We start from the raw sequence: 115,343 nt of genomic DNA, 5'->3' as shown, positions 1-115,343 counted from the left end.
AAAACTTCACCGACGTGGACAGTGTGTTTGCAGCCAATCCAAAAGTAGTGAAAGATCCTGTAGCAATAAAAAGAATGACATATAGAGAAATGCGGGAGCTTTCTTATGCGGGATTTGCCGTTTTCCATGACGAAGCACTGATTCCTGCTTTCCAAAAGTCAATTCCGGTATGTGTAAAGAACACAAATAACCCTAAAACAAGCGGAACAATGATTATTTCCGAAAGAGAGTATGCATTAAATCCCGTTATCGGTATTGCAGCCGACAAGGGCTTCAGCACGCTCTATGTGAGGAAATATCTAATGAATAGAGAAGTAGGGTTCGGCCGCAGGTTATTGTCTATTATCGAAGACGAGGGTATCTCCTACGAACACATCCCTTCCGGTATTGATGATACTTCAGTTATTTTGGATAACAGTCAGTTGACGCCGGCTGCTGAGGAGAAAATTATCAGCCGTATTACAGAAGAGCTTGAGGCAGACGATGTTTACTTTGAAAAAGGACTGGCGATGATTATGCTGGTTGGAGAAGGCATGCATGAAACAGTCGGTATTGCAGCAAGAGCTACAAAGGCGTTAATGGAAAAAGAAATAAATATCGAAATGATCAACCAGGGATCTTCGGAGGTTTCACTTGCCTTCGGAATTAAAGAAGAACAGGTGGACGACGCGATTAGAGGCCTGTACGAAGAATTTTTCAGCACGAAGGAAGTATTGCAGTAAAAAAAGAAAAGACGGGGACCGGCAGTAATCACCGGTTCCCGTCTTTTTTCTGTTCGATTATCAGCTGTTTGAGTTCCTGTATTTCTTTCTGCAGTTCTTTTGTCGTAACTTCCGGACCGTCGGCTGCTTCTTTTTCCATATTATCAGCTTTTTCTACATTACTGACAATAACCCCGATAAAAAGGTTAAAGATAATAAAGGTACCGATCAAAACGAAGCTGACAAAATAAAACCATGACATCGGAGCCTGCTCAAGTACAGGCCGCATTACGCCGCTTGCCCATGATTCAAGAGTAACGACCTGGAAAAGCGTTAAAAGAGTCAGCTGCAGATTGCCAAAGTATTCAGGCTCGATGTCCTGATAGAGCATCGTGCCTATAACAGCGTAAATATAAAAGAAAATACTCATAAGAAACATAATGTTGCCGAGCGAAGGTATCGTTAAAAGCAGGGCGTCCACAAGCCGCTTGAGCGATGGTATGATCGATATAGCCCGAAGTACACGGAGCACTCTTAAAATCCGGAGCACGGTAACAAAATGGGCACCGGCAAACACATGACCGGCAAATACAATTAGAAAGTCAAACCAGTTCCACGGGCTTTTAAAAAATCGGTAGGAAGGTTTAAAAGCGATGATCCGGAGAACAATTTCAACAGTGAATATCCAAAGCAGGATTCTATCTGCTATGTAAAACCAATTCTGATTTCCCTGGTAGACATCGGGATATGTCTCAATTCCCACTAAAGCAGCATTGATTAAAATGATAATCATAATCGTGTTAATAAAAATTGGACTTTCAACAAGAACAGCTAATTTATCCCGCCACGTCCGGCGTTGGTTTGACTCTTTCATAAACCTGAAAACTCCCTCTGTCCTCTATTGATGGATAGTGCCGATATAGTTAGCAGTAATAATAAAACGAATACAACTATCTTATTGTACTAAAACGAGGATGCCATGAAAAGATTTCTTTCTCGACAGCCGTAGATTGAGTAAAGCTGGTCGAGGGTATAGAACATTATAGATAAAGGGGATGAGAGCAGATGAAAAAGAAACGAGTAATTATTGTAGGCTCAGGCCTGGCTGCATGGAGCGCACATACTTATCTGGAAGCAAAAGGTATAAAGACCACTATATTGGAAAAAAGCAGAGGCGTGGGAGGGCGCATGGCTACACGGCGCATCGGTGAAGGACGCGCAGACCATGGCGCCCAGTTTTTTACAGCCAGAAGTGAAGAAATGAAACAGCTTGTCCAGGAGTGGCAGAAGAACGGCTGGGTAAAAGAGTGGAACAAAGGCTTTGCAGGGGCGGAAGACGCTGCAGATGGGATTATCACAGAGGAAGGCGGCGATGGTCATCCCCGCTACACCGGGATGGAAGGGATGTCTCCTCTCGTAAAACGACTCTGGAAAGGCAAAGACATACATACTTCTCATCTTGTACAGTCTATAAAACCCGGAAAAGAAGGGTGGATAGTAGAAGGAGAAGCAGGAGAAGATCATTTTTTCTTTTCAGCGGAAGGAGTTCTGGTTACGTCGCCTATGCCGCAGACGCTTGCATTGTTTCCTGAATTCCCGGGTTCTTCCGAAGATAAAAAAGCGCTGGAAGGACTTACGTATGAAAAAAGTATTGGATTAATGATTGCTTATTCCGGAAAAGCCGGCATTCCTGAAGCCGGCGGTATACAATGGAAAAAAGGAGACATCGCTTTTGCCGGCTGTAACTACCAAAAAGGTATTTCAAAGAAAAAAATACTGACCATTCATGCCAGCGGGGAATGGTCCGATACAAATTGGGAAGAAGCAGATAATGTCCTGAAGGATGCACTTCTTCAAAAAATAGACTGGCTGCTGACTGATGCTGAAATACAGGAGGTACAAGTGAAAAAATGGCGCTACGCCAAGCCGGATGTGCTTTTTCCGGAAAGAAGCATCAGTTGGAAAGAACCGGCACCTGCAGCGTTTGCCGGAGATATTTTCAAAGAAGGCAAAGTAGAAGGATCTGTTCTGTCAGGAAGGCATGCGGCCGAACAGTTATTCCAATAAAACAGAAATCCCGTCGAAGGGTTATCCTTCGGCGGGATTTTTCATTTAAAAGGGGTGGCAGTGGTATTTCCTAACTCTTTGGAACGCTCAATAGCACGCATGATAGCGGCGGTAAAATGTTCCTGTACTTGATGCTGTTCGAGCACATCGAAGGCAGCTTCAGTCGTTCCGGCGGGACTCATGATTTCTTTATACAGCTCTTTTGAGGTTTTTTCTGTGTGCTGAAGGCGCAGAGCTGCTCCAAAAAACGTTTGAATGATAAGTTCTTTGGCTTCATCTTCACGAAGGCCTGCCTGGCGCCCGGCGTGTTCCATTGCTTCTACCATGTAATACAAATAAGCAGGTCCGCTGCCGGCAATGCCGGTGACGGCATCCATTTTTTCTTCTGCCAGTTCAGTTACGGTGCCGATCGAACGAAATAAGGCTTCAGCTATCCGGCCATCTGTTGAAGAAGCATAGGAGCCTAAACAGATAGCTGTAGCAGAGGCTCCCACTTTGGCGGAAGTGTTCGGCATCGCTCGTATGACCGGGGGATGGATTGCAAAAAGATTTTCCATATACATCGTGGAAATGCCGGCCATGACAGAAACAACAATCTGTTCATTTGAGACTTTATGACGTATTGAATGAATCGCATCTTCTGCATGCTTTGGCTTCATCGCCAGAATGATAACCGAGGCATTAATTACTTCTGTTTTTTTCAGCTGAAAGGAACGGATGCCGTATTCTTTTTCCAGACGGAGAAGTTTATCTTTATCTGAATGATTGGTTACTGAAATCTGATCAGGCTGAACAAGTTCTTTTCGAATCAGGCCCCCGATAATGGCCTCTGCCATGGCTCCTGCTCCTATAAAAGCAAACGTCTGGTTCGTAAGCATAAGTTCCCCCTATTCTTTCACCTGGCCGGTGCCTTGAATAATATATTTATATGACGTAAGCGCTTTAAGTCCCATCGGTCCCCGGGCATGAAGTTTTTGGGTGCTGATGCCGATTTCTGCACCAAACCCAAATTCGAATCCATCGGTAAAACGCGTAGAAGCGTTATGGTAAAGAGCTGCTGCATCAATACCTGCAAAAAAAGCCAGCTTATTGTCTTCATTTTCGGTCACAATAGACTCGGAATGACTGGTGCCGTACATTTTAATATGGGAAATACCCTCTTCTACATTGTCAATGCACTTCATGGAAACAATATAGTCGAGGTATTCTTCCCCCCAGTCAGACTCAACTGCTGCTTTGATATCAGGGTGAAGGGCCTGAATTCGTTCATCACCGCGGATTTCAACACCCGCAAGAAAAAGTTCTTCAATTAGTTCACTTCCGTTTTCCTGCAGCCATTTTTCATGTACGAGGATAGTTTCGCACGCATTGCATACAGAAGGACGCTGGGTTTTCGCATTAATTGCAATATCAATAGCCATTTTTCTTTCAGCTGTTTCATCGATTAGAACATGGCAGTTTCCTACACCTGTTTCCAGAACGGGAATAGAAGACTGATCGACTACCGTTTGAATAAGACCAGCGCCGCCCCGTGGAATGAGAACATCAAGATATTTATTCATTTTAAACATTTCCGAAGCACCTTCACGTGAGGTGTCTTCGGCAAGTTGAATGGAATCTGGAGCAAGAGAATATTTAGCCATTCCCGCATGAATTGCATCAATAATCGCCTGATTGGAATGATAGGCGGAAGAGCTTCCACGCAGAAGTGCGGCATTTCCGGTTTTTACTGCTAGAGCCGTCGCATCAGCCGTCACATTTGGTCTTGCTTCATAAATAATGCCGACAGCGCCCAGGGGAACACGGATTTTTTTGATTTCAAGGCCGTTAGGGCGGTCCCATGCTTCTATTTCTTCCCCGATAGGATCTGGAAGAGCAGCAACATCACGAAAGCCGTCCGCCATCGTTTTTATGCGTTCTTCTGATAAACGCAGCCTGTCGAGAAGAGCCTCTGTAAATCCCTTTTCCATCCCTGCTTCTATATCCTTTTGGTTCGCCTCCAGAATAGTGAGCGTATGTTCTTCCAAAGACAAAGCCAGTTCGTTTAATATATTGTTTTTCTGTGCGGCATTCAGTACAGCTAAATCACCGGCTGCCTGTTTAACTTTGAGGCCCTGTTCTATCATTTTACTCATTTTATTTCATCTCCTTCATAGCAACCCAGTCATCACGGTGGATTACTTCAGCTTTTATTGTTTTAGTGTATGCCGCAGCTTCTGTGCTCGATTTTCCTTTAATATCCGCTAATTCAGCAGAAGACATATTTACCTGGCCTTTGCCGATAAGTGAGCCTTTTTCATCAACAACCTGTACGACCGATCCGCTGGAAAAAGTGCCTTTAATTAATTTAATTCCGGCAGGAAGAAGGCTGCGTCCATTTTGAAGCAGGGCCCTTTTGGCGCCTCCATCCACGACCAGCTCACCTGACGGAAGAGAATGCATGGCGAGCCACTGCTGTTTTGATTTCAGTGTAAATTGACCGGGGTAGCCGATATACGTACCGTTTCCTTTGCCATCAATAATATCCGTTAGTTTACGCGGGCCTGAGCCGGTGCCTATAAATATACGAAGTCCCAGCTGAAGCGCCGTCTGGGCTGCAAGCAGCTTTGATTTCATCCCGCCCGTGCCGACAAGACTGCCGCTGCCGCCGGCTCCAATAAGAAGTTCATCTGTAATTTCAGAAAGAAAATGATACTTTTTGGCGTCCGGGTTATCTTTAGGGTGCGAATCGTAAAGACCGTCCACATCGGTAAGAATAAACAAATCATCTGCCTGGCATAAGCCGCCGACAAGAGCAGATAACATGTCGTTGTCGCCAAACGTAAGCTCATCAACAACGATGGAATCATTTTCATTAATAATAGGGAGAACCTGGCGCTGAAGCAGTTCAGAAAGAGTATTATAAGCATTTTGATACTGTGGCCTGTTGGAAAAGTTATCGCGGGTCAGCAGCAGCTGCCCAGTCGGGATGCCGTATGCATGAAACTCTTTCGTGTACGCTTCCATAAGCAGGCCCTGCCCAACCGCTGCCGCGGCCTGTTTGCCGGCGAGCTTTACCGGGCGGGATGGATAGCCAAGCTGTCCAAAACCGGCCGCCACTGCTCCTGACGAAACGAGAATTACTTGATGGCCCCGCTCTCTAAGGCCTGCAATGGCAGAAACATGTTCTTTTAGTTTTTCACCGCTCAGCCTTCCGTTAGGCGTGGTCAGCGAACTGCTCCCAATTTTAACGACAATTCGTTCCTTTTTCATTTGGCCTTTTCTCTCCCTTTTTTACCTGCTAAAACAAAAAAAGCCTCCATCCTCATAAAGGACGGAGACGTATAATCCGCGGTGCCACCTTCGTTGAAAAATGATAAGAATCATTTTTCCACTTGGAACTTTAACGCAGTTAACGATCAGGTATTTATACCTGACAGCTCCAGAGCAGGTTCATAAAAGAGATGTTACAGCGCCTCTCAGCCAGTGAGCGCCATTTTCTGTACGACATCCTGCATTTATTACTATTCTCTTTCGACGCTGTTTCTCTTTTTTTAATTCGGGATGATACAATAGTTGTTCATATTATGTTTCATAGAGGCGGAGTTGTCAAGCAAATAAAAACAGCAGAAATAATGCTGCCGGGAAAGAAGGATGAAAGCATGAAAATAGAGAAAACGGTAGTAATTACCGGAGCCGGAAGCGGTCTCGGACGATATATCAGCATTGAAAGCGCAAAGCGCGGCTATTATCCTATTCTAGTAGGAAGGTCCGGAGAAAAGCTGAGAAGCGTGCAGCGCGAGCTGGTAGATCTGGGAGTTCCCTCCGATATAGAAGAAGCTGATATTAGAAATCATACCGATAATAAGAGAGCGTCAGAAGCTGTTCTAAATCGGACTAAAAAAATTGATGTACTTATTAATAATGCCGGCGCCGGTTTTTTTGCAGAGGCAGACAGCCTTTCGTATGAAAAGGCAAGACAGATGTTGGAAGTGAACCTGCTCGGATTGATCGACTGGACAAGCTTTTTTCTGCCCGCTTTAAAAGAGCAGCAGAACGGACGGATTATCAATATTGGTTCGATGGCAGGCAGAATAGCGACGCCTAAAGCATCTGCCTATGCCGCCAGTAAAGCCGGGGTGATTGCCTATTCCAATGCGCTGCGGATGGAGTTGAAACCGCACCGTGTTTCTATAATGACCGTAAACACGGGGCCGGTAAAAACGCCATTTTCAAATAAAGCGGATCCAACAGGAGAGTATGAAAAATCTGTAAAGCGGCTGGCCATACGACCTGATAAACTGGCCCGGACCATCGTGAAAAATATGGAAACCCGCACAAGAGAAATCAACCTGCCCGGATATATGAACAAGGCGGCCGTGATGTACAGTTTATTTCCGAAAACGGTGGAGCAGCTTGGTAAAAGGCAGTTCATGAAAAAATAACAGCGGTTTTTAGTCAGATCTGCTCTTCTTTATAAAAACGGGAGCCGGTAATCGATTCATATACATGAATACCGCTCATCGTAACGGCCATCGTACTTCCTCCCGGGAAAACGGAATCCCCGCACATCCACAGCCCGGGCAGGTTTGTGCGGTGGGAAAGGCTGTTAAAAAGAGCATAGCGGCTTGTTTGGGGAAAGCCGCCGACCATGCCGTCCGGCCGGTGAATATAGTGCTCCCACGCATGCGGCGCACCGGGAAGCAGAGAAGTAAGTGCACCGGACCAGCCTGTCTGTGCCAGCAGGATTTGTTTTAGCTCTTCCAGCGTCTGTTGTTTCTGCTCGTCATAAGAGGCCTTGTTTTTCCAGCGCTCAGGACTGGTGTGGGTAGAGACGGTAAATGTTCGTTCACGTCCTGGAGCTCTCAAGGTGTCCTTTTCTTCAGATAACGATACAAACATGTGCTCTTTTTCAAATGCGTTTTCCGGCCCCCACATAATCTGCTGAAATAATGGAGTATCGGCGGGAGCTTCGGTCAGTGTGCCGTACATAGAAAAAGCGCTCCAGATGGAAGTACGGCTTCTTTTCTGCCATTTTCCTCCCATTGCGGTAAAGTCAGCATCGCTCATTAAAGAGGGAAGAGCCTGCACAGGTACGTTAAGAACAAGGTCCTGCGCTGCAAATAGTCTGCCTCGCTTATCAACTGCTTCCCAGCGGCCGTTGTTTCTGTAAATTTTCTCGATTGTCCGCCTTTTCACAGCCTGCCCGCCATTTGTTTTAACAGCGGCAGCCAATGATTCGGCGCTGCGGTAGAGGCCGCCTTTCATGTAATGGGAGCCCTGGTGATAAATAGCAAGACCGTACAGACCGAGGAGTGCGGCTGCTTCGTCAGCTGAAGCCTGCATACTGTCCAGCAGCTGGCCGTTTATATACTGCATAAATCCATAATGCTTATCAAGCTGAAACTGGCCCAGCACCTGTGTTACCGTTTTACGGTAATAAGGAACAAGAGCAGCAGCTCTGCCATCGGCAGAAGCAAGCAGCGATTTCCAATCGCGCCATGTTTTCGGCGGCATAACCGGTGCTTTTTTTAATAACGATAAAAATATATCTCCTGTTTTGGCAACAAGACGGTAAAAATCCTGGATCCGGTCGCTGATTTCAGGAAAAACCCGGCACAGGTGCTGTATGTGGGTATCCATATCAGCATGCACTCTAATAGAGAACCCGGCAGAATGAACATCCATGACTGTCGTCAGGAGCGTTTTTTCCGGCTGGGGTATGCCAAGGTGATTGAATACCCGGTAATGAAGGCCGTGCGGTTCCTGAAATCCCAGGCCCAGCGTGGCTCCGACCGGATAAATGTAATCACCTCTCCTGAATTTCCCCGCACTGCCGCCCCATTCATTGGAAGCTTCCAGCAGCGTAACGGATTTCCCCGCCCGGCTTAGAAGACCGGCCGCCGTAAGCCCGCCAAACCCGCCGCCTATAATTAATACATCAGTATATTCCATCAGCATATTCCTTTCTTAAAAGCAGCAGGAGTGCGCTGCTTTATTGCTCTTATTGTATACCCATGCTAGACTAAAAAGAAATCCAGTAAAAGGGGAAGACCTTATGTATCCAAAACGAACGGGTATCGCTATATGGCTGAAGTCCACAAAGCATGCTAGACAGCTTCGCCGGTACGGGGTCGTTCACTATGTTTCGAAGTCGATGAACTACGCGATTGTTTACTGCAATGAAACGAGCGTGGAATCGGTTATAGAGGATATAAAAAACCTTCATTTTGTTGAGAAGGCAGAACGATCCATGAAACCATCCGTTGCTACAGAATATAAAAAGAAGACAATAGAAAAAGAGCCGGCGCCGGACTACAATATGGGATTATAAGCTGACTTTTTTTCGCACATGAAACGGACCTCCTGATATGGGAGGTTCTTTTTATTGAAACCGTGCCTCTCCCGTCGATATTGTTTCGGGTGCCGGAATATAATATAATGAGCGGGAAAGAAGGAATTCATATGCCAAAATGGAAAAAGAATCTCTATATACTTGTAGTGTCTCAATTTATGGTAATGGCTGCCATGACGATGATTATCCCTTTTCTTCCGCTCTATTTACAGGAACTCGGAGTAACCGACCCGCAGTCCATAACTATTTGGGCGGGGTTTATATTTGGTATTAACTTTTTAAGTGCCTTTATTGTTTCTCCATTCTGGGGGAAGCTGGCTGATAAGTATGGAAGAAAACCGATGGTGCTGCGATCGGGAATTGGTATGGCTATCGTTATGATTTTAACCGGTTTTGCCACAGGTCCGTGGAGTCTGTTGTTTTTAAGGTTTCTAAATGGAACCATTTCCGGATTTATTCCTGCTTCTATTGCCCTCGTATCTACCAACACCCCAAAAGAAAAAGCAGGCTATGCCCTTGGTATTCTTCAATCCGGTGCCGTAGCCGGCGGCATATGCGGGCCGTTGTTCGGCGGGCTTCTGGCCGAAGCCTTTGGGTTCCGGACTATTTTTAATATTACGGGTGTCGGTCTGGCATTAGCTGCGCTGACCGTCTGGCTGTTTGTAAAAGAAGATTTTACACCGCCGGAAGCTGGAGAAAAAACAAGCACAATGGACGATTTTAAAAAAATAGCAGCAGTATCTCCAATTATTCAGATATACATGGTCGTGTTTATTATTCAGTTCGCACTGATTGGGGTTAACCCGCTCGTCTCATTGTACGTAGAAGATTTAAGCGGCGGGGTGAACAGTGCATTTTATGCCGGTCTGGCTGTGTCCTCGATGGGTATAGCCAACATGGTGGCGGCTCCTATTCTCGGAAAAACGAGTGACAATAAGGGAGCGTACTATACGCTTTTCGTTTGTCTGATCGGCGCGGCTGTGTTTTCCGTACCGCAGGCCTTTGTTACTAATTTATGGCAGCTTATCGCTATGCGGTTTATGACAGGTCTCTGCTTAGGAGGCCTGCTTCCTGCGGCGAATACGTTGATCAGGCAGCTGGCCCCATCCGGCATGGAAAGCAGAACTTACGGATTTTCCAACAGCTTTTTATTCCTGGGTTCCCTGCTTGGTCCAATTATTGGTGGTCTGCTGGCGGCGGTTTACGGTATTCAGGGAGTGTTTTTAGTGTCAGCGGTGATGCTGACAATAGCCGTTATCATTATGAAGATATATGTTATCCCAGGCATAAAAAAGAGAAAAGATGACAGCGGAGACTAGAGGGTTTGCACCACTCCTGGGAATGCGGTACTATTTGATCAGAAAACACCCGTGATATAAAGGAGAGGAAACATAGTGAGAATAGTAGCGGGATCTTTTAAGGGAACAGTCATCAAAGCAGTGGCCGGAAACAAAACAAGGCCTACGGCTGATAAAGTGAAAGAAGCGGTCTTTCACCGCCTGGGTCCTTTTTTTGACGGAGGAGAGGCACTGGACTTGTTTGCCGGTACAGGAAGTCTTGGGCTCGAAGCTTTAAGCCGCGGGTTCGACAGCGCTGTGTTTGTTGACCAGTCGTCCCAGGCGCTCAAAACGATTAAGCTGAATATTAATCAGTGCCGCTGTGAAGACCAGGCGGAAGTATACAAAAACGATGCGGAGCGCGGGATTGAAGCACTGGCACGCAGGGGAAGATCATTTGATGCCGTGTTTTTGGATCCCCCTTATGCAGCTGGGAAGATTCCGAATCTGCTTGAAAAGCTGGATAAACATCAGCTGGTTAAAGAGGAGGGGTTCGTTTTATGCGAACACGCTTCTAAAGAGACACTGCCTGCGCAGGCCGGCAGCCTTGAGAAGCACAGGGAAGACAAGTATGGGGATACGATGATAACAATTTATTACAAAAGCTGATATAATAAAGCGAATCAACAGACCATAGAGTATGCTGACGTTAAGTAGTGCAGATATAGAGGGGGAGCCGTTATGGCAAGTGTAGCTGTATATCCGGGAAGCTTTGATCCAATTACAAATGGCCATCTGGATATCATTGAAAGAAGCGCTAAAGTGTTTGACCGGGTAATTATATCCGTTTTACATAATAGAAATAAAGTACCTTTATTTTCTGTTGAAGAACGAGTAGCTATGCTGCAGGATTCAATACAGCATATCCCAAATACAGAAGTAGATTCGTTTAACGGGCTGCTGATAGAATATATAAAAGAAAAAAAAGCCCACACCATCGTAAGAGGACTGCGTGCAGTGTCTGATTTTGAATATGAAATGCAGGCAGCTTCCATCAACCGTAAGCTTGCACCGAACATTGAAACCTTTTTTATGATGACAAACAATCAATACTCGTATTTAAGCTCGAGTATCGTAAAAGAAGTAGCAAAGTATGAAGCGGACGTGAGTGATCTCGTTCCGCCAATGGTAGAGCGCGAGCTGAAAAAGAAGTTTTCTGCCTCTACGTAACATACTTTAAGGTTTGGGGCAGCAGACCCCAAACTTTTTCTATGTAGAAAAGCCTGGAAAGATTTTGGCAGAGGTGGAGGAGGAAAACGATTGGCAGAACGAATGAAAAAGAAAAAATGGAGCCGCAGCTGGACAATATTCGGGCTGCTTCTAATAATACTTATAGTAAACCAAATTCCGCTTCCTTATTATTATTCGCAGCCGGGAGAGGCGAATGCCCTTGAAGATATCATTATGGTAGAAGGAGGAGAAGGCGAGGAAGGGGAATTTTATATAACTACCATTCTTCAGAGAAGAGCAAATATCCCGCTATATGTATGGGCTCAGATATCGCCTTATAGAGAAGTTACGCCGACAGACTCCTACTTGATGGATGGAGAAACAGATGATGAATACTTTCACCGTCAGGAAATGATGATGACAAGTTCGCAGGAGGCTTCCAAGCTGGTAGCCTACCGGGAGGCGGGGCTGGAACCCGATATTGAATATGAAGGCATTAGAGTAACGGAAGTGATCGACGGAATGGATGCTGCAGACCATCTGCAGGAGGGAGATCTTATTACGTCTGTGAACGGCACAGACGTCAATACACTCGAGGAGCTTAATGCAGAGCTCGAAAACGTGGAAATCGGCACTGAAGTTACGGTCGATCTGACGAGAGAGGAAGAAGCAGAAACAGCCTCGGTCGCCATCGACATGTTTCCGGAAGAAATGGATAGTGAAGGACGGGGCGGACTCGGCCTTTTGTTTCCTTATACAGAGCGGAGTATTGAATTCGATCCGGAGGTTGATATTGAAGCCGGCTCGATCGGCGGGCCATCAGCAGGGTTGATGTTTGCCCTGGAGATATATAACCAGCTTACGCCGGATGACCTGACAAAGGGGTTAAAAGTAGCGGGCACAGGTACTATTGACGATGAAGGAAATATTGGCCGTATTGGCGGGATTGAACAAAAAGTAGTCGCCGCAGAGGAGTCTGAAGTAGATATATTTTTTGCTCCGGAAGATGATCTGGATTCGCCATCGAACTACGAGCTGGCGATTGACACGGCTGCGGATATAAACGCAGAAATGGAAGTTGTCGGAGTCAGGACCTTCGATGAAGCAGCTGCTTATTTGGAGGACTACACTCCTTCTTAATACAAAAAGCCGGAATGCCCATGAGGCAGTCCGGCTTTTATAGTATTACGGGGGGAAGGGTGTACTCTTCTTTCCAGCGCTCATTTTTGGAAGCAGGAAAAGGGAGATAGTAAGTAACTGCAGCTCTTTCTTCCAATAAAGCCTGTCCGGTTTTTTTGCCGGGGATGGATGTTTTTAACGGAATTGTAAATGATTTTTTGCGGTGCTGCAGATATCGGCGTCCGGCGGCTGTCATGCCAAGCAGCCTCATATATTGAGGCTGGCCGTCAGTCATCGCTCCAGCCATTTCTGATTTTGTTACTCCAAGAAGAATTTGAATACAGGCGCGCTGCAGACGGGTCATGGTATAGCGTTTTGTTTTAGCTTCTTTCATCATAACGGAAAAGCTCTCTGAACGGGCATGTTTGGCAAGAAGCCGTTCCAGGCCTTCCTCCGCTTCGTACATAGTACTGAGATGCTTAGAGGAAACAGTGAGAAGCTTCGCCTGAAGAAAAGGGAAATAGTGCTCCCATTGCACAAGAGGCGCCTTCCCGGCATAATTGGAAAGCAGGGAAAAGGAAGAGGCGGGCATATAAGGTTCAACAGAAGCCGGACTTTCATATGTAAGCTTGTGCCGAATGGCTGTCGCGCTCGCTATATGTTTGGATGGGAGTTCCTTGTCGTGAAATGCTGCACCCGTCCTTTTAATAGTGACAGGAACCATAGAGGCTCCCAGGCTCTGCACAGCCTGTATGTAATGCAGGCCGAGACTGTTATTGGGCTCAGCCATATCAGGAAGATCCGCCGATGGAGAAAGCGCCTTAAAAGCTGAAGACGCAGCACGAGGATAGCTGTAGCCGAGCCGGCTGAAATAACGAACGTGAGTATCGTATTCCGTGCGGTGTTCCTTTAAAAAAGAAGCAAGAGCCAGAAAAGGTTCAATCGTACCGGCTTCACTTCCAAAACAAAGATAGTCTGCGCCAAGCTGATGCAGAATAGACACAGCGCCGCGGGCAAATATGGAAGCGTGCTGACTGGAGAAAGCATAAGGGAGTTCTACTACAATATCCGCCCCTTCCAATAGCGCCATTTCGGTGCGCAGTCTGCGCGGCACTACTGCCGGTTCACCTCTTTGAAGAAAATAGCCGCTCATCACGGCTACTACCGTATCGGCTCCTGTAACACGCCTTGCTTCCTGAAGATGAAAAGCGTGTCCATTATGAAACGGATTGTATTCAACCACTACTCCTACTACTGTCATAAAGGCCTCTTTTCTATATTTGCTGTCATTAGTATTTTTTTCTTTATTAAGACGTACCAAAGTGATAAAATAGAGCCACTATTCCTTACATTATAATGTAAAGAAAATATGTTGACAAATATAGTGATGGTGGATATAATTATTTTTGTTGCCTTGAGGTGATGTTTATGAAATGGAGTATACAGCAGCTTTACGCGAAGCGGGTCCGAGGACTTGTTATTGACGATGAAGTGAATGTAGATGAGTTAAAAGAAAGAGACAGTGAGATTAGAGAGATTTCACCTGCAAAAGTGAGCGGCCGCGCTGAGTTTTCAGCGGACGGACTAGTTACGTTTTTTCTTCGTATTTCCGGTGAGATGACACTTCCATGTGCCAGATCGCTCGCAGATGTCCGCTATTCATTTGAAACGGAAACAGAAGAAATGTTTCAAATAGATGGCTATAAGGACACGGAAGATGAAGAAGTCCGTGAACCTGAGAACGGTTTTGTCGATTTGCTTCCGGCTGTGAAAGAAAGTATTCTGCTTTCTATTCCTATCCAGGTTTTTGCTGATGAAGAAGCACAGAAAAAAGGCCCGGCCCCGTTAGAAGGAGAAAACTGGTCTTTGATTTCAGAAGACGAAGCATCTGAAGAAACGGAAAAAGAAACAGACACTGTAGACCCTAGATTAAAGGATTTAAGTAAATTCTTTGATAAATAAAGATGAAGCATAAAGACAACTGCATTTTCTTTTCTATTCATCAGAGAAATTCTGCTGAATATATGGTAAAATGTTGTGTCTGACTAGAAATGTAACTTGTATAAGGAGGTGGGTAACATGGCAGTACCATTTAGACGTACTTCTAAAACCCGCAAAAGACAGCGCCGTTCACATTTGAGAATGGAAATTCCGGGTATGGTAAAATGTCCGGATTGTGGTGAAATGAAACTTTCACACCGCATCTGTAAAAATTGCGGTTCTTATAAGGGAGAAACAGTAATCGAAAAAAAATAATCAAGAAAAAGCTGTATAGTGGATGTTTCCATTATGCAGTTTTTTTTGGTGATAATGATAGCGTTTTCAGAAAAGGAGGAGCGAATGGAAACAAAAGTAATAAAAACAATTGTCGACGGGAAGTGCATAATACGTATTAATCGGCCGGCAGTCCATAATGCTGTCGATTTTGATGTTATACATCTTTTGAATAAATATCTTGATGAAGCTGCCGGGGATGAAACCATTGATACACTTGTTCTTAAAGGCACAGGAGAGAAAGCATTCTGCGCAGGTGGGGATTTAAAAGCCTTTCAGCATTTACATACGAAAGAAGAAGCGTTTCAAATGCTTTCCGGAATGAGTCGTGTGCTGAAGAAAATTGCGGTCTTTCCCCTCCCGACTGCGGCTTTATTAAATGGAAACGCGTATGGCGGCGGAGCGGAACTTGCTATGGCCTGTGATATAAGAGCGGCCGTTCCTTCTGCCTCTTTTGGCTTTACCCAGGGTCGGTTTGCAATAACTACAGGCTGGGGCGGAGGATCGCTGCTGTTGAATAAAGTGTCTCATGACACGGCTGTGAACGTATTATGCAGCTCGGAAGTTTACTCAGCCAGGGACTGGTATAAAATGGGGATAATTACCTCGATAAAAGAAAACGCTGAAACGGAGTGGGTTCCGGAATGGAGCGGAACGATAAAAGAAGTAAATAAAGCGTACAAAGCACTGGCGTTAAAAAAACTTAACCGTGAGAAACTGTTTGAAATGATGGATGAAGAAGTCCGGACATGTGCAGAATTATGGGCTGAACCCGCCCATGAAAAAGCGGTGGAACAGTTTCATTCCAGAAAAAGAGTATAAAAAAAGGCCCTTTCCATTATTGGAAATCGGGCCGGTATTATTATTCCTGCGGCTGAACACCAGCAGGGTACCAGACGAATGGATTTTCCCCGCGGTCGCGGTCTGGATCATACGTAACGGGCTGAAAGTCCATTTTGTTCCAGAAATCATCAGAACGCTGGCGGGCATTGGTTTTTACAGGGATATTGAAACTCTTGGCATGTTCAACTAGCGCCTGGCCGTATCCTTTATGTTTATAACCTTCCAATACTTCAAGCTTCCACAGTTCCAGATAGCCTTTTGGCGGATCAAAATACTGATCGTATTTGCTTTCAATCTTGTACAGGCACATTCTTGCAACCAGACGGTCTCCGTAATAAATACCGTAAAAAGGAGATTCACTGTCGTTTTCAATAATATTTTCCTCGAGCTCTTCTTTCATGGACAGCTCCTGCGCGCCCACCTCTTTAAACTGCTGAAAATCCTCAAGTGTTTTGAAATTTATAAGTAAGCGCTTTACTTTTTCCGTTGCCATATTCATCCTCCTCTGTCTATTCTAATCCTATTGTACTATAAAGATTCCCATTTTTGTGTAATAATAAATGCAGAAAAAAATAGACCGAATAGTAAGAAAAATAAAGAATCAAACTTAGGGGTTAGGCAATAGGAAAGGAGTATGCTAGAATTTATAGGGATTACAAAATGACTACACGGAGCTTGGCGTAAACAGGTAAAAGCTCCGGAAGAAAGCGTGAAGTATATGCAGATTTTTATAGACGCAATAGTAGGCACTTTATTGCTTCTCCCATTTTTAGCATGGTACATATTATATCTAATACAAGCAAAAATCACGAAGAAAAAAAGAAAATCAATGCGGAGGGCTTCGGAATTTTCCTTTCTGTTCTTTGCAGCTTCCATCTATTTTTATGCCCAGCTTTTATGGGGAGTGTCTGTATTATGGATTATCTTTTTAATCGTACTGGTGATTGGCATTATTGTACTTATCCTTCATCGTAAATATAGATTGGATATGGAATTTCCAAAGATCATAAAAAGTATGATGCGTTTTTCTTTTGCCGTATTTTTTTCGGTATATGTCTTGATGCTGATTTATGGATTAATTGATTATTTCTTTATTGTTTAAGAAAGGCAGGCCTCTCATGAATACCACCATTGGAGATGTAGAGTTATCTACGTTTAACACAGCTTATAAAAACCTGCATCCGTCTGCGGTGTCCCTGTTTGATTATGCACCTTCTAAAGCAGGCATAAAAGAACGGCATGCGGCATTATTAAAGAAGTCATTTAAGAGAGAAGAGCTGGCTGAAGCTCTTTTTTCATTCAATAAACAGTTTTTATACAGCGAAAAAGCAATAGAAGCTATAGAACGTTTGAAAGACAAAGAAGCTTCAGTAGTAGTGGGGGGGCAGCAGGCTGGTTTGTTAACCGGGCCGATGCTCGTTATTTCCAAAGCGTTGAGTATTATAACGCAGGCTGAAGAACTGCAAAAAACAACGGGATCTCCGGTGCTTCCTGTATTCTGGATAGCCGGGGAGGATCATGACTGGCTTGAGATTAATCATGTATGGGTGCCCGGCGAACATGGTCCTGTTAAAGTAAGATATAAAGGATACAAAAAGGACCAGCTGCCGGCTTCCGAACAAAAGCTTCCTTCAAAGGATCTGTCCGCGTTTATTTCGGAAGTGTTCAAGCATTTAGAAGAAACGGAGCATTCGGCTTCTCTGCTTCGCACCGTAAATCAGCTCGCAGAAAGATCCGCATCGGTTTCGATGTTTTTCGGTGAGTGTATGCGCTGGCTTTTTAAAGACACTGATCTTATTCTGCTTGATGCGAATGATGAACAGATAAGAGCTCTGGAAAAAGATGTGTTCGCAAACATAATAGCTGATAATTATAAAATAAGAACAGCCCTTGCAGAAGGGGAAAAGAATCGAAAAGATGCGGGCTTTTCTTCAGTAGAAGGAATTAATACGAAAAGCAGCCATCTCTTTTATCACCTGCCACATCGGGAATTATTGTTTCCTCTGCCTGATGGGGGGATGGAATCAAAAAGCGGGCACGTATTCAGCAGAGACTTACTAATGAAGAGCGTGCAGGCCGAGCCATTTCCATTCAGTTCCAATGTAGTAACGAGACCGCTGACGCAGGAAACGCTTCTGCCCGTCCTGGCATTTATCGGCGGGCCGGGTGAAGTTAACTACTGGAGCCTTCTGAAACCGGTGTTTCATGCTTTAGACTGTGATATGCCACCGGTTCTGCTAAGACAGCATTTGACGATTATTGATAAACGTGTTCAAAAAACATTAAAAAACGAAAATATTTCGGCGGGCAGCGGCGCATCCGGGGAGCTGCAGCGCAGATTGGAGAACATTATAAATTCTCCTGCTTTTCGGGAAGGGCAGACAGCCGCTCAATCAATGATTGAAGAAATAAAACCGATGCACCAAGAGCTGGCACAGAATTGGAAAGAAAAAAGGCCGGCAGAAAAAAGCTTCGCAGAAAATAATTGGCAGAGAATACAAAATGAAATATTTGCTCTGGCCAATCGTATTGATTCCGTGGAAAAAGAAAAAGCAGGGCGCAGACTTCGGAATTTGGAAGCATCGCTGCAGCTTCTTCAACCCAAAGGTATACCGCAGGAAAGAGTGTATTCGATATTCTGGCTTCTTAATCTTCACGGGCCGGAAATAGTAAATGACATGTCTGAATCGCTGCAGACTTCCACTGAGCCGTTCCAGCATTATATAGAATTGTAAGCCGCCTGTTTTTCAGGCGGTTTTTTTTATATTTTTTTAGAAAGAAAACACCTTAATTGTAAAATATTCCAAAAAAATACCGATAGTAATGAGGAAGAAAATGAAAAGGAGTTATTAAATCATGTGGAACAATAGAAAAATCGGTTCAAAAATCAATATGATTGTACTGTCTATTCTGGCTCTGCTTTTTATTGGACTGGGCAGCGTCGTTTACTGGCAGACCTCAGAAAGTATTAAAAAAGCATCAACGGAAAAAGCGGCCTCTGACCTTCAATTGGGAAGAGAAGCATTGAATGGAGCCTATCCAGGCAGCTGGGCTTTGGAAGATGGCACACTCGTTAAAGGCGGGACGGCGGTATCCGATGAAATGGTCGATTACATAGGAGATATTACCGGCGGCACCGTGACTATATTTCAAGAGGATACCCGGGCGGCTACTAATGTAATGGTAGACGGAGAGCGGGCGGTCGGAACCCAGGCTTCTCCTGAAGTAATAGAATCTGTTATCAACCGTCAGGAAACGTATACCGGGGAAGCGGACGTAGCGGGTAATACATATCAGACAGCATATGAGCCTATTATAGATGAGAATGGACAGGTTATCGGGATGTGGTATGTAGGGGCCTCCCAGGAATTGATCAGTGAAACGGTAACGATTATGATGACCGCTTTTGTGCTCATTTTCCTTCTCATGGCGGCACTGGCATCTTTTTGTGTGTGGCTGTTTACAAAAGGGCTTAATAAGCGGCTTCAAACCATGACCAATGCGCTGCAGCGCGCAGGGAAAGGTGATTTTTCTGTTGAGCTGGAGGATCATTCAGGCGATGAAATTGGCCGTCTTGCCCGGGACTATAACGAAATGAAAGGAAAATTGACCAATCTTGTCCAGCAGTTATCCATATCTGCGGAGCAGGTAGCTGCTTCTTCTGAAGAGCTGACAGCGAGTGCTGAAGAAACAAGCAGAGCGTCAGAACAGATATCGGAGAGCATCCAGCAGGTTGCCTCCGGAACGGATAGACAAAGCGCCTCTACGGAAGACAATCTTACGATATTAAAACATCTCGTTTCAGGTATGAATGACCTGACCGAGCAGGTACAAAAAGCAAAAACAGTTTCAGAAGACACCTCCTCTAAATCCAATAACGGATTTACAGCAGTGGAGCTGGCTACAAGCCAGATGGAAAGTATAAGAAACACTACAGCGGACAGCTCAGTCCATGTCGAAACATTAGGCCGTCAGTCCAATCAGATAGGAAGTATCGTAACCCTTATCAGGGAAGTGGCTGAGCAGACCAATCTGCTGGCTTTAAATGCTGCGATTGAAGCAGCGAGAGCAGGAGAGCAGGGAAGAGGATTTGCGGTGGTAGCAGAAGAGGTGAGGAAACTTGCAGAAGAATCGCAGCTTTCCGCCAAGCAGATTGAAACAATCGTTTTCGATATAAAAACCGGCATTGAATCAGCAGTGGTATCGATGAAAGAAGGCGAAAAAGCAGTCGATACAGGCATGGATTATGTTGTGAAAGCAGGCCGCTCTTTCAAAGAAATCTCGCAGGGAGTCCAAGAAATGGAAGAACAGATGATTATGGCTTCCGGCAATGTAGAGAATATGGCTGAAAAAACAAAAGGGCTTGAACATTCGATCGCAGCATCCCTGTCTGTATTAAAAGAAGCCACAGGATATTCGGAAAATGTTGCGGCAGCAGCCGAAGAACAGACTGCATCCATGCAGGAAGTGTCCAATGCATCCGCCGGTTTGGCTGAGACAGCTGAAGAATTACAGCAATCTATGCAGTCATTTATCCTGAAGTGAATAAAAGAAAGCCCGGCCCGCGTCCTTAAAGGATCTGCGGGCTTTAATTAGGACTATATTAGATAATTGTGAATTTAAGTAAATTTTTTTTAAGAAACCGTGGTACAAAGTGGTGGAATGTGGTAACTTTAGGATAGATAGTGGAGGAAGAGGGTTGCAGCCATGTTTATGGGAGAGCATCACCATAATATTGATGACAAAGGAAGAATGATTATTCCATCCCGTTTTAGAGAAGCACTGGGAAAAACATTTGTTATCACTAGAGGAATGGATGAATGCCTGTTTGTTTACCCCATGGAAGAATGGCAGCTGCTTGAAAAGAAAATGGAAAATCTTCCGTTCACTAAAAAAGATGCAAGAGCTTTCACCAGATTTTTTTTCTCTGGGGCTTCCGAATGTGAATTAGACAAGCAGGGAAGAACTATGATTCCTGCGACCCTTCGCCAATACGCTGGTTTATCTAAAGAGTGTGTTGTAATTGGTGTCTCAGCAAGAGTGGAGATTTGGAGCAAAGAAAACTGGGAGAGGTATTTTTCCGCTTCGCAGGAGTCTTTCTCCGAAATAGCAGAAAACATTGCAGATTTCGACTTTTAAGCCAATGAAGGGAACAATGGAGGTGCCTTTAACGTTTTGGATAAGTTTACTCATGAAACAGTCCTTTTGAATGAAGCCGTGGAAGGACTTGCTGTAAAAAAGAACGGCATCTATGTTGACGCCACCCTCGGCGGGGGCGGACACAGTGAAGAAATAGTAAAGCAGCTGGACGGCACGGGCCATCTATACGCATTTGATCAGGATGAGCGGGCGATCGCTGCTGCAGAAAAAAGACTGGCTCCCTTCAAAAAAAATATAACCATAATCCGGGCAAACTTTGCCTCTATTAAAGAGGAACTTAATCAGCTTGGTATTGATAAAGTAGATGGGGTGCTGTTTGATCTGGGTGTGTCATCACCGCAGTTTGATGAGGCGGATAGAGGATTCAGCTATCGTTATGATGCACCGCTGGATATGAGAATGGACCAGCGCCAGCATCTTACTGCCTGGCATATAGTAAATGAATGGAGTTTTTCTGATATCCAGCGTGTGATTTCGAGATTTGGAGAGGAAAAATTCGCCAAACAGATTGCCAGAAAAATTGAAGCAGCACGGGAAATCAAACCTATAGACAGTACATTCGAGCTTATTGACATAATTAAAGATGCCATCCCGGCTCCGGCCCGCAGAAAAGGCGGACACCCGGCAAAAAGAACATTTCAGGGCATTCGTATGGCGGTAAACGGCGAGCTCGACGTAATGGAAAAAGCGTTGATCGACAGTATAGCCATGCTGGGTAAAGGTGGAAGACTCAGCGTTATTACTTTTCATTCTTTAGAAGACCGCCTCTGTAAGCGGATTATTAAAGAAAAAAGTTCCTACCCTGAACTGCCGCGGGGCCTTCCCGTTATCCCTGAAAGTGCAGAACCCGAATTGAAAAAAATTACAACGAAACCAATTATTCCAACAGAGCAGGAGCAGGACGAAAACAGGAGATCCCATTCTGCAAAATTAAGAATAGCTGAAAAAAATCAGGAGGTCAGCAATGGATAATTTAGCCAAGCAAATTCAGCGGCAGAGACATCAAAAAGTTGAAATACATAAAGAAGCACATGAACATGTGAAAAAGAGCATAACAAAAGGTGAAAAAATTATTATTGGTACAGCCGCTGCATTAATTATGGCCGCATGCTTTTTCATTGTATCCAACTTTGCTGCCATTTATGGACACGAAAGAGAAATATCTGCTTTGTCCCAATCGGTCAGTCAACAATCGGAAGTAAATCAGAGCCTTGAAGTCGAAATCTCCGAATTAAGTGCTCCAGACCGCATTATGTATTATGCTAAAGAAGAGCTTGGCATGAGCCTTCAGGATGATCAGGTAAAAGTAATTCAAAGTGTTAATCAATAATCGTACATGAGAGGCTGGCTGCGGGGGAATCTCCTTCATGCCAGCCTCTTTCCAGGATAAGAACAAAAAAACGGGACTTGCTTAATAAGCCCCCAGATACTACAGGCGGTGAAAGGTGTTATGGCAGCACGGAAAAAAAGCACAATTATGAGGGCACTGATTCTACTAGGTATTGTGAGCTTATTTTTTATGATTTTTGCAGCAAGAGTGGTATATGTTCAGGTAGGTAAAGAAGTCAAGGGACAAGATCTTGAAGAAATGGCTGAATCCAGGTGGACGACCACCCAGCCTCTACACGGAGAGCGTGGGACTATTTATGACCGCGGCGGAGAGGCGCTGGCTGAAGAAGTCCAATCTTTTACAGCTTTTGCGATAATCGATGAAGACTATGAAGACCATATCGAAGACCCGGCCCAGGCTGCCAGTGACTTATCGCCATTAATTAATATGGAAGAAGAAGAACTTGAAAATCTCCTCTCCCAGGAAGATAGGTTTCAGGTGGAGCTTGGATCGGGCGCTAAATATTTAAGCCTCTCTGAAAAAGAAGCGATAGAAGAATTGGATATTAACGGGATTCAGTTTATAACGGAACCGAAACGGTATTACCCAAACCAGACGTTTGCATCACATGTACTTGGTTTTACAAACCGGGATATGACTGAATCGCTTATGGGACTGGAACGAGGTCTAAACGATAACCTGGAGCCCGAAGACGGAGAGTTGAGCTACGAAAGAAACCGTCAGGGGGTGCCTCTTCTTGATCCCAATGAAATTATAGACGAACCTGAAGACGGGGAAGACGTGTATCTTACGATTGATTCCAATATCCAGACCGTGCTGGAACAGGCGATGACAGAGGTGGATGAAACCTATAGCCCTAACAAAATAACGGCTGTTGTAGCGAACGCAAAAACCGGGGAAATACTGGGTATGAGCAACCGGCCGAGTTTTAATCCGAACGAATATGAGTCAATTACAAATTACACAAACTTTGCTGTATCCGACAGAATTGAGCCCGGCTCAACGATGAAAATGTTCACGCTGGCAGCAGCTATTGAAGAAGGCGTGTATGATGGAGAAGAAACATATCAATCCGGGCGCTATGAAATTCTGGACAGCCGGATTTCCGATCATAATAATGGAGAAGGCTGGGGCGAGATTGACTTTGATGAAGGTCTGCAGCGCTCGTCCAACGTAGCATTTGCCAAGCTTGTGCTAGAGAAGCTTGGTGCGGATACATTTTTCTCTTATATTGATGCTTTTGGGTTCAGGGACATAACGGGTATTGATCTTCCAAATGAAACAAACAGCTCGATAGCGGATTCTGATGACCTGGATGCCGGCGTCTCCGGATTTGGGCAGGCATCTGCCTATACGCCGATTCAGCTTGTACAGGCAGCTACAGCTATTGCAAATGATGGAGAAATGATGAAACCTTACGTAGTGGACCGCATTCATAACGAGCAGGAAGATAAGAACACCTATACAGCGGAACCTGAATCGGCAGGCAATCCTATCAGTGCCGAAACGGCAAAGGAGGTACGGGAAAAGCTGGAAACTGTTGTATCAGGCGAGTATGGAACAGGTAAACCGTACCAAATTGATGGAATAGATGTCGCAGGAAAGACAGGAACCGCTCAAATCAGCAGTGATGATGGATCCGGCTATTTGTCCGGGGAAAACGAAAATATTTTTTCCTTTATGGGAATGGCTCCGGCAGATGACCCAAGCATTATTGTGTACGTGGCTGTTGACCGTCCGGAGCTGGATGGTTCCGAATCTGGTTCTGCTCCAGTTTCGCAGATATTTAATCCAGTTATGAAACAAAGCCTTTCTTACATGAATATTGCTCCTGAGACCGATGTAGAAAATGACGAAGTTTTTGAAGAAACAGGAATTGATACGGTTAACTTCACGGAAATGACGACACAGCAGGCGCAGGAAAAAGCTGAATCTCTTGGTTTAGTTCCGGTGGTTGTAGGAGCTGGAAACGATATTGAATCCCAGCTTCCAGAATCGGGAAACAATGTTATTGCAGGTGAAAAAATATTTTTAAGAACAAACGGTGAAGCCATTATGCCGGATATGACGGGCTGGTCTATCAGAGACGCCAAAAGATTCAGTGAACTGCTGGATAAACCACTTCGTTTCGAAGGTTCCGGCTATGTAAGCGAGCAGAATATTGATCCGGAAGCAGCCATTCCAGATAAAGGTGCCATTACGATTACGCTTATGACACCGGCTGAAATGAGAGAAGAAGAGGCTGCAGAAGAAGAACCAGCAGAAGAATCTGAAGAAAACGCCTCTGAAGATGCAGAGGAAACTCAAGAAGATGCAAGCGACGGAGAAACAGAAGAAGAAACCCCGGAAGAAGGGGAGGAAATTCAGGATAACGAAGAGGAATCAGAAGCAGCAGAGGAAACCGTTCCCGAAGAAGCTCCTCTTGAAGAAGAGCCGGCTGAAACAGAATAAATGAAGCCTTCGAGCGGAAATGATAAAAACGAGGGTGACAAATTTTTATAGGAAGCTTAAAATGAAAATGGTGAAACGGCCGAGGTGTTACCTTGGCCTATTCATTTGTCAGCCCGGTTTTTACAAATAAAAAACGCAATTCGCAGGAGAGTATAAGATGATAACCCTACATGATTTACTGCCGCCGGTACTTGTTCACGGCGCCCTTCCAACGGAAAATCCAGAAATAACATCCATCCACATGGACTCCAGAGAAGTGGTTTCCGGAGGGGTGTTTTTCTGCATTGAAGGTTATACCGTAGATGGACATGAATACGCAGAACAGGCTGTAAGAAATGGTGCCTGCGCAGTAATAGCCAAATATCCGCTGCCGCTTTCTGTTCCGGTACTCGTAGTCCGGGACACACAAAAAACAATGGCTATCGCTGCCAGCCGTTTTTATCAGCATCCTACAGGAGAAATGAGATTAATTGGGATTACTGGTACAAATGGAAAAACCACCACAAGCCATCTTCTAGAAGCTGTGCTGAAAGAAAATGCTGTGCAGACCGGCCTGATCGGCACAATGTATACTAAAATTAACGAAGAAATTTTTGAGACGAAAAATACGACCCCGGAATCTGTCACCATCCAGAAAATATTCCGGGATATGAAAGATCAGGATGTGGATTCCTGCATTATGGAAGTTTCCTCTCACGCTCTCGATTTAGGCAGAGTGAGAGGCTGTGATTTTAATACGGTAGTTTTTACAAATCTAACAAAAGATCACCTTGACTACCATGAAACGATGGATAAATACAGACAGGCTAAAAGCCTGCTGTTCAGCCAGCTGGGAAACTCCTACGAAGGGGAAGAAAAAACGGCTGTCCTTAATGCAGACGACAGTGCTTCTCTTTTCTTTGAGAAGGTATGCCCGGCTCCTGTGCTCACGTATGGAATAGACGAACCGGCAGATATCCGGGCGGAAAACATTTCCATGACGCCGACAGGAACATCCTTTACGATTGTGACCCCATGGGGTGAGGAGTCGCTCTCTCTTTCCATGGCAGGGAAATTTAGTATCTATAACGCGCTTGCAGCAGCAACGGCTGCTCTTTCTGAAGGTATTTCACTTTCCACCATCGTTTCGGCGCTTGGAAAAGTAAAAGGAGTTGCAGGAAGATTTGAGCTGGTCGAGTCTGAGGAGGAATTTGCGGTTATCGTTGATTACGCCCATACGCCGGACAGCCTGAAAAATGTTCTGGAGACGGCCCGGGAAATGGCAGCAGGCTCTGTTTACACCGTGGTAGGCTGCGGAGGCAACCGTGATAAAACGAAGCGGCCGGAAATGGCGAAGATTGCCGTTACGTTATCCGACATGAGTATTTTCACAGCAGACAATCCACGCGATGAGAACCCGGCTTCTATTATTGACGACATGACAATAGGGCTGACTAATACAAACTTTAAAGTAATTGAAGACCGCCGGGAAGCTATTAAATATGCGATAGAACATGCAGAACCTGGGGACCTGGTATTAATTGCCGGCAAAGGACACGAAACGTACCAGATAATAAAAGACGAAGTATTTTCTTTTGATGATAGAAAAGAAGCAGAAACAGCAATAAAAAATAAAACACATAAGTAAAACTGTTTGTTTTTAATAGAAAGGACGTCCAATAATGGCGCTCAATGTAATAACAGCCAGCATTCTGGCTTTCGTATTTATGATTATTCTTACTCCCTTTTTTATTCCGGCCCTGAAGAAATTTAAATTCGGGCAGAGTATCAGGGAGGAAGGACCGGAGTCCCATATGAAAAAAGGCGGCACTCCAACAATGGGCGGCATCGTAATTCTTGTTTCGCTTATTTTGACCATGCTTGTTATGACAATATGGACCGGGTTCAGTACCGAACTTTTTTTACTGCTTTTAGTAACAATTGGTTTTGGTACACTCGGTTTTCTTGATGATTTTATAAAAATTGTAAAAAAACGCAATCTCGGTCTGACATCTAAACAAAAGCTTGCCGGCCAGGCAGTAATAGCGCTGATCTTCTTTATCGTTATTTACTCCGGGGATTTTAGTACATCCGTGTCGGTGCCTGCAACCAATTTCAGCATTGATCTGGGCTTTATGTACTTTTTCCTGGTTATCTTTATGCTGGTCGGGGCATCCAATGCTGTAAACTTAACTGATGGCCTGGACGGTCTTTTAGCAGGTACAGGAGCCGTAGCTTTTTTGGCTTTTGCGATTCTGGCATGGATCCAGGGTGCATCCGATGTTGCTGTCTTTTCTTTTGCGATAGTGGGCGCCTGCTTAGGGTTTCTTGTGTTTAATGCACATCCAGCTAAAGTATTTATGGGAGACACGGGATCTCTTGCGCTTGGCGGGGCGATTGCAGCTATTGCCATTCTGCTTGGAGCTGAGCTGATTCTCGTTATTATCGGCGGCGTGTTTGTTATTGAAACGCTATCCGTGATTATCCAGGTGGCATCGTTTAAATTAAGAGGCAAGCGAATCTTTAAAATGAGTCCAATCCACCACCATTTTGAACTGTCCGGCTGGTCGGAATGGAAAGTAGTTACTGTGTTCTGGAGTACTGGACTCGTTCTGGCTGTGGCAGGAATTATAATTGAGGTGCTGATATAATGAAGCAATCCCTGTATAAAGATAAACACGTGTTAATTGTAGGACTGGCTAAAAGCGGAATGTCAGCCGCAAGGCTTCTTCACCGCCTCGGTGCCCATGTAATAGTAAATAATGGGTCTTCTTCTGAAGGTTCAACAGAAGAAAAAGAATTAAAACAGCTCGGAATTCCCCTTCACAGCGGAGGGCATCCGTTGTCCCTCCTTGAAGAAAAAATAGATATAATAGTGAAAAATCCAGGTATCCGCTACGATCTGCCGCTGTTTGAAAAGGCCGGCGAGTTGAATATACCTATTATTACAGAAATGGAAATAGCAGGCCGCTTATGCGAAGGTACGATGATAGCTATTACCGGTTCCAACGGAAAAACAACTACTTCAAGCCTTCTCCATGCATTGCTCGTAGAGGGTGGAAAGAAGTCCTATTTAGCCGGAAATATTGGAACGGTAGCCTGTGAAGTATCGGAACAGGTAAAGCAGGATGAATTTATGGTGACCGAGGTTTCGAGTTTTCAATTAAAAGGAAGCCCTGCCTTTCAGCCGAATATCGGTATTATTTTAAACATATTTGACGCTCATTTGGATTATCATGGTTCAAAAGAAGATTATGTAGCATCCAAAGGAAAAATGTTTGCCAATATGACCGAGGAAGAATATGCACTTTATAACGCGGACGATCCTGAAGTGACGGCGCTTGCCAAACAATCGAACGCGAGGCTGTTTCCTTTTTCCACGACAGAAATATTGTCAGAGGGAGCCTGCATTAAAGACGGATGGATGATGTTTCAAAACGAGCCCGTAATGGAAATGAGTAAAGCATCCCTGCCGGGCAGGCATAATCATGAAAACATGCTTGCAGCGGCAGCAGCTGCTATGCTTAGCGGCGTAGACCGTCAAGCAGTGGAAAACGTATTAACAACCTTCTCGGGTATTAAGCATAGGCTTCAGTACGTAGGAGATGTGAACGGTATTCGGGTGTATAACGATTCCAAAGCTACCAATATTCTTTCCACCCAAAAGGCTATTGAAGCTTTTTCAGACCCGGTCGTCCTGATTGCGGGCGGCCTGGACAGGGGGAACGAATTTGACAGCCTCGAGGCCGCTTTTGCGGGTCTTAAAGCAGTAGTAGCATATGGTGAAACAAAATATAAACTGGCAGACACTGCAGAAAAAGCAGGTCTGAACATAGTGAAAATAGTAGATACTCTTGAAGAAGCAACGGCGGCGGCGGCTGCTGTTGCAGAAGCGGGGGATGTACTTCTTCTTTCTCCGGCCTGTGCAAGCTGGGACCAGTTCAAAACGTTTGAGCAAAGAGGCGACCTTTTTATTCAGGAAATGAACAAACAAAAAAAGCAGTGATGGCTTCTCCGGCAGCGAAGAAGCATAAAGGAGTATTTTAATGAGAATAGTAATAACCGGAGGCGGAACCGGAGGCCACATTTATCCGGCACTGGCCCTCGTTAAAGAAATAAAAAGAATAGCGCCTGAGAGTGAATTTTTATATATCGGAACAGAAAAAGGCCTGGAGAGCGATATTGTGCCCCGGGAGGGCATTCCGTTCCAAACCATTGAAATTACCGGATTTAAACGGAAGCTTTCTCTGGATAATGCAAAGACGATCTGGCGGTTTATAAATGGAACATCCAAAGCAAAAAAAATGATTAAAGAGTTTAAAGCAGACATTGTTATCGGTACCGGAGGCTACGTAGCTGGACCGGTCGTATACGCAGGGGCGAAGCTTAACATTCCTTGTATCATCCACGAACAAAACAGTGTTCCCGGGTTAACCAACAAATTTTTGAGCAGGTACGCTGAAAAAGTCGGCATTGCTTTTCAGGAAGCCGCCTCGTTTTTCCCTTCAGAAAAGGTGGAGTTTGTAGGAAATCCCCGGGCATCTGAAGTGGCAAACCATTCCCCGGTAAATCCGCTGGCCTCTCTCGGTCTTCAGCCCGGCCGTAAAACCGTTCTTATTGTAGGCGGCAGCAGAGGGGCAAAACCTATTAACGAAGCATTTCTTGGCTCATTAAAGGAAACCGCCGGCCATGACTGGCAGTATCTGTACGTTACCGGCTCCGTTCATTACGATAATGTGATGGAAAAGGTACAAGAAGCTGGAAACCCGGAGAATGTTTCCATCCAGCCTTTTCTTCATAACATGCCGGACGTGCTTCATCACGTGGACCTGATTGTCACAAGAGCAGGGGCTACCACAATCGCAGAGATTACAGCGCTCGGTGTGCCCGCCGTTTTAATCCCAAGCCCTTACGTCACGAACAACCATCAGGAAAAGAATGCGCTCGCCCTCGAAGTGAATGGGGCTGCTGTTCTTCGTAAAGAAAAAGATGTAACAAGTGAAGTGCTTATGCAGGACATACAATCCATCTTGTCAGAAGAAAACAAATGGAAAGAGATGAAAGAAGCCTCACTCAGCCTGGGTGTGCCTGATGCATCCAGCCGCTTATACAAACTAATGGATTCATTAATAAAGTCAAATAAATAGAGAAAGGAGCACTTCCATGAAAGAGGTATTGCAGCGTCTTAAAGACGAACAGGTAGGCTATGTAGCCGAAGACGAGCCATTATCCAAGCATACTACCTGGAAAATAGGCGGACCGGCGGATTTATTTATCGAGCCGGATTCCGTAGAAGGGCTGGTAACAGCTCTGGAAGAAATTAAAGAACAAAAGCTTCCCTGGCGCGCTATTGGAAGAGGATCCAACCTTTTAGTTGATGATAAAGGGATCGAAGGTGCGGTTATTAAACTGGGCAACCGCCTCAGCGGCATGGAGCTGGAAGAGGAAACCGGCATACTAACTGTCGATGCAGGCTATTCATTAATTAAGCTGGCAACCATTATTAGCAAAAAAGGATTTTCCGGATTTGAATTCGCGGGAGGAATTCCAGGAACAATAGGGGGAGCTGTCTTTATGAATGCCGGCGCCCACGGCACAGAAATTGCGGATGTTCTTGTAAAAGCAAGAGTGCTGTATCCGGATGGAAGGCTCGAATGGATAGATACAGAAAATATGGGATTTTCTTATCGCACATCGAGACTTCAGAAGGAAAAGGGTATCTGCGTACAGGCTGTTTTTCAGCTCAAAGAAGGAATAAAAGAAGACATTGTAGCAGAAATGCAAAAACATAAAAGCTACAGGAGAGAAACACAGCCATGGAATCTGCCGTGTGCAGGAAGTGTGTTCCGAAACCCCCTTCCCCATCACGCCGGGCAGCTGGTTGAATCCTCCGGCCTGAAAGGGTATGTACATGGCGGAGCGCAGATTTCAGAACTCCACGGAAATTTCATTGTAAATACCGGAGAGGCTAAAGCGGAAGATGTACTCGCTATTGTCGAACATGTAAAGCATACTGTATGGGAAAAATATCAGGTAGTAATGAATACAGAAGTAGAAATTGTGAAAAGACGCGGGTGATGCGTTTTTTCACGATTTCTTTACATAGTATCCGGGGCAGGATTGGAGGTTGAAAAAGGTGTCTGATAAGAAAGTAGTGCCGATTGAAGAACGGATTCCCACCTTGCAGGAGCAGAGAAGAAAGCGTTCGAACAGGCGTTTTGTAATATATCTTTCCATCTTTTTGATCTTAATTGGTCTGGTTATTTATTTCCAGTCTCCATTGAGCAATATACGCGCTGTGGAAGTAGAAGGAAATCAAATTGCAGAAAAAAACGTCATCATTGAAACAAGCGGCATCGTCACTGGAGAAAACATCTGGTCCGTCGACCGGGGGAGCGCGGAAGCAGAGATAGAAGAGCTGGAAGAAGTCCAGGAAGCCTCCATCAGCCGTTCTCTTCCCGGCAGAGTAGTCATTGATATTACAGAGCAGGAACGAGTCGGCTATGTGATGTCAGAAGGCACGTTTATCCCTGTATTAACAACAGGAGCTGTACTGCGTAATAAACCTTCCGAACAGATTCCAAGCGATGCCCCGCTTCTGCACGGGTTCTCTGATGAAGAAAAGCTCGAACGCTTTTCAAAAGAAATGAGTAAGGCAGGAGACGGTATTAGAAACAGTATCTCGGAAGTAATTTTTTCGCCGACAGAAGAAGATCCCAATGAACTAAAGCTTTATATGAACGACGGCATTGAAGTAGAAAGCACGATTCCGGGATTTGCTGAACACATGGCATCTTATCCCTCTGTTTCTGCGGAGGTCGACCGCAGCGTCCCGGGTGTTCTGCATATGAAGCTGACACCGTATTTTGAAAGCGATGAAGAGGCTGAAGAAGAAAGCGGAACCGGAGAGGAAGATCTCCCGGCAGAAGAAGGCGGAAACGACGGGGCTCCGGAGGAAGCGGCTGCAGAAGAAGCCGGAGAAGCAGCAGAATCTTCTGAAGAAGAAGTTCCGGCTGAGGACCCTGTAGAAGTTGAGACGGATGAAGTTCCGGCCGAAGAAACCGAAGAATCTGCTGATGAGAACGGCGATATTTCGGAAACAGCACCGGAAAATGAAGAATCCACCCCGGTTAATGAAGAATAACAGTGAATTTAATTCAACGTGCTCTTTTCTGCTGAGCATAATTCATGTAAACTAGACGTTATAAGTGTAAATAACCTTTCCATTCTATAGTAAAAAGTGATCTCATTAAAAAAAGTAAATAATTTTCTGTTAAGATACCACAACAGCGTGTTGCTCATGTAATATAAATAGAGTAAACAACTCGGAATCTAAAACAGAGACTTGGGTGTTAGCATAGGAGGTGCCGACTAGTGAATAATGAAGATATTTATGTAAGTTTAGATATTGGTACATCTGCCGTTAAAGTAATTATTGGGGAGATGTCAGGCAAATCTTTACAGGTGATCGGTGTAGGAACCGCACCTTCCAGAGGAATGAAGCGAGGAGCTATTGTCGATATAGATGAAACAGTTCATTCTATTAGAGAAGCGATTCAAAAAGCAGAGCGCATGGTAGGCCTTTCTATTACCCGCGTTATTCTCGGAGTGAACGGCAATCATATTGAAATGAAACCATGCAGCGGAGTAGTGGCTGTATCGAGCTCTGACCGTGAAATCCGCGATGAAGATATAGACCGGGTTATGGATGCAGCTCAGGTCCTCTCCATTCCTCCTGAAAGAGAAATTGTAGATACGATCCCGACACAGTTCATTGTAGATGGATTAGAGGGAATCACAGATCCACGGGGAATGATGGGTGTACGCCTCGAAGTGGAAGCTACGCTTATTACCGGTGCCAAAACAACTTTACATAACCTGCTGCGTTGTGTAGAAAGAGCGGGACTGGAAATAGAAGCGCTGTGTCTTCAGCCTTTAGCAGCCGGTGATTTTGCTCTTTCCAAAGATGAAAAAACGCTTGGTGTGGCCATGGTTGATATCGGTGGCGGGTCTACCACCATTTCTGTATTCAAAGATGGCATGATGCAGGCTCTGCGTGTGCTGTCTATTGGCGGGGATCATATTACTAATGATATTTCTGTCGGCCTGCGTACCACTTCAGAAGAAGCGGAGCGCATTAAACGGCATCATGGCTATGCATTTATTGACGATGCTTCCGAAGATGTAACATTCAGCATGAATACGATGGGAAATGACCATTCTGAAGATTATTCCCAATATGAAATTGCACAGATTATCGAGCCAAGGCTGGAAGAGATTTTTGAGCTTGTGCATGAAGAAATTTACCGTATGGGCTATTCCGACCTGCCCGGCGGATATATCTTTACAGGCGGCTCTGTAATGATACCGGGAACGCTTGATCTCGCAGAGGATGTCCTGCGCCAAAACGTACGCATGACAGTACCTGACTATATCGGCGTCAGAGAGCCTATTTATACAACTGCGATTGGTCTTATTGAATTTGCCCATGAACATGTTAAAATTCAAGATAAGGAAATGGCGGTCACATCTTCTTCGGAAGAGCAGTCTTTTCAGGCAGCGCCTCTTCCGCCGGCAGATGCAAAGCCTAAGAAAGACCGTAAAGAACTCAGGGAACAGCGCGAAAAAGAAAATCAATCTAATCAGTCTGATCAGCCTACAGTAAAAAGCAAAGTGAAGAATTTCTTCAAAGTGTTTTTTGAATAAAAGAACGGGTCAGAATTGATAAACTAGGAGGATCATTGATGTTAGAATTTGAAATGGATATGGACCAGCTCGCACAGATTAAGGTTATCGGAGTAGGGGGCGGCGGTTCCAATGCGGTTAACCGCATGATTGAAAACGGACTACAGGGTGTAGAGTTTATTTCTGTTAACACAGACGCCCAGGCACTTCAGCTCTCCCAGGCTGAAACAAAGCTTCAGCTTGGCGGAAAGCTTACCCGCGGTCTTGGAGCAGGAGCTAATCCTGAGATCGGTAAAAAAGCTGCTGAGGAAAGCAAAGAGCAGATCGAAGAGGCGCTTATGGGTGCTGATATGGTATTTATCACTGCAGGTATGGGAGGCGGTACAGGAACAGGTGCTGCTCCCGTTATCGCAGAAATTGCTAAAGAAATCGGCGCCCTTACAGTAGGCGTTGTAACACGTCCGTTTACATTCGAAGGCAGAAAGCGTTCCAGCCAGGCAGCAAACGGAATTATATCTTTAAAAGAGAAAGTAGATACATTGATTGTCATTCCAAACGATCGTCTGCTTGAAATTGTAGACAAGAGCACGCCGATGCTTGAAGCATTCCAGGAAGCTGATAACGTACTCCGCCAGGGTGTACAGGGTATCTCTGACTTAATCGCAGTACCGGGACTGATTAACCTGGACTTTGCCGACGTTAAAACAATTATGAGTGAAAAAGGTTCTGCTCTCATGGGAATCGGTATTGCTACCGGCGAAAACCGGGCAGCTGAAGCCGCTAAAAAAGCAATTTCAAGCCCGCTTCTTGAAACGTCTGTTAATGGGGCACAGGGTGTTCTCATGAATATTACAGGCGGAGCGAACTTAAGCCTGTTTGAAGTACATGAAGCAGCAGAAATTGTTTCTGAAGCCTCTGATCTTGAAGTTAATATGATCTTCGGTTCGGTTATTAACGAAAACCTTCAGGACGAAATAGTTGTAACGGTTATTGCTACAGGGTTTGAAGATAATGAAGATAAACGTGCACGGGTGAATCCAAGAGGACAGAGCCAGCAGCCGAGTGCTTCTCCAAGAAGAAGCCAGCAGTACAGCCAGCCGGCTCCAGCGAGAAGCCGTCAGACTCCGCCGCCGGGTGCCGGACGTGATGACGAGTATACAGAGCAGCCAAGAGAAAGAGAATCTCATTCTCCAGCTGAAGAAGAATCAGATGCACTTGATATTCCGGCATTCCTTAGAAACCGCCGTAAGAAAAAATAAATTCTTAAGCCGGACGTGTTCAACGCGTCCGGCTTTTTTCAAGAATGGCTTATTAAAAAGGAGAATTATACATGTCAGCCAGCAGGGAACCTTTTACACAATCCGCGAGCTCGTTTTTGACCCTTACTTCCCCTTCGTTTTCGGCACCGGGAAATATAACAGCCGGATTTACGATAAGATCCGGCGGTCACAGCCCGGCTCCTTTTTCGAGCAATAATATGGCCTTTCACGTTGGAGACGAAGCTGATAACGTTGTCGAAAACCGAAAAATGGTCGCGGCTGAGGCGGGCAGGCCGCTTTCCACATGGACAGCAGCCGAGCAGGTGCACAAAGCAGACATTATACATGCTGTCAGGGATGACGCCGGAAAAGGGGCTTTGACGCGAGAAAGCCGGGTAGGCGAAGCAGATGGCATGTATACCAGCTCTGCCGATGTAACGCTGGTGAGCTTCTATGCAGACTGTGTGCCATTATATTTTCACGCACCGCGCAGCGGGCTGGTCGGACTGGCCCATGCAGGCTGGAAAGGAACCGCTCTAAATATAGGAGCGCGGATGATTGAAACTTGGGAAAAAGAAGAAGGTATCGCTCCGGAAAAAATATACGCTGTGATCGGTCCTTGTATTTCACAGCAGCATTATGAAGTGGATGACACCGTTATAAATGCAATGAAACAGGTACTGGGTTCTTCAGCTGCCGCGCCCTGGACTAAGAACAGCAGCGGGGGGTATCAGCTGGATATGAAAGCAGTGAACCGTCTGCTTCTAGAACAGGCGGGGATACCTGCAGCGCAAATTGAAGCTACTTCCTATTGTTCATTTGAGCAGGAGCAGTTATTTTTTTCACACCGCCGGGATAAAGGTAAGAGCGGGCGGATGATGAGCTTTATCGGTAAAAATGCAGATTAGAAAGGGGAACAGCACGTTGGGAGATGTAGAGGAAAATCTGGCAGGCATTAAACAGACAGTCGCAGAAGCATGCAGCAGAGCCGGACGCCGGGAAGATGAGGTTCATATTATCGCTGTAACAAAATATGTGTCGATGGAAACAGCCGAACGTGCTATTGAAGCAGGAATTTCCCATCTTGGAGAGAATAGGATAGAAGGGGCACTGGATAAATGGGAAAAGCTTCAGGATAAAGCATCTTTTCATTTTATCGGTCAGCTTCAATCCAAAAAAGCGAAAAAAATTATCGGCAAATATGAATATATTCACTCATTGGATCGTATGTCATTAGCAGAAGAGCTGGAAAAAAGGCTGGAGGATGGAAATAAAGTAAAATGCTTTGTGCAGGTAAACGTGTCCGGTGAAGCTTCCAAAGCAGGCCTGGATGCTGCAGAAGTCATTCCGTTTATCCAACGTCTTGAAGGCTTTTCTGCTATTGAAGTGGTAGGACTGATGACAATGGCACCGTATGAAGAAGAACCGGAAAAAACAAGGGGCTTGTTCCGTGAGCTGAGAGAGCTGAGAGATCGTGTGCGGGCGCTCGGCCAGCCGAACGCTCCCTGTGAAGAGCTGTCAATGGGGATGTCCAATGATTATGCTATTGCAATCGAAGAAGGCGCAACGTATATTAGACTTGGAACAAGTCTTGTAGGTAATGAAACGAACGCCTGAGAGGCATCATACTATTAAAGGCAGGAGGAAAATCCATGGGTTTCAAAAAAAACTTTAAGCGTTTTTTTGAATTAGAAGACGGCACGGTCGAGGACAGGGACCCGCTTATAAAATACGAAGAGGATCCGGTTCCCGATCCGGCACCGCCTGCAAAAGAAAAGTCCAATGTTGTCAGTCTGCAAAGTCTTCAGCAATCAGCAAAAATGATATTGGTCGAGCCCAGAACCTATGAAGAGGCACAGGATATTGCAGATCATTTAAAAAATAGAAAATCTGTTATTATTAATTTGCAGCGCCTTCAGCACGACCAGGCAAAGCGGATTGTTGATTTTCTCAGCGGCACTGTTTATGCTATAGGCGGAGACATTCAAAAAGTCGGTGAAAATATATTTTTATGCACTCCGGACAATATTGATGTATCCGGTGCCATTTCCGAAGCACTGTATGAACACAATCAGGAACAACCTTAAAGGAGAGAAATAATGGCGCAAATTGGAGCAATTTTAGCTGCAGGAATGCAGATCTATTCATTTATCGTACTCGCTTATATTCTTATGTCTTGGTTTCCCAATGCCAGGGAAACATCCATCGGCCAGTTTATCGGATCCATCGTGGAACCTTTTCTCGAGCCGTTCCGACGCGTGATTCCACCGCTTGGTATGTTTGATATTTCTCCACTAGTGGCTCTGCTCGTATTAAATATGGCAAGCCGCGGCGTTGCTGCGTTATTTATGTAAAAGGAGCATCTATGGACTATTCTGAGCATTTTCGAAAAGAAGAACACCCCTTCATCGAGCAGGTGAGGGATTGGAAGCAGGCAGTAGAAACGTATTATGAAACCAAGCTGACAGATTTTCTCGATCCGCGCGAACAGGACCTGCTCGCGATGATCATCGGTAAAGATGAAACCGTACGTTTTCAGTTTCATGGAGGAGCCAATGGGGCTGAACGAAGAAGAGCCTGTATCTATCCTTTTTATGAAGAAATAACAGAAGAGTCGTTTCATTTAGCTTTATACGAACTTTCCTATCCCGCCAAGTTTGTAACCCTCCGCCACCCCGATATACTGGGGACGTTGACGGGTCTTGGCATTAAAAGAGAAAAATATGGGGATATTATAGCCGGTGAAGGGTTTTTTCACTGTGTGGTAAGCGAAGAAGTCAGCCTGTACCTGGAAATGAACTTGACTAAAGCCGGTAATGCACCGGTGCAGGTCGAGAGAAAGCCGCTGCAGGATGCTTTGGAAGCAGAGGAAAGCTGGGAGGAAGTAAGCTCCACGATTACTTCTTTCCGGCTTGATGTCCTTATTGCTGAAATGTACGGCGTTTCCAGAAGCAAAGCGCTCCCTTATATTGAAAAAGAAAAGGTAAAAGTGAACTGGAAGACCATTACCCAGCCGGCTTACCAGGTTGCCCCCGGCGATTATGTGTCCGTGCGGGGCATGGGACGGCGGAAAATTTTAAGTAATGAAGGATTAACGAAAAAAGGACGTTACCGTTTACAGTACGGAAAAAAGAAAGACCAATAAACAACAGCAGAGGTGAAGCCAGTGCCAATTACTCCTTTAGATATCCATAATAAAGAGTTTACAAAAGGATTCCGCGGCTATGATGAAGATGAGGTTAATGAGTTTTTGGATCAGGTAATTAAAGATTTTGAAGCTGCTATCCGTGAAAAAAACGAATGGCAGACAAAAGCAGAAGATCTGGAAGAACGTGTAGAACACTTCTCAGCTATTGAAGATACGCTGAATAAGTCGATTATGGTTTCCCAGGAAACGGCAGAAGAAGTAAGAAAAAGCTCCAATAAAGAATCCCAGCTGATTATTCAGGAAGCGGAGAAAAACGCTGATCGTCTGATTAACGACGCATTAAGCCGTACAAAGAAAATGGAATTGGAAATGCAGGAGTTAAAAAAGCAGGCCAGCGTCTACCGGATGAGGTTTAAAATGCTTGTCGAAGCCCAGATGAATCTCTTACATAGCGAAGAATGGGAAGATATTGCGAAGGAAACGCCTGCAGCAGAGACGGATCGAAATATTGACTAACCGGATTTTCTGAATTATACTTTCTACACAACATATTAAAAAACGAAGACAGGGACATACTTTATCGTACGCCGTCTGAACAGCGAGCTGTGACATGGTGAAAGCACAGTACAATGGCAGGTAAAGACATCACCCTGTAGTTCCGATACTGAAATAAAAGTAGGTACCGGCGGTTGTTTACCGTTATACAAACCCAAAGTGGCTGTGTTTTTTCAGCTATTAGGGTGGTACCGCGAGCCTTCTCGTCCCTATCGGATCGAGAGGGCTTTTTTGTGTGTCTGGATGATGTATCCGTATATTGAAACTTTTAAAAAGAGCTTACAAGTAAATGAATGGGGGAAATAAAATGAGTTACAAAGAAACACTTCTCATGCCGAAAACGGCGTTTCCAATGCGCGGCAATCTGCCGAACCGGGAGCCGGAAAGACAAAAAGAATGGGAAAGCGAAGATATGTACCAAAAAGTACAGGAACGCACAGCCGGACGTCCGCTGTTTGTGCTCCATGATGGACCGCCGTATGCCAACGGAGATATCCATATGGGTCATGCCCTGAATAAAGTATTAAAGGATTTCATCGTCCGCTACAAATCCATGTCCGGGTTTCATGCACCGTATGTGCCGGGCTGGGATACCCACGGTCTTCCGATTGAAACGGCATTAACAAAAAACAAAAAAGTAAACCGGAAGAAAATGTCGGTGGCAGAATTCCGCCAGGCCTGTGAAGACTACGCGTTAAAGCAGGTGGACCGCCAGCGCGAGCAGTTTAAAAGACTCGGCGTGCGCGGAGACTGGGATAACCCGTATATTACGCTCACTAATGACTACGAAGCCCAGCAGATTAAAGTATTTGGAGAAATGGCCAAGCGTGGGTATATCTATAAAGGCAAAAAGCCGGTCTATTGGTCACCTTCTTCCGAATCAGCTCTGGCCGAAGCGGAAATTGAATACCATGATAAAAAATCACCATCTATTTATGTCACGTTTGATGTAAAAGACGGCAAAAATATTCTGGACGGGGACGAAAAATTTCTTATCTGGACCACGACTCCCTGGACAATCCCGGCAAACCTTGCGATTGCCGTTCATCCGGAGCTGACGTATGTATCGGTCAGGCACAATGATAAAAAATATATCGTGGCAGAAGGCCTGCTGGAGCAGCTGAAAACCGAACTGGAATGGGAAGAAGCCGAAACGCTCCGCACGTTTAAAGGAGAAGAGCTTGAGCATGTAATGACAAGCCACCCTATTTATGGAAGGGACTCTCTTGTTATTCTGGGCGATCATGTAACGCTGGATGCTGGTACAGGCTGTGTCCATACAGCGCCCGGACACGGGGAGGATGACTATGTAGTAGGTCAGCAGTATGGCCTGGAAGTTCTCTGTCCAGTAGATGATAAAGGGTATTTCACGGATGAGGCGCCCGGTTTTGAAGGACTTTTCTATGATGAAGCAAACAAGCAGATCACTCAAAAGCTTGAGGAATTAAATGCGCTGGAAAAACTGCAGTTTATCAAGCACTCCTATCCGCATGACTGGCGTACGAAAAAACCGGTTATTTTCCGGGCTACTGCTCAGTGGTTCGCTTCCATTAAAGACTTTAGGGAACAACTGCTCGAAGAAGTAAAAAATGTAACGTGGCTTCCTGAGTGGGGAGAAACAAGACTATTTAATATGGTTCGTGACCGCGGGGACTGGTGTATTTCCAGACAGCGGGCGTGGGGCGTTCCAATTCCCGTGTTTTACGGAGAAGATGGTGTGGAAATTGTGACAGACGAAACGATTTCCCACGTATCGGATTTATTTAGAAAGCATGGTTCCAACATCTGGTTTGAATGGGACACAAAAGACCTTCTGCCCGAAGGATATCAGTCCGAACAGAGCCCGAACGGCACGTTTACGAGAGAAACAGATATTATGGACGTATGGTTTGACAGCGGCTCCTCCCACCAGGCGGTGCTCGAAGAGCGGGAAGAACTGCAGCGTCCGGCCGATGTTTATCTTGAAGGTTCCGATCAATATAGAGGCTGGTTCAACTCCTCGCTTTCCACAAGCGTTGCTGTAACTGGTAAATCACCTTATAAAGCAGTAATCAGCCACGGATTTGCGTTAGACGGAAAAGGCCATAAAATGAGTAAGTCGATCGGCAACACCGTTATTCCAAATGACGTCATGAAGCAGCTCGGTGCTGACATTCTTCGTCTTTGGGTATCAAGCGTAGATTATCAGGCAGATGTGCGTATTTCCGACGATATTCTAAAGCAGGTAGCCGAGGTGTACCGCAAAATCAGAAATACGTTCCGCTTTATGCTCGGTAACCTGAATGACTTTAATCCTGCAGAGGACCGCGTAGCTGTAGATGACCTTCCTGAGCTCGATTTGTTTATGCATGTGAAGCTTCAGGACCTTATTGCTAAAGTAACAAAGGGCTATGAAGAGTACCAGTTTGCAGCGGTTTACCATGCTATTCATAACTACTGCACGGTAGAGCTCAGCTCCTTTTATATGGACAGTGCGAAGGATACTCTGTATATTGAAGCGGCCGACAGCAAAAAGCGCCGGGCCATTCAGACGGTTATTTATGACACGCTTCTTGCCCTGACTCGTCTTGCTGCACCAATTATTCCACATACGGCAGAGGAAGCATGGACCTACATTCCGGAAACATCCGCAGAAAGCGTCCACTTAACGGACATGCCGGAAGCGTTAAGTACAGAAAGCTATCAGGCGTTAAAGAAAAAATGGAATACAATGATGGACGTGCGTGATGACGTGTTAAAAACGCTCGAGCAGGCACGAGCCGAAAAGCTTATTGGCAAATCGTTAACAGCATCCATTAAGCTGTATCCTGTACCGGAGCTGAAATCACTTCTGGAAGATACGGACGATCTCGAAAAGTTATTTATCGTTTCCAAAGCAGAAATTGCTGGGGAAAAGGAAGAGGCGCCGCCGGAAGCTGATGTATATCAGTCTCTTGCTATTACGGTTCAGGCAGCAGACGGCGACACATGTGAGCGCTGCTGGACGGTTTCAGAAACGGTAGGGGAAGATAAAGACCACCCTACACTTTGCAGCAAATGCAGCACGATTGTTAAAGAACATTATTCGGAAGTATAATAAAAAGAGCTTCTCTCCTCATGGAGGGAAGCTCTTTTAAAGTAGATCCCGATGAAGCTTCTTTTCTAACGGGCGCTGTTATGCTAAAATGCATAAGTACGTACAACTTAAGATAAGCCGGAGGAAAACCAGATGATGATATTTTATTATTTGCTGGCATTGTTTATTATTGCTTTGGACCAGCTGACAAAATATGCAGTCGTTATTTATATGGATATAGGAGAAAGCATTGAGCTGATCCCGGACTTTTTATACCTTACTTCCCATAGGAATGAAGGAGCCGCCTTTGGCATTCTCCAGGGGCAGATGTGGTTCTTTTATATTATTACCGTAGTAGTGGTTGCAGCGATTATTTATCACCTGCATAAATACGGGAAAAACAGTATTATGATCGGTCTGCCGCTTGTCCTCATACTGGGGGGAGCGCTTGGCAATTTCATTGACCGGGTGTTGTTTGGAGCGGTCGTGGATTTCGTGGATACGTATTTCTGGGGGTACAGCTATCCTATCTTTAACGTAGCGGATTCTGCTTTAGTCGTAGGCGTAGGATTATTAATTATAAAAATGATGAGTGACGAATGGAAAGAAAAGAGGAAAAGCAAACATGGAAGTAATGCAGTGGATCATAACAACGGATGAAGAAGGTTCAAGAATCGATCAATTTGTAACAAAACAGGGGGAAGACTGGTCCCGGTCCATGGTACAGCAGTGGATTAAAGAAGGTCAGGTGCTCGTTAATAACAAAACGGTAAAAAGCAACTACAAACTAAACGCGGAAGATGAAGTCGAAGTCAGCGTGCCGGAAGCGGTAGAACCGGACATCCTGCCGGAGAATATTCCACTGCAGGTTGTTTATGAAGACGCAGACGTTATCGTTATAAACAAAGAACGGGGTATAGTCGTTCACCCTGCACCGGGGCATTACAGCGGAACGCTTGTGAATGCTCTTATGTATCACTGTAATGACCTTTCCGGTATTAACGGCGAAAAGCGTCCGGGTATTGTTCATCGTATTGATAAAGATACGACGGGGCTGCTGGTGGCTGCCAAGCACGATAAAGCACATGAGCAGCTGAGCCGTCAGCTTCAGGATAAATCCATGAAGCGCGAATACGCAGCGATTGTGCACGGCGTGGTTGAGCATGACAAAGGCACCATTGATGCGCCGATCGGCCGTGACGAAAGAGACCGTCAGAAAATGAAGGTAACCCAGCGCAATGCGAAGGACGCAGTCACCCATTTTGACGTGCTTGAGCGCTTTGCCCATTACACGTACATTCATTGTGAACTGGAAACGGGAAGAACCCACCAGATTCGTGTTCACATGAAATATATTAACCACGTCATTGCGGGAGACCCGAAGTACGGCAAGAAAAACACGCTGCCGATCGACGGCCAGGCTCTTCATGCCCATACGCTCTCTTTCATCCACCCGATGACGCAGGAACGGATGACGTTTAAAGCGCCGCTGCCGGAAGAAATGGAGTCGCTCCTGGAAAGTCTTCGAAAAATTACTTGACCCGGACAGTCACTGTTTGTCATAATAACAACAGACCAACAATCGAATAGCCATTCCTTTAACGACAGTCCCGTGAGGCTGAGAAGGACTTTGCCCTGCATAACAGCTTTCCTGTGAGAAGACTGTTTTGTTATGACGCAGTACATCCATCCTCTCATCCCACCGGACGAGGGGATTTTTTTTGTACGCTTTTAACGGGAAACAATACAGGAGGTGCAGGCAGTGGAAACGACAGAACGGGTATTATTGGATGAGCAGGCTGTAAGAAGAGCGCTAACGCGTATTTCGCATGAAATGATTGAAAAAAATAAAGGGATGGACGAATGCATCCTTGTCGGCATCAAAACACGGGGCGCTCATATTGCAAACCGCATTGCTGAGCAGATCGAAAAAATCGAAGGCCGGCCGGTAGCGGTGGGAGAAGTCGATATAACGCTGTACAGGGATGATCTCAGCCACCGCAGCCAGAATGAGGAGCCGGAACTCAAAGGCACCTCCATTCCGCACACGGTTAAAGATAAACGGGTTATTTTAGTCGATGACGTTCTGTATACCGGAAGAACCGTCAGAGCGGCGATGGATGCCGTCATGGACATCGGGCGTCCTTCTCTTATTCAGCTCGCCGTCCTGATTGACCGGGGACATCGTGAGCTTCCGCTCCGTCCGGATTATATCGGCAAAAATGTACCTACATCCAAAGATGAAATTATTGCAGTGAAGCTTAAAGAAAGTGATCAGGCGGACGAAGTAAGCATCCGCCACCAAACTTCATAAAGTACTCTTTAAATCAGTCCAGTGAGACAGATAAGAGGCGATTGGAACGAAGCAGGCCTGTGTAAATCAAGCCTGCCTGCTCCTGCGTACCTCTTTGTCTGATGATAAAGAGGTTTTTTGTATAAATTAAATCACAGCGGGGGTAACAATAATGAATAACGACGTAAAATTAGATGTACACGAAAAACCAAAATGGAATCAATGGCTGATTCTCAGCATGCAGCATTTATTTGCGATGTTCGGAGCAACCGTACTTGTACCGGTTCTGACCGGTCTCAGTCCGTCTGTCGCTTTAGTATCAAGCGGACTTGGAACGCTGGCCTATCTTGTCATCACAAAAGGGCAGGTACCGGCCTATCTGGGCTCATCGTTTGCCTTTATTATGCCGGTCATCGCAGCAGTGTCCATCGGAGGGCCGGAAGGTGTGATGATAGGTACCTTTACGGCAGGTCTCATCTACGGGGTGACGGCGGTAATTATACAACGTACCGGTGTAAATTGGCTGATGAATGTGCTGCCGCCGATTGTAGTCGGTCCCGTTATTATCGTTATCGGTCTCGGACTTGCCGGCACCGCCATCGACATGGCAATGAACTATGACGAAGCGTCGGCTTCCTATATCAACCCATCGCTTCATTTTTCGGTAGCGCTGGCCACTTTATTTATTACGATTATTGCCTCCGTATTTTTCAAAGGGTTTCTGAACCTGGTGCCTATCCTGCTCGGTATTATAGGAGGATATCTGGTAGCAGTAGCCGCCGGGCTCGTATCTTTTCAAAGTGTCATAGAGGCTCCCTGGCTTCATGTGCCGGACTTCGTCATCCCATTTGCAACGTTTACGCCGCAGTGGTCCTGGACAATTGTGCTGATTATGGCCCCTATTGCGGTCGTAACGCTGGCAGAGCATATAGGAGATCAAATGGTGCTCAGTAAAGTAGTAGGCCGCAATTTTATTAAAAAGCCGGGCCTGCACCGCTCGATTATGGGTGATGGTGCGGCTACCATCGTAGCTTCGCTTCTTGGCGGGCCGCCTAACACGACTTACGGAGAGAACATCGGCGTACTCGCCATTACTAGAGTCTTCAGCGTATATGTTATCGGTGGAGCAGCGCTTATGGCGATAGCCTTTGGATTTGTAGGAAAGGTAGAGGCACTGATCGCTACGATCCCGGGGGCAGTCATGGGAGGCGTTTCCATTCTGCTGTTTGGCATTATCGCCTCTTCGGGTCTTCGTATGCTGATTGACAATCAAATTAATTTCGGCATTAAACGTAATTTAATTATCGCCTCGGTGATTCTGGTAACCGGCATCGGCGGAGCATTTATCGAAGTGGGCGATCAGCTTGAAATCGCCGGCATGGCGTTTGCGACCTTTATCGGTATTCTGCTGAATGCAGTACTTCCTGGAAAAGAGCATGGATTTGGAAACAGGGCAATGTTTAAGTCTCTTGATGAAGCAGCAAATGAAGACGACGCGGCCTGAATAACTGGATTCTGCGTTTCGAAATGAATAGGAGGACTGGGGATGAGAAGTATGGCAGAAGAACAAAAAAAACCAGCAAAAACAGGAAAGCAGGGGGATTTTTTAACCCTTGATGAGTGCAGCATAGAGGAAATTGAAGCTCTTCTTCAAAGAGCCCAGGCTTTTGCCGAGGGAGAAAAATGGGAGCCGAAAGAAAAAGTGTTTGCTGTAAATCTTTTTTTCGAGCCGAGCACGAGAACAAAAATCAGCTTTGAAGCAGCAGAAAAAAGGCTTGGACTCGATGTCCTTCAGTTTGATGCAGATACATCAAGTGTTAAAAAAGGAGAAACGCTCTACGATACGGTGCGAACGCTGGAAAGTATTGGAGCAGATGTCGCGGTGATCCGCCACAGCAAAGAACGATATTTCGATGAGCTGAGAGAGCAGATTGGCATTCCGATTATAAACGGAGGCGATGGCTGCGGGCATCATCCGACCCAGTCCATGCTGGACCTGCTCACGATCAAACAGGAATTCGGATCATTTGCCGGCATGAATGTAGTCATTGCAGGCGACATCCGGCACAGCCGGGTCGCCCGGTCGAATATAGAGGTATTGGAGCGGCTTGGTGCGAATGTATACGTAAGCGGACCACAAGAATGGATGGATAAAGACATGATGCGCCGCTTTCTTCCAATAGAAAATGCAGTAGAACAGGCGGACGTCATGATGATGCTTCGGATCCAGCACGAAAGGCATACGGTGAAAATGGTAGCCGGAGCTTCCGAATATCATCATTTGTACGGCCTGACGCCGGAACGGGAAGCAAGAATGAAACCAAATAGTATCATTATGCACCCCGCCCCGATTAACCGGAATGTGGAAATTGCAGATGAACTGGTAGAGTGCAGGCGCTCCCGTATTTTTAAGCAGATGACAAACGGTGTTTACTCCAGAATGGCTGTACTGGAAAAAGCCCTTACTACGCAAAAGGAGAGATCATAATGAATGGATGGATCACAAACGCAAAGGTAATGGATGAAACAGGAAAGCTTCAAACCAAGGATGTATTGATTAAAGATAAAAAAATTGGCGCTGTAGGAAGCATGCCGGAGACAGAAGAAGCAGCCATTGATGCAAAGGGCGCCTTTCTTTCCCCGGGCCTTGTGGATGTGCATGTTCACTTAAGAGAACCAGGCGGCGAAAAGAAAGAAACGATTGAAACGGGTACTAAAGCAGCTGCAAAAGGCGGATTTACTACAGTATGTCCGATGCCGAATACAAGGCCGGTTCCGGACTCCGCTGAACATATGGATGCCCTTCAAAAAAAAATCAGCGAAACAGCGGTAGTGCGTGTGCTTCCATATGCTTCAATTACCATACGGGAGCTCGGAAAAGATATCGTTGATATGAAAGATTTAAAAAGCCGGGGCGCCTTTGCGTTTACAGATGACGGAGTAGGGGTGCAGGATGCATCGGTTATGCTCGAAGCCATGAAGCGGGCAGCGTCTTTAAATATGCCGGTTGTAGCCCACTGTGAAGAAAATACGTTAATCAACAAAGGCAGTGTACATGAAGGGAATTTTTCAAAAAAACACGGCCTGCGGGGCATTCCGGCGGTATGCGAATCCGTACATATTGCAAGAGATGTGCTGCTGGCAGAAGCCGCCGGAGCTCATTATCATGTCTGTCACGTGAGTACGAAAGAGTCCGTCCGGGTCATCCGCGACGCAAAGCGCGCCGGTATCCACGTTACGGCCGAAGTGACGCCGCATCACCTGATTTTATGCGAGGATGATATTCCTTCTGTGGACGCCCAGTACAAAATGAATCCGCCGCTTCGGGGCAGTCAGGACCGGGACGCCCTTATCGAAGGACTTCTCGATGGAACGATTGACTGCATTGCAACTGATCACGCCCCTCATACAGAAGAGGATAAAAACCAGCCACTGGAAAAGGCTCCATTTGGCATTACGGGAGCAGAAACTGCTTTTCCTCTGCTGTATACGTACCTGGTGAAAAAAGGAACGCTTACCTTTAAGCAGCTGGTAGACGGCCTGACAAAAGATCCGGCCGGAGTGTTCGGGCTGGAGTCCGGCACGCTTACTGAAGGTGCAGCCGCAGATCTCACCTTGATTGATCTGGAAAAAGAAGACACGATTCGTCCGGAAACGTTTGTATCCAAAGGTAAAAATACGCCGTTTAAAGAATGGAAGGCAAGCGGCTGGCCGGTATGGACGATGGTAAACGGCACCGTAGTATATCAAAAAGAGGGAGTGTTCCAATAGGATGAAAAGAAAACTAATCTTAGAAGACGGCACGGTATTTACCGGCCATGCGATAGGAAGTACAAAAGAAACGACCGGAGAGGTCGTGTTCAATACGAGTATGACAGGGTATCAGGAAATTCTCTCCGATCCCTCCTACTGCGACCAGATTATTACACTGACATATCCTCTTATTGGAAACTATGGAACGAACCGCGACGATTTTGAAACACTCCTGCCTTCAGCAGGCGGTCTGATTGTAAAAGAGTCAGCCATTCATCCGAGCAACTTCCGCAATATCGGTACGCTGGATGACTGGTTGAAAGAACATGATATTCCGGGTCTCACAGGTATCGACACAAGAATGCTGACCCGTCTTATCCGGGACCGCGGTACGATGCACGGAAGGCTTGCTGCTGAAACAGCCGATGAAAAGGCGATTATCGAATCGCTGCAGTCGTTTGTACCGTCCAAAGACAAAGTAGCGCAGGTATCTACGAAAAACGCCTACCATGCACCTGGAGCAGGGCGCCGGGTCGTATTAATGGATTACGGTGCCAAGCACGGCATAGCCAGAAATCTTATTAAACGCAACTGCGATGTATTTGTAATGCCGTACAATGCCACAGCAGAGGAGATTTTAAAGCTGGATCCGGACGGCGTGATGCTGAGCAACGGTCCGGGAGATCCGGAAGACGTGCCGGAAGCGGTCGAGGCCGTAAAGAATCTTCTCGGCAAAGTACCGGTATTTGGTATCTGCCTTGGCCATCAGCTGTTGAGCCTGGCAGGCGGCGCCACTTCCTCCAAGCTGAAGTTCGGGCACCGGGGCGCAAACCATCCGGTGAAAAATATCCGCACCGGTAAAGTAGACATTACGTCGCAGAACCACGGATATACGATTGACCGGGATTCCCTTATGGGCACGGACTTAATGCTGACGCATGTTAATGTAAACGACAATACGGTAGAAGGCGTGGCGCATGAATACTATCCGGCTTTCAGCGTTCAGTACCATCCGGAAGCATGCCCGGGACCAAACGATTCCAATGAATTATTCGATCAGTTTATGAGCATGATAGACAAACATAAAAAAGCATCTACAGCTGTTTAAAAAAAGGGGAGACTATAATGCCGAAAAGAACGGATATTCATAGAATTTTAGTGATTGGTTCAGGACCGATCGTCATAGGACAGGCAGCGGAGTTTGATTATGCAGGAACACAGGCTTGCCAGGCGCTTCAGGAAGAGGGATACGAAGTTATTCTAATAAACTCCAACCCGGCAACGATTATGACCGATACAAATATGGCAGACCGGGTATACATTGAACCGATTACACTCGAGTTTGTGAGCCGCATTATCCGCAAGGAACAGCCGGACGCCCTCCTGCCGACGCTCGGCGGACAAACCGGATTAAACATGGCGATGGAGCTTCACCGCGAAGGTGTTCTGGAACGTCACAATGTAGAACTGCTCGGTACAAAGCTTGATTCGATTGAAAAAGCAGAAGACCGGGACGCGTTCCGGAATCTAATGTATGAATTAAATGAACCGGTGCCGGAAAGCCGCATCGTAAATAAGCTCGAAGAGGCTCAGGCTTTTGTGGAGGAAGTCGGCTTCCCTATTATCGTTCGTCCGGCCTACACGCTTGGAGGCACGGGAGGCGGATTGGTTGATAATGAGGCAGAGCTGATTGAAATCGTTACATCCGGCCTGAAATACAGCCCGGTTACCCAGTGCCTGATTGAAAAAAGCATCGCCGGCTGGAAAGAAGTCGAATACGAAGTCATGCGCGACAAGGATGATCAGGCTATCATCGTATGTAATATGGAAAACATTGATCCGGTCGGCGTGCATACCGGAGACTCCATTGTCACGGCACCGAGCCAGACGCTTTCCGACAAGGAGTACCAGATGCTGCGGGAGTCTTCCTTAAAAATCATCCGCGCCCTCAAAATTGAAGGAGGCTGTAACGTTCAATTTGCACTGGCCACCGACAGCTTTGACTACAATATTATTGAAGTAAATCCGCGGGTAAGCCGTTCCTCGGCACTTGCTTCCAAAGCGACCGGCTATCCGATCGCCAAGCTGGCAGCAAAAATTGCCGTTGGCTATCATCTGGATGAACTGATGAATCCGATCACCGGTAAAACGTATGCCAGCTTTGAACCGGCACTTGATTATATCGTCACAAAAATACCGAGATGGCCTTTTGATAAATTTGAAGCAGCCAACCGCAGACTCGGCACGCAGATGAAAGCAACCGGCGAAGTGATGGCTATCGGGCGTTCATTTGAAGAGTCCATTATGAAAGGGATCCGCTCGCTCGAACTTGGAAAAAATCACTTGTATGATGACACACATAAGCACTTAAGTGATGAGGAAGTGGAAAGCCAGCTCCGCTACGCGGAAGATGAGCGCTTATTCATTATCGGGGAAGCACTCCGCCGCGGCTGGTCGTCCGAACGGATTCATGATATTACGAAAATTGATATGTTCTTTATTGAAAAGTTTCTCGGTATCGCGCGCGTTGGAGAAATGCTGCAGGGCAATACCGGCGATCTCGACATTTTAAAGATGGCGAAAGAAACGGGCATCGTGGATGAATTTATCGCGCAGAGCTGGAACTGGAGCGTGGACGAAGTGGAAACGTTCCGCAGGCAGGAAGGGCTCGTGCCGGTTTATAAAATGGTGGACACGTGTGCAGCCGAGTTTGAATCGGCGACCCCTTATTATTATTCCTCCTATGAACAGGAAAATGAAAGCATTCGTACAGACAAGCCCTCAGTGCTCGTACTGGGCTCGGGACCTATCCGCATCGGGCAGGGTATTGAGTTTGATTACGCTACCGTACACACCGTCTGGGCGATCCAGCAGGCAGGCTATGAAGCCATTATTATGAATAACAACCCGGAAACGGTTTCCACGGACTTCAGCGTTTCCGATAAATTGTATTTCGAGCCGCTGACGATTGAAGACGTTATGCACGTAATCGACCTGGAGCAGCCGATGGGCGTGATTGTTCAGTTCGGCGGTCAGACAGCAATTAATTTAGCGGAAGATCTCGACCGCAAAGGGGTAAAAATCCTGGGAACGTCGATGGAGGACATGGACCGCTCAGAAGACCGCGATAAATTTGAAGCGGCTTTGAGAGAACTTGAAATTCCAATGCCGCTCGGACAGACCGCCGTCTCGTCAGAAGATGCGGTAAGAACAGCTTCGGAAATTGGTTATCCTGTTCTTGTACGGCCTTCGTATGTTCTCGGCGGTCGGGCGATGGAAATTATCGAAAAAGAAGAAGAACTGCTTTCATATATGAAACGCTCGGTAAAAGTAAATGAAAAGCATCCCGTGTTAATTGACCGCTACATGGTCGGAAAAGAAATTGAAGTAGATGCGATTTCTGACGGGGAGACCGTTGTTGTTCCGGGCATTATGGAGCATATCGAACGGGCAGGAGTCCACTCCGGGGACTCGATTGCCGTGTATCCACCGCAGTCGCTTTCCGATGCCATGAAACAGAAGCTGGTAGAACGCACGATAGCGATTGGAAAAGGGCTTGGCATTATCGGCCTGCTCAATATCCAGTTTGTTATTCACGAAGACGAAGTGTATGTTCTGGAAGTGAACCCAAGAGCCAGCCGTACGCTGCCTTTTCTAAGTAAAATTACAGGCGTGCCGATTGCAGCAGCAGCAACAAACGTGATGCTGGGCACTTCGTTAAAGGAACAGGGCTATAAAGAAGGTGTGCTTCCGGAAAAGGATGAAGTATTTGTGAAAGTGCCGGTGTTCTCCTTTGCGAAACTGCGCCGGGTGGATATTACACTAGGACCGGAAATGAAATCAACCGGAGAAGTAATGGGGCGTGATGTGACACTGGAAAAAGCCTTGTATAAAGGACTTATCGCCTCCGGCATGAATATACCAGAGCACGGCTCGGTGCTGTTTACGATTGCTGACGACCGCAAGGCAGAAGCACTTTCGCTGGCGCACCGTTTCCATAAAATCGGCTACACGCTGATGGCAACAGCCGGTACGGCAGAAATGCTTCATAAAGAGCATATTCCCGTTAAAACAGTCAGCAAGGTAGAAGAGGCTTCCCCTAATATTCTTGATGTGATCCGGGAAGGGCATGCCCAGTTCGTGATTAATACGATGGATAAAGGCAAACAGGCGGCCAAAGACGGATTCCGTATCCGCCGTGAGGCTGTTGAAAATGAAGTCGTCTGCATGACATCACTTGATACAGCAGGAGCTCTTCTGTCGGTGCTTGAAATGATCACTTTCTCGGCCGAGGCTATGCCTGCCATGATAGAAACTAAGGCTCCGGCTCCAGAGGTGAGCCGTAAATGATTAAGGAAAATATGCGGGTCGAAGCCCAGCGGGAAATTGCCCCGGCTATTTATGAAATAACGCTTTTTGGAGAGCTCGTCACCCACGTCAGTGCGCCCGGACAGTTTCTTCATATTAAACCGGCGCCGGGTACCGAGTTTACGCTGAGGCGTCCTTTAAGCATCAGCCACGTAAATGAAGCAGACAAGACGCTGACCGTTATTTACCGCGCAGATGGACAGGGGACAAAACGGATTTCCGAGAAACGTCCCGGAGATGTTATAAATGTGTTCGGTCCGCTTGGCAACGGCTTTTCTACGAGCAGTATACAGTCCGGTGACCAGGTGCTTATTGTAGGTGGCGGTGTCGGTATTCCTCCGTTATACGGGCTTGCCAAAGACATTTTGAAAAAGGGTGCGTCGGTTACGACGGTGCTTGGATTTGCAGATGCATCCGCCGTCTTTTACAAAGACGTTTTCGAAGCACAGGGACCGTTATTTATCAGCACAATGGACGGCAGTGAAGGAACAAAAGGTGTCGTTACGGATGTGATCCGCGAGCAGGGACTGAGCTTTGATTACTTGTATGCCTGCGGTCCTAACCCGATGCTGCGTGCGTTAAATAAAGACTACTCCGAAGCCCGTGGAGCGGTTTCGCTGGAAGAGCGAATGGGCTGCGGCATCGGTGCCTGTTTTGCCTGTGTGTGCCATCCGGTCGACGATCCGACGGGTACCGGCTACCGCAAGATATGCAGCGATGGCCCGGTATTTAACTGGGGAGAGGTGATCATATGAACCGAACAGCTGTAAATCTGCCGGGACTGCCGATGAAAAATCCTGTTATGCCGGCCTCCGGATGTTTTGGATTTGGCCGGGAGTTTGCGAAGCTTTATGATTTAAATAAACTGGGAGCTATTGCGATAAAAGCTACGACACGGGAGTCCCGGTTTGGAAATGAGACCCCGCGGGTGGCGGAAACATCCGCCGGAATGCTAAATGCCATCGGCCTGCAGAATCCGGGCATGGAAAAAGTGACGGCCGAAGAAATTGACTGGCTCACCAGCCGCTATGAAACGCCTCTTCTTGCCAACATTGCCGGATCAACAATGGAAGACTACGAAGCCGTAGCGGCCCATTTGTCCGAGAACAATAAAGTATCCGCGTTTGAACTGAATATTTCCTGCCCGAATGTTAAAGAAGGCGGCATTGCGTTTGGTACGGATCCTAAATTAGCCTATGAGCTGACAAAACGGGTAAAAGCTCTTTCGACCGTACCGCTTTACGTAAAGCTTTCTCCAAATGTAACAAACATCAGGGAGATCGCCGAGGCCGTAGAGAAAGCAGGAGCAGACGGGCTCAGCATGATTAATACGCTCTCCGGCATGAAGCTCGATGTGAAAACAGGCCGTCCGGTTCTTGCCAATCAGATCGGAGGGCTCTCCGGACCGGCTATTAAACCGATAGCGGTAAAAATGATCTATGAAGTACGCCAGCAGACAAACCTCCCTATTATCGGTATGGGCGGAGTGACAACGCTTGAGGACATCATTGAATTCTTCATGGCAGGAGCGGATGCTGTTGCTATCGGCACGGCGAACTTCACTAATCCGTTCGCCTGTCCGGAGCTTATAGACGAATTTGAAGAGTGGATGGAACAAAAAGGCTACAACAGCCCGGCTGATATCCGAAAAGGGGTGGAAGCATTATCATGATAAACCAGCCGATTATAGCGGTGGATGTAGAAAATGCGGAAAAAGCAGCGGCTCTGCTGGAAAAGCTGCCAAAGGAGCCTTTGTTTCTAAAAGTGGGCATGGAGCTGTTTTATCAGGCGGGGCCGTCATTTGTGAGGGAATTAAAAAAACAGGGTCATCGTATTTTTCTTGATTTAAAACTGCATGACATTCCCCATACCGTAGAAAAAGCGGCGCTGCAGATTGCCGCGCTGGAGGTCGATCTGTTTACGGTCCATGCAGCCGGGGGTCAGGCAATGATAGAGGCTGCCGTCCGCGGAGCTGAAAAAGGGACCCGGGAAGGCGCGGCACCTCCTGTCTGCCTGACGGTTACCCAGCTGACGAGTACGACCGAGCAGATGATGCAAAAGGAGCTTCTTATCGGTGGATCTTTAGCAGAAGCGGTCCGCCACTTTTCCGGACTGGCGGCCCGAGCCGGTGCCGGCGGAGTTATCTGCTCCGCATGGGAAGCAGCCGCCGTCCGTGAAGAGCAGGCTTCCGGATTTATGGCCGTTACGCCGGGAATCCGTTTGAAAGGCGAGGATGCCGGAGACCAGAAACGGGTAGCCGATCCGGCCCTGGCAAAAGAAATGGGCAGCAGTGCGATCGTAGTCGGGCGGAGCATTACCGGCGCCGCCGATCCGTCCGCAGCCTACCACACAATTGAGAAAGCTTGGAGGAATGCCTGATGGAACATGAAATTGCAAAAGAATTGTTAAAAATACAGGCGGTCTCCTTAAGTCCGGCCGCTCCCTATACCTGGTCTTCCGGCATGAAGTCTCCGATTTACTGCGATAACAGGCTGACCTTGTCCTACCCTTCGCTGCGTACAGCGATAGCAGAAGGGCTGGCGGAAAAAATTACCGCTCATTTCCCGGAGGCGGATGTGCTGGCGGGTACTGCGACAGCCGGTATTGCCCATGCCGCTTTGACAGCCGATAAGATGCAGCTTCCGATGGTATATGTACGAAGCTCGTCTAAATCGCACGGCAAAGGCAATCAAATTGAGGGGCAGATCAAAGAAGGACAAAAAGTAGTTATTGTGGAGGATCTTATTTCTACAGGCAAAAGTATTATTGAAGTCCAGCGGGCTCTTGAATCCGCAGGAGCGGTTGTACTTGGAGCAGCGGCTATCTTTACATACGGTCTCCAAAAAGGGACAGACCAGCTTCAGGAAGCAGGTCTCACTGTAGAAGTTCTGACCGGATTTGATGCCCTGATAGAAGCCGCCGAAAAAGAAAATTATATTGAAGCTGCCGATATGGAGCGCTTAAAACAATGGAAACAGAATCCGGAGTCGGAAGACTGGATGAGCAGGTAGCTCCCTGCTGAAAAAAAAGAGGAAGCCGATGTGGGCTTCCTCTTTTCTAGCTTTCCTGTCTGGATTGTTCTTTTCGATGCTGCTTTTCATTCTCGCGGAGCTGCAGGACAAGCTCTTCGGTTGGAGTGACAAACAGAGTGGACTGATTGTCATAAGTGACAAAGCCTGGTTTAGCCCCGCTTGGTTTTTTCACATGGCGGATCAGCGTGTAGTCGACCGGTACGGAGCCGGACTCCCGTGCTTTGGAATAAAAGGCGGCAATAGAAGCGGCTTCCTTCAGCGTCTGCTCGGAAAAGTCCTCTCCCTGTATCACGACATGAGATCCGGGTATGTCTTTCGTATGAAGCCACGTATGAGAAGCACGTGAGAGTTTATTCGTTAAATATTCGTTTTGTTTATTGTTTTTGCCGACAAAAATTAACGTACCGTCTGTGGAGAGGTATTTCTCAATCACAGGGGCAGAAGGTTTTTTTCGTTTCTGGCCTTTTTTCATTTTCCGTTTCATATAGCCCTGTTCCGCAAGTTCCTCGCGGATGTCTTCAATGTCCCCCGGCGAGGCGGAAGCCAGCTGCTGGAGAATCTGATCGAGGTAGTTCATTTCCCGTTTGGCATCACGGATCTGACGCTTCACAAAACTCAGCGATGTTTTCGCTTTATTGTAGCGTTTGAAATACTTCTGCGCGTTCTCGGAAGGAGAGAGACGTGGATCCAGGGTCAGCGTGAGAGTGGCCCCATCCGGATCATAGTAGTCCATCACTTCAATTTCCTTTTCCCCGCCTTTAATCAGGTGAAGGTGGGCGGTCAGCAGTTCGCCGTATTTCTGGTAGTCAAGCGAGTTTTCCGACTGCTGAAGCGTCTTTTCCAGTTTTTTAATCTTTTTCTTGTTTTTCTGCCATTCGTTCTGCAGAAACCGCTGCATATCGTGGGACTGCTGCTTAACCCGGTCCCGTTCTGCTTTACCGGTGTGAAAGCGTTCGAGCAGTTCGCTCGTGGAAGAGAAAGTAGTGACCTCTCCTTTTAAATGATCAAGAGGAAGAACCGAATAGTATTCTTTTCCGCCGGCAACAATCATCTGCGGCTGAAAACGCAGTTGGTTAACGTCTTCCATCATACGGACAAATGTATCAGCCACCTGGGAAACCGATCCGAGGCCCGCCTGGTGGATGACCTCTTTTGTTATTTGAGGGGATACGCCGGTATAAGCCTGAAGCAGCTGTTTATCGAGCCGGCCCTGGTTGGCATCGAGGTGACGGAGAACGTCATCCCTTTCTGCTGTAAGGGGATCGGCTTTTTCCTGGGAAGGAGGTTCTATATACGGACGTCCCGGTAGAATGGTACGATAGCTGTTTACAGAGGGTGGCAGGTGCTTCAGGCTGTCGAGAATGGTATTAGACCCGGCATCGAGAAGAATGATATTGCTGTGTTTGCCCATAATTTCTACAATCAGCTTTTTTTCCTGCTTTTCTCCTATTTCGTCTTTTCCTTCAATATAAAGAGTAATGATCCGTTCCATTCCGTGCTGCTCGATGCGCCGGATAAATCCGCCTTCCAAATGCTTTCTTAAAAGCACACAGAACATCGGCGGCTCAGGAGCATTTTCGTAGCGCTGCGAAGTGAAATGCAGCCTTGCAAAATTGGGATTTGAAGATAAAAAAAGCTGATGATTCACGCGTTCGGCACGAATCGTCATGCTGATATCCATTTTATAAGGCTGTTTAATTTTAGAAATCCGCCCATTAAGTACGGTTTCGTTTAATTCTGCTGTAATGGCTCTTGCCATAATTCCGTCGAAGCTCATGTTACCTACATCCTTTCATCCTTTACAGTATATCATGCACCGGGAAACGGAAGATACCGGCAGGGCCGGCGAAGTTATTGGTTTTTTTGTGGAAATAAGCTTTATTATTTCCCTTAGTTGTTAGGAATGATAAAATTAGGTAGAATATATAAGCGGATGTGATAAAAATGGCTGTAAGCATGACGGGGTTTGGAACATCAGCAGTACCGATTGGACAAGCAACCATACATATTGAAATGAAAACGGTGAACCACCGCTACAGTGATATTATGCTCCGTATGCCCGGTGCATTCCATTCAGCGGAGCACGCAGTTCGCAAACATATAGCAGCAGGCATCAGCCGGGGAAAAATCGACGTGTTCATGTCTATTGAAGGTATTCTCCCTTCTTCCAAAAAAGTCTATGTGGACTGGGAGCTTTTAGCTGATTATCTGAATGTTGCCGAAAAAATGGACAGAATGGAGATGTTTACGCCGGCTCTTTCAGCAGAATCATTTATTCTGCATTCGGACGTAGTACACGTAACGGAAAATCCACAGCTCGGTGAAGAATGGCAGGATGCCCTTCTTTCCGGAATTCAGCAGGCTCTTGATGCCGTGGTGGTAATGAGGGCACATGAAGGCCTCGCGCTTACGCAGGATCTTCAGGATCGTCTCTTTCTGCTCGAAGATTTTACAAAGCAGCTTGAAGCGAGAGTGCCTTCTATAGTAGAAGGGTACCGCTCCAGACTCGAGCAGCGTTTAAAAGAAGTCGATACCGCGAATCTTCCCAACGAGGATCAACTATACAGGGAGGTTATTCTGTTTGCTGAAAAAATCAGCATAGCAGAGGAAATAACCAGGCTGTATGCTCATATTAAACAGTTTTCCTATATTTTAAACGAACAAACGGCAGTGGGAAGGAAGCTTGACTTCCTGCTGCAGGAAATGAACAGGGAAATGAATACAATAGGCTCCAAGGCAAGCGATGCGGCATCGAGCCATATTGTAGTGGACATGAAGAGCGAGCTTGAAAAAATGAGAGAACAAGTTCAAAATATAGAGTAGATATCGAACGCGTTTTCGTCTATACTCAAACAAGCAGGAAACAGCACGGTTGACCAGAATAGGGGGGTAACAAATTGAGCATAAAACTAATAAATATAGGTTTTGGCAATATTGTTTCAGCAAATAGAATTATCTCCATCGTAAGCCCTGAATCGGCGCCTATTAAAAGAATTATTCAGGAAGCAAGGGATCGGAGCATGCTGATTGATGCGACTTATGGCAGAAGAACAAGAGCTGTTATTATTACAGACAGTGACCACGTTATTTTGTCAGCCGTTCAGCCTGAAACAGTTGCACAAAGGCTTCATACGAAAGAAGAACTCTCCGAAGATTAACTTTTGAACAGAAGGAAGGACGTTGTGTATTATGAAAGACGATAAGGGGCTGCTCATCGTATTATCGGGTCCGGCCGGTGTGGGCAAAGGCACGGTTTGCAGCGCTTTGCGGCAGAAAGACAGCAGCATTGAGTATTCTGTCTCTGCTACTACAAGAAAGCCGCGTGAAGGAGAAATAGATGGTGTAAACTATTTTTTCAAAACCCACGAGGCGTTTGAAGAAATGATTAAGCAGGATAAACTGCTTGAGCATGCCAAATATGTAGATAATTATTACGGCACACCGATTGATTATGTACTCGATACCATTGAAGAAGGACGCGACGTCATTCTTGAAATTGAAGTGCAGGGAGCAAAGAAAGTAAGGGAAAAACATCCGGAAGGGATATTTATTTTCCTGATTCCGCCAAGTCTGGCTGAACTTCGTGATAGAATTACAAAGCGGGGAACGGAAACAGCCGATATCATTAACAAACGCATGGATATTGCGAAAGAAGAAATCGAGATGATGGACTATTACGATTATGTCGTGCAAAATGATGAAGTAGACAAAGCAGTCGAACGTGTGCAGTCGATTGTTACTGCGGAGCACTGCAGAAAAGAACGGCTGATTGACAAATACAAAAAAGCAGTGGAGGTCGAATAATATGTTATATCCATCTATTGATACGCTTATGACTCATATTAATTCAAAATATACGCTATGCACCATTTCAGCAAGAAGAGCAAGAGAGCTGCTTGAATTGGAAGAAGCTGTTCCAATGATTGACAACATTAAGTCTGCTAAGTACGTAGGCGTGGCTCTGGAAGAAATCGAACGCGGGAAGCTCGACTACACAGCTTCGGACGATCCGTCCAAACAGCAGCAGGATAAGTAAAAGACAGCGGCCTTCTTCACGGGGGGGCGGCTTTTTTTTTCAAATCTATTAATGGCAGGAGGAAACGGCAGATGCAGGGTAAAAATATAGTGCTGGCAGTAAGCGGCGGTATTGCCGCGTTTAAAGCAGCTGCACTGGCCAGCAGGCTCAAGCAGAGCGGGGCTCATGTAAAGGTAATGATGACCGATCATGCACAGGAATTTGTTACGCCGCTTACATTTCAGGCGTTAACGAGGGAACGGGTGTATACTGATACGTTTGCTGAAAAAGAACCCGAAGTAGTAGCCCACATTGATATTGCAGACTGGGCGGATATTTTTATTATTGCGCCTGCCACGTCCAATATTTTAGGGAAGCTGGCAAATGGAATTGCTGATGATATGGTAACGACTACCGCGCTTGCAACCAAAGCATCGATGTACGCAGTGCCGGCGATGAACGTAAACATGTACAATCATCCGGCGGTACAGCGCAGCATGAATCAGCTCAAGCAGGACGGCTACCGGTTTGTTGAGCCCGGTGAAGGCTACCTGGCGTGCGGCTGGATTGGAAAAGGACGGATGGCAGAGCCGGAAGATATTATTGGCTTTCTATCTCATCAGGAAAAAGCTAAAAAAGCACTTGCCGGGCGCCGTGTCCTTGTAACGGCAGGGCCGACACATGAATACATCGACCCAGTGCGCGTTCTGACCAACCCTTCCAGCGGAAAGATGGGTTTTGCTTTCGCCAGAGCTGCAGCTGACATGGGAGCTGAAGTCACGCTGGTCGCAGGTCCGGTTAAGCTGGAGACGCCGCCTGGTGTAAAGCGTGTAGATGTTATTTCAGCAGCGGATATGCATCACGAAGTGATGGCGGCAGCCGGCAGCCAGGATGTTGTTGTAAAAGCAGCGGCAGTCAGTGACTATCGCGCAAAAGAACGGCTGGCTCATAAAGAAAAGAAAACAGACGGCACCCACCAGATAGAAATGGAACGTACGACAGATATACTGCAGGAATTAGGTACGCTTGCAGAAAAACCTTTTCTTATTGGTTTTGCAGCGGAATCGGAAAATGTTGAATCCTATGCACAGGAAAAGCTCCAGCGGAAAAATGCCGATATGATTGTTGCCAACAATATTGCTTCTGAGGGAACCGGGTTTAATGCGGATACCAATGAAGTGTTTGTTGTACAAAAAGAAAAGCCGCTGGTTCATATACCGCTTCAGAGTAAACAGGCAATAGCTGAAACAATTCTTGCTATGACGGTTGATCAGTTAGAGGATGCGGATAAGAAATGATTGCTAAAGTTATCGTTGATGTACCGACAGGCCAGACAAACAGGTTATACGATTATAAAATCCCGGAAGAAATGGAAGAGTTTATCCAGCCCGGAATGAGAGTGAACGTACCTTTCGGACCCCGGCAGATTCAGGGGTTTGTGACGGACACGACAGCCTCTACGGAAGTAAAGCGTATTAAAGAAATCACCTCCCTGCTCGATCCTTCTCCGGTTCTAAGCGGAGAGCTTCTCCAGCTCGGCCGGTGGATTGCAGAAGAAACGGTGTGCTTTTTGATTACAGCCTACCAGTCCATGGTTCCTTCAGCAATCCGGGCAAAGCCGAAAAAAAGACTGTTTTTAGCGGAGGATTCTGAAGCCGTGCCTGTAGAAATTGCGGACGCCTTTGCCGGGAAAACGATTCTGGACTGGGAAGCTTTTCCGGCAGAGAAGAAGGCCATGAAGCTTCTTAATGAAGAAATTCAGGCAGGGCGTGTTATCGTCGATTATTTATTAAAAAACCGCACTGAAAAAAAGATGCAGACGATTTTGTCTTTAGCAAAGGAATATCAGGCAGCCGGGTCTAAACACAATCTATCAGGAAACGCCAAAAAACAGCAGCAGATTGTTGAGTGGATGCAGAACGAACTGGGAGATAAAGAAATTGCCCAGCCCGAACTGCTTGAAAAAACGGAAGCCGGCCGCCAGGCAGTCCGTGCTCTAGTGGACAAAGGCCTTCTTATCGAAAAAAAGACAGAGTTTTACCGGGATCCCTACAAAGATAAAATGTTTCAAAAATCAACCGCGCTGCCATTAATGGAAGAACAGCAGACAGCGGTGGATAATATTCTGGAAAGCCTCCACAAAGGCCGGACAGATTCTTATCTGCTTCATGGCGTTACCGGAAGCGGAAAGACCGAAGTATACCTGCAGGCTATCGATGAGGTAATCTCGCAGGGGAAGGAAGCCATTGTTCTTGTTCCGGAAATTTCATTAACTCCGCAGATGGTTAATCGATTTAAAGGAAGATTTGGAGCCGAAGTGGCTGTTCTGCATAGTGCCCTTTCCGCCGGGGAAAAGTATGACGAATGGCGGAAGATTCACCGGAAGGAAGTGAAGGTAGCGGTAGGGGCGAGGTCGGCCGTATTTGCGCCTTTTGATAATCTGGGACTAATTGTTATGGATGAGGAGCATGAAGGGAGCTATAAGCAGGAGGATCATCCGCGCTATCATGCAAAGCACGTTGCCATTTGGCGGGCCGAATATCACCACTGTCCTGTGGTGTTTGGCAGCGCAACGCCAAGTCTCGAATCCTATGTACGTGCTGAGAAAGGCGTCTACACACTGCTCGAGCTTCCGCAGCGCGTGAACCGCAAAGCCATGCCTGAAGTAACCATTCAGGATATGAGAGAAGAGCTCCGGCAGGGAAACCGCTCCGTCTTTTCCACGCTTCTGCTCGATAAGTTAAAAGAGCGTATTGATAAAAAAGAGCAGAGCGTCCTGTTTTTAAACCGCCGCGGGCATTCGACTTTTGTGATGTGCCGGGACTGCGGATTTACGCCTTCCTGTCCGCACTGCGAAATTACGCTCACCTACCATCATACAAACCGCCGTTTAAAGTGCCATTACTGCGGACACGAAGAGCAGATGCTGCACACGTGCCCCTCCTGCCAGAGCAGTCAGATTCGTTTTTTCGGCACGGGCACGCAGAAAGTGGAAGAAGAGCTGACAAGGCTTCTCCCGGAAGCCCGCGTGATCCGAATGGATATGGATACGACGAGCCGGAAAGGTTCGCACGAAAAACTGCTTGATGCATTCGGGCGCGGGGAAGCGGACATTCTTCTTGGCACACAGATGATAGCAAAAGGTCTCGACTTCCCTAAAATTACGCTGGCCGGCATTCTGGCGGCGGATACGATGCTGCATCTTCCGGACTTCCGTGCGGCGGAACGGACGTTTCAGCTTCTCACCCAGGTAAGCGGACGGGCAGGAAGAGATGAATTAAAGGGTGAGGTCGTTGTTCAATCCTATACGCCTGAGCACTACAGCATCCAGCATGCAAAAACCCATAACTATAAAGCCTTCTATCAGGAAGAAATGCTCCAGCGCAGGCGGGGGGGTTATCCGCCGTTTTATTATTTAGCGATGGTTAATGCAGCCCACGAAGATCTGGCAGAAGTTATGAAAACAGCAGATAAAATTACGGAGTATATCCGCAGTTCCCTCTCTGAAAAAGCAGTAGTACTGGGTCCTACGGTTTCTCCTATTGCAAGGATTAAAGATAGATATCGGTATCAATGCATGATAAAATATAAAAATGAACCTGAACTTACAAAGGTGCTTCAATCTGTAGCAGAGCGTTACAATTCGGAAATTGCCAAAGGAAAGCTTCAGCTTTCCATGGATATGTATCCTTATATGTTTATGTAAATAGAGCCCCGCGGACCATCGTGACAAATGGAGAGCGGGGTTGTTTGTTTGTTCCAAACGTCCATCGTTAGAAGAAAAGGAGACACGGATCATGAATATTGTGTTTATGGGAACACCTGATTTTTCCGTCCCGGTTCTGCAGGGGCTGGTCAAAGAAGAGTATACGATAGCGGCAGTAGTGACGCAGCCGGATCGTCCGAAAGGAAGAAAAAAAATACTTTCTCCGCCCCCGGTAAAAGAAGAAGCCATCAGGCAGGGTCTGAAAGTGCTGCAGCCGGAAAAGCTGAAAGGCAGTCCGGAGCTTGCAGAAATCATTTCCCTTCAGCCGGACCTGATTGTTACCGCGGCCTATGGGCAGATCCTTCCAAAGGAGCTGTTGGATACGCCGGCACTTGGAGCCGTGAATGTCCACGCCTCCCTGCTTCCTAAATACAGGGGAGGCGCCCCCATCCATCAGGCGGTCATGGATGGAGAAAAGAAAACCGGCGTAACCATTATGTATATGGTGCCAAAGCTTGATGCCGGAGACATTATTACCCAGGTGGAAGTATCGATTGAAGAGGATGATACGACCGGAACGATTCATGATAAATTAAGCGGAGCCGGTGCTAAGCTTCTATTGGAAACTATTCCAGTTCTAAAGTCAGGAGAAGTTTCTCCGCAAAAGCAGAATGAAGCAGAAGCTACGTTTGCTTCCAACATTACAAGAGACCAGGAGAAAATTGACTGGAACCGTCCCGCCCGGGATATTCATAATCAAGTACGGGGATTGTTTCCGTGGCCTGTAGCCTACACCACATTTGAAAACAAATTATATAAAATCAGAAAAACAGTACGGCTGGATGAAGAGTCCGAAGGGAAACCGGGCGAAATTGCAGCAGTAAAACCAGATTCGATCTGGATTACGGCAGGCGACCACCAGCTTCTTGCCGTTACGGAGCTCCAGCCATCCGGAAAAAAGAAAATGACCGTTGAAGAACTGCTGAGAGGCAGGCATCCATTTGAAGAGGGGAAGCGTTTCACGAGTGAAGACTAAACAGCCGAATGACGTTAGAAGCATTGCCGTTTCTTTAATAGAACGGGTGGAAAAAGAAGGGGCATACAGCCATTTAGTACTGGACGCAGCCATTAAAGACCGTCTCGTGCCCGAACGGGATACCGCGCTTCTCACCGAGCTTGTCTACGGCACGATCAAAAGAAGAAATACGCTTGATTACTGCCTGAATGCTCATGTAAAAAAAGGGGTCGGCTCTTTACAAACATGGGTGGCATCCTTATTAAGAATGTCGCTGTATCAGATGATTTATCTGGACCGCGTGCCGGAAAGAGCCGTGCTGTACGAGGCCGTCCGCATTGCTAAAGAAAAAGGCCACGAAGGAATCGGCAGTCTTGTGAACGCCGTGCTTCGTTCATATCAACGCGCCGGCTTTCCTGCACTTCCGGAACAGATGGAAAGATTGGAAAAGCTTTCTGTAGAGTACAGCCATCCCCGGTGGCTTCTGGAAGAATGGGAAACCGCCTACGGCCAAGAGAATACGGCAGCAATGGCCGCTCAGAATCTTGTACCCCCGCAGACGAGTATCCGGGTTAACCGCATGAAAGCGTCAAGAGAAGAAGTGATGGAAAAGCTGGAACGTGAAGGCTGTGATACAGAAAAAGGAGCCTTGTCCGAAGATGCTCTCATTGTACTGACTGGAAATGTGCTGATGACAAAAGCATACAATGAAGGTTATTTTACGATACAGGACGAAAGCTCGATGCTTGTAGCAGCAGCGCTTGATGCCAAAGCAGGTATGACCGTACTTGATGCATGCGCCGCACCGGGCGGAAAAACAACCCACATTGCTGAGCGAATGCATAATCAGGGAAGTGTTCATGCGTTTGACCTTCATCAAAAAAAACTCAGGCATATTGAAGAACAGGCGGAAAGGCTTGAACTTTCCATTATTTCAACGAAAAAGCTGGATGCCAGAAATATTTTAACCGAGATAGACGAGCAGCATTACGATCGTATTCTTATCGATGCTCCCTGCAGCGGTATGGGAGTAATCCGCAGAAAACCGGAATTAAAATGGAACAAAAAGCCGGATGACTTAATTTCCCTGCCTTCGGTACAGTATGATATATTAACAGAAGCAGCTAAAACCTTGAAAATAGGCGGCAGGATCGTGTATAGTACATGCACAGTGCGTCCGGAAGAAAACGAACAGGTAGTGAAGGCATTTTTAGAAGCCCACCCTTCCTTTGTTCGGGATGATTCCATGAAAAGACGCTTAACTCAGGACACGGAAAGCGGAAGTGAATGGACCATTCTTCCGCACAATTACGAGACGGACGGATTTTACATGGCGGCATTTGAAAGAAAAGGTTAGAAAGAGGGATTTTATATGCAGGAATTAAAAAAAGAAGTACAGGCAGAAATCGCAGGAAAAAAAGGATCGGTATACACGCTTCAGTTTGACGATTTAAAAGCGTGGCTGCAGGAAGCAGGGGAGCCGTCCTTTAGGGCTGACCAGATCTTCTACTGGCTCTATGACAAACGGGTGGAGCAGTTTGACGAAATGACAAACCTGTCCAAAGCGCTCAGAGAGAGACTCAGCAGCACATTTTCCATTACGCCGCTTAAAGAAGTAGCCAAGCAGGAATCCGTAGACGGAACAGTGAAGCTGTTGTTTGAACTTGAGGACGGCAATACGATTGAAACAGTTGTTATGAAGCATGGATACGGCAACAGCGTATGTGTAACGAGCCAGGTAGGCTGCAGACTCGGCTGTACGTTCTGCGCTTCCACGCTTGGCGGCTTAAAGCGTAACCTGGAAGCCGGAGAAATTACGGCTCAGGTGCTCGCTTCCCAGCGCGCGCTTGATGAAAAAGGAGAACGGGTCAGCTCTGTTGTTGTAATGGGGATTGGAGAACCATTTGACAACTATAAAGAACTGATTGGGTTTTTAAAAGTTATTAATCACGACAAAGGCTTAAATATTGGTGCAAGACATATCACGGTTTCCACAAGTGGTGTCGTACCTAAAATTTATGATTTTGCGGATGAAAAACTGCAGATTAATTTTGCCGTTTCCCTTCATGCGCCGACGACAGAAATAAGAAGCCGCCTGATGCCGGTAAACCGCGCATGGCCGCTGGATAAACTTATGGAGTCAATTAAGTATTACCAGGAAACGACGAACCGCCGGGTTACGTTTGAGTACGGTCTTTTCGGCGGCGTCAACGATCAGGTGGAACATGCAAAACAGCTTGCTGAACTTATCAAAGGCCTTAAATGCCACGTGAACTTAATACCCGTGAACCATGTACCGGAGCGGGATTATGTACGGACTAAACGGGAAGATATCTTTGCTTTTGAAAAAACACTCAAAGAAGCGGGAGTCAACGTAACGATCCGCCGTGAACAGGGTCATGATATTGATGCTGCCTGCGGCCAGCTCCGTGCGAACGAAGGAAAAAAGAAGTGAGGTGAACCGCTCCTTGAAGCAGGCGTATAAAACCATTACCGGCAAAGTAAGAAGACACAATGAAGATGCCGCAGGGATTTTTAAAAACCAAAGCGGTGAGTATTTGGCAGTCGTTTGTGATGGAATGGGCGGGCACCAGGCAGGAGATACAGCCAGTGCTGCTGCTCTGGAAATATTAAAAAAGGAGTGGGAGCATGAACCGTTCCCGCTGCTTCCGGAAGAAGCAAGAGCCTGGCTTATCAATCGGATGGAAAAGGTCAATGCGGCTATTTTTGAGCTGTCCCGTCAGGACGTATATCTGCAGGGAATGGGAACTACTGCCGTTGCTGCTGTATGCACCCCGGGGTTTATAGCAATCGCTCATGTAGGAGACAGCCGTGCTTATGTATTCGATGAACAAGGTGTATATCAAAAAACGCAGGATCACTCTCTAGTAAACGAACTTCGTCTAAGAGGCGAATTAACGGAACAGGAAGCAGAAAGCCATCCTAGAAAAAATGTACTAACCCGTGCGCTTGGTACGGATAAAAACGTTAAATGTGATGCTTCTGTTATGGAATGGGATAAAGGGGAAGGCGTCTTTTTGTGCTCAGACGGCCTTTCCAATAAAGTAACAAGCCTGGAAATCGCTGACTTGCTGCAGAGCAGAAGCTCTGTAGAAGAAGCGGTGGAAAGGATTGTACATAAAGCAAACGACCGTGGCGGAGAAGACAACATTACGATAGCTGCAGTAATTAATTCCTTTTCGATGAAAAGGAGGATGCAGTGATGGACCTGATCGGCAAACGAATGAGCGACCGTTATGAAATCATCAGCCTTATCGGCGTGGGCGGCATGGCTCATGTATATAAAGCCAATGACATCATTTTGGAGCGGTTCGTCGCTGTGAAAATTCTGCAGCCTCAATTTAACGCAGACAACGACTTTATCAGGCGCTTCCATCGTGAAGCCCAGGCAGCCACCAGCCTCCATCATCCTCATATTGTAAATATTTATGACGTGGGGGAAGATGAAGATACGTATTACATCGTGATGGAATATGTAGAAGGCATTACGCTGAAAGAAAAGATTACGCAAGAAGGACCGCTTCCTGTGGAAGAAGCAGTGGAAATCATGAAGCAGGTTCTTGGCGCTATTGAGCAGGCTCATGCCAATAGAGTCGTGCATAGAGATTTAAAGCCGCAGAATATACTTATAGAAAACAGCACTGCCAAAGTAGCTGATTTTGGGATAGCCAGAGCGGCCTCTTCGGCTACGATTACGCACACAAACTCCGTCATCGGATCCGTCCATTATTTATCGCCGGAACAGGCGAAAGGAAGCGTTATCACTCACCGTGCCGATATATATTCTCTCGGGATTCTCCTGTTTGAGATGGTTACGGGAAGTCTGCCCTTTAAAGCGGAGTCGGCAGTCAGTATTGCTTTAATGCACATCCAGGAAAGCATACCGATGCCGACAGACAGGCGGTACGGGCTGCCCCAGAGCATAGAAAACATCATTCTCCGGGCTGTCGAAAAAGATCCGGATGACCGTTACCAGACTGCGTTTTCCATGAAAGAAGACCTGCAGACATCCCTGCAGGAAAGCAGAAAAAATGAAGCGCCTTATATAGGGTTTTATCAGACGCTGGCGATGGCCTCTGTATATACAGGACCTGATGCCGAGAGTGAGGAAACAAAAATACTGCCGGTGCAGGCTGTTACGGGCCCGAGAGAAGATACCAGTGGAAGAAAAAAAAGCCCGTCCCAGAAAAACAGCTGGTTTTTGTCTTTTCTCATTGTACTGCTTCTCGTGTTTGCATCAATTGTTGCAGCCTTTACGTTTGTTCCTGAAATATTAAGCGTAGAAGACGTGAATGTTCCTGAACTGGAAGGCCTGCATGCCGATGAAGCTTTGGAACGTCTGGAAAATAAAGGGCTTGCTGCTTTGCCGGAGGAAGTAACAATTGAGGATAGAGCCAGCGGGGAGACAACCGGCCAGCTGCCGGCGGCTGGTTCTTCTGTGAAAAAGCATTCGGAAGTGACTATTTATGTTAATGATCTTTCCACTATGGATCTGGCAGCGGAAAACGGCAGCCGGGAACAAAACGGCTGGACCGCCATTTGGACGGAGCTCCTGCTTCCCGGAAATGTGCAGGCAGAAGATTAAAAGGAGGAAGCATGCGAGAAGGACTTATTATTAAAGCACTCAGTGGATTTTATTATGTAAAAAATGACGATGGCGTTTTCCAATGCAGAGGCAGGGGCTTATTTCGAAAACAGAAAATCTCCCCTCTGGTAGGAGATCGGGTGGAATTTGACGCAGATAATGACAAAGAAGGGTATGTCCAGGAAATAAAAGAACGAAAAAACGAGCTCGTCCGCCCATCGGTTGCAAATATTGATCAGGGCATACTCGTGTTTTCAGCGGTCGAACCCGTGTTTTCTACCATGCTGCTGGACCGGTTTCTTGTGCATCTGGAGGCGCATGATATTGAACCTGTTATTGTAGTGACAAAAAAAGACCTGGCTTCCCCTTCAGAACAGGAGGAGATAGAAAAATATGCGGATCTATACCGAAGCATCGGCTATTCTGTTTATTTTTTAAGCGTCCAGACTCCGGAAAGCCTGGAGCAGATCTCCCATTTATTTGCAGGGAAACTTTCCATTTTTGCCGGCCAGTCCGGCGTGGGGAAGTCCACGCTGCTAAATTATCTGAACCCAAAGCTGCACCTGGAAACGGGTGTTATATCAGACCATTTAAAACGGGGCAAGCATACGACGCGGCACGTAGAGCTGGTGGAAGTATTTGGTGGACTGGTTGCAGACACGCCGGGATTCAGCTCTCTGGAATTTACGGGTCTGCTGAAAGAAAATGTTGATATTTATTTTCCTGAAATGGCAGAAAGGCTTCCGGACTGCAAGTTCAGAGGCTGCAAGCATATAAAGGAACCGGGATGCGCAGTAACGGCTGCATGGAAAGAAGGCACTATTGCCGATCACCGCTATCAGCACTATTTACAATTTTATAAAGAAATCGCAGACATTCGGAGGTATTAATTCAATGACAAAAATAGCACCGTCAATTCTAGCCGCAGATTTCGCACGTCTAAAAGAAGAAATTGAAGAAGTGGACAAAGGAGGGGCTGAATACATTCATATTGATGTAATGGACGGTCACTTTGTACCTAATATTACGATCGGCCCGCTGATTGTAGAAGCTGTCCGTCCGCATACCGAAAAGGTACTGGATGTTCATCTAATGATTGAAAATCCGGATCAGTATATTGAAACATTCGCCAAAGCGGGTGCAGACATTATTTCCGTACATGTGGAAGCGTGCCCGCATCTGCACCGTACGATTGAATTAATTAAACAGTCCGGAAAAAAAGCCGGCGTCGTGTTAAACCCGGCTACTCCGGTTCAAAGCATTCTTCCTATTCTAAAAGAAGTGGATCTTGTATTGTTTATGACCGTGAATCCCGGTTTTGGCGGCCAGGCATTTATTCCGGAGGTTATGGATAAAGTAAAAGAGCTGCGGAGTATTATAGATGAAAAAGCCTACCACGCTGAAATTGAAATTGACGGCGGCGTCAATGAAAAAACAGCCCGGCTCTGCGTGGAAGCCGGAGCAGATGTCCTTGTAGCAGGATCGGCGATTTACAGTCAAAAAGATCGTGCCCGGGCTATCGAAGCTATTCGGGGCTAGTAACTTATAATAATATTATGTAAACAAATGAAATAAAAAAAAGAACAACGGCCATAAGCCGTTGTTCTTTTTAATGCGCAGGCAATTATATGATTATACGCGCTGCACTTTGCCGGATTTAAGAGCACGAGCAGAAACGTATACACGTTTTGGTTTGCCATCTACTAGGATTCTAACTTTCTGAACGTTAGCATTCCAGCGTCTTTTCGTAGCATTATTAGCGTGGGAACGGTTGTGGCCGGATTTAGGGCCTTTACCGGTAATAAAACATTTGCGAGCCATGAAACGCACCTCCTTTATGTTTCTCTGTACCAATTAATTCATACTAAATGATTTTAGCACAACACTTTCCGCAATGCAATCCTTGTTAAGAAAAGATCTTGACAAGCCCGGCAGTGAATCGGAATCAGCCGCTTTTTTTCAGCGTCTGAATGAAATATACCAGAGAAATTGTCCAGCGCTTTCAAAAAAGGCGGGGCTATAGTAAACTATAAGGCAGAATGTTTAATAGGCCGAGGAGGAATATGTATGACAATCGAAGTTTCAACAACGCTTGGAAAAATTGAGATATCTGATGATACGATCTCCACTGCTGCCGGCGGAGCTGCTGTTGACTGCTATGGGATTGTAGGCATGGCCTCCCAAAAGCATTTTAAGGACGGCATTTCCGATCTGCTCAAAAAAGAGAATATCGAAAAAGGAATTGTTCTTCGAAGAGAAAAAGAAGAAGTACATATTGATATGTACATTATTGTAAGCTATGGCATTAAAATATCCGAGGTGGCCTCCAATGTACAAAGTGCAGTGAAGTACCAGATAAAGCATATGCTCGGAATAGATGTAAAGGCTGTTAACGTATATGTCCAGGGAGTAAGAGTGATTGATGCGTAATAGAAATGAGGAGGAAGCAGCGTGTTGGAAAATGAGTTAAAGGCTTCAAAACTTGCGGATATGCTTGGAGAAGGAGCTGCAATGCTTCATAAGCATGCCCAGGAAGTAGATGCACTAAACGTATTTCCGGTTCCGGATGGTGATACTGGAAAAAATATGAATTTAACTATATCTTCAGGAATGAAAGAGGTAATGGCGGCAGACCACAGTGAGTCAGCTGGAAACACTGCGAAAGCTTTTTCCAAAGGACTGTTGATGGGAGCAAGAGGAAATTCCGGGGTGATTTTGTCCCAGCTTTTTCGCGGATTCAGCCAGGTTCTTGAAAAAGAAACGAACGTCACGGCAGTGCAGCTGGCTGCTGCTTTTAATGAAGGGGTGCATACGGCCTATAAAGCTGTCATGAAGCCGGTGGAAGGTACTATTCTAACAGTAGCCAGAGAAGGCGCAGCGTATGCACAGGAACAGCTGCAGGACAGCACGACCCCGGAAGAATATTTTCGTTTTCTGGTGGAAGGCTCAGAGCAGTCGCTTGCGGGTACTCCGGAACTGCTTCCAATTTTAAAAGAAGTTGGGGTAGTGGATTCCGGCGGGCAGGGGCTTGTTTATATTTATAAAGGGATGTACAACGTGCTGGCCGGTCTGGCCTCATCAGACGCCAGGGAGGAAGTGCCTTCACTGGATGATCTCGTGAAGCTTGAGCATCACCAGCAGGCCCAGACGCAGCTCTCAACAGAAGATATGGAATACGGCTACTGTACGGAAGTGATGATTTGTTTTGACGAAGAGAAGCTCAATAAAAATCCGTATGATGAAACAGCTTTTAGAAACGAGCTGTCTGCATGGGGAGATTCCCTACTGGTCGTAAACGATGAAGAGCTGTTAAAGATACATATTCATGCGGAATATCCGGGTGAAGTGATCAATAGAGCCCAGCGGTACGGATCGCTGCGCCATATTAAAGCGGAAGATATGCGCGAGCAGCATCAGGCTATTGTAGAAGAAGATTCCAGGCAGAAGGCCGGCTCAGTTAAGCCGAAAAGCCGCTACGGCGTTGTAGCCGTGTCGGCGGGACCTGGAATGGACGAACTGTTTAAAGGCATGGGAGCCCACGAGATTATCAGCGGGGGACAGACCATGAATCCAAGCACAGAGGATTTTCTGCAGGCAATAGAGCGTGTGAACGCCGAGCATGTATTTCTGCTTCCCAATAATGGAAATATTATTATGGCAGCCGGCCAGGCAGCTGAGGTCGCCGATAAGCAGACAACGGTTATTGAAACAAAAACGATACCGGAAGGACTAAGCGCGCTTTTAGCTCTGGATGAGTCAAAAGATGCTTCTGCAAACAGCCGCGCGATGGCTGAAGCCAAAAGCCGTGTGAAAAGCGGAGAGGTTACTTTTTCTGTTCGGGACACGATGATAAATGGCAGATCAATTGCAAAAGACGATTATATGGGGATCAGCGGAAAAGATATTATCAGTGCGGGGACCGATATAAAAGAAGTAACAAATGAACTTCTCGCCAGCATGATCAACGAAGAAACGGAAATCGTTACGATTATTGAAGGAGAAGACAGTGATGAAGAAACATCAGCAGCTGTCCAGGCTTTTATTGAAAAACATTACGAAGAAGCCGAAGTGGAACGGCATCACGGAGGCCAGCCGCTTTATCCTTATATAATTTCCGTGGAATAGAGCGGGACGAAGCTGACAGGGGATAAGGGCACTTTTCCCCTGACGCCTCGTTTTGGCTGGAAATACGAATGAATATATATGCGGATTCGAAACAAATACTGTATCTGAAAGCCTTTTTGTTAAAGAAAAGGCTTTTTTGCCATGAACGGGTTTTCTCCTGTAAAACAAGGGAAGGAGAGTGCTATAATAAAGGCGAACGTACATTTCCACTTTTACTTTTCCAAAGGCCTGGAAAAGCAGGGAGGCTGACTAATGAATATGCAAATTCATTTATTATATAAAAATAAAAAACGCTGCGGCACCGCTTCAAAAGAGAGCGGGTGGCGGCAATGAGTACGATTCATTTAAACGATCCGGTGGCAGTGCTTCATGGAGTTGGCAAAGAAAAAGAGCTCGAACTTCAGCAGATCGGAATCAATACCGTACAGCAGCTGATTGAGCATTTTCCATATCGTTATGAAAACCATGAAATTGTACCAATCCACGAGCTCGAACATGAGCAGAAGGCAACCATTACCGGAACGGTCCAGGGGGAGCCGCTGCTTCGTTATTTCGGCCGGAAGAAATCAAGGCTGACGGTCCGGCTGGTATGTGATGGTATTCTCGTGACGGCTACTTTCTTTAACCGTGCCTTTTTAAAAAATAAAATAAAGCAGGGAGAAGCGGTCACCCTGACGGGAAAATGGGATAAACACAGACTGACGATGACCGTGCAGGGATTTCAGGAAGGAGAACCAGATCCTTCCAAAAGCCTGGCTCCGGTCTACTCCATCGGCGGAAATCTCTCGATGTTTCAGCTTAAAAAATTCATTCAGACGGCATTGAAGGAATACAGCAGCGGGATAACAGAGGTCCTTCCGGAGGAATATTTAAAAAAGTATAAACTGCCCGGCAAGCAGAGCGCTTATTGGAGCATTCACCAGCCGGGAAGCCACGAAGAGCTTAAGCATGCCAGGCGGCGGATTGTTTACGAGGAACTGCTGTTATTTCAGCTTGGCATGCAGGCATTAAAACGATCCAAGCGGATGGCGGCTCAGGGGAATAAACTGAGCTACGACAAGCCTGAGCTGAAGAAATTTATTCAAACGATACCGTTTTCTTTAACGGGAGCCCAAAAAAGGTCTGTAAACGAAATTGTGACCGATATGCTCCAGCCCGGAAGAATGAACCGGCTTCTGCAGGGGGATGTCGGGTCCGGAAAAACGGTGGTAGCCCTTATTGTCATGTATGCCCAGTATTTGGGAGGGAACCAGTCTGCGCTTATGGTGCCAACGGAAATTCTTGCTGAACAGCATTTTCAATCCCTGCAGCCATTTTTTGAAAATACAGGAGTGAAAATCGGCCTGTTAACCGGATCGGTGAAGGGCAAGAAAAGACAGGCTGTGTATGAGGCGATTCAGACCGGCGGCGTGGATATTGTAGTGGGGACACATGCTTTAATTCAGGAAGGCGTGGAGTTTCAGCGGCTCGGGCTCGTTATAACGGACGAACAGCACCGTTTTGGCGTGAATCAGAGAAGAACGCTGCAGAGCAAAGGAGAAAAGCCGGATGTTCTTTTTATGACAGCCACCCCTATTCCGCGGACGATGGCCATTTCCGTCTTCGGGGACATGGATGTATCCGTGATCGATGAGATGCCGGCCGGCAGAAAGCCCATTCAAACATTCAGTGCCAAACATACGATGCTTGAGCGGGTGCTTGGATTTATGAAAAAAGAACTGGATCAGGGCAGGCAGGGATATGTGATCTGTCCGCTGATTGAAGAATCAGAGATGCTGGATGTGCAGAACGCTATCGATGTACATGCCCAGCTCAGTGCCTACTATACCAATTATGAAGTTGGATTAATGCACGGCCGCCTTTCAGCGGACGAAAAAGAAGCGGTAATGGCGTCTTTTGCAGAAGGCAGAGTATCGGTGCTTGTTTCCACTACGGTAGTAGAAGTAGGCGTAAACGTACCAAATGCCTCCGTTATGGTTATTTATGACGCAGACCGCTTCGGGCTTGCCCAGCTTCATCAGCTGAGGGGAAGAGTCGGACGAGGCGAAGATCAGTCTTACTGCATTCTGCTTGCCGACCCCAAGTCAGAAACAGGAAAAGAAAGAATGCGTATTATGGAGGATACGAATGACGGGTTTGTTGTTTCCGAAAAAGATCTGGAGCTGAGAGGCCCCGGGGATTTCCTGGGAAGCAAACAAAGCGGCCTGCCCTACTTTAAGCTTGCCGATGTAGTTCTGGATTACCGCGCGCTGGAAACCGCCAGGCAGGATGCCCAGGAGCTGATAAACAGTTCCTCTTTCTGGGAGGAAAACGAGTACAGTCCGCTTCGGGATTATCTGCACCGGCATGGTGCCCTGCGCGGGGAAAAGCTTGACTAACGGTTGCAAAAACAGACCTGGAATTATATACTACTTTTATTACCTAGTCATAACATTGGATGGTGGCCTGATGAAATACACTAAAAAGCAGCGCCAGGAAAAATTACAAAATAAAATTATAGAAAATCCATTTATTACGGATGAAGATCTGGCTGATTTTTTCAGCGTAAGCGTGCAGACTATCCGTCTGGATCGTCTGGCTTTATCAATTCCCGAGCTCAGGGAGCGCATCAAGCATGTAGCCCGTGAGCATCTAGACGATGTGAAAGCACTGCCTGAAGAAGAAGTGATTGGGGAAATTATTGATCTTCAGCTTGATAAGGAAGCAATTTCTCTTCTTGATATAAAAAAAGAACACGTGTTTTCACGAACCGGCATCGCCCGCGGCCATTATTTATTTGCCCAGGCAAACTCACTGGCGGTTGCTATCATAGATGAAAAGATGGCTTTAACCGCTAAAGCCTCCGTCCACTTTCACCGCCGTGTAAAAGAAGGGGAGCGGGTGATCGCCAAGGCGGAAGTGAAAGGCACCAAAGATGGAAAAACCATTGTACATGTCGTAAGCAATGTTAAAGAAGAAATGGTATTTTATGGAGAGTTTTCCATGTACCGTTCAGGAAAATAAATCAGTTGAAGGAGCCGGTACAATGAGAATCGCTATTGATGTAATGGGAGGCGACCATGCGCCGAAAGCGCATATTGCCGGGGCCATGGCAGCCGTCCGCTCTTTTAAAGATATAGAGTTTACTCTCATTGGAGATGAAACGGAGATTTTGAAACATCTATCCGATAAAAAGCAGATGACTATTCTACATACGACGGAAATGATAGCAGATGATGATACACCGACTAAAGCCGTCCGCAAGAAGAAGGACTCATCAATGGTTCTGGCGGTCCGGGAAGTGAAGGAAGGGCGTGCGGATGCGTGTATTTCTTCTGGTAATACCGGGGCGCTGATGACAGCAGGCCTCCTTCATATCGGCCGGATTCCAGGCATTGAAAGGCCTTCTCTTGCTCCTATGCTGCCGACTATCGGAGGCGAAGGTTTTTTGCTGCTTGATGTGGGAGCGAACATGGATGCCAAAGCTTCCCATCTACTGCAGAATGCAATTATGGGAAGCATATACATGGAAAAAGTGAAAAAAATGGACCGGCCCAGAGTCGGCCTCGTTAACGTAGGTACCGAAGAAGGAAAAGGCAACGAGCTTACCAAGCAGGCTCATCAACTTCTGTCAGCGGCGCCGATTAATTATATTGGAAGCGTAGAAACAAGAGGTCTTCTTGAAGGAGGCTGTGATGTGGTCGTATGCGACGGATTTTCCGGCAATCTGCTGTTGAAATCCATTGAAGGTACGGCAAAAACCATCTTTAGTCTCCTGAAGCAGGAAATGAACTCCAGCTTAACGAATAAGCTGGCAGCCGGCGTTTTAAGAAGCAGCTTTAAAAATATTGGTGAAAAAATGAACTATGTTCATTACGGCGGCGCAGCCTTATTCGGCTTAAAAGCCCCCGTTATTAAAGCACACGGTTCATCGGACCATATCGCCATTTTTCACGCGATACGTCAGGCAAGGCAGATGGTCGAAGAAGACGTAACATCGGTTATTCAAAAAGAAGTGCAGCAGCAGGAGGAATCGCAATGAAAAAAACAGCCTTTTTATTTCCAGGCCAGGGCTCACAATATGTAGGCATGGGAAAAGAATTATATGAAAGCTCTTCAGACGCAAAAGAACTGCTTGACCGGGCGGATATGGTGCTTGGTTTTTCGTTAACGGATTTAATGTTTAACGGCCCTGAAGAAAAGCTGAAACAAACCGAACATGCCCAGCCGGCTCTTTTAGCAGCAAGTATTATCGCATGGAAAGAGCTCGACAAACAGGGCGTGACGGCAGATTATACCGCCGGCCACAGCCTGGGGGAATATTCAGCAGCTGTTGCATCCGGCGTGCTGTCTTTTGAAGATGCCGTGCAGGCGGTTCATCAGCGCGGCCTGTTTATGGAAGAGGCCGTACCGGCAGGGAAAGGCGCTATGGCAGCCATAATGGGGATGGAACGGGAGGCGCTTGAACAGGTAACCCGCTCTGTCACGACGGGCAGCGTTGAGCTGGCCAATATCAATGCCCCCGGCCAAATTGTTATCTCCGGCGATAAAGAAGCCGTAGAGGAAGCAGGAGAAGCAGCAAAAGAGCAGGGAGCAAAAAAAGTGATTCCGCTTTCTGTCAGCGGACCATTTCATTCAAAAGGAATGGAGCCGGCAAAAAACAAGTTAGCCGGTGTTCTGGATGGGATTGTCTTTACCGAAGCACAGATTCCACTGGTGTCCAATGTAACGGCTGAACCTGTAAGAGATAAAGAGCAGATAAAATCCCAGCTGATTGAGCAGGTGACTTCTCCCGTGCTTTGGGAGGATTCGATGAAAAAACTGATCGAAGAAGGCACCGTGACATTTATTGAAGTAGGTCCGGGCAAAGTACTAAGCGGACTGATGCGCAGAATTCAGCGCCGCGGCCTGGATGTTATGGCAGCAGAAGATACGGAAACAATTAATAAAGCAGCAGAATCATGGAAGGGAGAGGTATAATGCTAAAAGGCCAGTCCGCCCTCGTAACCGGAGGATCCAGAGGAATTGGAAAAGCTATTGCGGTTGAACTTGCAAAGCAGGGAGTCAACGTAGCTGTAAACTATTCAGGTAACAGGGAAAAAGCAGAAGAAGTGGCGAATTCGTGCCGCAAATATGACGTGGAAGCTTTCACCTGGAAAGCAGATATTTCAAAAGAAGAAGAAGTAAAAACAATGCTTAAGGAAGTTACTTCCGCCTTTGGAGGACTCGATATTCTTGTAAATAATGCAGGTATTACGAGAGACAACCTTATGATGCGGATGAAAGAGGACGATTGGGACGACGTTATGAACATTAACCTCAAAGGCGTGTTCTTCTGTTCCAAAGCAGCGGCCCGCACGATGTCCAAGCAGCGCAGCGGAAAAATCATTAATATTGCCTCGGTGGTCGGACTGACAGGAAATCCGGGACAGGCAAACTATACGGCTGCCAAAGCGGGCGTGATCGGATTAACAAAAACGATGGCCAAAGAGTTTGCTTCCCGTAATATTCAGGTGAATGCTGTAGCACCCGGATTTATTGCTACGGATATGACCGAACAGATGTCGGAAGAAGCCCGGGACGCCGTGCTTTCACAAATACCGGCTTCCCACCTCGGAAAACCGGACGATGTGGCACATGCTGTAACTTTTCTTGCGTCAAGCAGCGCAGGCTACATTACGGGACAGACAATTAACGTAGACGGCGGTATGGTGATGTAGGGTTTCTAGGTGCCTTGTAGAAAAAGGGTGGTTTTTTCAGGGTACATCTTCTATAATGTCTAATAGTGTGAGAATGATATATTCTCTCGAGGAGGTGAAAAGCATGGCAGATGTGGAAGAACGCGTAAAAGGTATTGTAGTGGAACGCCTCGGTGTAGAGGAAACAGAAGTAACCAGAGAAGCTAGATTCAAAGAAGATCTGGGCGCTGACTCATTGGACGTCGTCGAGCTTGTAATGGAGCTTGAAGATGAGTTTGACCTGGAAATTTCTGATGAAGACGCAGAAAAGATTGTTACTGTGGCTGATGTAGTAGATTACATACAGGCTCAGCAATAATACCCTGGTTATTATTACTTCTTTTAATAAAGAGTATTTGATATGCTGTATATGAATAAGCCAAGTTCTATAATGAACTTGGCTGTTTCTATATAAGCCTGTAGAAAATGAAAAGAAAAACACAGCTGCCAATCAGGCGCTGATGTTTTAAAGAGGAGAAAGAGTGATGCCAAAAGATATGTCACATTCATCAGGCCAAAAACCGCCGGTATCGAAAAAAAGAAAAAAAACGCGGGCAAAAATGGTGTTTCCTCCTGAACAAAAGCAGCGTATCAAAGACAAAATGGCGCAGCTCGGATTTACTTTTCAGGCAGAACATTTACTATTACAGGCTTTTACGCATTCATCCTATGTGAATGAGCATCGGATCCGGTCTGTGCAGGATAATGAAAGACTGGAGTTTCTAGGAGATGCAGTAGTCGAACTGGCTGTTTCCCGCTATTTATATACTCATTTCCCGGATATGAGCGAGGGGGAAATGACAAAGCTCCGTGCGGCAGCTGTATGCGAACCTTCCTTATCAAAGCTTGCAAAGGAACAAGGATTTGGTGAGCTTGTATTCATCGGAAAAGGAGAAGAAATGACGGGGGGAAGACTCCGCCCGGCGCTGCTTGCTGATGTATACGAATCATTTCTCGGAGCTTTGTATCTCGATCAGGGAATGGAACAGGCTCAGTTGTTTTTAAATGAGTCCATGTTTACAAAGCTGAAAAACGGTGCTTTTTCGCATATGATGGATTTCAAAAGCCAGCTTCAGGAAACGATTCAAAAAGAAAATGGCGGAACGCTCCTGTATGAAATTCAGGATGAAAGAGGACCTGCCCACAGCCGGGAGTTCTCTGCTGTGCTTAAACTTGATGATACGGTACTCGGGGAAGGCACCGGACGATCTAAAAAAGAAGCAGAACAGCAGGCGGCTGAAAACGCCTTGAAATATTTAGAACAGAACCGCAGCAGCGGCCCCAAGTAAAAAAAGACCGCTACTCTTTCCCGGGAAAGAGTAGCGGTCTTCTATTCTGGCAGCTTATCTGCCTTTGGTCAGTTTTCCGAGCTCGGATACGATAGCGTCCATTTCGCTTACGCTGAACTTATCTTTACTGCTCACCATATCGTATAATTCTTTGATCTCATCGTAACGGTTCAGGTCAAAGTTTTCAGCATCAAGTGCTGCCGGGTTTACAATTTGAAGCTTTATTCTCATAACGTCCATCATTTCATGAACATTTTCTGTCGTTGGTTCCTGTAAACTCACGCTATCTCCTCCAGATTATCCGATAATTATTTATTGTAGGGGTTTTTCATGAAAAGAGCAAAGGTAAATTACAGGATGAATGCTTCTGAACCCTGAAGGAATATGATAAAATAAAGTGTTGCAGTGAAATATCAGCGCAGAACCTGGACAAGCCGTCCAGCACATGCCGGCTGAAATAAAATACGAAATGATAGAGGGGGAATTGGATGTTCCTCAAACGATTGGAAATTCAAGGATTTAAATCCTTTGCTGAAGAGATGGACATAGAATTTACACCGGGAATGACAACCGTCGTTGGTCCCAACGGCAGTGGAAAAAGCAATATCGCAGATGGAATACGCTGGGTGCTCGGCGAACAGTCGCCCCGTTCCCTGCGCGGTTCAAAAATGGAAGACGTCATTTTTGCAGGCAGTGATACAAGGGCGCCGTTGAACATGGCGGAAGTAACGCTGGTCCTGAATAATGAACAGGAAGAGCTCGGCATGGAGTGGAGCGAAATAAGCGTAACACGCAAGCTGTATCGTTCCGGGGAAAGTGAATACTTAATAAACAGGCAGCCGTGCCGGCGCAGGGATATTGTCGATTTGTTTATGGACTCCGGAATGGGAAGAGAAGCTTTTTCCATTATCGGGCAGGGCCGGGTGGAAGAAGTACTGTCGAGCCGGCCGGAAGACAGGCGTTCCATATTTGAAGAAGCTGCCGGTGTGCTTAAATATAAACAAAGAAAACAACAGGCCGGACGGAAACTAGAAGATACCGTGGAAAATCTGCAGCGGGTCGAAGATATTCTGCACGAACTGGAAAGCCAGATTGAGCCGTTAAAAGAACAGGCATCGCTTGCAAAGGAATACCTGGAAAAGTCTGAAGAGCTTGAACAACAGGAAGCTGCCCTGACCGTATATGAAATAGAAGAACGGCATGCTCTGTGGAAAACGCAGGTCGAAACAGCGGAACAGCTGGAAAGAAAATACAAACAAACAGAAAAAGAATGGGCATCCCTTCAGGACGAGCGCGAACGATTAACGAGCAGGATAAAAAAACAAGCCCGCGAGCTGGAAGAAAATCAGCAGAAATATATGGCGCTCCGGGAACAGCTTGAAAAAGAAGAAGGAAGACGCCTGCTTTTTCAGGAAAAAGAAAAAAATATTGAAGAAAAAAAAGCAGAACTGCAGCAAAGAATCGAGCAATTGCACGTGCAGGCAGACTTCAGCCAAAAAGAATGGGAAGCTCAAACAGACGAGCTCCAGCAGATGAAAACAAAAGAGGATCAGGTAAAAGAATCCCTGTCGCTTATTCAAAAGCAGCTTGCAGAAAACATGCATTCCCTGCAGCCGCAGATTGAAGAAATGAAGTCGGATTATATTGAAAAGCTCAATGCGCGGGCTGCCATCCGCAACGAAGAAAAATACCTTCAGGATCAACAGACGGGAATGCGCCGTAAAGCGGGCTCCGCTGATGCGGAAAATGAAGCTTTTCTGAATGAACGTAAAGAAGCTGAAGCCGCATTTGCGGAAAAACAGAAAGAAAGCAGCGAATGGAGCAGGGAGGATGCTGCCTGCAAAGAAGCTGAAGAACTGGCCGAAAAAAACAACCGTCTGGCAGGCGGGAAAGCTTCTGAAAAAGAAAAACAAATGTACAAAGCCTACCGCTACTTGGATGAAGCAAAATCGAGGCTCTCGCTTTTAAAAGAAATGGAAACCGACTACTCCGGTTTTAATCAAGGGGTAAAAGAAATATTAAAAGCTCGAAGCACGAAGCTCAACGGCATTATCGGAGCCGTGGCAGAACTTATAACGGTACCGGAGAAATATGTAACGGCCGTGGAAACAGCCCTAGGCGCTGCGATGCAGCATATCGTCGTCGAAGAAGAGGCAGACGCACGCGGAGCAATTTCCTATTTAAAACAGCAGAAAAAAGGCAGAGCAACCTTTCTGCCAATAACATCGATACGCCGGAAAGAAGTACCGGCTAACACGAAAAAACAGCTGGAACAGATGGCGGGCTTCGAGGGAGTAGCAGCCAGTCATATTTCCGCAGATAACAAATACCATGCTATCGTGCATTCCCTGCTGGGTCACGTGATTTTAGCTGCAGATCTGGAAGCGGCCAACCAAATGGCCAGACAGTCCGGGTTCCGGGTACGGATAGTGACGCTCGAAGGTGACGTAGTAAATCCCGGCGGCTCTATGACCGGCGGGGCCCTGCAGCGGCAGGGATCGGCACTGCTCGGCAGAAAGCAGGAAAGAATCAAGCTTGAGGCATCTTTAAAAGACATGCAGGAAAAGACGATTCAGCTTGAAACAGAAGCAGAACAGGCCAAACAGGAAGCCGGGAAACAGTACGAAGCCTGGCAGGCGGCAAAATCCCGGCGGGAGCAGGCCCGCTTAAAAGCAGAAGAAGCCAGAGGACTGGCCCAGGAAGCAAAATCAAAGCTCGACAATGTTACTTCAAAGCTGTCCCATTATGATAGAGAAGCCCTTTCACTTCAGGCAGAACTGAACCGCATTCAGGAAAGAGAAGCGCTTCTTCAGGAAAATAAAGAATCCGTGCAGGCGGCGATCGAAAAGCTGGATGAAGATATCTCAGCAGTTGAACAAAAAGAAACAGCCAGAACAGCGCTGATTACTGAAGCGAAAGAAAAAGAAACAGCCTTGAAAATGGAATGGTCGGCGCTGCACGAAACTGTAGTCAACCAGGAAAGAGAAGCCGCCCGTCTAAAAAAAGAACACGAGCAGAAAAAAGCAGAACTGCAGAGTGCCTCAGAAGATCTGGAGTATTTTGCAAGCGATATTGTCTCGATGCAGGGCGGGGAAAAACAGCTTCAGTCCGACATAAATGAAGTGAAAGAGGCCATAGAGGAACTTTCCGCCAGGATAGAAACGGTGCGCACGGATCAGCAGCAAAAAACAGAAAAAAATGAAGAAATGGAACAAACACAGATGAGGCTGCAAAAAAAGCAGACCCAGGAACAAAACAGCCACCATGAAGCAAAAGTGCAGATGAATCGTCTTGATGCAGAGCTGGAAACGAGACTGCAGTTTATACAGGATCATTTGTCCATGAGCTTTGAACGGGCGAAAGAGACGTATACATTAGAAGACGATCCGGAAGCAGTCCGCGATAGGATCCATCTGCTGAAGCTGGACATTTCCGAGCTGGGCACAGTGAATCTGGGTGCAGTGGAAGAATATGACAGGGTACACGAGCGGTTCACCTTCCTGTCCGGTCAAAAGCAGGATCTGACCGGAGCAAAAGAATCGCTGGATGAAGTGATGGCGGAAATGGATGAGGAGGTAACCCGCCGATTCAACGAATCTTTTACGGCTATAAAAAAAGAATTCCAGCAGATATACGCGGAGTTATTCGGAGGCGGGGAAGCTGATCTGTACCTGACCAATCCGGATGATCTGCTGACAACGGGAGTGGACATTATGGCCCGTCCTCCTGGGAAAAAGAGACAGCATTTATCTTTATTGTCCGGAGGCGAAAAGGCTCTGACGGCCATTGCGCTTTTGTTTGCCATCGTAAAGGTAAAGCCGGCGCCCTTCTGCGTGCTCGATGAAGTAGAGGCGGCACTCGATGAAGCCAACGTAACCAGGTTCGCCAGATATCTCCGGACCTTCAGCGAAACTACCCAGTTTATTGTGATCAGCCACCGCAAAGGCACGATGGAGGAAGCGGATGTGCTGTACGGGGTAACGATGCAGGAATCCGGCGTTTCACGAATGGTTTCCGTGCGGCTTGAAGAAGCAATGAAAGCAACTGTATAAGAAAATCGAGGAGGAAGACGATGAGCTTTTTTGATAAATTAAAAAATAAATTTTCCAATCAATCAGATGGCGTGACCTCCAAATTTAAAGACGGCCTCTCCAAAACAAGAGATAATTTCACCGGCCGAATGAATGAGCTGTTCGCGCAGTACCGGACAGTAGATGAAGACTTTTTTGAAGAACTGGAAGAAATTCTGATCGGAGCCGACGTAGGGGTGACGACGGTAATGGAGCTGGTGGAAGAGCTCGAACATGAAGCCCGCATTCAAAACATTACGGATACGAGAAAGCTGGCTCCGGTTATCAGCGAAAAACTGGCCGCAAAGCTGGAGAAGCGGGAGGACGATACCCGGCTTAACGTTCAAAAGGATGGGCTTACTGTCTTTTTATTCGTAGGTGTTAACGGTGTAGGCAAAACAACAACCATTGGAAAAGTTGCCCATTCTTTTAAGCAGGAAGGAAAAAAGGTCATGCTTGCTGCAGGTGACACGTTCCGTGCCGGAGCAATTGAACAGCTCGAAGTGTGGGGAGAGCGGGTAGGCGTCGATGTGATTAAGCAGCAGGCAGGATCAGATCCCGCGGCGGTGATGTATGATGCCATCCAGTCAGCCCGTTCGAGAAAAGCGGATATTCTGCTCTGTGATACGGCCGGCCGGCTGCAGAACAAAGTGAATTTAATGAATGAGCTTGAAAAAGTAAAGCGTGTTATCAGCAAAGAAATTCCCGATGCTCCGCATGAAGTGCTTCTCGTACTCGATGCCACAACAGGCCAGAACGCGCTCAGCCAGGCAAAAACGTTTAAACAGGTAACGAATATAAGCGGTATTGTCCTCACGAAACTTGATGGTACGGCGAAGGGCGGGATCGTGCTCGCTATTAGAAACGAACTTGATGTACCGGTGAAACTGATCGGACTGGGTGAAAAAGTCGAGGATCTGCAGCCATTTGACGCCGAACAGTTCGTTTACGGTCTATTCAAAGAACTTGTGGAAGCGTAAGCTGTTAAGTTATTAACTTGACGGAAAAACTACGATACGTTAAAATAAAATCGTCCTTTCCATCCAAAAGCATAAGGTAATAGATATTTTGCAGAAGAAGGTGGAGACCATGTTAGAAAAAACAGTCCGCATTAATGCCCTGTTTGATTTTTACCAGCTTCTTTTAACAGATAAACAACAAAAATATGTAGAACTTTACTTTTTAGATGACTACTCGCTTGGCGAAATTGCAGAATGGTTTAATGTAAGCCGACAGGCTGTTTTTGATAATATTAAACGCACAGAGGCGATGCTCGAAGAATACGAACAGAAACTTGGATTATACAGTAAGTATATAGCAAGATCTGAACTGTATGAAAAGATCAAAACAGACAGCGCCCATGTCCTGCGGTATGTAGAACAGCTGGAAACGATGGAAGAGGGGGGAATAAGCGAATGGCATTTGAAGGATTAGCTGAACGACTCCAGGGGACCTTTGACAAAATTAAAAGCCGCGGCGTCGTTACCGAAGCAGATGTAAAAGAAATGATGCGTGAGGTGAGGCTCGCCCTGCTTGAAGCCGACGTAAACTTTAAAGTCGTAAAAAAGTTTGTTAATGATGTTAAAGAGCGGGCCACAGGCCAGGAAGTAATGAAAAGCCTGACGCCCGGACAGCAGGTTATTAAAGTGGTTAACGAAGAGCTGACCAACCTGATGGGAAAAGAGCAGAGCAAAATTGCGGTTTCCTCCAAATCGCCGACTGTGGTTATGATGGTCGGTCTGCAGGGGGCAGGTAAGACAACAACAACCGCAAAGCTTGCCCAGTTTCTGCGCAAAAAAAATAACCGCAAGCCGTTGATGGCTGCAGCCGACGTCTATCGTCCGGCCGCTATCAAACAGCTTGAAACGCTCGGAACAGAGCTCAGCATGCCGGTGTTTTCCATGGGAGATCAGGTAAGCCCGGTGGAAATTGCGACCAGGTCCGTGGAGCAGGCAAAAGAAGATCATCAGGACTATGTGCTGATTGATACTGCCGGCCGTCTGCATTTGGATGAAACGTTGATGGATGAGCTTGTGAACATCAAAGAAGCAGTCAATCCAGATGAAATTCTTCTCGTTGTCGATGCAATGACCGGTCAGGATGCGGTCAATGTGGCGGAAAGCTTCAATGAACAGCTGGGCATCACGGGAGTGGTCTTAACGAAACTGGACGGCGATACTAGGGGCGGTGCAGCGATATCAGTTAAGGCTGTTACCGATAAACCGATTAAGTTTGCCGGTACCGGAGAGAAAATTGATGCGCTTGAAGTATTTCACCCCGAGCGGATGGCTTCCCGGATTCTCGGGATGGGAGACGTATTGTCCCTCATTGAAAAAGCAGAATTCTCGGTAGACGAAGAAAAAGCCAAAGAAATGGAACGGAAGATGCGTACAGCAGACCTGACGTTTGATGATTTCCTTGAACAGCTAGAGCAGGTCAGAGGCATGGGACCGTTGGATGAATTATTAAACATGATTCCAGGTGCCGGAAAAATGAAAGGCCTGAAAAACGCCCAGGTGGATGAAAGCCAGATCGGCCGTGTCGAAGCAATCGTCCGCTCGATGACCAAAAAGGAAAAATCGGAGCCGGCTATTATTAATGCAAGCCGGAAACGTCGGATTGCCAAAGGCAGCGGAACGACTATTCAGGACGTGAACCGTCTGCTCAAACAGTTCGAAGATATGAAGAAGATGATGAAGCAGATGAGCTCTATGAGTAAAGGAAAGAAAAAGGGAAAAGGCAATATGTCCTTCCCATTTATGTAGTGAAAAGGAAAACCCCTTTACAGCGTTACAATTTTTTATTATAATAAGCAAATGTGCGAAAATAATCTAGGAGGTGCCTATATATGGCAGTTAAAATCAGACTTAAAAGAATGGGTTCAAAAAAGAGACCTTTTTACCGTGTAGTAGTGGCGGATTCCCGCGCTCCTCGTGATGGACGTTTTATTGAAGAAATCGGAACGTACAATCCTTTGGAAAAGCCGGCAGCTGTAAAGCTTGACGAAGACAAAGCTCTTGCATGGATGCAGGATGGTGCAAAACCTTCCGACACAGTAAGAAACTTGTTCTCCCGTGAAGGCCTTATGCAAAAGCTTCATGAAGCAAAAAGCGAAGCAAAAAAAGCTAAATAGTTTATGAAGATAGAAAGGCGGTAACAGGATGAAAGAACTTGTGGAAACAATTGCGCGAGCTTTAGTTGACCACCCTGAACATGTGAATGTGAGCGAAGAGCAGCAGCGCGAGACCAGAGTGATCACCCTGTCTGTGCACAAAGAAGACATGGGGAAAGTTATCGGAAAGCAAGGCAAAGTAGCTACCGCGATCAGGTCTGTCGTGTATGCTGCAGCGTCGCAGCAGCATCAGCATGTCCGCCTGGAAATTGCGGATTAAACGACTGGAAAAGAGCGGGGGATACTCCGCTCTTTTTTTGTATTTACATAGAAACATAGACTGAAAACCTATATAATTTTAATAGAAGAGGTGAGCTAATGAATATTATAAAAAAAGTAACAGTCAAACATGTTTTAACAGAATCTCTTAGAGAGAAAATGCTGGCGGATTTTGGAAAGCAGAAAAAAAAGCTTCAGACGGAAATTGAGCAGCTTCGTTTTCAGCTGCAGAAATATAAAAAATCAAACGGTCAGTCCAACCAGCAGGCTGTAGATCGTCTCGGACAGGAAGCAAAAAAGCGGGAAGATAAAAACGATAAGCTGGACAAGCAGATCACAAGACTCAAAGATCTGGCAGTCGGCACCGAAATTTCTTTCGGGCAGGTGGACCAGGTCAAGGACGTACAGGTCGGCGATGCATGGATCGGCGGAAGCCGGGAAGAAATCATTGTTAAAGACCAGCGCGTGATTGAGATTAGAGCAGTGGAGGCAGAAGACACGAATGGAATGGTTTAATGTAGGAAGAATTGTTAATACGCACGGCGTCAGAGGAGAAGTGAGGGTTATTCCGGTTACCGATTTTGAGGAAGAACGGTTTCGTACCGGCAACGTCCTGTACGTCGGTGACCGGCCCCTTACGATTAAAGCAACACGTCCGCATAAGCAGTTTCAGCTGCTGACGTTTGAAGAAATTACTTCTTTAGACCAGGCGCTTTCATTAAAAGACACCGTGCTCCAGATTCCGGAGACGGAGCGGGGGGCTCTCGAAGAAGGAGAGTTTTATTACAGCGATATTATAGGATGCGGCGTCTGGAGCGATGAGGGAGACTATCTCGGGAAAATAAAAGAAATTCTCTCCCCCGGTGCAAACGACGTATGGGTCATCTCTGCCGGCCAGAATAAAAAAGACATTCTCCTTCCTTATATCGACGATGTCGTCAAAAAAATAGACATTGAATCGAAACGGATCGACGTTCATGTTATAGAGGGGCTGCTTTCCTGATGCGGATCGATTTTCTTACGTTATTTCCGGAAATGTTTACAGGGGTGCTTCATTCCTCAATGCTGAAGAAAGCACAGGAAAAAAACGCAGTCCGGTATTTTCTGCACAATTTCCGGGAATATACCGAAAATAAGCACAACCGCGTGGACGATTATCCATATGGAGGAGGAGCGGGAATGGTGCTTTCCCCCCAGCCAGTCTATGATGCCCTGGAGGCAGTCAAGGCGGCCGCCGGCGATACGAAGCCCCGCATCATCCTCCTTTGCCCGCAGGGAGAACGCTATACCCAGGAGAAAGCAAGAGAGCTTGCCGAAGCACAGCATCTGATTCTCGTATGCGGACATTATGAAGGCTATGATGAACGAATTCGGGAACACATGGTAACAGACGAAATCTCAATCGGTGATTTCGTCCTGACAGGCGGAGAGCTGGGTGCGATGGTGATTGCAGACAGCGTAACCCGTCTCCTTCCGGAAGTACTGGGAAATGAAGAATCGGCACAAAAGGATTCATTTGAAGAAAACCGGCTGGAACATCCTCATTATACGAGACCTGCAGAATTCAGGGGCTGGAAGGTACCGGACGTTCTTCTTTCCGGCCATCATAAAAATATTGAAGCATGGCGGGAAAACGAATCTTTAAAACGTACCCGGGAACGGCGCCCGGATTTACTGGCAGTCGAAGCAGAACGCAAAAATAATAAAAAATAGCATTGAAGTGAAGCTTTTGCTGTGCTATGATGTAATTTGTGGCGAAAGCCGATTGAATACGATGTTCCGCTGCCGTAGAACGGGCAAGAACATGGGGAAAAGGAGGCGAATACAAATGCAAGAACTTATTCGCGAAATTACAAAAGACCAAATTAAAACGGATTTACCAGAATTTCGTGCGGGTGATACGGTTGTCGTACACGTGAAAGTAGTTGAGGGCACGCGTGAGCGTATCCAGCTGTTTGAAGGTGTCGTTATTAAAAGACGCGGCGGCGGAATCAGCGAAACATTTACAGTTCGTAAGATTTCTTACGGAACTGGTGTAGAGCGTACATTCCCAGTCCATTCACCACGTATTGATAAGATTGAGCGTAAACGCCGTGGTAAGGTTCGTCAAGCGAAGCTATTCTACTTGCGCAAACTACGCGGAAAAGCAGCCCGTATTAAAGAAATTCGTTAATAGGATGCATGTAAAGACTGCAGCGGTATACGCTGCAGTCTTTTTTCCAATAGGCGCATATACATAGAAAACCAATAGCAGGATAAAGAGAGTAGGAATAGAGATGCATATTCAGTGGTATCCCGGCCATATGGCAAAAGCGAAACGAGAAGTAACCGAACAACTAAAAAAAGTAGATATTATTATAGAACTGGCAGATGCGAGAATTCCTTTTTCTTCAAGAAATCCAATGCTGGATTCCATCACTCAGCATAAACCGAGGCTTATTATTTTAACGAAAAGCGACAAAGCAGATCCGGTACTCACGTCGAAATGGACCGAGCTTTGGAAAAACGAGCATACAGAAGTGCTGTCCATGAATGCGCTGGAACAGCGCGGCGTTAAAGAGCTGACCAATTCCGCCCAGCGGCTGGCCGCGCCTATGTTCGAGAAGATGAGAAAGAAGGGTATTCGTCCCCGTGCGATCCGTGCAATGATTATCGGTATTCCCAATGTCGGCAAATCAACCCTGATCAACAGGCTTGTCGGAAGAAAGACGGCGAAAACTGGAGACCGTCCGGGTGTAACGAAAGCACAGCAGTGGCTGAAGGTAGGCAGTGATCTGGAGCTGCTCGATACACCAGGTATACTCTGGCCGAAATTTGATGACCAGCGCGTAGGCTATCATTTGGCTGCAACGGGAGCCATTAAAGATGAACTGCTGGATTTTCAGGATATTGCCTTATTTATCATCAAAGAGTTAAGATCGAAGTACCCGGATGCCCTTCAAAGGCGCTATAACCTCACAGAAGAGCTGCCGGAAGAAGATACGGAGCTGTTCGAAATGATCGGCAGAAAGCGCGGCTGTCTTCTGCAGGGAGGCTTCGTGGACTACGATAAAGCAGCGGAGCTTATTATTAATGATTTACGAAAAGATAAACTTGGCGCTATTACGCTGGAGCACCCGGAAGACCTTCCCGAGTCTTAAAAAAGTTAATATTATAAATCCAAAGCCGATATAAGGAGTAGAAAATGCCAGAGAGCACAATTGCGCAGATAAAAACACTGCTGGACACAAACAAAGCAACGAATGAGCAGCTGCAGGCCTGGAAACAGGATGAAAGAGCGGGCGTACAGCAGGTATTAAACAGGTATGAAAAAAAACAGCAGCAGATAAATAAAGAGCTGCAGATGTATGCAGATATGAGCCGGTTTGAAAAAGAGTACCACCAGCAGGGCATTCAGCTTGTAGCCGGCGTCGATGAAGTCGGAAGAGGACCGCTGGCAGGCCCCGTTACGGCTGCTGCAGTCATTCTGCCGGAAACGTTAACTATTCCGGGACTGACAGACTCTAAAAAGCTATCAGAAGCCAAGCGAAATTACTATAGTGAGATAATAAAAGAAAAAGCGCTGGCCTATTGTATAAAGCACGTGGGTGCTGCTGATATAGACAAATACAATATATATCAAGCATCCAAAATGGCTATGACATGGGCAGTGGAAGGACTCGATATAAAGGCAGGCGCGCTGCTTGTTGACGCGATGGAACTGCCGATTTCGCTTCCTCAAAAGTCTCTAATTAAAGGGGATTCAAGAAGCGTTTCTATTGCAGCGGCATCTGTTATTGCCAAAGTAGAGCGGGACGCGGCGATGAAAAAGATGGCAGAAGCCTATCCCGGGTATTCGTTTGAAGACCATAAAGGCTATGGGACGAAGGCTCATTTGGAAGCATTAAAGCAGCATGGCCTGACAAGACATCACCGCAGAAGTTTTAAACCGGTCAGCGATCTACTGTAAAAGAGGAGGGAAGGCATGGGTGTTCAAAATATTACCGGCAGCAGTTTTCAAACCAGGGCTGCCTCCCCGGGTCTTCCTTCCCTGCAGAAAGGAGACCTGTTTCAAGCGAAAGCAGCAAAGCTTCTTCCCAATCAGCAGGTTATCCTTCAAATAGGAAAAAATAGTATATCAGGAAAATTATCTGCTCCACTTCAGGTAAACGTTAACTATCTATTCCGGGTAGAAAATAATCAGGAAACGCTGCATTTAAAAGTGTTAGGTGCCCTCCCGGCAGACGGACAGGGAAAAGTTCCGGGAATGGCGGCGCTTCTGCAGAAGGCAGGAATGAACGGGCAAAAAGGGATACAGACGCTTGTACAATCGTTATTACAGAAAAGCATTCCCTTTTCCCAGGCATTTATCGAACAGAGCAGCCGGCTGTTAAAGGAAACCAGTGGCGCCAATATGGAAAAAAGCATAGAGGCATTAGCGGCCATGGCTGCCAAAAAAATTATGCCGGACAGAGCCCTTCTGGCAGCCGCGGTAAATCCTAAAAGTACGGCGTCCGTTTTCCGCGACACGCAGCAGGCCCTTTTCAATATGCAGAATCCGGGCATGCCTGTCCGGGCGCTTACCACGCAGCTGGGAGATATGGAATCCCTTCTGCAGCTGAATAAAAATCAAACATCTGTTTCCCCGGCTCTTCTCGATGCCGCGAAGGTCGTGCTTGACAGAGGGTCAGAGCCATCCCTGAAAGAGGGGGCTTTTTCTCTTCTTATCAAAGCTGGAGCAGCTGCACCGGGGCAGACCCAGGCAGCATGGACGGCGGCTCTTTATCGAGCGGCCGTGTCCGATTCTTCGGCCCCCGTGCAGTCTCCTCAAATGCAGCAGCAGTTTTTACATACATTTTTTAAATCCATCGAATCGTTATCCCCGGAAGCACAGTGGGCGAAAGCGGGTCAGCTTTTTACCTCCACTGTTCCAGGCGAGATAAAGCCTCTGCATACTCTTATTCAACCAGGAAGCTCTCCGCTTCAGCCGCTGGAACAAAAAGCATTGACGCAGTTGTTCCAGGCTAAAGCATCAGCAGATACGTTTTGGAACCCTTCCTTTGAATCGCTCTCCCGGCAGTGGCTGCAGCTGCAGCAGAAGCTGGGTTTGTTTCATGAGGCTTCGATTACGCAGAGCAATGCGCGCCCGGCCCCGGACATGGAAGCCAAATCCCTGCTGCTTCAGGCCCAGGCCGAGCTGAATGGTTCAGCCAGGCAGCAGCTTGACCCTCTGCTTGGCCGGATTACCTCCCAGCAGCTGCAGGCGCTGGAACAGCCCGGTATTCTTCAGCAGCTTCAGACCCAGATACCTTTATTTCTCGGCTCCTTTGCCGCTGACTTAACAATTGACTGGGAAGCAAAAAAAACGCCGGACGGCAGTCTTGATCCTGACCACTGCCGGATGCTCCTGCACGTAACGTTAGAAAAGCTCGGGGAAACGGCGGCGGATATTACAATTCAAAATCGAAAGCTGCAGCTGACAATTTATAACGGACAGGCGAAGCCGGAGGGCTTGTTTGAAATGTTAAAACCGTTTTTGGAAACCCAGCTTGGCCGGATGAATTATGATCTCTATTCCGTAAACTGGAAGCAGACTGAAGAAATAAAAAAACAAATTCAGCCTTCCGTTATGCGGCTTGATAATAAAGGGGTGGATGTCAGAATATGAACAGCAGAGAACCTGAAGCAAAAAAAATGGCAGCTGCCCTGAAGTATGACCCGGCGCTCTGGCAGTCTCCAGTCCTCAAGGCGAAAGGAAAGGGGAAAACTGCTGAAGAAATCATGGCGCTGGCCGAAGCGAACGGCATTCCCGTCCAGAAAGATCCAATGCTTGTTGAAATGCTGGCGCAGCTTGAAGTCAACCAGACGATCCCGGAAGAGCTGTATGAAGTAGTCGCAGAGGTGTTTTCTTTTTTATACCGGCTGGATCGGCAGTCCTATACAAAAAAATGAATAAACATTCATAAAAAGAAAATAAATAAAGTTTTGACGAATTGTTGAATTTGTTGCGTTTTTTTTATACGATAATACATGTGTGCGAGATGTTGTTTGTATAACTCAATGTTTCCGCCCAGTCCTTGCCCACAGGATAAATGAATGTGGTACTTCGTACAGAATCGTTAAGGAGGATGGAGAATACATGAATATTCATGAGTATCAGGGAAAAGATCTCCTCAGAAAATACGGCGTCGCTGTACCTAACGGAAAAGTAGCTTTCTCAGTGGAAGAAGCTGTAGAAGCTGCAAAAGAATTAGGAACAGAAGTCAGCGTAGTGAAAGCCCAGATCCACGCGGGCGGCAGAGGAAAAGCCGGTGGAGTAAAAGTAGCGAAAAATCTGGATGAAGTTCGTGAATATGCGAATGAAATTCTTGGCAAAACGCTTGTTACACATCAAACGGGACCAGAAGGTAAAGAAGTAAAGCGCTTACTTATTGAAGAAGGCTGCGATATTAAAAAAGAATATTATGTCGGCCTTGTCCTTGACCGCGAAACGTCTAAAGTCGTTATGATGGCTTCAGAAGAAGGCGGCACGGAAATTGAAGAAGTGGCGGAAAAAACGCCTGAGAAAATCTTCAGGGAATATATTGATCCTGCTGTCGGCATGCAGGCTTTTCAGGCACGCCGTCTAGCTTTTAATATTAACATTCCTAAAGAGCAGCTTGGACAGGCAGTTAAGTTTATGCTTGGTCTTTACCAGGTATTTGTCGAAAAAGACTGCTCAATTGCTGAAATTAATCCCCTCGTTACAACAGGAGACGGCGGCGTTATGGCACTTGACGCAAAGCTGAACTTTGATTCCAACGCATTATACCGTCAGAAGGATATTGTGGAATACAGAGACCTTGATGAAGAGGATCTAAAAGAAATTGAAGCATCCAAGCACGATTTAAGCTATATTGCGCTTGATGGAAATATCGGGTGCATGGTGAATGGTGCCGGCCTTGCTATGGCTACAATGGATATTATCAAGCACTATCACGGCGATCCCGCCAACTTCCTTGACGTTGGGGGCGGTGCTACTGCTGAAAAAGTAACGGAAGCCTTTAAAATCATCCTTTCCGATGAGCAGGTAAAAGGTATCTATGTAAACATTTTCGGCGGTATCATGAAGTGTGACATTATTGCTGATGGTGTTGTGGAAGCAACAAAACAGATTGGACTTGAAATTCCGCTTGTTGTCCGCCTAGAAGGTACAAACGTGGAACGTGGAAAAGAAATTCTTAAAGAATCAGGTCTTAACATTACCGCGGCTGATTCCATGGCTGATGGTGCACAAAAAATTGTATCTCTAGTAAAATAGAAAGGCGGGTCAATAATCATGAGTATTTTTATCAATAAAGATACAAAGGTAATTGTTCAGGGTATTACAGGCGCAACCGGCTTGTTTCATACCAAACAGGCTGTTGAATATGGCACGCAGATCGTAGGCGGTGTAACCCCTAAAAAAGGCGGTACAGAAGTAGAAGGTATCCCTGTTTTTGATACGGTGACTGATGCGGTTAAAGCTACTGGTGCTACGGCATCTGTTATCTATGTTCCACCAGGCTTCGCGGCAGACGCTATTATGGAAGCCGTAGATGCAGAGCTTGATCTTGCTATCTGCATTACAGAAGGTATTCCCGTACTGGACATGACGAAAGTAAAACGCTACATGGAAGGCAAAAAAACCCGCCTTGTCGGGCCAAACTGCCCTGGTGTTATTACACCTGAAGAATGCAAAATCGGTATTATGCCGGGATACATTCACAAAAAAGGCCATGTAGGCGTTGTTTCCAGATCAGGAACACTGACGTACGAAGCAGTACATCAGCTTTCCACAGCAGGTGTAGGTCAGTCTACAGCTGTTGGAATCGGAGGCGACCCTGTGAACGGTACAGACTTTATCGATGTTCTTAATGCCTTTAACGAAGATGACGATACAGAGGCAGTAATCATGATCGGTGAGATCGGCGGAACAGCTGAAGAAGAAGCTGCAGAGTGGATCAAAGCGAATATGACAAAGCCGGTTGTTGGATTTATCGGCGGCGCTACAGCCCCTCCAGGCAAAAGAATGGGCCACGCAGGCGCTATTATTTCCGGAGGAAAAGGAACAGCTGAAGAAAAAATCAAAACGCTTGAAGCATGCGGTGTCAGCGTAGCGGCAACGCCATCTGATATGGGCGAGACGCTTCTAAAAGCACTTAAAGAAAACAATTTGTATGATAAGTGTCTGACTCACGAACCAACCTCAAAATAAGTAAAAAAAAGCGGCGCTGTTCCGGCAGCGCCGCCTTATTCATTATAACCCCCGCACGTCCATCCACGATAAGAAAGGAACAACCCATGACAATCACCCCCTCCGAAAGACTGATTCATTTACATGCAGCACCTTATTTAACGTGGCACAGGCTGCGTACCTTGTACTACATAGATCCTTCGTTTTCTGCTGTATATACATTTAGTCCAACCCGCCTTCAGGAGAGGCTGAAGCTCTCCGGCATTCAGGCAGCGGGTCTTTTTGAGTATCTTCATAACACTTCGCCCGGCACTACGGCAGCGTACTATCATTCCTGCGGAGTCAAGACCGTGACCAGTCTGGATTCATCCTATCCGCAGCGTCTCTTATCAATATATGATCCTCCGTGGGTGCTGTATTTTTTAGGAGAAAAAGCGCTGTTCCATTCATCAAAGATGCTGGCTGTCGTTGGCTCCCGTACCCCGACCGCCTATGGAAAAAAAGTTATCTCAATGTTTATGCCTGAATTGAGCAGAGACCGCGTTACCATTATAAGCGGGCTTGCAGCAGGAGTGGACGGAGAGGCTCACAAACAGTGCATAGCAAACGGGGGCCGGACGATAGCCGTGCTTGGCTCCGGGTTTAAGCATATTTATCCAAAGCAGCATACAGAACTTGCCAGGCAGATAAAAAAAGACCATTTACTCGTCAGTGAATACCCGCCGGACGTCCCTCCGCAGAAATGGCAGTTTCCGATGAGAAACCGGATTATCAGTGCTTTATCGGATGCGGTATTCGTGGTAGAAGCGAAAGAAAGAAGCGGTTCCTTGATCACAGCCTACCAGGGACTGGACCAGGGCAGGGATATTAAGGCGCTTCCCGGACCGATTTTGTCAAAAGAAAGCGCAGGGACCAATCAGCTTATTGCAGAGGGCGCGGAGCCGGTCCTGAAATATGCCGATCTAATGGCTGCTTCCTGGATATGATTCGCTCTGCAGAAAGTAAATAGGTAGACAGCTTATAGAAACTGTGCAAAAATGATGATACTTTGAAGTGCCGCATTATATAAATAGAAGAAATACGATTTTTTTAAAAGATGTTTGACAAAGATGTCGAAAGTGTTTGATAATGGTGAAGATTTTAAAAGGGAAAAGGGGGAGGAAACTCCAACTATGGCAGATTATCTAGTAATCGTTGAATCTCCCGCTAAAGCGAAAACAATCGGGAAATATCTTGGCAAAAAATACACGGTGAAAGCTTCGATGGGACACGTTCGGGATCTTCCGAAAAGTCAGATGGGAGTAGACACAGAAAACCGCTATGAGCCCAAGTATATAACGATACGCGGGAAAGGGCCCGTGTTAAAAGAATTAAAAACAGCCGCAAAAAAGGTGAAAAAAGTATATCTCGCAGCTGACCCCGATAGAGAAGGGGAAGCAATAGCATGGCATTTAGCCCACAGCTTGAACATTGATGAAACCTCACCATGCCGGGTTGTTTTTAATGAAATAACAAAAACGGCCATTAAAGATGCATTTAAAGACCCAAAACCAATTAATATGGATTTAGTCGATGCCCAGCAGGCTAGACGAATCCTGGACCGTCTGGTTGGTTATAATATTAGCCCGCTTTTATGGAAAAAGGTAAAAAAAGGACTAAGCGCCGGACGTGTTCAGTCCATTGCAGTAAAAATGATTATTGATAGAGAAAAAGAAATACAGGCTTTTATTCCGGAAGAATACTGGAGCATAGAAGGAACCTTCAGCACAGGAGAAGAGTCCTTCGAAGCGAAGTTCCATCAGCTGGATGGTAAAAAGACGAACCTTCAGACGCAGGATGACGTGAATGAAGTCACCGGCAGACTGAAAGGCGACGATTTTACCATACAGACCGTAACAAAAAAGGAAAGAAAACGAAATCCCGTTCTGCCTTTTACGACATCTTCCCTGCAGCAGGAAGCCGCAAGAAAGCTAAACTTCCGTGCTAAGAAAACAATGATGATTGCCCAGCAGCTTTATGAGGGAATTGATCTAGGGAAAAAAGAAGGAACGGTTGGTTTAATTACGTACATGAGAACGGATTCAACAAGAGTATCCGAGACTGCGAAGGCAGAAGTGAAATCGTTTATTGAAGAAAAATACGGTGACGAATACACGCGCAAAGAAAAACAGCAGCCGGCTAAAAAGAAAAACAATACGCAGGATGCCCACGAAGCGGTGCGCCCGACTTCTGTTATGTACGAACCGAAAAACGTAAAAGCCAACTTATCGAGAGATCAGTACCGCTTGTATAAATTAGTCTGGGAGCGCCTTGTAGCAAGTGAAATGGCGGCCGCTGTAATGGATACAATGAGCGTGGATCTTGAAAATAACGGCGTAATGTTCCGGGCTACCGGTTCTAAAATTAAATTTGCCGGCTTTATGAAAGTTTATGTTGAAGGCAGAGATGACGGTAAAAAAGAAGAAGACCGTCTGCTTCCGGACTTAAAAGAAGGCCAGGAAGTTCAAAAAGTCGAAATAGAAGAAAACCAGCACTTTACGCAGCCGCCGCCGCGTTATACAGAAGCAAGGCTCGTAAAAACAATGGAAGAACTGGGAATTGGGCGTCCATCTACGTATGCACCGACTCTCGATACGATTCAGCGCAGAAACTATGTTTCCCTGCAGGATAAACGTTTTGTTCCGACGGAACTGGGGGAAATTGTATTAGAGCTGGTAGTAGAGTTCTTCCCGGAAATTCTCGATGTTGCTTTTACCGCTAAAATGGAAAATGACCTGGATTTTGTTGAAGAAGGCAGTGAAAACTGGATTGAGATTATTGATGCCTTTTACCAGGGATTTGACAAACGCTTAAAAGTAGCAGAAGAAGAAATGCGCGAAGTGGAGATCAAAGACGAGCCGGCAGGAGAAGACTGCGAACTCTGCGGCAATGCGATGGTTTATAAAATGGGGCGCTACGGAAAGTTTATGGCCTGTTCCAATTTCCCTGACTGCCGCAATACAAAAGCAATCGTTAAAGATATCGGCGTGAAGTGTCCTACGTGTAAAACAGGAAATGTTGTGGAAAGAAAAAGTAAAAAGCAGCGCACATTTTTTGGTTGCGACCGCTACCCTGAATGTGAATTTGTTTCCTGGGACAAGCCGATTTCGAGAGTCTGCCCGAAAGGCGATCATCTGCTTGTTGAAAAGAAAACGAAAAAAGGGGTACATGTTGAATGTACCGTATGTGATTATAAAGAAGAGCCGAACTAAATCCCCAGTGAAGAAGAACGAGACAAGAGCAGATACCCCTTTGAAAAAAGGGGTTTTGCTATGCAGTATGTACAATGGAAGAAACACGTCTACAGAAGTAAAAATGAAACGAAGAAAGGATTATGGCGTATGAATAAAGAACACACAGTGACAGTAATAGGAGCAGGTCTGGCGGGCAGTGAAGCGGCCTGGCAGCTGGCCAATAGAGGAATTAACGTAAAATTGTATGAAATGAGGCCGGTAAAGCAGACGCCTGCTCATCATACGGATAAATTTGCGGAGCTTGTCTGCAGCAACTCCCTTCGTGGAAATAGCCTGGCAAATGCCGTCGGCGTACTAAAAGAAGAAATGAGACAGCTTGATTCTGTTATTATCAAGGCAGCAGATCACTGCGCCGTTCCTGCCGGTGGAGCTCTTGCGGTGGATCGTCATGAGTTTGCAGCAAAAGTAACAGAGCTCGTAAAAGAGCATGAGCTCGTTGAAGTCCGCCACGAAGAAATTACCGAAATCCCGGAGGGACCTGTCATTATAGCCACAGGGCCATTGACGACAGAGAAACTGTCGAAGCAGATTCAGGAACTGAGTGGACAGGAGCATCTTTATTTCTACGATGCGGCGGCTCCAATTATTGAAACGGACAGCATCGACATGGATAAGGCATATTTGAAATCCCGGTATGACAAAGGGGAAGCCGCCTACATTAACTGTCCGATGACCGAAGAGGAATTCGACCGGTTTTATGAAGCGTTAACGGAAGCTGAAACAGTACCTTTAAAAGAGTTTGAAAAAGAAATTTTCTTTGAAGGATGCATGCCTGTGGAAGTCATGGCAAACCGCGGGAAGAAAACGCTGCTGTTTGGTCCGATGAAGCCAGTAGGCCTTGAACATCCGGAAACCGGAAAGCGGCCGTATGCGGTGGTTCAGCTGCGCCGGGACAATCAATCAGGCACGCTTTATAATATTGTAGGTTTTCAAACCCATTTAAAATGGGGGCCTCAGAAGGAAGTACTTCGGCTGATACCCGGTCTCGAAAATGCAGAAGTCGTCCGCTATGGCGTGATGCACCGGAATACATTTATTAATTCACCGAATTTAATGGAGCCGACCTACCAGACGAAAGCAAGAAAAGATTTGTTCTTTGCCGGACAGATTACAGGTGTGGAAGGATATGTAGAATCTGCGGCAGCTGGACTGATAGCCGGCAGAAATGCAGCGAATATAGTCAAAGGTGAAGAACCCGAAGTGCTGCCGCATGAAACGGTTATCGGCGCGCTTGCCCACTATATTACGACCGCTGACCCGAACAATTTCCAGCCTATGAATGCCAACTTCGGCTTGTTATCCCCGCTCGAACCGAGAATCAAAAAAAAGCAGGAGCGCAATGAAAAGCTGGCTGAACGGGCATTGGAATCCATTCAGAATTTTATGAAAAAATAATATATTGGGTTGCGGTTACATTCTTTCCTATGATAAGATTTAATAGCTTTTGTCAATGAGGTGACGTGAATGCCACAGTCAGCATCACACCAGGATGTGCAGTCTTTTATCCGATATTTGCAAATTGAAAAAAATGCTTCTTTATTAACAATTAAAGCGTACAAAGAAGATATTGGGGCCTTTTTTGTATTTTTACAGGAAGAAGGCCTTGATTACGGGGAGCAGATAGATACGGCAGTAGTCAGGCAGTATTACACGCATCTGTTTTCCAAAAATTATCAAAGAGCAACGCTTGCCCGAAAAATTTCGGCCCTCCGCACGTTTTACAAATATCTGAAACGGGAGGAAAAAGTAGCAGTTAATCCTTTTCAGGCAGCAGTTCTGCCTAAAAAGCAGCAAAAACTGCCGCGGTTTTTGTATACGAAAGAACTGGAAAAACTGTTCCAGTCTTTTGATACGTCCACTCCCGCGGGCCAGCGGGATCTCGCACTCTTTGAACTGCTGTATTCCACCGGCATGCGCATCAGCGAATGTACGTCCTTAATGGAAACGGATGTGGATGCCGGTACGCAGATGGTTCTAGTAGAGGGAAAAGGGCAGAAACAGCGCTATATCCCTGTCGGTTCTTTTGCACTTGAAGCAGTTACGAGCTACCGGGAAGAGGGCAGAAAGCAGCTCGCTTCCAAAAACAACGCACAGGAGCCGGCGCTGTTCTTAAACAATAGAGGAAAAGCCTTAACCGATAGAGGCTGCCGCTATATCGTCGAAAAAAGGGTAAAGGATATGTCGCACACATTAAAGCTCTCCCCTCATGATCTCAGGCATACATTTGCTACTCATATGCTTGATAATGGGGCTGATTTGAGAAGCGTCCAGGACTTACTTGGACATGAACATTTATCGACAACGCAGATTTATACCCATGTAACCAAAGACCGTTTAAAGCAGGTTTATGACAAAGCCCATCCACGGGCGGATAAAAGAGAGGACTGACATATGGATCAATCTTTTCATGCAACGACTATCTTCGCCGTCAGGCATAACGGCCGCAGTGCTATGGCCGGAGACGGGCAGGTAACGTTCGGCCAGGCGGTGGTCATGAAGCATACGGCAAAGAAAGTAAGAAAAATCTATAACGGCCAGGTTCTTGCAGGTTTTGCAGGCTCAGTGGCAGATGCTTTTACGTTGTTCGACATGTTTGAAGGCAAGCTCGAGCAGTGGAAAGGAAATCTGCAGCGTGCTGCAGTAGAGGTGGCCAAAGAATGGCGCAGCGATAAAGCGCTCAGGAGACTAGAAGCGATGCTTATCGTTATGGATAAGGACACGCTGCTGCTCGTAGCAGGGACCGGTGAAGTAATAGAACCGGATGATGATATGATCGCTATCGGATCCGGCGGAAATTACGCCCTGGCAGCCGGCCGCGCTTTAAAAAACTATGCGCCTGATATGGAAGCTAAAGCTATTGCTGAAGCGGCACTCCGCACAGCAGGAGAAATCTGTATTTTTACAAATGACCAGCTGACCATGGAAGAAATTAACGAAGCATCGGAATAACAATTAGTTCCGGCTGGAAGGGAGATAAAAGCATGAGCATATCGCTTACCCCAAAAGAAATAGTTGAAAAACTGGACCAATATATTGTAGGCCAGCATTCAGCCAAGCGCTCCGTAGCAGTAGCCCTTCGTAACCGCTACCGCCGAAGCAGGCTGACAGAATCGGTCCAGGAGGAAATCACTCCCAAAAATATCCTTATGATCGGCCCCACCGGTGTGGGTAAAACAGAAATTGCCCGCAGACTTGCTAAGCTGGCCGGGGCGCCGTTTGCTAAAGTAGAAGCGACCAAGTTCACGGAAGTCGGCTATGTCGGCCGCGATGTGGAATCAATGATCCGGGATCTGGTGGAAACGTCGGTACGGCTTGTAAAAGAAGAAAAGATGGCCAGCGTGCAGGGAGAAGCAGAACGTGAAGCGAACAAAAGGCTGGTTAAGCTCCTCGTTCCGGAGAAAAAGAAAAAGCAGTCCTCTGTAAAAAATCCATTTGAGATGCTTTTTCAGCAGCAGAATGAAGAGGAAGAAGAGCCTGAGCAGGAAGATCAGTCGATTGCCCAGCAGAGACGGCAGATAGATCATCAGCTGCGTATGGGCGAACTCGAAGACCATATCGTACAGGTGGAAGTAGAACAGCAGTCTTCTCCGATGGCGGATATGTTTCAGGGTGCCGGCATGGATCAAATGGGTATGAACATGCAGGAAATGATGAGCAGTATGCTTCCGAAGAAAAAAACAACGCGGAAGCTGACCGTAAGAGAAGCTAGAAAAGTAATAACCGAACAGGAAGCACAAAAGCTTGTGGATATGGATGAAATAGGCCAGGATGCTGTGTTCAAAGCAGAGCAGCTCGGCATCATATTTATAGATGAAATGGATAAAGTAGCTGGCAAACAGCAGAACAGCAGCGCGGATGTTTCACGGGAAGGCGTGCAGCGCGATATTCTTCCTATTGTAGAAGGATCAACGGTTACAACAAAATATGGACCTGTGAAAACAGACCACATATTGTTTATTGCAGCCGGAGCCTTTCACATGTCCAAGCCTTCCGATTTAATTCCGGAGCTGCAGGGACGTTTTCCTATTCGGGTGGAACTGGACAGCTTAAATATAGAAGACTTTATAAAAATCCTAAAAGAGCCTGATCATGCTCTATTAAAACAGTATCAGGCGCTGCTGGCTACAGAAGATATTAAAGTGGAGTTCAGCGATGCGGCCATTAGAAAGATCGCAGAGCTCGCTCTGGAAGTGAACCAGCAGACAGAGGATATAGGAGCAAGAAGGCTTCATACGCTGCTGGAGCGGCTTCTGGAAGACCTCTCGTTTGAAGCATCAAGTATTACTATGGATAAAATAACAATTACCCCGGAATATGTAGAAGAAAAACTGGCTTCTATAGCTAAAAATAGAGATATGAGCCGATATATTTTATAGGGGACAAGGAGGATGCATCAATGGATTTACTATCAAAAAGCAGGAAAATTAATGAAATGCTGCAAAAAACAACAGGAGACCATGTGAACTTTAAAGACATGGCAGAAACCCTGCAGGAAGTTATTGGGGCCAACGTATTTGTAGTGAGCCGGCGTGGAAAGCTGCTTGGTTTTTCTATAAAGCAGGAAATTGAAAATGAACGAATGAAAAAAATGCTTGAAGAAAGACAATTCCCGGAAGAATATACGACCGGCCTTTTCAAGCTTGAAGAAACGTCGTCGAATCTTGATGTGAACAGTGAATATACCGCTTTTCCTGTAGAAAACAAAGACCTGTTTAAATCCGGTCTTACGACGGTAGTACCAATTACCGGAGGCGGACAGCGCCTGGGCACGCTCGTATTGGCGAGACTGAATGAATCGTTTAATGATGATGACCTAATCCTTGCTGAATACGGCGCAACCGTAGTAGGAATGGAAATTCTTCATGAAAAAACCCAGGAAATTGAAGAAGAAGCCAGAAGCAAAGCTGTTGTGCAGATGGCTATCAGCTCGTTGTCATACAGTGAATTAGAAGCCGTGGAGCATATTTTTGAAGAGCTGGACGGTAAAGAAGGACTGCTCGTAGCCAGTAAAATTGCAGACCGCGTCGGCATTACAAGATCTGTAATCGTGAACGCACTGAGAAAGCTGGAAAGCGCAGGAGTGATTGAATCAAGATCGCTTGGCATGAAAGGCACATATATTAAAGTGCTTAATGATAAATTTTTAGTAGAGCTGGATAAAATTAAATCAAGTAATTAACTCAATGTTTCCCCGCCTGGATAAGGCGGGGTTTTTTTTATGAAAAAACTGCTTAGATGGAAAATAGTACAAAAGGATGGTGAATAGGACTATTTATTTAAACTGGGTATTTATTAGCGACTTTATGAATAATACAAACTCTATTAGACAAACGTCCTATTTTTTTATACAATTTTAATAGTTAAGCTAGTTAAATGTAATTTTTTGGAATAAATACTGTCAAAATGTCTTGGTATATAAACATGCTAATAAAATAAAATAGGAGGAAAAAGTATGGGATTATTTGATTCCACAACTATTCAACAGCTGGAACGCGGGTTATCCGGGGCGGCCAATGAACAAAAAGCTATTTCGCAGAACATAGCAAATGCTGATACACCGGGTTATAAAGAAAGAAGAGCTTCCTTTAAGCAGAGTCTGGAAGAAGCATCTGCAGAGCAGGGTCTTCAGGCCCATAAGACGAATGCGAAGCATATAAACTTTAGTAGTGGGAATAAAGATTCATACATAAACGAAAAGACCCAGGAAATGTACCATGCAAATGGGAACGGCGTTGATATTGATAAGGAAATGTCCGAGCTGGCTAAAAATCAGCTTTACTTTAATGCTGTGACCGACCGTCTCAGCGGGAAATTTGGCAGCCTGAAAACAGCTGTACGGGGAGGGTCTTAATAAATGGCATTATTTGATGGTATTAATGCATCCGCAAGCGCTCTTACTGCGCAGCGGCTCCGCATGGATGTTACTTCCGCTAACGTGGCAAATGCCGACTCCACGAGAGGAACGCTGGTGGACGGAGAATGGGAGCCCTACAGAAGAAAGATGGTGGCTTTCGAGCCGCAGGAAAACTTTTCCTCCCATCTTTCACAGGCGATGAAGAAAGGCAGTCCCGATCAGGGCGGCGTGAATGTGCGTACGATCCAGGATGACACGACGCCTTTTCGGGAAGTGTACCAGCCTGAACACCCGGAAGCCAATGAGGAAGGCTATGTACAGCTGCCAAACGTAGATCCATTAAAAGAGATGGTGAATATGATGGGAGCAACAAGATCTTATGAAGCAAACGTTACAACAATGAATGCCACAAAGAATATGATGCTCAAAGCACTTGAGATTGGCAGAAATTAATAGAAAAGAGGCAGAAAATGAATATAGAATCGGTTATGCCTAACAGTGCTTCAGGAGCTCTTCAGCAGAAGCCGGCTGAAAATACTCCGGCAGAAGCAATGAATTCGTTTAAAGATGTTTTAAATGACGCTGTAACAAACGTGAATAAAGCGTCTCTGCATTCGGATGAAATGACAACAAAACTTGCAACAGGAGAAACAGATAACCTGCATGAAGTTATGGTGGCAGCGGAGAAATCAAGCGTTATGCTGCAAACCACGGTAGAAGTAAGAAATAAAGTGATTGAAGCTTATCAAGAAATTATGCGCATGCAGGTGTAAGAAAGCAGGGCGAGAGCTGGGGGAGCTATGAAGGAACAATTTTCAACATTAAGAGCGAAATGGAAAGAGTACTGGTCTGCTAAAACAAAAAAGCAGCATGTGATGTTAATAAGCGGCCTTCTTGCTATTATCCTATTTTTCTTTTTACTGCTATTCTTCACGATGAGAACCAATTACGTTACCTTGTATTCGGATCTTCCAGCCGCAGAAGCAGGGCAGATTAAAGAAAGCCTGGACAGCAAGGGCGTAAAGTCAGAGATTACAAACGATGGAACAAGCATAAGCGTTCCGAAAGAACAGGCGGATGCCCTTAAAGTAGAGCTGGCATCAGAAGGCATCCCCGAAAGCGGAGCGATCGATTATACGTTTATTGAAGATCAGATGGGATTTGGCATGACCGATAATGAGTTCTCTGTTATGGAACGCGCTGCGATGCAGACGGAACTGCAGGGGCTTATTGAAAATATTAACGGCGTGCAGGCGGCTAGCGTGATGATCACCCTTCCGGAAGAATCAACATGGCTTGCTGACGAAGCCGGCACAGCAACCGCTTCTATCGTGGTGGAAATGGGAAGTGAAACCCTCGAAGAGTCCGAGATTAAAGCACTCTACCACCTCGTATCGAAAAGTGTACCCAACCTGCCGGTCGAAAACGTTGTTATCATGAACCAGAATTCAGAACAGTTCGATTACGACGGCGGCGGCTCAGGCGGCACGATGAGTGCTTTTGAAGAACAAAATGAAATTCAGAAGCAAATAGAAAAAGACCTTCAGCAGCAGCTGCACCAAATGCTCGGCACGATGATGGGCAATGACAAAGTAGTTGTTTCTGTTACCACAGATATTGACTTTACCCAGGAGAACCGGGAAGAAGCGCTTGTGGAGCCTGTAGATGAAGAAAACATGGAAGGGCTGGAAGTGAGTGCAGAACGTATAACCGAAACCTTTGAAGGAGCAGATGTGGAAGAGGGCGGAGTTGTTGGAGCCGGAGAAGAGGATATAGCTAACTATCCTGCCGGAGCCTACGGTGCAGCCGGAGATTCCGAACGGACAGAAGAGAGAATTAATACAGAAGTAAACCGAATCCACAAAGAAATTGCAGAGAGTCCATATAAAATAAGAGACCTTGGTATTCAGGTGATGGTAGAGCCGCCGGATCCGGAAGATCCCAACTCGCTGCCGGCTGAAAGCATTGCCGATATTGAAGACATTCTTACAACGGCGGTTAGCACCAGTATTGATGAAGAATTTTTAAACGAAGAAAATGCCGGAGACATTGAAGATAAAATTTTTGTTTCTTCCCAGGCGTTTAATGGAAAAGTAGAAACCGAAGAAGCCGGAAACGGTCTTCCATGGTGGGCTTATGCAATAGGAGGCGTTCTTGCCGCTGCAGTAATTGTTCTGGTCATTATTCTTATCCGGCGCAGAAAAGCAGATGAGGAAGAAGATATTGATGAGCTGGAAGCGTCAGCAGTGCCTGATCCAGTCCTGCCGTTGCAAGAGCCGCAGGAGTCACCGGAAACGGCTAAAAGAAAGCAGCTGGAAAAACTGGCTAAGGAAAACCCGGATGAATTCACAAAGCTGTTAAGAACGTGGCTTTCAGATGACTAAAAGAGAGGAGGCAGAGCAGTGGCAAAAACAAAAGATAAATTAAACGGCAGACAAAAAGCCGCTATTCTTCTTATCTCCATGGGCCCTGATGTCAGCGCAGGAGTATATAAACATTTGACGGAGCAGGAAATTGAAAAATTAACATTGGAAATTGCCAACGTGCGCAGAGTGGAAAATGATGTGAAAGATACGATTATGGACGAATTTCATCACATTGCCATGGCACAGGAATACATTACCCAGGGCGGCATCGGCTATGCGAAGAATGTGCTTGAAAAAGCACTCGGAGAAGACCATGCCATGAAGATGATTGAAAGACTCACGTCCACGCTGCATGTAAAGCCGTTTGACTTTGCGAGGAAAGCGGATGCGGGCCAGATTCTTAACTTTATTCAAAATGAACATCCTCAGACGATTGCGCTTATTCTCTCGTATCTGCAGTCGGAGCAGGCAGGACAGGTTTTGTCCGCTCTTCCTGAAAAACTGCAGGCGGATGTAGCAAAACGTATCGCTACCATGGACAGCACTTCGCCTGAAATCGTCAGCCAGGTGGAGCATATTCTGGAACAGAAGCTCTCAGCAACGGTGACTCAGGACTATACCGAGGCCGGCGGCATTGAGTCGGTTGTTGAAGTATTAAACAGCGTAGACAGAGCCACTGAAAGAACCATACTGGAGGCACTGGAGGCGGAGGATTCTGAACTGGCCGAAGAAATCAAAAAGCGGATGTTCGTATTTGAAGATATTGTTACTCTGGACAAACGCTCGATTCAGCGCGTCATCCGGGATGTGGAAAACGAAGACCTGCAGCTCAGCCTGAAAGTAGCCAGTGAAGAAGTAAAGTCTATTATTTTCCAGAATATGTCCGACCGGATGGCCGAATCATTCAAAGAAGAGATGGAGTATATGGGGCCTGTACGGGTTAAAAGTGTGGAAGAAGCCCAGACGCGCATCGTTAATACCGTGCGCCGCCTGGAAGAGAATGGGGAAATTGTTATTACAAGAGGGGGAGGGGACGATATCGTTGTCTAGAGTAATTAAAGAAACACATGCGCTTTACGAGGCTTCTGAACGCTCTATAGCTATTCACGCCTCCTTTATTCCGGAAAAACAAACTACCCAGGGCTCTTCTGTCCTGCCGGAAATTCACCGGACCAGAATCCGGGCGCGGCAGGTTGAAGCGGATGCCCGCGCTAAGCTGGAACAGGCAGAGCGGGAACTCGAACAGGTCCGCTTTCAAATAAGCCGGGAAGAAGAGGATTCGAAAGCAGGAATTCAGCAGGCGTATGAAGATGCAAAGCAGGCCGGTGCTGCGGAAGGCTTCGCAGAAGGTTATGAGACCGGAAAAAAAAGCTGGGAAGAAGAAATAGACAAAGCAGGCCGGGTAGTACAGTCTTCCCGTGTGGAAAAAGAAGCCTACCTGGAAGCGTCTGAAGGGACGATTTTGAAACTGGCTATGGCGGTAGCGGAACGAATGCTTGGAAAATCCGTTCTTCAGGATGAAACACTTTGGGTGGATCTGGTAAAACAGGCACTTATTGAAGTGAAAGAAGAAAAAGAAATAACTATTTATGTGGCGCCCGACCAATATGATATTACCGTTGACCGCAAAGATGAAATAGAAGCGGTACTGTATCAAAATCAACAGCTCTGGATTGTACCTAGTCATCAGCTTGAACAAAATCAGTGTTACATAGAAACGCCATTTGGAAGGGTGAATGCGTCTCTTGACACTCAATTTGCGGAAATAAAGCAGCAGCTGGAGAAGCTGCTGGAAGAAGGGGCTGCTGATGAAAGCCATTCAACTGCTTCCTAGCATCGAGAAAGTGAGTCCTTACATTCGTTATGGCAAAGTAACGAAAGTTGTGGGATTAACTATTGAGTCAAAAGGGCCAAAAACGTCCATAGGAGATCTCTGCTATATTCATCACTCCGATCAATCAACGCCAATCACAGCAGAAGTTGTTGGTTTTAAAGAAGAAAACGTTTTGTTGATGCCCTTAAAAAAAGGAACGGATATCAGCCCGGGCAGTCTGGTGGAAACAACACGAAAACCGCTGCAGATATCGGCAGGCACCGGCCTGATCGGCAGAGTTATTGACGGCATGGGAGAGCCTATGGACGGCAGACCGCTTCCTTCCGGGCTGCTTAAAGTAAATACGTCCAAAGAACCGCCCAATCCGTTATCAAGACCCCGGATAAAAGCGCCGATGTCGCTTGGCATTAAAGTTATAGACGGGCTGCTTACGGTAGGGGAAGGTCAGCGTGTAGGAATTTTCGCCGGAAGCGGAGTAGGAAAGAGTACGCTGCTGTCCATGATCACCCGTTATTCCGAAGCCGATATTAACGTAATTGCGCTTATCGGGGAGCGGGGGCGCGAAGTAAAGGATTTTATTGAAAGAGATCTTGGGGAAGAAGGCATGAAAAAATCTATTGTAGTGGCTGCTACATCAGACCAGACCGCCCTAATGAGAATAAAAGGTGCAATGACAGCCACCGCCGTTGCCGAATATTTCAGGGACCAGGGCAAAAAAGTGAACTTGATGATGGATTCTGTTACCCGCTTTGCCATGGCTCAGCGTGAAATAGGACTTGCCGTCGGGGAACCACCGACAACGAAAGGATATACTCCTTCTGTTTTCGCTATGCTGCCCAGTCTTCTGGAACGATCGGGAACAAGCAGTGCCGGATCAATTACCGCTTTTTACACGGTGCTCGTGGATGGGGACGATTTTAATGAACCAATAGCAGATGCGGTGCGGGGTATTCTGGATGGACACTTTGTGCTGGACCGCAGCCTTGCCGATAAAGCTCATTATCCATCCATTAACGTATTAAAAAGCGTCAGCCGTGTAATGAATGAAGTCGTTTCAACGGATCATGCAAAAGCTGCCAGAAGGCTGAGGGAAATGCTGGCCACCTATACAGAAGCTGAGGATTTAATCCAGATCGGTGCCTATAAAAGAGGTTCTTCGCAGAAGATTGATGAAGCTGTTTCCATGCGGGAGCTGACATTACAGTTCGTCCAGCAGGAAGAAACAGAGCGCTTTACCCTGTTAGAAGCAGAGGAGCAGTTATTAAAAGATTTTGGTGAAGGAGAGCGGCCATGAGTAAAACAAGAGACGTTTTTGAAAAAATGCTGAAGTGGCACGAACAGGAAAAACAGGTAAAAACGAAGGAATATCAGCAGGCGCTTACTTTTTTTGAAGAAACGGCTACAAAATTGTACGAACTTCTCCGAAAGAAAGAAGAGCAGGAAGGTAAAGATACCGAAGCTCTAAGAGCAGGTGTGCCTGTTCTGCATTTACAGCACCACGGAAAAGTAATGAAATTTATACATCAGGACATACATACATTAACAGTAGAAACAAACAAAGCGCGCTCCAAAATGGATACTGCTAAAGAAGAACTGACGGTTTCTTTTCAGGAGTTTAAAAAATATGAAAAACTTCTGGAAAAAAAGAAAGAAGAAGAAACAAAGCTTACAAAACAAACCGATGCAAAATTAATGGACGAACTTTCTGCACGGGCCTTTGTTTTTAACGGGAATTAAGCAATGGCGAAAACGAAAAAACCATCCATTGATGAAAAAGAGAAAGAAAAAAAAGGCGGTATGGTGCAGTGGTTTGTGTTGATTGTACTCGTACCGGTCACTTTTGCGATCATTATCGGCGTCGTTATTTTGTCGATGATGGGCGTACCGCTTGCGGAAATGAGCAAAAATGCGGCTGCCGGCATACCGGGCATCTCCGCCCTTGTGGAAGATGAACCGGAGCAGGAAGCTGGAGCATCCCCGGAAAATGAAGAGACGATCGCCCTGCTTGAAGAGGAAATACAGGCAATGGAGCAGGAACTCGTTGAAAAGGATGAAGAGCTGCTTTCGATGCAGGAGGAAGTGGACGCAGCGGGACAAGAAGCAGATGCGGAAGAAGAAGAAATCGAACCCAACCCTGAGCTGGCAGAACTTGCTTCCATGTATGAAGAAATGTCCGCAAAAAATGCAGCAGCTATACTAAATGAATTGGACGATGCTGAAGCGATCCGCCACATGCAGGAAATGAATACAGAAAACCGATCCGCTATATTGGAAAAAATGGAAGTGGAAAAAGCAGCGGTAATTATGGGAGCATTTGCAGAACCTGCCGCAGAAACCGGATGATACTACTGTATTACTAAGAAAGGAGGTGAACTAGTGCAGGCTATTCAGCAGATATTAAGCCTTTCCGGGATTAAACCGGCGGGGGCCCCGAACCAGGCTAAAGGAACCAATGCTGGTTTCCTCGATGTTCTAGGTAAAGCGGGCAGAAATTATAATGAAATGCAGCAGGAAAGCGGTAACGAGTCGGGAAAAGATGCCCCGGAGAGCAGGATGGAAGCAGAAGCGTCATTAGATCATATTATAACGACGCTGAAAAAAGCCTTTTCTGTGACTGCAGAAGCATCGGACTCGTCACCTGCCGCCGAAGAGCTGCAAGCGAAATTGGAAAAACTTTCATCTTCACAGTCCGGATTATCGGCTGAAGAAATTGCTGAACAAGTAAACAAGCTCTTCCAAACATACGATTCTTCTTTTCTGGAAAACGAACTGCATGTTTTTTTTGAACAACAGAACGTTCAGGAACAGGGCGCTGAAGTGAATTGGCAGAAAACAGATGTCGAAGCGCTTCAAATACAGGAAGCAGCCGTATACGACGCGGCGGACGCTGTGGAAAACAACAGTAAGGTAAAGCCGGAACTTGTTATTTCAGCTGTCACTGCTCTTGTGATTCGAAACAGGGCAGTAGAAACTGCTGCATCCCATCCGGAGGCCGCTCTTCTTCAACAGATTCATCATCTTCATCAACAAAGCGAAACTGCAGCGGAAGATCAAACAACGAAGGCAGAACCGGAAGGCCGGTTGATAGTAGAGCAGGCAGCAAAAGAGCTTCCTGCCCTCAAAAATCATCCCATTCTAAAAGAAGCTGCCTTGATCACACCGGCGTTGGAAAAAGCAGTATCCAACCTGGAAAAAGCAGTCGCAGCCGGCGCAGAACCTGCTGTTGTAAAAAAAGCATTATCCGGACTGGCTTCAGAATTAGATGTATTAAAAGCCGTCTTGAACGACACAACGATGAAAGCAGCCATTCCATCCGGGCAGGAGCTGTTAAAAAATGGATCGCCGGCTTCGGTCCGATTGCCTGAGTTATTAAAAGGCAGTCCACCGCCAGGTACCGCTGCCGATGAAAAAAGGACAGATACGGTTAAAGCACCAGTGCTGGTTGTAAAAGAGCTGGGAGCGGAGGCGAACAGAAAAACGACAGAAGGCTACAAAGTGATTACAGATCCCATCCGCTTCGTGCAGCTTTTATCGGAAGCGGGAAGCTCCGGACCTGTTCTGCCTGAAAAGCCAGGTGCGGCACAGGTGGAAACGGGTATCAGTCCAGCTGCAGTTTCGAGAACTGATGGCGGGGCTGAACTGCAGCAGGTTTTAACAAAACCTGCAGTAGAGTCAGGAGCGATCCCGCAGGCCCAGCAGGTTCTCATACAGCTGGGTGAAGCGAAAACGGCTCATGGCCGGCAGCAGGAATTTATTAAGCAGTTTCAGGAAATATTAAACAGATCATCGCTTCAGGCATTTAAAAATGGAACTCAGCAGCTCACTTTAATATTAAGACCTGCCCATTTAGGGCGGATTGATATGAAAATTTTAATGAAGGATGGGGTCATGACGGCCCAGCTCACCGCTTCTTCCAAAGGAGCAAGAGAGATTATGGAGCAGAATCTTCCTTCGTTAAGGCAGAGCTTCGCTTCCCAGCAGCTGCAGGTGGAACGGATTGATATTACGGAACAGCAGGAGAGCCTCTTGAAAGAAAAAGAGGAGCAGGAAGAAAAGCGCCGTCTGTTTAAACATATTCAGCCTGAACCGGACTCTGAAGAATCAGCATTCTCAGATGTCCTCGAAGACATACTCTTTAACGAGAAAGTGTAGGGATAAAATGAATAGTGTAGATATGAATTACCTGCTTCCCCAGGATAATAAAGTCGCTGTAAAAGACGCAAAAGACGGTGCACTCGGAAAAGATGAATTTTTAAAAATACTAATCGCTCAGCTGCAGAACCAGGATCCGATGAATCCAATGGAAGATAAGGAATTCATTGCGCAGATGGCCTCTTTTTCCTCACTGGAGCAAATGACAAATATGAATCAGTCGCTGCAGAAATTTACAGAAGCGCAGGAAAGCGGCTCGCTTGTCCAGCACAGCCAGCTGATCAATAAAGAAATTACATGGCAGTCTAAAGGGGACGAAGTAAATGGGCTGGCTGAAACAAAAGATCATCAAAATACAGTGACGTCCGTTCAGAAAGACAGCAAAGGCGCTATCCGCTATTTACTGGACAACAACAGCTGGATTGACAGTTCCCAGCTCGTGCAGGTAAGGGCAGACAAGGGCACTGCGGAACCCCCAACCTTATAGAGAGGATCCCAACCTATGATTCAGGATATTGGAAAGCAGGACTGGAACCGGCTTCCACATCCAGCCACGGCGGTGAAGCAGCCCGCAGATAACAGCCAGAAAGCCTCTTTTGCCGAACTGCTTCATTCCCGGCAGGCCGAACCGCTGAAAATCAGCAGACATGCAGAAAAAAGAATCCTGCAGCGGGACGTCCGGGTGTCGGAAGGTGAATGGAAAGCGATTGAAGAAAAGATGTTGGAAGCGCGGCATCAGGGAGTCAAAGACTCTGTCGTATGGACGAGTCATGCGGCGCTTGTCGTGAGCGCAGAAAATCATACAGTTATTACGGCAATGACCCATAAAGAAGCAAGCAACCACGTATTCACCAATATTAACGGAACGATGTTCGTAAAAGAAGAAGCCTGACCTTACGAGGAAGCTTCACGCATCAGGCCGACGATTCTGATGCTGCTAAATAACTTATAAAAAACCAGGAGGAATTATTATGATTAAATCCATGTATTCAAGTATTGCAGGAATGAAGAACTTTCAACAGAAGCTGGACGTAACAAGTAACAACATCGCCAACGTCAACACGTTCGGCTTTAAAAAAGGAAGAGCGACGTTTCAGGATATGATCAGCCAGCAGATGGGTGGAGGAGCCCAGGCTGCAGCAGGAGGCCAGGGAGGCATTAACGGCAAGCAGGTGGGAATGGGTTCCAAAATGGGAAGCATCGATACGGTTCATACGCAGGGAAGCCTGCAGAACACCGGGCGCCAGCTTGACCTTGGTATAACCGGAGAAGGATTTTTCCAGGTGAATAACGGCGAGGAAGATTTGTATACGAGATCAGGTAATTTCTATCTTGATGAAGCCGGAACCGTTGTAAACGCAGAAGGTATGATTCTGCAGGGAGCAGACGGCGGTCCAATTAATATTCCGGCAGATGCCCAGAGTTTTAGTATTAATACAGACGGAGCTGTAAACATTACAAACGCCGCCGGAGATAACGAAAATGTCGGTCAGATAGCTCTTACTACGTTCAATAACCCGGAAGGACTTGCAAAGGCTGGAGGCAGCACCTACAGAATAACGGATAACTCCGGAGCAGGCGTCCAGGATATACCTGGAGTTGACGGCAGGGGGGATCTTATCTCCGGGACGCTGGAAATGTCCAACGTGGATCTGGCGGATGAATTTACGGAAATGATCGTGGCGCAGCGTGGTTTCCAGGCCAATACCCGCGGTATTACAACGGCAGACGAAATCCTGCAGGAACTGATGAGCCTGAAGCGTTAATACTAAGAAAAGGAGAGCAGGCCGGGTAAAACAGGGTTCCGGCCTGTTATATTACATATGATTACATTAACCAGATTAACAGGAGATACGTTTTTGTTGAATGTCCCTTTTATTGAACAAATGGAAGCCCGTCCCGATACAACAATTACGCTATGGAGCGGAAAAAAGATTTTTGTAAAAGAATCCCTGACAGAAGTGAAAGCACTTTGTGAGGAAGCATACCGCAAAATGGGGCTGGTGGGATCAATTATAAACCCGGAAAGGGAGAGCTGAGTGAATAACAAAAAAGTAATGGGGATGCTGTTAATTTTTATAGTAACCGTGGGCGTTATCGGGGCTGGAGCGTTTTATTTTATCCAAAACACCAGCTCAACGGCAGAAGCGGATGATGCGGAAGTATTATCGGCAGATGAGATGGCTGCAAACTCCTGGGAGCTCGAAGAACTGACAACCAATCTGGCAGATGATCATTTTATTAAAGCCTCATTCAAAATCCAGCTGGATTCGGAAAAAGGAAGAGAAGAGCTGGAGAAAAGAGATTATCAGGTTAAAAACGCAATAATCATGGATTTATCCTCGCGTTCTGCAGAATCGCTGCAGACGACAGAAGGCCTTAAAGAAATGGAAAAAGCGCTTCAGGAAACGATAAATAAAGAAATGACAAAAGGCAAAGTGGTTAAAGTATACATCACCCAGCGCTTAATTCAATAGAAATAAAGGGGGGGAGCAAGTGGCTGATGTATTATCCCAGGGAGAGATAGATGCCCTGATGTCTGCATTATCAACAGGAGAAATGAATGCAGATCAACTCAAGCAGGAAGAACATGAAAAAAAAGTACGGACATATGATTTCAAACGGGCGCTCCGATTTTCCAAGGACCAGATCCGCAGTCTTTCCAGAATTCACGAAAATTTCGCCAGACTGCTCACTACCACCCTTTCCGCACAGCTGCGGACGTTTGTGCAGATTTCCGTTTCCACGGTGGATCAGCTGCCGTACGATGAATTTATTATTT

At 46.3% G+C, this 115,343-nt stretch carries 116 protein-coding genes and 2 other annotated features (2 of these 118 running past the window's edge); of the genes, 106 read left to right on the top strand and 10 right to left on the bottom strand.

Annotation, left to right across the window (positions count from 1 at the left end; genetic code table 11):
* A protein-coding gene (locus tag ATL39_RS05810; protein ID WP_120192353.1) for an aspartate kinase crosses the window boundary here: on the top strand, positions 1-722 show its 3' portion. Its footprint begins 646 nt before the window's first position; the window shows 722 of its 1,368 coding nt (coding positions 647-1,368); the start codon falls outside the window, past its left edge; its stop codon occupies positions 720-722.
* A 28-nt stretch (positions 723-750) separates the two neighbouring features.
* Here the strand turns inward: ATL39_RS05810 and ATL39_RS05805 are convergent, their stop codons facing one another.
* A complete protein-coding gene (locus ATL39_RS05805) occupies positions 751-1,575 on the bottom strand; it encodes an ion transporter (RefSeq protein ID WP_120192352.1) in 825 nt (274 codons plus the stop codon).
* A gap of 191 nt (positions 1,576-1,766) precedes the next feature.
* Here ATL39_RS05805 and ATL39_RS05800 point away from each other — a divergent pair, with 191 nt between their 5' ends.
* Positions 1,767-2,768: an NAD(P)/FAD-dependent oxidoreductase gene (locus ATL39_RS05800; RefSeq protein WP_120192351.1), complete on the top strand. Its 1,002-nt coding sequence runs from the start codon at positions 1,767-1,769 to the stop codon at positions 2,766-2,768.
* Positions 2,769-2,809: 41 nt separating this feature from the next.
* On the opposite strand, the gene proC is transcribed toward ATL39_RS05800, so the two are convergent.
* From proC to proB, 3 genes are read right to left on the bottom strand one after another with little or no spacing between them, the layout of a single operon-like run.
* On the bottom strand, positions 2,810-3,646 hold the full coding sequence (gene proC / locus ATL39_RS05795) for a pyrroline-5-carboxylate reductase (RefSeq protein WP_120192350.1): 837 nt from the start codon (positions 3,644-3,646) through the stop codon (positions 2,810-2,812).
* 9 nt (positions 3,647-3,655) lie between these two features.
* Entirely contained in the window at positions 3,656-4,903 is a 1,248-nt protein-coding gene (locus ATL39_RS05790) for a glutamate-5-semialdehyde dehydrogenase (protein WP_120192349.1), read from the bottom strand.
* Between the two features lies 1 nt (position 4,904).
* Positions 4,905-6,020 carry a glutamate 5-kinase gene (gene proB / locus ATL39_RS05785; protein WP_120192348.1) on the bottom strand — a complete coding sequence of 372 codons (1,116 nt, stop codon included), beginning with the start codon at positions 6,018-6,020 and terminating at the stop codon, positions 4,905-4,907.
* 54 nt (positions 6,021-6,074) lie between these two features.
* Positions 6,075-6,294: a binding site (T-box leader), on the bottom strand.
* A gap of 115 nt (positions 6,295-6,409) precedes the next feature.
* Here proB and ATL39_RS05780 point away from each other — a divergent pair.
* Positions 6,410-7,192, top strand: a complete 783-nt coding sequence (locus ATL39_RS05780; RefSeq protein ID WP_170146847.1) for an SDR family NAD(P)-dependent oxidoreductase — start codon at positions 6,410-6,412, stop codon at positions 7,190-7,192.
* 13 nt (positions 7,193-7,205) lie between these two features.
* On the opposite strand, the gene ATL39_RS05775 is transcribed toward ATL39_RS05780, so the two are convergent.
* Positions 7,206-8,702: an FAD-dependent oxidoreductase gene (locus ATL39_RS05775; RefSeq protein WP_170146846.1), complete on the bottom strand. Its 1,497-nt coding sequence runs from the start codon at positions 8,700-8,702 to the stop codon at positions 7,206-7,208.
* A 103-nt stretch (positions 8,703-8,805) separates the two neighbouring features.
* On the opposite strand from ATL39_RS05775, the gene ATL39_RS05770 reads away from it, so the two are divergent.
* The 5 genes from ATL39_RS05770 to ATL39_RS05750 all read left to right on the top strand — a co-directional run bounded on the left by ATL39_RS05770 (position 8,806) and on the right by ATL39_RS05750 (position 12,749).
* Positions 8,806-9,081 (top strand): YlbG family protein, encoded by a 276-nt coding sequence (locus ATL39_RS05770; RefSeq protein WP_120192345.1) that lies wholly within the window; start codon positions 8,806-8,808, stop codon positions 9,079-9,081.
* A 131-nt stretch (positions 9,082-9,212) separates the two neighbouring features.
* On the top strand, positions 9,213-10,421 hold the full coding sequence (locus ATL39_RS05765) for an MFS transporter (protein ID WP_120192344.1): 1,209 nt from the start codon (positions 9,213-9,215) through the stop codon (positions 10,419-10,421).
* A 75-nt stretch (positions 10,422-10,496) separates the two neighbouring features.
* Positions 10,497-11,048 (top strand): 16S rRNA (guanine(966)-N(2))-methyltransferase RsmD, encoded by a 552-nt coding sequence (gene rsmD / locus ATL39_RS05760; protein WP_120192343.1) that lies wholly within the window; start codon positions 10,497-10,499, stop codon positions 11,046-11,048.
* A 72-nt stretch (positions 11,049-11,120) separates the two neighbouring features.
* Positions 11,121-11,609, top strand: coding sequence for a pantetheine-phosphate adenylyltransferase (gene coaD, locus ATL39_RS05755; RefSeq protein WP_120192342.1), 489 nt, complete (start codon positions 11,121-11,123; stop codon positions 11,607-11,609).
* A 90-nt stretch (positions 11,610-11,699) separates the two neighbouring features.
* Positions 11,700-12,749 carry a SepM family pheromone-processing serine protease gene (locus tag ATL39_RS05750; protein ID WP_245960927.1) on the top strand — a complete coding sequence of 350 codons (1,050 nt, stop codon included), beginning with the start codon at positions 11,700-11,702 and terminating at the stop codon, positions 12,747-12,749.
* 37 nt (positions 12,750-12,786) lie between these two features.
* Here ATL39_RS05750 and ATL39_RS05745 read toward each other — a convergent pair whose 3' ends face one another.
* Entirely contained in the window at positions 12,787-13,989 is a 1,203-nt protein-coding gene (locus tag ATL39_RS05745; RefSeq protein ID WP_120192341.1) for a nucleotidyltransferase, read from the bottom strand.
* 167 nt (positions 13,990-14,156) lie between these two features.
* Here ATL39_RS05745 and ATL39_RS05740 point away from each other — a divergent pair, with 167 nt between their 5' ends.
* From ATL39_RS05740 to ATL39_RS05730, 3 genes are all read left to right on the top strand, one after another.
* Positions 14,157-14,690, top strand: coding sequence for a YceD family protein (locus ATL39_RS05740; RefSeq protein WP_120192340.1), 534 nt, complete (start codon positions 14,157-14,159; stop codon positions 14,688-14,690).
* A gap of 117 nt (positions 14,691-14,807) precedes the next feature.
* Positions 14,808-14,984 carry a 50S ribosomal protein L32 gene (gene rpmF / locus ATL39_RS05735; protein WP_120192339.1) on the top strand — a complete coding sequence of 59 codons (177 nt, stop codon included), beginning with the start codon at positions 14,808-14,810 and terminating at the stop codon, positions 14,982-14,984.
* Positions 14,985-15,068: 84 nt separating this feature from the next.
* The gene (locus ATL39_RS05730; protein WP_170146845.1) at positions 15,069-15,824 is read left to right on the top strand and encodes an enoyl-CoA hydratase/isomerase family protein; all 756 of its coding nucleotides are present in this window, start codon (positions 15,069-15,071) and stop codon (positions 15,822-15,824) included.
* Between the two features lie 40 nt (positions 15,825-15,864).
* On the opposite strand, the gene ATL39_RS05725 is transcribed toward ATL39_RS05730, so the two are convergent.
* Positions 15,865-16,338 carry an N-acetyltransferase gene (locus tag ATL39_RS05725; protein WP_120192337.1) on the bottom strand — a complete coding sequence of 158 codons (474 nt, stop codon included), beginning with the start codon at positions 16,336-16,338 and terminating at the stop codon, positions 15,865-15,867.
* Between the two features lie 225 nt (positions 16,339-16,563).
* On the opposite strand from ATL39_RS05725, the gene ATL39_RS05720 reads away from it, so the two are divergent.
* The 34 genes from ATL39_RS05720 (at position 16,564) to pyrE (ending at position 54,913) form a co-directional block, all read left to right on the top strand.
* A complete protein-coding gene (locus ATL39_RS05720; RefSeq protein WP_120192336.1) occupies positions 16,564-16,947 on the top strand; it encodes a DUF3397 domain-containing protein in 384 nt (127 codons plus the stop codon).
* A gap of 16 nt (positions 16,948-16,963) precedes the next feature.
* The gene (gene bshC / locus ATL39_RS05715; protein ID WP_120192335.1) at positions 16,964-18,580 is read left to right on the top strand and encodes a bacillithiol biosynthesis cysteine-adding enzyme BshC; all 1,617 of its coding nucleotides are present in this window, start codon (positions 16,964-16,966) and stop codon (positions 18,578-18,580) included.
* Between the two features lie 121 nt (positions 18,581-18,701).
* On the top strand, positions 18,702-20,390 hold the full coding sequence (locus ATL39_RS05710; RefSeq protein WP_120192334.1) for a methyl-accepting chemotaxis protein: 1,689 nt from the start codon (positions 18,702-18,704) through the stop codon (positions 20,388-20,390).
* A 162-nt stretch (positions 20,391-20,552) separates the two neighbouring features.
* Positions 20,553-20,984 (top strand): division/cell wall cluster transcriptional repressor MraZ, encoded by a 432-nt coding sequence (gene mraZ / locus ATL39_RS05705; protein ID WP_120192333.1) that lies wholly within the window; start codon positions 20,553-20,555, stop codon positions 20,982-20,984.
* Between the two features lie 36 nt (positions 20,985-21,020).
* Positions 21,021-21,977 (top strand): 16S rRNA (cytosine(1402)-N(4))-methyltransferase RsmH, encoded by a 957-nt coding sequence (gene rsmH, locus ATL39_RS05700; RefSeq protein WP_120192332.1) that lies wholly within the window; start codon positions 21,021-21,023, stop codon positions 21,975-21,977.
* Positions 21,970-22,335 (top strand): cell division protein FtsL, encoded by a 366-nt coding sequence (gene ftsL / locus ATL39_RS05695; RefSeq protein WP_120192331.1) that lies wholly within the window; start codon positions 21,970-21,972, stop codon positions 22,333-22,335. The genes rsmH and ftsL overlap by 8 nt, the downstream gene beginning before the upstream one ends.
* A 120-nt stretch (positions 22,336-22,455) precedes the next feature.
* A complete protein-coding gene (locus ATL39_RS05690) occupies positions 22,456-24,807 on the top strand; it encodes a penicillin-binding protein (protein WP_120192330.1) in 2,352 nt (783 codons plus the stop codon).
* A 157-nt stretch (positions 24,808-24,964) separates the two neighbouring features.
* Positions 24,965-26,434 carry a UDP-N-acetylmuramoyl-L-alanyl-D-glutamate--2,6-diaminopimelate ligase gene (locus ATL39_RS05685; protein WP_120192329.1) on the top strand — a complete coding sequence of 490 codons (1,470 nt, stop codon included), beginning with the start codon at positions 24,965-24,967 and terminating at the stop codon, positions 26,432-26,434.
* A gap of 31 nt (positions 26,435-26,465) precedes the next feature.
* The gene (gene mraY / locus ATL39_RS05680; protein WP_147419336.1) at positions 26,466-27,437 is read left to right on the top strand and encodes a phospho-N-acetylmuramoyl-pentapeptide-transferase; all 972 of its coding nucleotides are present in this window, start codon (positions 26,466-26,468) and stop codon (positions 27,435-27,437) included.
* The gene (gene murD, locus ATL39_RS05675) at positions 27,437-28,792 is read left to right on the top strand and encodes a UDP-N-acetylmuramoyl-L-alanine--D-glutamate ligase (RefSeq protein ID WP_120192327.1); all 1,356 of its coding nucleotides are present in this window, start codon (positions 27,437-27,439) and stop codon (positions 28,790-28,792) included. Before mraY ends, murD begins: the two co-directional genes overlap by 1 nt.
* Before the next feature lie 40 nt (positions 28,793-28,832).
* Positions 28,833-29,933, top strand: coding sequence for an undecaprenyldiphospho-muramoylpentapeptide beta-N-acetylglucosaminyltransferase (gene murG, locus ATL39_RS05670; RefSeq protein ID WP_120192326.1), 1,101 nt, complete (start codon positions 28,833-28,835; stop codon positions 29,931-29,933).
* A gap of 16 nt (positions 29,934-29,949) precedes the next feature.
* On the top strand, positions 29,950-30,864 hold the full coding sequence (murB, locus tag ATL39_RS05665; RefSeq protein WP_120192325.1) for a UDP-N-acetylmuramate dehydrogenase: 915 nt from the start codon (positions 29,950-29,952) through the stop codon (positions 30,862-30,864).
* Positions 30,865-30,922: 58 nt separating this feature from the next.
* Positions 30,923-31,930 carry a cell division protein FtsQ/DivIB gene (locus tag ATL39_RS05660; protein WP_170146844.1) on the top strand — a complete coding sequence of 336 codons (1,008 nt, stop codon included), beginning with the start codon at positions 30,923-30,925 and terminating at the stop codon, positions 31,928-31,930.
* A gap of 230 nt (positions 31,931-32,160) precedes the next feature.
* Complete coding sequence (gene ftsA / locus ATL39_RS05655; protein WP_120192323.1) at positions 32,161-33,492, top strand: cell division protein FtsA; 1,332 nt, start codon at positions 32,161-32,163, stop codon at positions 33,490-33,492.
* 38 nt (positions 33,493-33,530) lie between these two features.
* Complete coding sequence (ftsZ, locus tag ATL39_RS05650; RefSeq protein WP_120192322.1) at positions 33,531-34,730, top strand: cell division protein FtsZ; 1,200 nt, start codon at positions 33,531-33,533, stop codon at positions 34,728-34,730.
* Between the two features lie 71 nt (positions 34,731-34,801).
* Positions 34,802-35,638: a peptidoglycan editing factor PgeF gene (pgeF, locus tag ATL39_RS05645; RefSeq protein WP_120192321.1), complete on the top strand. Its 837-nt coding sequence runs from the start codon at positions 34,802-34,804 to the stop codon at positions 35,636-35,638.
* Positions 35,639-35,654: 16 nt separating this feature from the next.
* Positions 35,655-36,347, top strand: a complete 693-nt coding sequence (locus tag ATL39_RS05640) for a YggS family pyridoxal phosphate-dependent enzyme (RefSeq protein WP_245960926.1) — start codon at positions 35,655-35,657, stop codon at positions 36,345-36,347.
* A 35-nt stretch (positions 36,348-36,382) separates the two neighbouring features.
* Positions 36,383-36,817, top strand: a complete 435-nt coding sequence (locus ATL39_RS05635) for a cell division protein SepF (RefSeq protein WP_120192319.1) — start codon at positions 36,383-36,385, stop codon at positions 36,815-36,817.
* 12 nt (positions 36,818-36,829) lie between these two features.
* Complete coding sequence (locus ATL39_RS05630; protein WP_120192318.1) at positions 36,830-37,084, top strand: YggT family protein; 255 nt, start codon at positions 36,830-36,832, stop codon at positions 37,082-37,084.
* Positions 37,085-37,095: 11 nt separating this feature from the next.
* Entirely contained in the window at positions 37,096-37,875 is a 780-nt protein-coding gene (locus ATL39_RS05625) for a YlmH family RNA-binding protein (RefSeq protein WP_120192317.1), read from the top strand.
* Positions 37,876-37,896: 21 nt separating this feature from the next.
* Positions 37,897-38,394 carry a DivIVA domain-containing protein gene (locus tag ATL39_RS05620; protein ID WP_120192316.1) on the top strand — a complete coding sequence of 166 codons (498 nt, stop codon included), beginning with the start codon at positions 37,897-37,899 and terminating at the stop codon, positions 38,392-38,394.
* A 36-nt stretch (positions 38,395-38,430) separates the two neighbouring features.
* Positions 38,431-38,647: a binding site (T-box leader), on the top strand.
* Positions 38,648-38,740: 93 nt separating this feature from the next.
* Positions 38,741-41,509, top strand: coding sequence for an isoleucine--tRNA ligase (gene ileS / locus ATL39_RS05615; protein WP_120192315.1), 2,769 nt, complete (start codon positions 38,741-38,743; stop codon positions 41,507-41,509).
* Positions 41,510-41,647: 138 nt separating this feature from the next.
* Complete coding sequence (gene lspA, locus ATL39_RS05610; protein WP_120192645.1) at positions 41,648-42,148, top strand: signal peptidase II; 501 nt, start codon at positions 41,648-41,650, stop codon at positions 42,146-42,148.
* Positions 42,114-43,028 carry an RluA family pseudouridine synthase gene (locus ATL39_RS05605; RefSeq protein ID WP_120192314.1) on the top strand — a complete coding sequence of 305 codons (915 nt, stop codon included), beginning with the start codon at positions 42,114-42,116 and terminating at the stop codon, positions 43,026-43,028. Before lspA ends, ATL39_RS05605 begins: the two co-directional genes overlap by 35 nt.
* 222 nt (positions 43,029-43,250) lie before the next feature.
* A complete protein-coding gene (pyrR, locus tag ATL39_RS05600) occupies positions 43,251-43,802 on the top strand; it encodes a bifunctional pyr operon transcriptional regulator/uracil phosphoribosyltransferase PyrR (protein WP_120192313.1) in 552 nt (183 codons plus the stop codon).
* Positions 43,803-43,953: 151 nt separating this feature from the next.
* A complete protein-coding gene (locus tag ATL39_RS05595) occupies positions 43,954-45,285 on the top strand; it encodes a solute carrier family 23 protein (RefSeq protein ID WP_120192312.1) in 1,332 nt (443 codons plus the stop codon).
* A 51-nt stretch (positions 45,286-45,336) separates the two neighbouring features.
* Entirely contained in the window at positions 45,337-46,269 is a 933-nt protein-coding gene (locus ATL39_RS05590) for an aspartate carbamoyltransferase catalytic subunit (RefSeq protein WP_120192644.1), read from the top strand.
* The gene (locus ATL39_RS05585) at positions 46,269-47,552 is read left to right on the top strand and encodes a dihydroorotase (RefSeq protein WP_120192311.1); all 1,284 of its coding nucleotides are present in this window, start codon (positions 46,269-46,271) and stop codon (positions 47,550-47,552) included. Before ATL39_RS05590 ends, ATL39_RS05585 begins: the two co-directional genes overlap by 1 nt.
* Before the next feature lies 1 nt (position 47,553).
* The gene (locus ATL39_RS05580; protein WP_120192310.1) at positions 47,554-48,642 is read left to right on the top strand and encodes a carbamoyl phosphate synthase small subunit; all 1,089 of its coding nucleotides are present in this window, start codon (positions 47,554-47,556) and stop codon (positions 48,640-48,642) included.
* A gap of 17 nt (positions 48,643-48,659) precedes the next feature.
* Positions 48,660-51,884, top strand: a complete 3,225-nt coding sequence (gene carB / locus ATL39_RS05575; protein ID WP_120192309.1) for a carbamoyl-phosphate synthase large subunit — start codon at positions 48,660-48,662, stop codon at positions 51,882-51,884.
* Positions 51,881-52,657, top strand: coding sequence for a dihydroorotate dehydrogenase electron transfer subunit (locus ATL39_RS05570; RefSeq protein WP_120192308.1), 777 nt, complete (start codon positions 51,881-51,883; stop codon positions 52,655-52,657). Before carB ends, ATL39_RS05570 begins: the two co-directional genes overlap by 4 nt.
* Positions 52,654-53,574: a dihydroorotate dehydrogenase gene (locus tag ATL39_RS05565; protein WP_120192307.1), complete on the top strand. Its 921-nt coding sequence runs from the start codon at positions 52,654-52,656 to the stop codon at positions 53,572-53,574. Before ATL39_RS05570 ends, ATL39_RS05565 begins: the two co-directional genes overlap by 4 nt.
* Entirely contained in the window at positions 53,571-54,281 is a 711-nt protein-coding gene (gene pyrF / locus ATL39_RS05560; protein ID WP_120192306.1) for an orotidine-5'-phosphate decarboxylase, read from the top strand. Before ATL39_RS05565 ends, pyrF begins: the two co-directional genes overlap by 4 nt.
* Positions 54,281-54,913 carry an orotate phosphoribosyltransferase gene (gene pyrE / locus ATL39_RS05555; protein WP_120192305.1) on the top strand — a complete coding sequence of 211 codons (633 nt, stop codon included), beginning with the start codon at positions 54,281-54,283 and terminating at the stop codon, positions 54,911-54,913. The genes pyrF and pyrE overlap by 1 nt, the downstream gene beginning before the upstream one ends.
* A gap of 46 nt (positions 54,914-54,959) precedes the next feature.
* Here pyrE and ATL39_RS05550 read toward each other — a convergent pair whose 3' ends face one another.
* Positions 54,960-56,711: an Rqc2 family fibronectin-binding protein gene (locus ATL39_RS05550; RefSeq protein ID WP_120192304.1), complete on the bottom strand. Its 1,752-nt coding sequence runs from the start codon at positions 56,709-56,711 to the stop codon at positions 54,960-54,962.
* A 167-nt stretch (positions 56,712-56,878) separates the two neighbouring features.
* Here ATL39_RS05550 and ATL39_RS05545 point away from each other — a divergent pair, with 167 nt between their 5' ends.
* The 13 genes from ATL39_RS05545 to rpe all read left to right on the top strand — a co-directional run bounded on the left by ATL39_RS05545 (position 56,879) and on the right by rpe (position 69,815).
* Positions 56,879-57,757, top strand: coding sequence for a YicC/YloC family endoribonuclease (locus tag ATL39_RS05545; RefSeq protein WP_120192303.1), 879 nt, complete (start codon positions 56,879-56,881; stop codon positions 57,755-57,757).
* Positions 57,758-57,831: 74 nt separating this feature from the next.
* Positions 57,832-58,092: an extracellular matrix/biofilm regulator RemA gene (remA, locus tag ATL39_RS05540; RefSeq protein ID WP_120192302.1), complete on the top strand. Its 261-nt coding sequence runs from the start codon at positions 57,832-57,834 to the stop codon at positions 58,090-58,092.
* A 31-nt stretch (positions 58,093-58,123) separates the two neighbouring features.
* Positions 58,124-58,738, top strand: coding sequence for a guanylate kinase (gene gmk / locus ATL39_RS05535; protein ID WP_120192301.1), 615 nt, complete (start codon positions 58,124-58,126; stop codon positions 58,736-58,738).
* Position 58,739: 1 nt separating this feature from the next.
* A complete protein-coding gene (rpoZ, locus tag ATL39_RS05530; protein ID WP_120192300.1) occupies positions 58,740-58,970 on the top strand; it encodes a DNA-directed RNA polymerase subunit omega in 231 nt (76 codons plus the stop codon).
* A gap of 71 nt (positions 58,971-59,041) precedes the next feature.
* Complete coding sequence (gene coaBC / locus ATL39_RS05525) at positions 59,042-60,247, top strand: bifunctional phosphopantothenoylcysteine decarboxylase/phosphopantothenate--cysteine ligase CoaBC (RefSeq protein ID WP_120192299.1); 1,206 nt, start codon at positions 59,042-59,044, stop codon at positions 60,245-60,247.
* Positions 60,244-62,655, top strand: a complete 2,412-nt coding sequence (priA, locus tag ATL39_RS05520; RefSeq protein ID WP_120192298.1) for a primosomal protein N' — start codon at positions 60,244-60,246, stop codon at positions 62,653-62,655. Before coaBC ends, priA begins: the two co-directional genes overlap by 4 nt.
* 88 nt (positions 62,656-62,743) lie before the next feature.
* Positions 62,744-63,691: a methionyl-tRNA formyltransferase gene (gene fmt, locus ATL39_RS05515; protein ID WP_120192643.1), complete on the top strand. Its 948-nt coding sequence runs from the start codon at positions 62,744-62,746 to the stop codon at positions 63,689-63,691.
* Positions 63,681-65,027, top strand: coding sequence for a 16S rRNA (cytosine(967)-C(5))-methyltransferase RsmB (gene rsmB / locus ATL39_RS05510; protein WP_120192297.1), 1,347 nt, complete (start codon positions 63,681-63,683; stop codon positions 65,025-65,027). The genes fmt and rsmB overlap by 11 nt, the downstream gene beginning before the upstream one ends.
* Before the next feature lie 15 nt (positions 65,028-65,042).
* Positions 65,043-66,125 carry a dual-specificity RNA methyltransferase RlmN gene (gene rlmN / locus ATL39_RS05505; protein ID WP_120192296.1) on the top strand — a complete coding sequence of 361 codons (1,083 nt, stop codon included), beginning with the start codon at positions 65,043-65,045 and terminating at the stop codon, positions 66,123-66,125.
* 13 nt (positions 66,126-66,138) lie between these two features.
* Positions 66,139-66,894 (top strand): Stp1/IreP family PP2C-type Ser/Thr phosphatase, encoded by a 756-nt coding sequence (locus ATL39_RS05500; RefSeq protein WP_120192295.1) that lies wholly within the window; start codon positions 66,139-66,141, stop codon positions 66,892-66,894.
* Positions 66,894-68,276: a Stk1 family PASTA domain-containing Ser/Thr kinase gene (gene pknB / locus ATL39_RS05495; RefSeq protein ID WP_120192294.1), complete on the top strand. Its 1,383-nt coding sequence runs from the start codon at positions 66,894-66,896 to the stop codon at positions 68,274-68,276. Before ATL39_RS05500 ends, pknB begins: the two co-directional genes overlap by 1 nt.
* An 11-nt stretch (positions 68,277-68,287) precedes the next feature.
* Entirely contained in the window at positions 68,288-69,166 is an 879-nt protein-coding gene (rsgA, locus tag ATL39_RS05490) for a ribosome small subunit-dependent GTPase A (RefSeq protein ID WP_120192293.1), read from the top strand.
* A gap of 4 nt (positions 69,167-69,170) precedes the next feature.
* Positions 69,171-69,815, top strand: a complete 645-nt coding sequence (gene rpe / locus ATL39_RS05485) for a ribulose-phosphate 3-epimerase (RefSeq protein WP_120192292.1) — start codon at positions 69,171-69,173, stop codon at positions 69,813-69,815.
* 93 nt (positions 69,816-69,908) lie between these two features.
* On the opposite strand, the gene rpmB is transcribed toward rpe, so the two are convergent.
* Complete coding sequence (gene rpmB, locus ATL39_RS05480) at positions 69,909-70,097, bottom strand: 50S ribosomal protein L28 (RefSeq protein ID WP_120192291.1); 189 nt, start codon at positions 70,095-70,097, stop codon at positions 69,909-69,911.
* Positions 70,098-70,343: 246 nt separating this feature from the next.
* On the opposite strand from rpmB, the gene ATL39_RS05475 reads away from it, so the two are divergent.
* The 9 genes from ATL39_RS05475 (at position 70,344) to rnc (ending at position 79,407) form a co-directional block, all read left to right on the top strand.
* Complete coding sequence (locus ATL39_RS05475) at positions 70,344-70,706, top strand: Asp23/Gls24 family envelope stress response protein (RefSeq protein ID WP_120192290.1); 363 nt, start codon at positions 70,344-70,346, stop codon at positions 70,704-70,706.
* 21 nt (positions 70,707-70,727) lie between these two features.
* Positions 70,728-72,401 (top strand): DAK2 domain-containing protein, encoded by a 1,674-nt coding sequence (locus ATL39_RS05470; protein ID WP_425452969.1) that lies wholly within the window; start codon positions 70,728-70,730, stop codon positions 72,399-72,401.
* 329 nt (positions 72,402-72,730) lie between these two features.
* Positions 72,731-74,779, top strand: coding sequence for an ATP-dependent DNA helicase RecG (gene recG, locus ATL39_RS05465; protein ID WP_120192289.1), 2,049 nt, complete (start codon positions 72,731-72,733; stop codon positions 74,777-74,779).
* A gap of 70 nt (positions 74,780-74,849) precedes the next feature.
* Positions 74,850-75,404 carry a transcription factor FapR gene (gene fapR, locus ATL39_RS05460; RefSeq protein ID WP_120192288.1) on the top strand — a complete coding sequence of 185 codons (555 nt, stop codon included), beginning with the start codon at positions 74,850-74,852 and terminating at the stop codon, positions 75,402-75,404.
* 22 nt (positions 75,405-75,426) lie between these two features.
* Complete coding sequence (gene plsX, locus ATL39_RS05455; protein WP_120192287.1) at positions 75,427-76,422, top strand: phosphate acyltransferase PlsX; 996 nt, start codon at positions 75,427-75,429, stop codon at positions 76,420-76,422.
* Positions 76,419-77,360, top strand: a complete 942-nt coding sequence (gene fabD, locus ATL39_RS05450) for an ACP S-malonyltransferase (protein WP_120192286.1) — start codon at positions 76,419-76,421, stop codon at positions 77,358-77,360. The genes plsX and fabD overlap by 4 nt, the downstream gene beginning before the upstream one ends.
* Entirely contained in the window at positions 77,360-78,100 is a 741-nt protein-coding gene (gene fabG, locus ATL39_RS05445) for a 3-oxoacyl-[acyl-carrier-protein] reductase (protein WP_120192285.1), read from the top strand. Before fabD ends, fabG begins: the two co-directional genes overlap by 1 nt.
* A 103-nt stretch (positions 78,101-78,203) precedes the next feature.
* On the top strand, positions 78,204-78,437 hold the full coding sequence (acpP, locus tag ATL39_RS05440; protein ID WP_120192284.1) for an acyl carrier protein: 234 nt from the start codon (positions 78,204-78,206) through the stop codon (positions 78,435-78,437).
* Between the two features lie 166 nt (positions 78,438-78,603).
* Positions 78,604-79,407, top strand: a complete 804-nt coding sequence (gene rnc, locus ATL39_RS05435; protein ID WP_425452968.1) for a ribonuclease III — start codon at positions 78,604-78,606, stop codon at positions 79,405-79,407.
* Positions 79,408-79,461: 54 nt separating this feature from the next.
* Here the strand turns inward: rnc and ATL39_RS05430 are convergent, their stop codons facing one another.
* Positions 79,462-79,689, bottom strand: coding sequence for a DUF1128 domain-containing protein (locus ATL39_RS05430; protein WP_120192283.1), 228 nt, complete (start codon positions 79,687-79,689; stop codon positions 79,462-79,464).
* Positions 79,690-79,895: 206 nt separating this feature from the next.
* Between ATL39_RS05430 and smc the strand changes: the two genes are divergently transcribed.
* The 39 genes from smc to fliM form a co-directional block, all read left to right on the top strand.
* Positions 79,896-83,459: a chromosome segregation protein SMC gene (gene smc / locus ATL39_RS05425; protein WP_120192282.1), complete on the top strand. Its 3,564-nt coding sequence runs from the start codon at positions 79,896-79,898 to the stop codon at positions 83,457-83,459.
* A gap of 20 nt (positions 83,460-83,479) precedes the next feature.
* The gene (gene ftsY / locus ATL39_RS05420) at positions 83,480-84,457 is read left to right on the top strand and encodes a signal recognition particle-docking protein FtsY (protein WP_120192281.1); all 978 of its coding nucleotides are present in this window, start codon (positions 83,480-83,482) and stop codon (positions 84,455-84,457) included.
* Positions 84,458-84,566: 109 nt separating this feature from the next.
* Positions 84,567-84,911, top strand: coding sequence for a putative DNA-binding protein (locus tag ATL39_RS05415; protein ID WP_120192280.1), 345 nt, complete (start codon positions 84,567-84,569; stop codon positions 84,909-84,911).
* Positions 84,893-86,242 (top strand): signal recognition particle protein, encoded by a 1,350-nt coding sequence (gene ffh, locus ATL39_RS05410; protein WP_120192279.1) that lies wholly within the window; start codon positions 84,893-84,895, stop codon positions 86,240-86,242. The genes ATL39_RS05415 and ffh overlap by 19 nt, the downstream gene beginning before the upstream one ends.
* 83 nt (positions 86,243-86,325) lie before the next feature.
* The gene (gene rpsP, locus ATL39_RS05405; RefSeq protein WP_120192278.1) at positions 86,326-86,610 is read left to right on the top strand and encodes a 30S ribosomal protein S16; all 285 of its coding nucleotides are present in this window, start codon (positions 86,326-86,328) and stop codon (positions 86,608-86,610) included.
* 28 nt (positions 86,611-86,638) lie between these two features.
* Entirely contained in the window at positions 86,639-86,869 is a 231-nt protein-coding gene (locus tag ATL39_RS05400; RefSeq protein ID WP_120192277.1) for a KH domain-containing protein, read from the top strand.
* Between the two features lie 98 nt (positions 86,870-86,967).
* Complete coding sequence (locus ATL39_RS05395) at positions 86,968-87,384, top strand: YlqD family protein (RefSeq protein ID WP_120192276.1); 417 nt, start codon at positions 86,968-86,970, stop codon at positions 87,382-87,384.
* Positions 87,371-87,871: a ribosome maturation factor RimM gene (gene rimM / locus ATL39_RS05390; protein WP_120192275.1), complete on the top strand. Its 501-nt coding sequence runs from the start codon at positions 87,371-87,373 to the stop codon at positions 87,869-87,871. The genes ATL39_RS05395 and rimM overlap by 14 nt, the downstream gene beginning before the upstream one ends.
* Complete coding sequence (gene trmD, locus ATL39_RS05385; RefSeq protein WP_120192274.1) at positions 87,871-88,581, top strand: tRNA (guanosine(37)-N1)-methyltransferase TrmD; 711 nt, start codon at positions 87,871-87,873, stop codon at positions 88,579-88,581. The genes rimM and trmD overlap by 1 nt, the downstream gene beginning before the upstream one ends.
* 115 nt (positions 88,582-88,696) lie before the next feature.
* A complete protein-coding gene (gene rplS / locus ATL39_RS05380) occupies positions 88,697-89,041 on the top strand; it encodes a 50S ribosomal protein L19 (RefSeq protein ID WP_120192273.1) in 345 nt (114 codons plus the stop codon).
* Between the two features lie 103 nt (positions 89,042-89,144).
* Positions 89,145-90,008, top strand: coding sequence for a ribosome biogenesis GTPase YlqF (gene ylqF / locus ATL39_RS05375; RefSeq protein WP_120192272.1), 864 nt, complete (start codon positions 89,145-89,147; stop codon positions 90,006-90,008).
* Positions 90,009-90,052: 44 nt separating this feature from the next.
* A complete protein-coding gene (locus tag ATL39_RS05370) occupies positions 90,053-90,817 on the top strand; it encodes a ribonuclease HII (protein WP_120192271.1) in 765 nt (254 codons plus the stop codon).
* Between the two features lie 15 nt (positions 90,818-90,832).
* Positions 90,833-92,515, top strand: a complete 1,683-nt coding sequence (locus tag ATL39_RS05365; RefSeq protein ID WP_120192270.1) for a hypothetical protein — start codon at positions 90,833-90,835, stop codon at positions 92,513-92,515.
* Complete coding sequence (locus ATL39_RS05360) at positions 92,512-92,799, top strand: EscU/YscU/HrcU family type III secretion system export apparatus switch protein (protein WP_120192269.1); 288 nt, start codon at positions 92,512-92,514, stop codon at positions 92,797-92,799. Before ATL39_RS05365 ends, ATL39_RS05360 begins: the two co-directional genes overlap by 4 nt.
* A 187-nt stretch (positions 92,800-92,986) precedes the next feature.
* A complete protein-coding gene (sucC, locus tag ATL39_RS05355; RefSeq protein WP_120192268.1) occupies positions 92,987-94,147 on the top strand; it encodes an ADP-forming succinate--CoA ligase subunit beta in 1,161 nt (386 codons plus the stop codon).
* Between the two features lie 18 nt (positions 94,148-94,165).
* Positions 94,166-95,083 carry a succinate--CoA ligase subunit alpha gene (sucD, locus tag ATL39_RS05350; RefSeq protein ID WP_120192267.1) on the top strand — a complete coding sequence of 306 codons (918 nt, stop codon included), beginning with the start codon at positions 94,166-94,168 and terminating at the stop codon, positions 95,081-95,083.
* A gap of 86 nt (positions 95,084-95,169) precedes the next feature.
* Positions 95,170-96,048 carry a DNA-processing protein DprA gene (dprA, locus tag ATL39_RS05345; RefSeq protein ID WP_120192266.1) on the top strand — a complete coding sequence of 293 codons (879 nt, stop codon included), beginning with the start codon at positions 95,170-95,172 and terminating at the stop codon, positions 96,046-96,048.
* 186 nt (positions 96,049-96,234) lie between these two features.
* Positions 96,235-98,313, top strand: a complete 2,079-nt coding sequence (topA, locus tag ATL39_RS05340; RefSeq protein ID WP_120192640.1) for a type I DNA topoisomerase — start codon at positions 96,235-96,237, stop codon at positions 98,311-98,313.
* A gap of 129 nt (positions 98,314-98,442) precedes the next feature.
* On the top strand, positions 98,443-99,750 hold the full coding sequence (gene trmFO, locus ATL39_RS05335) for an FADH(2)-oxidizing methylenetetrahydrofolate--tRNA-(uracil(54)-C(5))-methyltransferase TrmFO (RefSeq protein ID WP_120192639.1): 1,308 nt from the start codon (positions 98,443-98,445) through the stop codon (positions 99,748-99,750).
* A 69-nt stretch (positions 99,751-99,819) separates the two neighbouring features.
* Positions 99,820-100,743, top strand: coding sequence for a tyrosine recombinase XerC (gene xerC / locus ATL39_RS05330; RefSeq protein ID WP_120192265.1), 924 nt, complete (start codon positions 99,820-99,822; stop codon positions 100,741-100,743).
* Between the two features lie 3 nt (positions 100,744-100,746).
* The gene (hslV, locus tag ATL39_RS05325; RefSeq protein ID WP_120192264.1) at positions 100,747-101,304 is read left to right on the top strand and encodes an ATP-dependent protease subunit HslV; all 558 of its coding nucleotides are present in this window, start codon (positions 100,747-100,749) and stop codon (positions 101,302-101,304) included.
* Between the two features lie 32 nt (positions 101,305-101,336).
* Entirely contained in the window at positions 101,337-102,731 is a 1,395-nt protein-coding gene (gene hslU / locus ATL39_RS05320) for an ATP-dependent protease ATPase subunit HslU (protein WP_120192263.1), read from the top strand.
* Positions 102,732-102,751: 20 nt separating this feature from the next.
* Positions 102,752-103,534: a GTP-sensing pleiotropic transcriptional regulator CodY gene (codY, locus tag ATL39_RS05315; protein ID WP_120192262.1), complete on the top strand. Its 783-nt coding sequence runs from the start codon at positions 102,752-102,754 to the stop codon at positions 103,532-103,534.
* Positions 103,535-103,807: 273 nt separating this feature from the next.
* Positions 103,808-104,206 carry a flagellar basal body rod protein FlgB gene (flgB, locus tag ATL39_RS05310; protein WP_120192261.1) on the top strand — a complete coding sequence of 133 codons (399 nt, stop codon included), beginning with the start codon at positions 103,808-103,810 and terminating at the stop codon, positions 104,204-104,206.
* A 3-nt stretch (positions 104,207-104,209) separates the two neighbouring features.
* Positions 104,210-104,662, top strand: coding sequence for a flagellar basal body rod protein FlgC (flgC, locus tag ATL39_RS05305; RefSeq protein ID WP_120192260.1), 453 nt, complete (start codon positions 104,210-104,212; stop codon positions 104,660-104,662).
* 17 nt (positions 104,663-104,679) lie between these two features.
* Complete coding sequence (fliE, locus tag ATL39_RS05300) at positions 104,680-104,982, top strand: flagellar hook-basal body complex protein FliE (protein ID WP_120192259.1); 303 nt, start codon at positions 104,680-104,682, stop codon at positions 104,980-104,982.
* A 27-nt stretch (positions 104,983-105,009) separates the two neighbouring features.
* Positions 105,010-106,593, top strand: a complete 1,584-nt coding sequence (gene fliF, locus ATL39_RS05295; protein WP_120192258.1) for a flagellar basal-body MS-ring/collar protein FliF — start codon at positions 105,010-105,012, stop codon at positions 106,591-106,593.
* A gap of 18 nt (positions 106,594-106,611) precedes the next feature.
* A complete protein-coding gene (gene fliG, locus ATL39_RS05290; RefSeq protein WP_120192257.1) occupies positions 106,612-107,625 on the top strand; it encodes a flagellar motor switch protein FliG in 1,014 nt (337 codons plus the stop codon).
* On the top strand, positions 107,618-108,409 hold the full coding sequence (fliH, locus tag ATL39_RS05285; RefSeq protein ID WP_170146843.1) for a flagellar assembly protein FliH: 792 nt from the start codon (positions 107,618-107,620) through the stop codon (positions 108,407-108,409). Before fliG ends, fliH begins: the two co-directional genes overlap by 8 nt.
* Positions 108,384-109,703, top strand: coding sequence for a flagellar protein export ATPase FliI (fliI, locus tag ATL39_RS05280; protein WP_120192255.1), 1,320 nt, complete (start codon positions 108,384-108,386; stop codon positions 109,701-109,703). The genes fliH and fliI overlap by 26 nt, the downstream gene beginning before the upstream one ends.
* A complete protein-coding gene (gene fliJ / locus ATL39_RS05275) occupies positions 109,700-110,146 on the top strand; it encodes a flagellar export protein FliJ (RefSeq protein WP_120192254.1) in 447 nt (148 codons plus the stop codon). Before fliI ends, fliJ begins: the two co-directional genes overlap by 4 nt.
* Positions 110,147-110,149: 3 nt before the next feature.
* On the top strand, positions 110,150-110,752 hold the full coding sequence (locus ATL39_RS05270; protein ID WP_120192253.1) for a MotE family protein: 603 nt from the start codon (positions 110,150-110,152) through the stop codon (positions 110,750-110,752).
* 33 nt (positions 110,753-110,785) lie between these two features.
* A complete protein-coding gene (locus ATL39_RS05265; protein WP_120192252.1) occupies positions 110,786-112,561 on the top strand; it encodes a flagellar hook-length control protein FliK in 1,776 nt (591 codons plus the stop codon).
* A gap of 7 nt (positions 112,562-112,568) precedes the next feature.
* The gene (gene flgD / locus ATL39_RS05260; RefSeq protein WP_120192251.1) at positions 112,569-113,048 is read left to right on the top strand and encodes a flagellar hook assembly protein FlgD; all 480 of its coding nucleotides are present in this window, start codon (positions 112,569-112,571) and stop codon (positions 113,046-113,048) included.
* A gap of 15 nt (positions 113,049-113,063) precedes the next feature.
* Positions 113,064-113,453 carry a TIGR02530 family flagellar biosynthesis protein gene (locus tag ATL39_RS05255; RefSeq protein WP_120192250.1) on the top strand — a complete coding sequence of 130 codons (390 nt, stop codon included), beginning with the start codon at positions 113,064-113,066 and terminating at the stop codon, positions 113,451-113,453.
* 79 nt (positions 113,454-113,532) lie between these two features.
* Positions 113,533-114,327, top strand: coding sequence for a flagellar basal body rod protein FlgG (gene flgG, locus ATL39_RS05250; RefSeq protein WP_120192249.1), 795 nt, complete (start codon positions 113,533-113,535; stop codon positions 114,325-114,327).
* 57 nt (positions 114,328-114,384) lie between these two features.
* The gene (locus ATL39_RS05245; RefSeq protein WP_120192248.1) at positions 114,385-114,600 is read left to right on the top strand and encodes a flagellar FlbD family protein; all 216 of its coding nucleotides are present in this window, start codon (positions 114,385-114,387) and stop codon (positions 114,598-114,600) included.
* The gene (fliL, locus tag ATL39_RS05240; RefSeq protein ID WP_120192247.1) at positions 114,601-115,038 is read left to right on the top strand and encodes a flagellar basal body-associated protein FliL; all 438 of its coding nucleotides are present in this window, start codon (positions 114,601-114,603) and stop codon (positions 115,036-115,038) included.
* Positions 115,039-115,057: 19 nt separating this feature from the next.
* Positions 115,058-115,343: the 5' portion of a flagellar motor switch protein FliM gene (gene fliM, locus ATL39_RS05235; protein ID WP_120192246.1), read on the top strand. 704 nt of this gene lie beyond the right edge of the window; the window shows 286 of its 990 coding nt (coding positions 1-286); it begins with the start codon at positions 115,058-115,060; the stop codon falls past the right edge of the window.

Source organism: Sinobaca qinghaiensis, assembly GCF_003610495.1.
Lineage (GTDB): Bacteria > Bacillota > Bacilli > Bacillales > Marinococcaceae > Sinobaca > Sinobaca qinghaiensis.
This window is presented reverse-complemented; position numbering and strand designations above follow the sequence as displayed.

What these genes read in the sequence shown, in the direction of transcription:
- ATL39_RS05805 (WP_120192352.1), bottom strand. Translation starts at nt 1,575, where the DNA reads ATGAAAGAGTCAAACCAACGCCGGACGTGGCGGGATAAATTAGCTGTT.
- ATL39_RS05800 (WP_120192351.1), top strand. Translation starts at nt 1,767, where the DNA reads ATGAAAAAGAAACGAGTAATTATTGTAGGCTCAGGCCTGGCTGCATGG.
- proC (WP_120192350.1), bottom strand. Translation starts at nt 3,646, where the DNA reads ATGCTTACGAACCAGACGTTTGCTTTTATAGGAGCAGGAGCCATGGCA.
- ATL39_RS05790 (WP_120192349.1), bottom strand. Translation starts at nt 4,903, where the DNA reads ATGAGTAAAATGATAGAACAGGGCCTCAAAGTTAAACAGGCAGCCGGT.
- proB (WP_120192348.1), bottom strand. Translation starts at nt 6,020, where the DNA reads ATGAAAAAGGAACGAATTGTCGTTAAAATTGGGAGCAGTTCGCTGACC.
- ATL39_RS05780 (WP_170146847.1), top strand. Translation starts at nt 6,410, where the DNA reads ATGAAAATAGAGAAAACGGTAGTAATTACCGGAGCCGGAAGCGGTCTC.
- ATL39_RS05775 (WP_170146846.1), bottom strand. Translation starts at nt 8,702, where the DNA reads ATGGAATATACTGATGTATTAATTATAGGCGGCGGGTTTGGCGGGCTT.
- ATL39_RS05770 (WP_120192345.1), top strand. Translation starts at nt 8,806, where the DNA reads ATGTATCCAAAACGAACGGGTATCGCTATATGGCTGAAGTCCACAAAG.
- ATL39_RS05765 (WP_120192344.1), top strand. Translation starts at nt 9,213, where the DNA reads ATGCCAAAATGGAAAAAGAATCTCTATATACTTGTAGTGTCTCAATTT.
- coaD (WP_120192342.1), top strand. Translation starts at nt 11,121, where the DNA reads ATGGCAAGTGTAGCTGTATATCCGGGAAGCTTTGATCCAATTACAAAT.
- ATL39_RS05745 (WP_120192341.1), bottom strand. Translation starts at nt 13,989, where the DNA reads ATGACAGTAGTAGGAGTAGTGGTTGAATACAATCCGTTTCATAATGGA.
- ATL39_RS05740 (WP_120192340.1), top strand. Translation starts at nt 14,157, where the DNA reads ATGAAATGGAGTATACAGCAGCTTTACGCGAAGCGGGTCCGAGGACTT.
- rpmF (WP_120192339.1), top strand. Translation starts at nt 14,808, where the DNA reads ATGGCAGTACCATTTAGACGTACTTCTAAAACCCGCAAAAGACAGCGC.
- ATL39_RS05730 (WP_170146845.1), top strand. Translation starts at nt 15,069, where the DNA reads ATGGAAACAAAAGTAATAAAAACAATTGTCGACGGGAAGTGCATAATA.
- ATL39_RS05725 (WP_120192337.1), bottom strand. Translation starts at nt 16,338, where the DNA reads ATGGCAACGGAAAAAGTAAAGCGCTTACTTATAAATTTCAAAACACTT.
- ATL39_RS05720 (WP_120192336.1), top strand. Translation starts at nt 16,564, where the DNA reads ATGCAGATTTTTATAGACGCAATAGTAGGCACTTTATTGCTTCTCCCA.
- bshC (WP_120192335.1), top strand. Translation starts at nt 16,964, where the DNA reads ATGAATACCACCATTGGAGATGTAGAGTTATCTACGTTTAACACAGCT.
- ATL39_RS05710 (WP_120192334.1), top strand. Translation starts at nt 18,702, where the DNA reads ATGTGGAACAATAGAAAAATCGGTTCAAAAATCAATATGATTGTACTG.
- mraZ (WP_120192333.1), top strand. Translation starts at nt 20,553, where the DNA reads ATGTTTATGGGAGAGCATCACCATAATATTGATGACAAAGGAAGAATG.
- ftsL (WP_120192331.1), top strand. Translation starts at nt 21,970, where the DNA reads ATGGATAATTTAGCCAAGCAAATTCAGCGGCAGAGACATCAAAAAGTT.
- ATL39_RS05690 (WP_120192330.1), top strand. Translation starts at nt 22,456, where the DNA reads ATGGCAGCACGGAAAAAAAGCACAATTATGAGGGCACTGATTCTACTA.
- ATL39_RS05685 (WP_120192329.1), top strand. Translation starts at nt 24,965, where the DNA reads ATGATAACCCTACATGATTTACTGCCGCCGGTACTTGTTCACGGCGCC.
- murD (WP_120192327.1), top strand. Translation starts at nt 27,437, where the DNA reads ATGAAGCAATCCCTGTATAAAGATAAACACGTGTTAATTGTAGGACTG.
- murG (WP_120192326.1), top strand. Translation starts at nt 28,833, where the DNA reads ATGAGAATAGTAATAACCGGAGGCGGAACCGGAGGCCACATTTATCCG.
- murB (WP_120192325.1), top strand. Translation starts at nt 29,950, where the DNA reads ATGAAAGAGGTATTGCAGCGTCTTAAAGACGAACAGGTAGGCTATGTA.
- ftsZ (WP_120192322.1), top strand. Translation starts at nt 33,531, where the DNA reads ATGTTAGAATTTGAAATGGATATGGACCAGCTCGCACAGATTAAGGTT.
- pgeF (WP_120192321.1), top strand. Translation starts at nt 34,802, where the DNA reads ATGTCAGCCAGCAGGGAACCTTTTACACAATCCGCGAGCTCGTTTTTG.
- ATL39_RS05635 (WP_120192319.1), top strand. Translation starts at nt 36,383, where the DNA reads ATGGGTTTCAAAAAAAACTTTAAGCGTTTTTTTGAATTAGAAGACGGC.
- ATL39_RS05630 (WP_120192318.1), top strand. Translation starts at nt 36,830, where the DNA reads ATGGCGCAAATTGGAGCAATTTTAGCTGCAGGAATGCAGATCTATTCA.
- ATL39_RS05625 (WP_120192317.1), top strand. Translation starts at nt 37,096, where the DNA reads ATGGACTATTCTGAGCATTTTCGAAAAGAAGAACACCCCTTCATCGAG.
- ileS (WP_120192315.1), top strand. Translation starts at nt 38,741, where the DNA reads ATGAGTTACAAAGAAACACTTCTCATGCCGAAAACGGCGTTTCCAATG.
- ATL39_RS05605 (WP_120192314.1), top strand. Translation starts at nt 42,114, where the DNA reads ATGGAAGTAATGCAGTGGATCATAACAACGGATGAAGAAGGTTCAAGA.
- ATL39_RS05595 (WP_120192312.1), top strand. Translation starts at nt 43,954, where the DNA reads ATGAATAACGACGTAAAATTAGATGTACACGAAAAACCAAAATGGAAT.
- ATL39_RS05590 (WP_120192644.1), top strand. Translation starts at nt 45,337, where the DNA reads ATGGCAGAAGAACAAAAAAAACCAGCAAAAACAGGAAAGCAGGGGGAT.
- ATL39_RS05585 (WP_120192311.1), top strand. Translation starts at nt 46,269, where the DNA reads ATGAATGGATGGATCACAAACGCAAAGGTAATGGATGAAACAGGAAAG.
- ATL39_RS05580 (WP_120192310.1), top strand. Translation starts at nt 47,554, where the DNA reads ATGAAAAGAAAACTAATCTTAGAAGACGGCACGGTATTTACCGGCCAT.
- carB (WP_120192309.1), top strand. Translation starts at nt 48,660, where the DNA reads ATGCCGAAAAGAACGGATATTCATAGAATTTTAGTGATTGGTTCAGGA.
- ATL39_RS05570 (WP_120192308.1), top strand. Translation starts at nt 51,881, where the DNA reads ATGATTAAGGAAAATATGCGGGTCGAAGCCCAGCGGGAAATTGCCCCG.
- ATL39_RS05565 (WP_120192307.1), top strand. Translation starts at nt 52,654, where the DNA reads ATGAACCGAACAGCTGTAAATCTGCCGGGACTGCCGATGAAAAATCCT.
- pyrF (WP_120192306.1), top strand. Translation starts at nt 53,571, where the DNA reads ATGATAAACCAGCCGATTATAGCGGTGGATGTAGAAAATGCGGAAAAA.
- pyrE (WP_120192305.1), top strand. Translation starts at nt 54,281, where the DNA reads ATGGAACATGAAATTGCAAAAGAATTGTTAAAAATACAGGCGGTCTCC.
- ATL39_RS05550 (WP_120192304.1), bottom strand. Translation starts at nt 56,711, where the DNA reads ATGAGCTTCGACGGAATTATGGCAAGAGCCATTACAGCAGAATTAAAC.
- ATL39_RS05545 (WP_120192303.1), top strand. Translation starts at nt 56,879, where the DNA reads ATGGCTGTAAGCATGACGGGGTTTGGAACATCAGCAGTACCGATTGGA.
- gmk (WP_120192301.1), top strand. Translation starts at nt 58,124, where the DNA reads ATGAAAGACGATAAGGGGCTGCTCATCGTATTATCGGGTCCGGCCGGT.
- rpoZ (WP_120192300.1), top strand. Translation starts at nt 58,740, where the DNA reads ATGTTATATCCATCTATTGATACGCTTATGACTCATATTAATTCAAAA.
- coaBC (WP_120192299.1), top strand. Translation starts at nt 59,042, where the DNA reads ATGCAGGGTAAAAATATAGTGCTGGCAGTAAGCGGCGGTATTGCCGCG.
- priA (WP_120192298.1), top strand. Translation starts at nt 60,244, where the DNA reads ATGATTGCTAAAGTTATCGTTGATGTACCGACAGGCCAGACAAACAGG.
- rlmN (WP_120192296.1), top strand. Translation starts at nt 65,043, where the DNA reads ATGCAGGAATTAAAAAAAGAAGTACAGGCAGAAATCGCAGGAAAAAAA.
- pknB (WP_120192294.1), top strand. Translation starts at nt 66,894, where the DNA reads ATGGACCTGATCGGCAAACGAATGAGCGACCGTTATGAAATCATCAGC.
- rsgA (WP_120192293.1), top strand. Translation starts at nt 68,288, where the DNA reads ATGCGAGAAGGACTTATTATTAAAGCACTCAGTGGATTTTATTATGTA.
- rpe (WP_120192292.1), top strand. Translation starts at nt 69,171, where the DNA reads ATGACAAAAATAGCACCGTCAATTCTAGCCGCAGATTTCGCACGTCTA.
- rpmB (WP_120192291.1), bottom strand. Translation starts at nt 70,097, where the DNA reads ATGGCTCGCAAATGTTTTATTACCGGTAAAGGCCCTAAATCCGGCCAC.
- ATL39_RS05475 (WP_120192290.1), top strand. Translation starts at nt 70,344, where the DNA reads ATGACAATCGAAGTTTCAACAACGCTTGGAAAAATTGAGATATCTGAT.
- recG (WP_120192289.1), top strand. Translation starts at nt 72,731, where the DNA reads ATGAGTACGATTCATTTAAACGATCCGGTGGCAGTGCTTCATGGAGTT.
- fapR (WP_120192288.1), top strand. Translation starts at nt 74,850, where the DNA reads ATGAAATACACTAAAAAGCAGCGCCAGGAAAAATTACAAAATAAAATT.
- plsX (WP_120192287.1), top strand. Translation starts at nt 75,427, where the DNA reads ATGAGAATCGCTATTGATGTAATGGGAGGCGACCATGCGCCGAAAGCG.
- fabD (WP_120192286.1), top strand. Translation starts at nt 76,419, where the DNA reads ATGAAAAAAACAGCCTTTTTATTTCCAGGCCAGGGCTCACAATATGTA.
- fabG (WP_120192285.1), top strand. Translation starts at nt 77,360, where the DNA reads ATGCTAAAAGGCCAGTCCGCCCTCGTAACCGGAGGATCCAGAGGAATT.
- acpP (WP_120192284.1), top strand. Translation starts at nt 78,204, where the DNA reads ATGGCAGATGTGGAAGAACGCGTAAAAGGTATTGTAGTGGAACGCCTC.
- rnc (WP_425452968.1), top strand. Translation starts at nt 78,604, where the DNA reads ATGCCAAAAGATATGTCACATTCATCAGGCCAAAAACCGCCGGTATCG.
- smc (WP_120192282.1), top strand. Translation starts at nt 79,896, where the DNA reads ATGTTCCTCAAACGATTGGAAATTCAAGGATTTAAATCCTTTGCTGAA.
- ftsY (WP_120192281.1), top strand. Translation starts at nt 83,480, where the DNA reads ATGAGCTTTTTTGATAAATTAAAAAATAAATTTTCCAATCAATCAGAT.
- ATL39_RS05415 (WP_120192280.1), top strand. Translation starts at nt 84,567, where the DNA reads ATGTTAGAAAAAACAGTCCGCATTAATGCCCTGTTTGATTTTTACCAG.
- ffh (WP_120192279.1), top strand. Translation starts at nt 84,893, where the DNA reads ATGGCATTTGAAGGATTAGCTGAACGACTCCAGGGGACCTTTGACAAA.
- rpsP (WP_120192278.1), top strand. Translation starts at nt 86,326, where the DNA reads ATGGCAGTTAAAATCAGACTTAAAAGAATGGGTTCAAAAAAGAGACCT.
- ATL39_RS05400 (WP_120192277.1), top strand. Translation starts at nt 86,639, where the DNA reads ATGAAAGAACTTGTGGAAACAATTGCGCGAGCTTTAGTTGACCACCCT.
- ATL39_RS05395 (WP_120192276.1), top strand. Translation starts at nt 86,968, where the DNA reads ATGAATATTATAAAAAAAGTAACAGTCAAACATGTTTTAACAGAATCT.
- rimM (WP_120192275.1), top strand. Translation starts at nt 87,371, where the DNA reads ATGGAATGGTTTAATGTAGGAAGAATTGTTAATACGCACGGCGTCAGA.
- trmD (WP_120192274.1), top strand. Translation starts at nt 87,871, where the DNA reads ATGCGGATCGATTTTCTTACGTTATTTCCGGAAATGTTTACAGGGGTG.
- rplS (WP_120192273.1), top strand. Translation starts at nt 88,697, where the DNA reads ATGCAAGAACTTATTCGCGAAATTACAAAAGACCAAATTAAAACGGAT.
- ylqF (WP_120192272.1), top strand. Translation starts at nt 89,145, where the DNA reads ATGCATATTCAGTGGTATCCCGGCCATATGGCAAAAGCGAAACGAGAA.
- ATL39_RS05370 (WP_120192271.1), top strand. Translation starts at nt 90,053, where the DNA reads ATGCCAGAGAGCACAATTGCGCAGATAAAAACACTGCTGGACACAAAC.
- ATL39_RS05365 (WP_120192270.1), top strand. Translation starts at nt 90,833, where the DNA reads ATGGGTGTTCAAAATATTACCGGCAGCAGTTTTCAAACCAGGGCTGCC.
- ATL39_RS05360 (WP_120192269.1), top strand. Translation starts at nt 92,512, where the DNA reads ATGAACAGCAGAGAACCTGAAGCAAAAAAAATGGCAGCTGCCCTGAAG.
- sucC (WP_120192268.1), top strand. Translation starts at nt 92,987, where the DNA reads ATGAATATTCATGAGTATCAGGGAAAAGATCTCCTCAGAAAATACGGC.
- sucD (WP_120192267.1), top strand. Translation starts at nt 94,166, where the DNA reads ATGAGTATTTTTATCAATAAAGATACAAAGGTAATTGTTCAGGGTATT.
- dprA (WP_120192266.1), top strand. Translation starts at nt 95,170, where the DNA reads ATGACAATCACCCCCTCCGAAAGACTGATTCATTTACATGCAGCACCT.
- topA (WP_120192640.1), top strand. Translation starts at nt 96,235, where the DNA reads ATGGCAGATTATCTAGTAATCGTTGAATCTCCCGCTAAAGCGAAAACA.
- trmFO (WP_120192639.1), top strand. Translation starts at nt 98,443, where the DNA reads ATGAATAAAGAACACACAGTGACAGTAATAGGAGCAGGTCTGGCGGGC.
- xerC (WP_120192265.1), top strand. Translation starts at nt 99,820, where the DNA reads ATGCCACAGTCAGCATCACACCAGGATGTGCAGTCTTTTATCCGATAT.
- hslV (WP_120192264.1), top strand. Translation starts at nt 100,747, where the DNA reads ATGGATCAATCTTTTCATGCAACGACTATCTTCGCCGTCAGGCATAAC.
- hslU (WP_120192263.1), top strand. Translation starts at nt 101,337, where the DNA reads ATGAGCATATCGCTTACCCCAAAAGAAATAGTTGAAAAACTGGACCAA.
- codY (WP_120192262.1), top strand. Translation starts at nt 102,752, where the DNA reads ATGGATTTACTATCAAAAAGCAGGAAAATTAATGAAATGCTGCAAAAA.
- flgB (WP_120192261.1), top strand. Translation starts at nt 103,808, where the DNA reads ATGGGATTATTTGATTCCACAACTATTCAACAGCTGGAACGCGGGTTA.
- flgC (WP_120192260.1), top strand. Translation starts at nt 104,210, where the DNA reads ATGGCATTATTTGATGGTATTAATGCATCCGCAAGCGCTCTTACTGCG.
- fliE (WP_120192259.1), top strand. Translation starts at nt 104,680, where the DNA reads ATGAATATAGAATCGGTTATGCCTAACAGTGCTTCAGGAGCTCTTCAG.
- fliF (WP_120192258.1), top strand. Translation starts at nt 105,010, where the DNA reads ATGAAGGAACAATTTTCAACATTAAGAGCGAAATGGAAAGAGTACTGG.
- fliI (WP_120192255.1), top strand. Translation starts at nt 108,384, where the DNA reads ATGAAAGCCATTCAACTGCTTCCTAGCATCGAGAAAGTGAGTCCTTAC.
- fliJ (WP_120192254.1), top strand. Translation starts at nt 109,700, where the DNA reads ATGAGTAAAACAAGAGACGTTTTTGAAAAAATGCTGAAGTGGCACGAA.
- ATL39_RS05270 (WP_120192253.1), top strand. Translation starts at nt 110,150, where the DNA reads ATGGCGAAAACGAAAAAACCATCCATTGATGAAAAAGAGAAAGAAAAA.
- flgD (WP_120192251.1), top strand. Translation starts at nt 112,569, where the DNA reads ATGAATAGTGTAGATATGAATTACCTGCTTCCCCAGGATAATAAAGTC.
- ATL39_RS05255 (WP_120192250.1), top strand. Translation starts at nt 113,064, where the DNA reads ATGATTCAGGATATTGGAAAGCAGGACTGGAACCGGCTTCCACATCCA.
- flgG (WP_120192249.1), top strand. Translation starts at nt 113,533, where the DNA reads ATGATTAAATCCATGTATTCAAGTATTGCAGGAATGAAGAACTTTCAA.
- ATL39_RS05245 (WP_120192248.1), top strand. Translation starts at nt 114,385, where the DNA reads ATGATTACATTAACCAGATTAACAGGAGATACGTTTTTGTTGAATGTC.